The organism is Bradyrhizobium sp. USDA 10063, assembly GCF_054063735.1.
Genome location: NZ_JBSSGP010000002.1, coordinates 4,714,070 through 4,829,412 on the forward strand (window position 1 = coordinate 4,714,070; position 115,343 = coordinate 4,829,412).

Here is a 115,343-nt window from a genome sequence, read left to right on the forward strand (position 1 = left end):
CCAGGCAGGCCGCGCGGCCGGTGACGATCGATGACGGCTTTGTGAGGGCGGACAGGCTCTCGCCGGCATCCTTGGTGCGTGCGTTGAGGTCGTCGAGGGTCTCGCCCGGGCTCTTCAAGGGCGGCAGGATCGACTTGGATTTTTCGAACAGCTTGCTGATCTCGTTGATGAGGCCCGGGTTCTCCTCGCGCGCGGGCGGCGGCGGAGGTTGGTTCGGCTGTGCCGGTTGCTGGACGCCGAGTGAGGCTGGCGGTGCGGCTTGCGGGAGGGCGAATTCGGGGGCGAGTGTCAGCATCGACAGGGCGAGGCCCGCCTTGGCCGTGGACGGTCCGATGCGAACGAGAAGCCCGAGTCGATCAAGCATGGGGAAGCGTAACCCGACGATGCCGCTGCGGCAAAGTGCTTTCCGCCACACCTGCCGCCCTCATCCTGAGGAGCGCGCTTTGCGCGCGTCTCGAAGGATGGGCCACGGGCCTCATGGTTCGAGACGGCGCTTCGCGCCTCCTCACCATGAGGAGTTAGAGATCGCTCGCGGCAGCAAGGCAGCGATATCGCGTCAAACCAGCTTGAAGGCTATGTAGAAGCCGAGCACGAGCACGATCGCGCCGATTGCGACCCAGAAGCCGAGCCGTTTCTCCAGCTCCTTGCGGATGAAATCGCCGTAGCGGTTGAGCAGGACCGCGACCACGAAGAAGCGGCCGCCGCGCGCGACGATCGAGCACAGGATGAACAGCCAGATGTTGTAGCCGGCAAAGCCCGAGGTGATGGTGACGAGCTTGTAGGGGATCGGGGTCAGACCCTTGAGCAGGATGATCACCGCGCCCCATTCGGCATAGGAGGCACGGAAGGCATCGACCTTGTCGTTGAGGCCGTAGATGGTGATCAGCCAGTGGCCAAGAGAGTCGTAGAGCAGCGCGCCGATGGCGTAGCCGAGCACGCCGCCGGCCACCGACGCGATCGTGCACACGGTGGCGAACCACCAGGCGCGCCTCGGCTGCGCCAGCGACATCGGCAGCAGCATGATGTCGGGCGGAACCGGGAAGAACGAGCTCTCAGCGAAGGATACCGCTGCGAGAATCCAGAGCGCGTAGGGTTTGTCGGCGGCGTCGATGCACCAGTCGTAGATCCGTTTCAGCATGGGCGCGATCAACCATCATGGAGCGCATTTGTCCATGCCGGCAAAAGAGGATTGTTGGCGGGTCAGCGCCGCTTCCGCAGACTGCTTTCGAGCGCGACAATTCGCCGCCGCACGGCCGGCTCGGCCGGCGGCTTGGACAGTCTGGCGCCGGTCTTCGGCAGTTTTTCGGCGATCCCGAGCAGATGCTCGCGCCGTTCCATCTCTTTCCAGACATCCTCCGGCTTCACCCCGGCGGCTGCCCACAAAACAGTCAGATTATAGAGGAGATCGGCGCTCTCGCGGACCACGGCGTCAGTCTTGCCGCTGAGGGCGTCGATGACGACCTCGATCGCTTCCTCGGCCAGCTTCTTGGCCATCTTGGACGGCCCGCGCTGAAATAGCCGGGCGGTGCGCGACGTCGCCGGATCGAGATCCCGGGCCGCGAGAACCGCCTGATAGAGCCGCTCGAGCGAATCACTCATTCCTCAAGCCTAATTCAAACCTCTGGCCAGCGTGTTAACACGCTGACCGTAGAGCGAAAAAAAACCACCGGCCGCGCGGGCCGGTGGCGTCGTCTCGATCAAATTCGCGTTTACCAGCTCGCGAGCGGGTGACCGCGATAGTACGGCACGCCGCGGCCATAGCCGCCGCCGTAATAATACGGGCCGCCGCCATAGTAGGCCGGACCGCCGTAATAGACCGGGCCGCCACCATAATAGCCGTAGGAATCATAGTAGTCGCGACGGCTCTGGGCGGCGGCGATCGCAAGCCCCGTCCCGACGATGCCGGCAAAAGCGGCTGCAGCGGCCGCGCCACCACCGCCACCGCGATAGTATCGCCGGCGGGCGCTGATATCGGTGGCGCCGCTGGTGCCGGTCTGCGCCGTGACCTCCTTGGTGACCTCCTTGGCCTTCGGGGCCGAGCCCGCATAAGCCATCGACGGCTCGACCGCCGTCAGCGCGACCGCGGCAATTGTCGCCAGCGCACCGGCCCGGCCGATCGATGAAAACACACCTTTTCGCGCAAACATCTGAGTAGTCCTCCGTGGAAGCTCGGCCCGTCGGGCCGCTGATAGCCAACCACGGGTGCGATCCTAAGTTCCCCAAACCGAATGCAGGCTGAACGATCCCTGGCGAAATCGTGGCAGTCATCAAGCATTCAGGTTAGAAGCGGCAGAATGGCACCGCTGAACGGGCAAAAACGCGCGTTCGGTGTCACGAAACAGACATAGCCCGCGCGACAGATTGTCTCGCACCTTTCGACGTGATCATGCGCGCAGCCAGGACTCCGACCCGCCGAACTTTCCTGGGCCTTGCGATCGGCCTCGGCGGCAGCCTGTGGTCTCGCGCAAGCCGCGCACAAAACGCGAGCGCCGCCAAGCAGCCGATCGCGATCCAGCTTACGCTCGACCGTCCGATCGATGCGGCGGTGTCGCCCTTCGTGATGGCAGGCGTCGGCGGATTGTTCAGCGCAGAGGGGCTCGCGGTCACCACCAACATCGCGAGCGGCTCGCAGGACGCGATCGCGCGCGTCAGTTCGGGGATGAGCGATTTCGCGCTGGTCGACATCAACACGCTGATCCGCGCGCGAGACCGGCACAGCGCTGCACCGATCAAGGCGATCTTCGTGCTGTTCAACCAGGCGCCCTACGCCATCATCGCGCGCAGGAGCCGCGGCATCCGCGCACTCTCCGACGTCGAGGGCAAGAATCTCGGCGTCGCCGAGGGCGATCTCTCGATCCGGCTGTGGCCCGCGGTCGCCAGGCAGAACGGCATCAAGCCGGCAACCGTGAAGCAGAGCAGCATCAGCCCCGCGGTGCGCGAGCCGATGCTGTCGGCGGGACAGGTCGACGCGGTCACCGGTTTCTCCTACCTGTCGCCGATCAATCTGCGCGATCGCGGCGTGCCGGCGGACGATCTCGCGGTGCTGCGCTTCGCCGAATACGGCTGCGAGGCCTATGGCGCCGCGCTGATCGTCAATCCGAATTTGGCGGCCGCCAAGCCAGAGGCCGTGAAGGGCTTTGTGCGGGCGGTGATCGCGGGAACGCATCTTGCGATCAAGGAACCCGCGCGAGCGGTGAGCGAGGTGGTGAGCCGCATGGACGCCGGCTCGCGCGAATTGGAGTCCGAGCGGCTGCGCGCCATTATCGGCGACAACATCCTCACCGCGGAGGTGAAGCACCACGGCCTCGGCGGCATCGACACGAAGAGGTTCGAGCGGTCGATCGACCAGATCGCAGAGGATTTCAAATTCCAGAAGCGGCCGACCGCGGCGGATATCTTCGATGATGCGTTTCTACCGCCGACCGATGCGCGCGTGGTGAATTGACTAAATCTTTCCGCGTCCACTGACCTCATCCTGAGGAGCGCGCTTGCGCGCGTCTCGAAGGATGAGGGTCAAGAGCTTGGCCGTGAAAAGCCATCACACAACGTGGATAATATCTTTCGCTAACCATCGCGCTCTGGTTCTTGCGTGCGATCCCGGATTAGAATGGCGGCATGTCGCTGCTTCGTCTTTACGTTCGCGTGCTCGAATTGCTCGGCAAGGAGGCGCGGCTCGGCTGGATCCTGGCCGGCGCCAATCTCCTGCTCGCCTGCGCGCAATTCGCCGAGCCGGTGCTGTTCGGCAAGATCGTCGACGTGCTCTCGGGCAAGCCGGTCACCGGGCTGATCGCGTCCACCTCGCCATGGCCGCTGCTCGCGGCCTGGGTCGCGTTCGGCCTGTTCACGATCGGGTGTAGTGCCATCGTGGCGCTGCATGCCGACCGGCTCGCGCATCGCCAGCGGCAGGCGGTCCTGACCGATTATTTCGAGCATATCCTGCAACTGCCGCTGACCTTTCACACCGGCACCCATTCGGGACGGCTGATGAAGGTGATGCTGAACGGCACGGACGCGCTGTGGCGGCTCTGGCTCGGCTTCTTCCGCGAGCATTTCGCCGCGATCCTGTCGCTGGTCGTGCTGTTGCCGCTGTCGCTCTACATCAACTGGCGGCTTGCGATCCTCCTGTTCGCGCTCTGCGTCGTCTTCACCGTGCTGACGACGCTGGTGGTGCGCAAGACCTACGGCATGCAGAGCGAGGTCGAGGAGCATTACAGCGACCTGTCCGCGCGCGCTTCCGACGCGCTCGGCAATGTCGCGCTGGTGCAGAGCTTCGTCCGCATCGATTCGGAGGTGCAGGGCCTGCGCTTCGTCGCCGACAAGCTGCTCGCCGCACAGATGCCCGTGCTGTCGTGGTGGGCGCTGGTGACCGTGATCACCCGCGCCTCCACCACCATCACCGTGCTTGCGATCTTCACGGTCGGCATCGTGCTGAACCAGCAGGGGCTGACCTCGGTCGGCGAAATCGTGATGTTCGTCTCCTTCGCGACCATGCTGATCCAGAAGCTCGAGCAGGTGGTGAGCTTCATCAACAACGTGTTCATGGGAAGCGCCGCGCCTGAAGGAATTCTTCGACGTGCTGGACGCGGTGCCCGCGGTGCGCGACCGGCCCGGCGCGATCGACACCGGCCGCCTGTCTGGCCTGATCGAATTCAACGACGTCTCCTTCTCCTACGACGGCAAGCGGCCGGCCGTGGAGGATTTGACCTTCACCGCGCTGCCCGGCCAGACCATCGCGCTGGTCGGCCCGACCGGCGCCGGCAAGTCGACCGCGATCGCGCTGCTGCACCGCGCCTTCGATCCGCAGTCGGGCATCATCAAGATCGACGGCATGGATATCCGCGCGCTGAAGCTGACTGCGCTGCGACGGAACATCGGCGTGGTGTTCCAGGAGGCGCTGCTGTTCAACCGTTCGATCGCCGAGAACCTGCGCGTCGGCAAGCCCGACGCCACCGACGAGGAACTTCGCACCGCTGCGGCGCGGGCGCAGGCGCTGGAATTCATCGAGCGCAGCGAGAAGGGATTCGACACCCATGCCGGCGAGCGCGGCCGCATGCTGTCGGGCGGCGAGCGACAACGCCTGTCGATCGCCCGCGCGCTGCTCAAGGACCCGCCGATCCTGATCCTGGACGAGGCGACCAGCGCGCTGGACGCCGTCACCGAGGCCAAGGTGAACGCTGCTCTCGATGAAGTGATGAAGGGCCGCACCACCTTCGTGATCGCGCATCGCCTCTCCACCATTCGCCATGCCACCCGCATCCTGATGTTCGACAATGGCCGGGTGATCGAAAGCGGAACTTTCGATGAACTGGTGGCGAAAGGCGGCCGTTTTGCCGATCTGGCGCGGGCCCAGTTCATGGTTCAGGAGAACGCGCGGGCGAGCCTGCAGGCGGAATAGGCCGCGGTCCGCCGGCCGCGAAATTGTCGAAATTCAGCCGATTTCGTCCACGATTAAATCAGCCGGCCTCTGTTCTCCAAAGACGACCCGGTATAGGGTTTGCAGCGCCGCAAAATGCGCCCGCGCCGGATACGCTTGAACCCCGAACGTCACATCTGAACGCCCACCTGTTCAAGGCGGGTCTTCATCAAGGACCGGACCAGGATAGTGCACCTTCTTCGCCCGCTGCTTCGCCGACTTCTTCTCCTCCTCCTCGTCGCCGCCGCGGCCATCGCTCTTGCGCCGCGCGCGAGCAATGCGGAGGCGCTGCTGGTGGTGGAAGCCGATACCGGAAAGGTGCTGCAGGCCGACAACGCGACCATGCCCTGGTATCCCGCATCGGTCACCAAGCTGATGACGACCTATGTGACGCTGAAGGCGGTGAAGGACGGCCGCATCTCGCTCGACACGCTGCTCACGGTCTCGCCGACGGCCGCTTCGCAGTCACCCTCGAAGATGGGTTTCCGTCCGGGCACGCAGGTCACCGTCGACAATGCCCTGAAGATGATGCTGGTGAAGTCGGCCAACGACATGGCGGTCGTGCTCGCCGAAGGCGTCGGTGGATCGATCGACGGCTTCTCCGCGATGATGAACGCGACCGCGCAAAAGCTCGGCATGACGCAGACGAACTACGTCAATCCGAACGGGCTGCCGGCGGACGGCCAGGTCACCTCGGCGCGCGACCTTGCGATCCTCGCCCGCGCCATCATCCGCGACATGCCTGAATACGAATATTTCGTGCACATCCCCTCGATCCGCTTCGGCCGCCGGATCACGCAGAACTTCAACCGCCTGATCGGCCGCTATCCCGGCGCCGACGGCTTCAAGACCGGCTTCATCTGCGCCTCCGGCTACAACCTCGTGGCGTCGGCCACGCGTGACGGCAAGCGGTTGATCGCGGTGGTGCTCGGCGCCTCGTCGGGCCGTATGCGCGCGGTCCGCGCGGCGCAACTGCTCGATCGCGGCTTTGCTGGCAACGGCCTGTCCTGGCTCAAGCCCTCGCTCGGCACGGTGGAGAATCTCGCGCCGGTCGACGCCTCGCCGCCGAACCTGCGCGACGAGATGTGCGGCCCCAAGCGCAAGCGGCCCGCCACCGACGAAGACGAGGACACCGTCGCCAGCACCAGCAGCAGTAGCGGGGAGACCGGCGCGACCTTCTTCGCCGCCGCCCTGCCGCCGCCGGTCTTCAAGCCGGCCGACTTGCTGGCGCAGCCGCCGGAGCCGTCCGAGCCGGTTGTGGTCTATACCGGCCCGACCCGGACGGGCGCGGCGCTGATCGCCGCGGTCGCGGCGGACGCCGAGAAGGACGCACCAAAGCCGCGCAAGAAGAAGACGCATGTCGCGGCGAAGAAGCCGGACGCCGCTGCCGAGGGCAAGTCGGACAGCAAGTCCGACGCGAAGCCGGATGCAAAGCAAGCCAAGGCGGATACGAAGCAAGCGGCGAAGCCGGAAGCCAAGCCGGCGGCGAAGCCGGCTGCTGCCAGGCATGCCAATGCCAAGTCGGATAGCTCTGCTGCAAAGCCCTCCGAGAAATCCGCCAGCGCTGCCGCCACAGGCGACAAGCCTGCGGCAAAGCCCACCAGGCCGAAGGCGGTGGCCAAGCCGAAGAACGACAGCAAGCCAGCCAGTTAACCGCGCCGCAATATCGGTAATTTCACCTCTCCCGCTTGCGGGAGAGGTCGGCGCACTCGGATCGGCGCTTCGCGCCGTCCGAGCACAGGCTCCGCGCCGGGTGAGGGCTCTCTCCACTCAGGGAGTCCCAGTGCGGAGACACCCTCTCCCGCAAGCGGGAGAGGGAGCGCAGGTCCTTTGCGGCTGCAACTCAACTTGATCTCAGGATGATCTGATGCGTCGAAGCGGCGCGGGCGGCTTGCCATCGGCAGCCGGCTAGCCCAATACTGCCCAAAAGAAGGCAGTTCCGGGCCGCGGACCGGGAGACGAGGAGAGGGGATTTCCATGGAGCGCATCTGGCTCAAGCACTATCCGGCCGGCGTGCCCGCCGACATCGACGTCGCGCAATACTCATCACTGGTTGAGCTGCTCGAGGAAAGCTTTGCGAAGTTCGCCGATCGCAAGGCTTTCATCTGCATGGACAAGTCGATCACCTATCGCGAGCTCGACGAGATGTCGACCGCACTCGGCGCGTACTTGCAGAACCTCGGCCTCGAGAAGGGCGCACGCGTCGCACTGATGATGCCGAACGTGCTGCAATATCCGATCTCGACCGCCGCGGTGCTGCGCGCCGGATACGCGGTCGTCAACGTCAACCCGCTCTACACCCCGCGCGAGCTCGAGCACCAGCTCAAGGATTCCGGCGCGGAGGCCATCATCGTCCTGGAGAATTTCGCCGCCACCGTGCAGCAGGTGCTGGGCAAGACCTCGGTCAAGCACGTCATCGTCGGCAGCATGGGCGACCTGCTCGGCTTCAAGGGCGTGATCGTCAATCTGGTGGTGCGGCGGGTGAAGAAGATGGTGCCGCCGTTCTCGATCCCGCGCGCGATCCCGTTCAACACCGCTGTCGCCGCAGGCCGGGGCATGAAGCTCAATCGGCCCAGGATCACGCCCGATGACGCCGCCTTCCTGCAATATACCGGCGGCACCACCGGCATCTCCAAGGGAGCCACCCTGCTCCACCGCAACATCGTCGCCAACGTGTTGCAGAACGACGCATGGCTGCAGCCGGCGATCAAGAAGCCGCCGCATGTCGATCAGCTCTTCATCGTCTGCGCGCTGCCGCTCTACCACATCTTCGCGCTGACGGCCTGCTATCTGCTGGCGGTGCGCGCCGGCGGCGTCAACCTCCTGATCCCGAATCCGCGCGACCTGCCAGGCTTCGTCAAGGAACTCGCCAAATACCAGATCAACAGCTTCCCCGCCGTCAACACGCTCTACAATGGCCTGCTGAACACGCCCGGCTTCGACAGGCTCGATTTCTCCAAGCTGAAGACCTCCTTCGGCGGCGGCATGGCGACGCAAAAGCCGGTGGCCGAGAGATGGCTGGCGGTGACCGGCTGCGCGCTGTCGGAAGGCTACGGGCTATCAGAGACTTCGCCGACGCTGACCTGCAACCCCGCCGACACCGACAAGTTCTCCGGCTCGATCGGCCTGCCGGTGCCCTCGACCTATCTCTCGATCCGCGACGATGACGGCAATGAACTGCCGCTCGGGCAGGCCGGCGAGATCTGCGCCAAGGGCCCGCAGGTGATGGCGGGCTATTGGAACCGGCCGGACGAGACCGCCCGGGTGATGACATCGGACGGCTATTTCCGCACCGGCGACATCGGCGTGATGGACGAGAACGGCTACACCAAGATCGTCGACCGCAAGAAGGACATGATCCTGGTCTCCGGCTTCAACGTCTATCCGAACGAGATCGAGGAAGTGATCGCGAGCCATCCGGGCGTGCTCGAATGCGCCGTGATCGGCGTCGCCGACGCCAAGACCAGCGAGGCGGTGAAGGCCTTCATCGTCAGGAAAGACCCCAGCCTCACCGCCGAGGAGATCATCAAGTTCTGCAGCACCCAGCTCACCAACTACAAGGTGCCGAAGCAGATCGAGTTCAGGACCGAGCTGCCCAAGACCAACGTCGGCAAGATCCTGCGCCGCGAATTGCGCGACGAGAACAAGCCGGCGGCTGCGGCCTGAACCACGCGCGAGCGGACGTTGGGACGATGGCTGACGCTCGCGATGTCACGCCGGCCGAGATCCTGGCGTTCTGGCGCGCGGCCGGGCCCGACCGCTGGTACACGCCCGACGACGCGTTCGATGCAGAATTGCGCCGTCGCTATCTCGACCTCTGGCGGAAGGCGGCGGGCGGCGAATTGTCGTCATGGGAGGCAAGCGACGACGGCGCGCTGGCGCTCGTCATCGTGCTCGACCAGTTTCCCCGCAACATGTTCCGCGGCGACGCGCTGACCTATGCGAGCGACGCGCTGGCCCGCGAGGTGGCGCGCCGTGCCATCGACCGCGGGGCGGATTCGCGGATCGATCCCAACCTGCTCGAATTCCTCTATCTGCCCTTCATGCATTCGGAGCATCTGCCCGATCAGCTTCGCTGCATCGAGCTGTTCCGCCATGTCGGCAACACGGAGCAGTTGAAATACGCCGAGCACCACACCGATATCATCCGCCGGTTCGGGCGCTTCCCTCACCGCAACCGCATCCTGGGACGCGTGACCACGCCCGATGAGCAGGCCTTCCTGGATGAAGGCGGATTTTCCGGATGATGACGGAACGGTAAACATTCCCGGCCGTTGCGGTTTTGAGGGTCGCGATATTGTGCCCGCAGGCTGCACGGTCTACAAAACTCCAGCTCATTCAGGGAGAATGGACGATGACGATCCAAGTTGGCGGCAAGCTGCCCGATGCCAAGTTTCGCGTGATGACCGAGGAAGGTCCGCAGGTGCGGACCACCGATGATGTCTTCAAGGGCAAGAAAGTGGCGCTGTTCGCAGTGCCCGGCGCTTACACCGGCACCTGCCACAAGATGCATCTGCCGAGCATCTTCCTCAACGCCTACGCCATCAAGGACAAGGGCGTCGACACCATCGCGATCGTCTCGGTCAACGATGCCTTCGTCATGAACGCCTGGAAGCGCGACACCGACCAGCGCAACGAGGCGCTGTTCCTCGCCGACGGCAATGCCGATTTCACCAAGGCGATCGGCATGGAGCTCGATGCCTCCGGCAACGGGCTCGGCATCCGCTCCAAGCGCTATTCGATGCTGGTCGAGGACGGCGTGGTGAAGAAGCTCAACCTCGAGCCGGCCCCGGGCAAGGTCGAGGTCTCCGGCGGAGACACGCTGCTGGCGCAGTTGTGAAGTTCATCCGTCATTGCGAGCGAAGCGAAGCAATCCATCTCACCGCACACGCGGACGCATGGATTGCTTCGTCGCTATGCTCCTCGCAATGACGAGCTCAGGCTGCTACGGCCCATCAACGAACGCCGTCATGCCCGGGCTTGTTGCTTCCGAACGCGCAGCGAGACGTGGATGGCCGGGACGAGCCCGGCCATGACGAATGCGGCAAAATCGCGCGCTACTGCCCCACTTTCTCCTTCAGCCGCGCCATGGCGACGCCCTCGCGGGCGAGCTGGTCGGCGCGCTCGTTTTCCGCATGGCCGGCGTGGCCCTTGATCCAGTGCCAGCGCACCTCGTGCGGCTTCAGCGCGGCGTCTAACCGCTGCCATAGCTCGACATTCTTCACGGGCTTCTTGTCGGCGGTGCGCCAGCCGTTCCGCTTCCAGCCGAAGATCCAGCCGGTGATGCCCTGGCGGACATACTGGCTGTCGGTGGTGAGATCGACCACGCACGGTTTCTTCAGCGCCTCCAGCGCCGAGATCGCCGCCATCAATTCCATGCGGTTGTTGGTGGTGTGGGTCTCGCCACCCTTCAATTCCTTCTCGACGTCGCCGAATTTCAGGATCGCGCCCCAGCCGCCCGGGCCGGGATTGCCGGAGCAGGCGCCATCGGTGAAGACAGTCACATGCGGCTTTTCGCTCACGCCACACACCCCGGCTGCGTCACGCCATAGTCGCTGAGCGTCTTCACGCTCTGATGGAAGCGCAGCTTGCGGACGTATTCCAGGGGATCCTTCGGTTTCACCAGCGCGCCGGGTGGCACGTTGAGGAAATCGACCAGCCGCGTCAGCAGGAAGCGCAGCGCGGCGCCGCGCGCAAGCAGCGGCAGCGCCGCCTGCTCGCCCTCCGACAGCGGCCGCGCCCGGCCGTACGCATTGAGCAGCGCGCGCGCCTTCGTCGCGTTGAAGGAGTGGTCCGGCTCGAAGCACCAGGCATTCAGGCAGATCGCCACGTCATAGGCCAGGATGTCGTTGCAGGAGAACGGGAAGTCGATCAGGCCCGACAGCCTGTCGCCGAGGAAGAACACGTTGTCCGGAAACAGATCGGCATGGATGACGCCAACCGGCAGATCGGTGGGCCAATTCGCCTCGAGATATCCAAGCTCGCGATCGACGAAATCGCGCAGGCCCGGCTGCACGCTGTCGGCGCGCGAGCTGGCAAGATCGAACAGCGGCCGCCAGCCGGCAACCGAGAGCGGATTCTGCCGGAACATCGGAAAATCGAGGCCGGCAAGATGCATCTTCGCCAGCGCTTCGCCGACAGCGCCGCAATGTCCGACATTCGGCCGCCGCGGCCACATGCCTTCGAGGAAATTGATGATCGCGGCCGGCCGCCCCGCGAGACTGCTGTAGACCTCGCCCTTGCGGTTTCGCGCCGGCTGCGGGCAGCTCACGCCGCGCTCGGCGAGATGCGCCATCAGCGACAGGAAATAGGGAAGGTCATCCTCCGCAACGCGCTTTTCATAGAGCGTCAGGATGAACGAACCGCAGCTCGTATGCAGCAGGAAGTTGGAGTTCTCGACGCCCTCGGCGATCCCCTTGTAGGAGAGGAGATCGCCGATGTCGTAACTCTTCAGGAATTCCGCTAGCTCTTCGGCGGCGACGTCGGTGTAGACCGCCATAAAGGACTACTCGGCGGCGGCTTCAGGACGCAGCGAGCGCGGCAGCGGGAAGAACTCGTTCTCTTCCGCGGCCGAGACCGTCTCGACATGCAATTCAAAACGCTCGGCGAACGCGTCCATGATCTCTTCGACGATCACTTCCGGCGCGGAGGCGCCGGCGGTGATGCCGAGGCTCTTGATGCCCTCAAAGCGCTCCCAGTCGATGTCGCTGGCGCGCTGCGCCAGCACCGCGATCGGGCAGCCCTCGCGTTCGGCGACCTCGCGCAGGCGCTGCGAGTTGGAGGAGTTCGGCGCGCCGACCACGATCAGCGCATCGACCACCGGTGCCACCTTCTTCACCGCGAGCTGGCGGTTGGTGGTGGCGTAGCAGATGTCCTCCTTGTGCGGCCCGTTGACGTTCGGGAAGCGCTCTTTCAGCAGCGCGACGATCTCGGCGGTGTCGTCGATCGACAGCGTGGTCTGGGTCACAAAGGCGAGGTTGTTGGGGTCCTTCGGGGTGAAGGTCTTGGCGTCCTCGGCGGTCTCGATCAGGGTCACGGCGCCCGGCGGCAACTGGCCGAGCGTGCCGACCACCTCCGGGTGGTGGGAGTGCCCGATCAGGAGGATCTCCCGGCCGCGCTTGAAATGGATCGCGGCCTCCCGGTGCACCTTGGTGACCAGCGGACAGGTGGCGTCCAGCGAGAACAAATGGCGCGCTTGCGCATCCGCTGGAACCGATTTCGGAACCCCGTGGGCAGAAAAAACCACTGGCGCGGTGGTATTTGCGGGAATTTCGGCCAGTTCCTCGACGAAAATCGCGCCCTTCTTCTTCAGGCCGTCAACGACATATTTGTTGTGGACGATCTCGTGCCGGACATAGACCGGGGCGCCGTAGATCGTCAGCGCGCGTTCCACGGTGTCGATCGCCCGGACCACCCCGGCACAGAAGCCGCGTGGCGAACAAAGCACGATTCTCAGGTCTGGTTTAGCTGGCATGGAGCGATCTCGCGACCGAATCACCCCTCGCCGGCGGGCAGGGAACGGTCAGTTGGGCTAGGACTTGGGCTCGGTTTCGGGCGGTGTCAAGGCACTCTAGCAGAACCATTGCGCCACCGGTACCCGAAGGATTATATAGGGCTTAATTCCCCGTCATCGCTGATGACCCCCCGGTTTCGCCTCCAAAGAGGTGGGCGAAGCACAAAGGAGATTTGCCATGAGCAACGCACCTCTGATGCCCAAGGCGACCGCCGTCTGGCTGCTTGACAACACCGCGCTGAGCTTCGACCAGGTCGCCGATTTCACCAAGATGCATCCCCTGGAGATCCGCGCCATCGCCGACGGCGACGCCGCGCAAGGCATCAAGGGCATGGACCCGATCTCGACCGGCCAACTGAGCCGCGACGAGATCGAAAAGGGCGAGAGAGACCCGAACTACCGCCTGAAGCTCGGCGAGAGCAAGGTGGCGCTGCCGCCGGCCGCCAAGCGGAAGGGGCCGCGCTACACCCCGGTGTCGCGCCGCCACGAGCGGCCGAGCGCGATCCTGTGGCTGGTCCGCAACCACCCCGAGCTGAAGGATGCCCAGATCATGCGGCTGGTCGGAACCACCAAGACCACGATCGCCAGCGTCCGCGACCGCACCCACTGGAATACCTCGACCCTGACCCCGATGGACCCGGTGACACTCGGCCTGTGCTCGCAGATCGAGCTCGATTTCGAGGTGCAACGCGCCGCCAAGGAGAAGCCGGCCACCGCCACCTATGGCGGCGCCACGCTGCTGCCGGCCTCCGAGACCACGCGGAAGGAGCCGGAATTCGAGCCCGCCGAGAAGAAGGGCGACGATCTCAACGTCGACGCCGTGTTCGCCAAGCTGAAGACGATCGGCGGCAAGAAGGAAGAGCAGGAGTAAATCTGCTTCGCTTTGGTCGTCAAAAATACAAACGCGGTGGGCCAACCCCGCCGCGTTTTTCGTTTTGAGCGATGCAACAACAGCCCTCAACCGTCATACCGCGCGAATGCGGGGTATCCAGTACGCCGCAGCTTATCGGTCCAACGACTGACGTCTCTGGAATACTGGATCACCCGCTTTCGCGGGTGACGACGAGTGGCGCCCTCACGCCTTCTTCAAGAACTCCGTGCGCAGGACGAGGCCCTTGACCTTGTCGGTGCGGCCTTCGATTTCGTCCTCATTGTCGGTGAGGTGGATGTTCTTGATCACCGTGCCGCGCTTCAAGACCGTGGACGAGCCTTTCAGCTTCAGGTCCTTGATCAGCGTGACGCTGTCGCCTTCGGCGAGCAGCGTGCCGTTTGAATCCCTAACCTTGATGTCCATGTGATGCTTTCCGCGGCGCGCGCTGAGATGGGAGGATGCCTGACCGATCCGTCTTAGAGCATGATCCGGAAAAGTGTGAAGCGGTTTTCCGAAAAGATCATGCTCAAACAATAATCTAAAGCGCGATGATGATTCATCCTCATCTCATCGCGCTTTAGCCCAATTCGGTTTCGTCCGTCACCTCATGCAAACGGCTGGCGGCGCCGGGCCCGGCTCCCGGCGCCGCCCCCCCCCCCGCGGCGTCAGAACTTGTAGACGACGCCGCCGCCCACCAGCCACGGATCGATATTGGCGCGCCCCGTGACTGGAATCGCGTTGTTGACGGTTGCCGAGTAATCCGGCCGCAGCCACAGCTTCTTCACGTCGACGTTGAGACCCCAGTGGCGGTCGAGCATGTAGTCGAAGCCGAACTGGACCGCGACGCCGACCTGGTTGCTGATGTGCAGATCCGTCACCGCAAGGCCGGCGACCGGCGTGTTGGCCGCGGACTGGTTGAAGAACACGGTGTAGTTGATGCCGGCACCGACATACGGCTTGAACGCGCCGAGGCCGGTGAAGTGATATTGCAGGGTCAGCGTCGGCGGCAACAGCCAGGCCTTACCGATGTCGAGCCCGTTGAGCGTCCCGGTACCGCTGATGTGATGCCTAGTTGCGCCGAGGATGAGTTCGGCGGCGAAGTTCTCGGTGAAGAAATAGGTAATGTCGAGCTCAGGAATGACTTGATCGCTGATCGAGAGCCCCGAATTCGGCGACGACAGGCCTGGTACACCGAAGACGTTGACCGAGCTGCCACCCGCATCCGGCAGCACGCCGAGCGCGCGCAGGCGGATCATCCAGGGGTTGAAGGTCTCCACCGGCGGCGGCGCTTTCGCCTTGTAGACCGGCGCCAGATCCGCAGCCTGCGCCGACATGGCGGCCCCACCGAACGCCGCCGCAAGCACGAGCAGCGACGCCGTCAAAATTGTTCTTGTTCTCATCAAATTCCCCATCGCCAAGTCTTCCATCGCCAAGTCCGCGCGGAAAGTCGCGCGTCGGCTCTCTCAGACCAGAAGCGGGACGATGAAGGATTTGATGCGGATCAAATCAGACGAGGCATGGCGCGATTACGTCGCACCGTTGCAAAAGTATCACGGCAAACGCCGATGCGATCCGGTCGTAGCGGTAGCGCGCTGCCTCGCTCGTCATACCCCGCGCATGCGGGGTATCCAGTACGTGGGTGGCATTTCGGCTCACGCATGACCGGCGCGGAATACTGGATGCCCCGCATGCGCGGGGCATGACGTCGGGGATTCTACCCGAGCGCGATGTCTTCCGAAACCTCGTGCTTCAGGCCGACGGCGTCGATGATCAGCGTCATTTTCGCCGCCAGTTTTTCGTTGCCCTTGAGGCGGCCGGAGTCGATGGCGTCACGTACGGCCTTTTCGATCTCGCGCTGCGAGGTGATGCCGACGCGCTTGAGGAATCGGCGCAGGCTTTCGTTGAAGACGTCCTCGTTCATGACGGCCCTCCTCTGCTCATGGCCTCACTGGATTGTTCAGCATGTATTCGCCGAGATTGCGCTGACGACGGTCGGCGCGCGCGTCGGCCTGCTGCCGCTGGACGTCGCGATCCTTGCGGCAGGCGACATATTCGGGCGAGCCCTGCTGGACGTTGTTGGCGCGGCAGAACGCGTCGTCATCGCCCGCGGCATCGGCCAGCGGCGCCGTTCTCCGCTCAAGGCAGCCGACGAGCAACGGTGCGATGAGCAGGAGCGCGATGGGGGCTCGGGCGAAGTAACGTCGCATGCGTGGGTTCCCTCTTTCGTCATTGCCGGGCGCCCGTCCCCGACCCGATCGGGGATGACCCGGCAATCCATCGAAAAGATGGCGGCTTCTCTGATCTTGATGGATGCCCGGGTCAAGCCCCGGCATGACGATTCCGACGGTTACACCCTCCCCTTCAGCGCGTCGCCGATCTCGTCGAGCACCTTGGGGTCCTCGATCGTGGCCGGCATGGTCCAGGCCTCGCCGTCGGCGATCTTCTTGATGGTGCCGCGGAGGATCTTTCCGGAGCGCGTCTTCGGCAGACGCCCGACGGTGATTGCGAGCTTGAAGGCGGCGACCGGCCCGAGCTTTTCGCGCACCAATGCGACGATCTCCTTCTCGATCGCGGCGGGCGGGCGGCTGACGCCGGCCTTCAGCACCAGGAAACCGCAGGGCACTTCGCCCTTGATCGCATCCTTGACGCCGAGCACGGCGCATTCGGCGACATCGGGATGCGATGCCAGGATTTCCTCCATGCCGCCGGTGGAGAGGCGGTGGCCGGCGACATTGATGATGTCGTCGGTGCGGCCCATCACCCAGACATAGCCGTCCTCATCCTTGTAGCCGGCGTCCGACGTCTTGTAGTAGCCGGGGAATTCGGAGAGGTAAGATTCCTTGAAGCGCTCATCCTGCTCCCACAGCGTCGGCAGGCAGGCGGGCGGCATCGGCAGCTTGATCACGATCGAGCCCATGGTGCCCGTGGGCACCGGCCTTGCGGCTTCATCGACCACGTCGACCTGGTAGCCCGGCATCGGCACCGTCGGCGAGCCGTGCTTGACCGGCAGCATGCCTAACCCCACCGGATTGCCCGCGATGCACCAGCCGGTCTCGGTCTGCCACCAATGGTCGATCACCGGCACCTTCAATTGGGCTTCCGCCCATTCCACCGTCGGCGGATCGGCGCGCTCGCCGGCAAGGAAGAGCGTGCGGAAGCTTGTGAGGTCATACTGCCGGATGAACTTGCCTTCCGGATCCTCCTTGCGGATGGCGCGGAAGGCGGTCGGCGCGGTGAAGAACGCGACCGCCTTGTGCTCGGAGATCACCCGCCAGAACGCGCCGGCATCGGGCGTGCCGACCGGCTTGCCTTCATACATGATCGAGGTCGCGCCATGGATCAGCGGGCCGTAAACGATATAGCTGTGGCCGACCACCCAACCGATGTCGGAGCCGCACCACCAGACCTCGCCGGGCTTGACGCCATAGAGGTTGAACATCGACCATTTCAGCGCAACAAGATGTCCGCCATTGTCGCGCACAACGCCCTTCGGGATTCCCGTCGTGCCCGAGGTGTAGAGGATGTAGAGTGGGTCGGTCGCGAGCACCGGAACGCAAGGCGCGGCCTTGCCGGCATCGAGCGCGGCGCGGCGCAGATTGGCCCAGTCGTGATCGCGGCCGGCGGTAAGCTCGCATTCATGCTGCGGGCGCTGCAGGATGATGCAGCTTTCCGGCTTGGCGCCGGCGAGCTTGATCGCCTCATCCAATAGCGGCTTGTACTGCACGATGCGGCCAGGCTCGATGCCGCAGCTCGCCGAGAAGATCAGCTTCGGCTTGGCGTCATCAATGCGGCTGGCGAGCTCCTTTGCGGCAAAGCCGCCGAACACCACGCTGTGCACCGCGCCGATCCGCGCGCAGGCCAGCATCGCCACGACGGCTTCCGGCACCATCGGCATATAGAGGATGACGCGGTCGCCCTTCGCCACGCCGAAGTCCTGCATGACCGCGGCGAGCGTCTGCACCTCTTTCAGAAGCTCGGCATAGGTGAATTTCGTGATGCTGCCGGTGAGCGGGGAATCGTGGATCAGTGCCACCTGGTCGGCGCGGCCGCCTGCGACGTGGCGGTCGAGCGCGTTGTAGCAGGTGTTGACGACGGCGCCCGTGAACCAGCGCCCATAGACGCCGACCGAAGGATCGAAAATCTTCCTGGCCGGTTCGATCCAGTCGATCTCCCGCGCCGCCTCACTCCAGAAGCTATCGGGGTCAGCCAGCGAGCGGGCATGGACCTCGTGATAGCGGCTGTTGCGAATGTTCATGGCGTTCCTCCCGGCGTTATAGCCACGCATTGTCACGGAGAGCGGCCATGATTCAAGCCGAAAAGAGCGCGCCATTCGACTAACAGGGCGAGCCGCGACTTCCACCTCTCCCAAGGGGAGAGTCGGCGCGCAGCGCCGGGTGAGGGGTTCAGGTCCCACGAGAGACCGGAACCCCTCACCCGATTTGCTCTGGACGATGCTTCGCATCGCCAGGCGCAAATCGACCTCTCCCTGCGGGAGAGGTGAAAAAGGGAGCTAATGCCCGTCGACCCCGTTCAGCTTGTCCAGCCGCTGCTGCATCGCCTTCTGCAGGTCGTAGCCGGGACGGCCGAACTGGGCATTGCGGCGGGCAATGAATTCGTCCTGCTCGCGCTGCAGGGCGCGGGCGGCACGCGGGGTCTCGGCCTCGCGGACCACCCTCGCATTCGCCGCGAAGATCTCGCGATCGAGGTCGGCGATACCAGGGTTGGCGCAGATGACCTTCTCCACTGCGCGGCGGGCCTTGGCGCAATTGAAACTCGGCTTGCCGGCAACGGCCATCAGCGCGCCCAGGCGCTCCAATTCCAACGCCAGCGACTTGTAGTTGGCGCGCGCCGCGGCGTGATCCGGGTTCAGCTTGATCGCCGCACCGAAATCGGCGAGCGCCTTGGGTCGGTCGCCCTTCTTGCGCCAGAGCTCACCGCGCGCGTTGAAGATATCGGCGAGCGTCGGATCCATTGTCAGCGCGGAGTCATAATCGGAGATCGCGCGGTCGATCATGTCCTTGCGGGCATAGGCGTCACCCCGCGCGATCAGCGCCTTGACGCGATCGGCCTTGGCGGTGTTTTCGTTGTCGATCAGCGCCGTGCAGAGATCGACGACCTTGTCGTCATCGTCAGCGCCGGCCGCAGCGAGGCAGGGCGCGGGGTCGGCCTGCACATCCTTGAGCGGCTCTACGCTGGTTGCAAATGCATGCTGCGCAAGCGCCATGCAAAGGCTCGACGCGACGATGACGCGCCGGATGAAGAGCCAGGATTGCATCGATTGGTCCGGCAGGAATTCTTAAATCTCGGGCCAATGGTAGCAAACGGCGCCTGCCCCGCACAGCGGGAGATTTGTCGCTACCCTGCGCTTGCCCGTGGGCCCGCAAACTGATGCTAGACTAGCCAATGACTGCCAACGGGAATTTGACACGTGTCTACCTTCGAATGGATCATTATCCTGCTGCTCGCCGCCATTCCGCTATCAGCGGTGGCGCGACGGATCAACGTGCCCTATCCGACCTTCCTTGCGGTCGGCGGCGTGCTCCTGACCTTCCTGCCGTCGGGGCCGTCCTGGACATTGGAACCCAGTCTCGCGCTGGCGCTGTTCGTGGCGCCTGTGCTGCTCGATGCCGCGTTCGATACGTCGCTCCGCGATCTCCGCAACAACTGGCTGCCGGTATCGATGCTGGTGCTGGCGGCGGTCGGCACCACGACCGTCGCCGTCGCGCTGGTGGCGCATTGGCTGAGGCCGGACATGCCATGGGCCGCGGCAGTCGCGCTGGGCGCCATCGTCGCTCCGCCGGATGCGGCGGCCGCGGTCGCGATCCTGCGCCAGGTCAAGCTGCCTTATCGACTCCTGAAGATCCTCGAGGGCGAAAGCCTGCTCAATGACGCCTCCGCACTCCTGATCTATCGCGTCGCCGTCGGTGCCGTCGCGGTCGAACACCTGAAGCTGCGCGAATTTGCGCCGTCACTGGTGCTGGCGGTGGTCGGCAGTCTGATCGCCGGCTACCTCTTCGCGCGGCTTTCGATGTTGCTGACGCGCCGAATTACCTACGCGCCGAGCGCGATCATCACCCAGTTCGGCGGCACGTTCATGGCGTGGATCATCGCCGAACATATCGGCCTGTCCGGCATCCTCACCATCGTGGTCTACGCCATCACCATGGCGCGCACTGTGCCGGCGCGGACGCCGGCGCGCCTGCGCGTGCCGTCCTACGCAGTGTGGGAGACCGTGGTGTTCGTGCTCAACGTGCTCGCCTTCATGCTGATCGGCATGCAGCTCAAGCCGATCTGGGCAGGGCTCGACGAAATCGTGCGCGTCGAATATTGCATCTTTGCCGCCAGCGTGCTGGCGGCCGTGGTCCTCGCGCGCATCGGCTGGGTCATGAGCTATGGCGCCGTCGTGAGGCGGCTGGTGGCGTGGGGACTGTTTCATCCCGGGCGTGCCGCGCCGCCGCCGACGGTCAAGGGCGGCATCGTGGTTTCCTGGTGCGGCATGCGCGGCATCGTCACGCTGGCGGCCGCCTTTGCATTGCCGGAAGACTTTCCGTATCGCGACCTGATCCTGCTGACAGCCTTTTCGGTGGTATTTGGGACGCTGGTGATCCAGGGCTTGACCCTGCGGCCTTTGATCCAGGCGCTGGGCCTGAAGGACGACGACCCGGTGGCGGCCGAGGCGGCGCGCGCCCGTGCCATCGCCTTTCGCGCTGCGCTGGAGGAGATCGACAGCGATCCGTCCGAAGAGGCCGAAATCCTCAGGCTGGAGTATCGCGCGCTGCTGATGCGCGCCGAGACCGATCCTGACGGCGGCGTCACGTCGAGCGAGCTTCCCGCGGATCCCTTAAGGCGCCGCGCGATCAGCGCCGCCCGGCAATCGCTGTTGACGCTGCGAGAATCGGAGGAGATCGGCGACGATGCGTTTCACCTCATCGAGGAGGAGCTCGACCGTGCGGAATTGAGCGCACAGGCTTAGCGACCGGTTCCTATTTCCCGCCGCGCTTGGCCGGCCGATCCTCGACCACCTCGCACAAGAGGTCGAACAGCCAGGCAAGGCCTGCATCCATCAGCGCGACCTTGGGCACGGCGGCGCGAATCGAGAAGCTGCGGAGCCGCAACGGCACGTCCCTGCTCACCAGCGCAAAGCGCCTGGCATGCATGGCCACGAAGCGCCGTGGCATTGCGGCGATCAGCTCCTTTTCTGCGACCATTGCGAGACCGGACGCGAAATCGGGCACGGTGAGCGCGACGCGGCGTACGAGGCCCTGTTTCGCCAGCGCCTCGTCGACAAAGCCATAAGCGTCTCCCGTCATCGAGACGACCAGATGCTGCGCGCGGCAGAACCGCTCCAGTGTCGGCCGCACCGCGAACGGATGACGCGGGCGAGCGACCACGACGAAATCTTCTTCATAGAGCGGACGGGCGACAAAGCGCGGTGGGGTAAGGTCGATCGGCGCGACAGCGATATCCATCGTCCCGCTCTCCAGCTCGGCAAGAACCGGCATCCACGCACGCTCGACCGACTGCCCGCCCCGCGGCGGCAGCAATTGCCGCAGCCCGATGTCGATGCCTGGAGCGCGGCTTTGCAATGCCGCAAGCAGCGGCGGCAGGAACACGGACGAGACGCCGTCCGGCGCCCCGATCACGAAACGCCGCGCTGATTTCGTGGCGTCAAATGGTTCTGCGCCGGCAAGCACGTGGCGGGCACGAGCCAGCAGCTCCGCGATTGGCTCCGCCAGCGCCGTGGCGCGCGCAGTCGGCACCACGCCTTTCGGCGTACGAAGAAACAGGGGATCGTTGAGCAGGCGCCGCAACCGCCCGAGGCCATGACTGACGGCCGATGGCGTCAAGTTGAGCCGCACGGCGGCGCGCCCGACATGGCGCTCTCGAAAAATCACCTCGAACAGCGTCAGCAGGTTCAGGTCGGCACGCGCGAGATTAATCTCGTTCAGCATATCGTACAAATCATATCATTGGATTCATCATGCTCCAACGGCCAGTTTGGGCGGCAATCGACGGAGCCGAATTTGCGGCTGCATCCATGGTCGAACAACAGGAGCAAGGCATGTCATTGCGCCGTGAAATCGGCAGCGCCGCGGCAAGTCGCGAGGGCTTTGTCGAGCAGGAATTTCATGCCGGCAGGGATTTGCGCGCGGCTCAGGCGGCGCCTGCCACGGCGGAACAGGTCGTTGCGTTCTGGCGGGAAGCCGGTCCCGCGCTATGGTTTGCCAAGGATGCTGCGTTCGATCGGCGTTTTCGCGAGAGATTCCTGGACGCGCACGAAGCAGCGCTCCGCGGCGAACTGGACGGCTGCCAGGCGACGCCGAACGGCGTGCTGGCATTGATCATCCTGCTGGATCAGTTTCCTCGCAACGCCTTCCGCGGCACGCCGCGCATGTATGCGAGCGATGCCCATGCCCGCCGGATTGCCGACAACGCGATTGTCGCGGGGCTTGACCAGCGCCTTCCGGACGATCTCAGGACCTTCATTTATCTCCCGTTCGCGCATTCCGAAGACATCGCTGATCAGGCCCGCTCGGTCGCATTGTTTCGGCAGCTCGGAGAACCCGGCGTTTCGAACTCACGGCGTCACCGGGACATCATCCAGCGTTTCGGTCGCTTTCCCCACCGCAATCCGATTCTCGGCCGCAGCATGACCATCGAGGAACGGGATTTCCTCGATCGGGGCGGATATGCCGGATGACGAAAAAGGCTTGCGGCAGCTTGGCCCTCGCGCGATAGCGCTGGACATCAACTGACCTTGCAGGTGATCCCGCCGTCGACGACGAGTTCGATGCCGGTGACATATTTCGATTCATCCGAGGCCAGGAACAGCGCGGCGTTGGCGACGTCCCACGCCTCGCCCATGTGGCCCATCGGCACCTGCGCGTCGCGGGCGCGCCACATCGCATCCACATCGCCCGCGGAATAGCTGGCGGCGAGCCCGGCGGAATGCGCCACCATCGGCGTCTTCATCAGGCCGGGCAGGATCGCGTTCACACGTACATGGTCGGGCGCGAACTGCACCGCCGTGGTGCGCGTCATCTGGTTCATCGCCGCCTTCGTGGTGGCGTAGGTGACGTAGGAGATGCCGAGATGGCGGATGGAAGCGATTGAGGAGATGTTGATGATCGAGCCGCCGCCCTGCTTCTGCATCACGGGGATCACGTGCTTCATCGCAAGATAGGCACTCTTGAGGTTGACGGCGAACACGCGGTCCCATTCCGCTTCGCTCACCTCGACGACGCTGCCCATCTCGGCGATGCCGACATTGTTGTCGAGCACGTCGATGCGGCCATACGTCTTCAGGCAGGCCGCGACCATCGCCTCGACGTCGGCTGCACGCGAGACGTCCGCGGTGAACGCGGTCGCCTTGCCGCCCTCGCCGGTGATGATGCTGGCGGTCTCTTCCGCGGCAGCCGCGTTGCGGTCGACGCAGAACACGCTGGCGCCTTCCCGCGCAAAGGTGACGGCGGTTGCCTTGCCATTGCCCCAGCCCGGCCCGATCGAGCCGGCGCCAACCACCATCGCAACTTTACCCTTGAGCCGATCCATGGTTTCTCCCCTGTTGTTGTTGGTATTGCAGCCCGGCGCCCGCGGTCAACCCAATCTGGCTGATGTGCCCGATGCAAAGTCCGCATGCATCATCCGAAAGTCGCAGGCGCGATGCCCCTTGCAACGCTTCCCCCAAACCAGCATGAATGCGCCGCCCGCCCAATATCCCGGCCAGCCGGGCTACATGAGAGCGTTCCGGAGGAAGCATGACCACAGAAGGCCGACCGTCAGGCAAATCGCCGCCCGATGACGACGTCGTCCCCATCTCCGAGGAGGCGCTGCACAAGGCGGAAACCTTCGTCGAGGCCGAGGAAGGCGCGACCAACCGCCTGATGGGCTGGGCGGGACGCATTTCGACCACCATCGCGGTGGTCATGAGCCTGTTTCATCTTTATGCGGCCTACGCGATCGTTCCGACCCAGGAACTTCGCTACACCCATGTCGCCTTCACGTTGGTGCTGAGCTTCCTGCTGTTTCCACTCGCCACGCGGTTTCGCAACCGCGTACGCTGGTGGGACATCGTGCCGGGCATCGTCGCGGTCGCAACCATCGTCTATGCATTGTGGGGCGGCGAGGATTTCACCGACCGCGCCACCACGCCCGACCGCCTGGATGTCATCGTCGGCATTGTCTTCATCGTGCTGCTGCTCGAGGCGACGCGGCGGACGACCGGCCCCATCATGCCGGTGGTGTCGCTGTTCTTCATCGCCTATGCGATGCTCGGCCCGCATTTGCCGGCGCCGTGGACCCATCGCGGCTACGACCTGTCCCGCCTGGTCGGCCATCTCTTCATCACCCTGGAAGGCATTTTCGGCGTCGCGGTCGATGTGTCGGCCACCCTGATCATCCTGTTCACGATCTACGGCGCATTCCTGCAGCAATCGGGCGCCGGGAAATTCTTCATCGACTTCTCGCTGGCGCTGATGGGCGGCAAGCCGAACAGCGCAGGAAGGACGGTCGTGCTGTCGTCGTTCCTGCTCGGCGGCCCTTCGGGTTCGGGCGTCGCCACCACCGTGATGATCGGCACTGTAGCCTATCCCATGCTGGCCAAAGCGGGCTTCGAGAGAAACGCCGCCGGCGGATTGCTGGCGGCCGGCGGCCTGGGCGCGATCCTGTCGCCGCCGGTGCTGGGGGCCGCCGCCTTCCTGATCGCCGAGTTTCTCAAGATCAGCTATCTCGACGTGATCTGGATGGCGACCATCCCGACCTGCCTCTATTACATGTCGCTGCTGTTCATGGTCGAACTGGACGCCCGCAAGTTCGGCGCCAAGGACGTCAGCTTCACGCCGGAGCTGACGCTCGGCCAGATGACGAAGCGCTACGGGTTTCACTTCATCTCCCTTGCTGCCGTGGTCGTGTTCATGATCATCGGCTATTCGCCGTCGCTGTCGGTGTTCTACGCCATCGTGGTCACCTTTGCGCTGAGCTTCCTGCGAAGGGAAACGGCGCTGGTACCCTCGAAGCTGGTGAAGGCGCTCGCCGACGGCTCGATCGGCGCGCTCAATGCCGCGACCACCTGTGCATGCGCCGGCATCGTCGTCGGCATCGTAACGCTGACGGGCCTCGGCCTCAAATTCTCGTCGATCGTGATCAGCTATGCCGGCGGCAGCCTGCTACTGACCGCGCTCTATACCTCGCTGATCGTCTGGATCATCGGTCTCGCGGTGCCGGTGACCGCCTCCTACATCATCTGCGCCGTGATCGCGGCGCCGGCGCTGATCAAACTCGGCGTGCCCGATTACGCCGCGCACATGTTCATCTTCTACTACGCCGTGCTGTCGGAGGTGTCGCCGCCGACAGCGCTGTCTCCGTTCGCGGCTGCCGCCATCACCGGCGGCGACCCCTACCGCACGACGCTGCAGTCGTGGAAATACACGCTGCCGGCTTTCCTGGTGCCGTTCGTGTTCGTGCTCGACCCACAGGGCGTCGGTCTGCTGCTGGCGATTCCCAAAGGCGGTTCGTGGATCGATATCATCGAAATCACGATCAAGACGACCATCGGGCTATTGGCGCTCGCCGCGTTTGCCCAGAATTGGGCGCTGCGACAAAATACGCCGGTCGAGAGCGGCCTGCTTCTGCTATCCGGATTGCTGCTGGTGTTTCCGAGTTTGATCGAAGCGATCATCGAATGGATGATCGGTCGCGATATCAGCTACACCTACGTGCCCGGTCTGATCATCGGCCTCGGCGTGTTGCTGTGGCAGGCCAGAACGCCGACGCCGACAAGACCGGCGCTTACGATTTAGTCAGGGAGTGATAGAAATGAAGACAATGAAAAAGACTGTGGCGATACTGGCTGTGACGATTTCGGCCGGTCTCGCTTTCGCCGGCATCGTCCATGCGCAGCAGAAGACGATGTCGATCGGGACCGGCGGCACCGGCGGCGTCTACTATCCGCTCGGCGGCGCGGTCGCCAACGTGCTGTCGAAGAACCTTCCCAACGTGCAGGCCACCGCCGAGGTCACCGGCGGCTCGGTCGACAACCTCAAGCTGATCGGCACCGGGCAGAGCGAAATGGGCTTCACCATGGCCGATGCCGCGCTCGACGCACTGCAGGGCCAGGACAAGTTCAAGAACAACAAGGTGCCGCTGCAGGCCCTCCTCGTCGTCTATCCGAACCGCATGCATGTGGTGACCGTCGAAGGTACCGGCATCCAGACCATGGCGGATCTCAAGGGCAAGCGCGTTTCGACGGGTTCGCCCGGTAGCGCCACCGAAGTGATGGCGTTCCGTGTCATCGAAGCCGCCGGCCTCGACAAGGACAAGGACATGAAGCGCGAGCGGCTCGGCGTTGCCGAATCCGTCAACGCCATCAAGGACCGCAAGATCGATGCCTTCTTCTGGGTCGGCGGCATTCCGACCGCGGCGGTGACCGATCTGGCGGCGACCCCCGGCATCAAGATGAAACTGATCGACCACGGCGACCTGGCCGAGAAGATGAACGCCAAATACGGCAAGCTCTATTCCCCCAGCACGATCAAGGCGGGCGCGTATCCGGGCTACGACAAGGACAACTCGATCACCGAGGTCTGGAACCTGATCGTCACCGGCGACAAGATGAGCAACGACGATGCCTATACGATCGTCAAGACGCTGGTGGAAAAGAAGGCCGACATCGTCGCCGTGCACAAGGAAGCCGAAAGCTTCTCGCTCGACAACCAGCGGCAGGATCGCTCCCCGATCCCGTTCCATCGCCGGCGCGCTGAAGTATTTCAAGGAAAAGGGAATCGGCGGCTAACTTTTTTTGTTTTGAGGCGTTTTCTTCACGCGAGGTATCCACTTCGCTCGAAAACGCTATAACAACCCTCGACCACAATCCTGACCACCGCCGAGCGGCGCCATCGTGCGCCGCTCGGCTTTTTCGGCGGCTGCCCGCCCGCATCACTCAAGGACCTCAAGATGCCCTCTTCGACCGTCGCCTCGTCACATCCCAGCCGCCGCTCGCTTCTGAGCGGCGCCGCCGCGCTCGCCGGCGCATCGCTGCTGCCGCGCCTGGCGCGCGCCGCCGAATGGCCGACGCGGCCGGTCAAGCTGTTGGTGCCGTTCGCCGCCGGCGGCACCACCGACATCCTGGCCCGCGTGGTCGCGGCCAAGGTCTCGGAGGAGTTCGGCCAGCAGTTCATCGTCGAGAACAAGACCGGCGCCGGCGGCAATATCGCGGCCGACGCCGTCGCCAAGGCCGACCCCGACGGCTACACCTTCCTCGTGGGCACGCCGGGCACGCATGCGATCAATCCGTTCGTGTTCAAGAACATGCCGTTCGATCCGCTGAAGGATATCGCGCCGGTCATCATCATCGCGCGGGTGCCCAATCTGTGTTCGGTCACCAACTCGCTGCCGGTGAAGTCGGTCGCCGAGTTGATCGACTACGCCAAGTCGAAGCGCGGCGAATTGTTCTACGGCACGCCCGGGCTCGGCAGCACCGCCCATGTTTCGACCGAGCTGTTCCGCTCGATGACCGGCGTCGAGATCACGCACGTGCCGTACAAGGGCAGCGCTCCGGCATTGACCGACCTGATCGCCGGCCGCGTGCATCTGATGATCGACAACCTCCCAGCCGCGCAGCCCTTCGCCGAGGCCGGACAGATCCGTCCGCTTGCGGTGTCCACTTCCAAGCGCTGGTCGCTATTGCCCGATCTTCCGACGATCGCGGAGGCGGGCGTGCCCGGCTATGAGGCCGCCTCCTGGTTCACGATCGCGGCGCCTGCGAAGACGCCGAAGGAGATCATCAACCGCCTCAACGCGAGCATCGACAAATTCCTCAAGACCGAGGACGGCGTTGCGCGCCTGCGCAAGCTGGGCGCCGAACCTGCCGGCGGCTCGGCCGAAGACATGCAGGCTTACGTGCTGGCGGAGACCGAGAAATGGGGCAAGGTCGCCAAATTCGCCGGCATCAAGCCGGAGTGACGACGTCAGTTCGGTCATTGGCAACGATCCTGTTCCCTGCTTAATTTCGCTGCGCGAAACCGGCCCGCCAGCGGCCGGCGCAACCGGGAGAACGCCAATGCCTGCTTACCGCGCCGTCGGACTATCTTTGGGAGCTGCAGTCCTGCTCTGCAATCTCGCCTTCAATCCTGTCCATGCGAAGCCTTTCATGATCGTCGGACTCGACGAGAAGCTGTTATGGGATGACGATGGAAAACCGATCCTGTCGGCACCCGGCAAGGACCAGGTTCTCATCCTCGACCTCGCCAATCCCGAAAATCCCAAGACCGTCGCCTCACTGCCGCTGAAGAATTCGGTGGTGGGGCCGCCGGTCAATCTCGACATCGACCCGACCGGCTCGATCGCCCTCGTCGCCGATTCGGTCGATGTGACCAAGGACGGCGATGCGTTAAAGCAGGTGCCGGACAACAAGGTCTATGTCATCGATCTCAAGGCCAACCCGCCGAAGCTGGCAGCGACTGTCACCGTCGGCAAGCAGCCCTCAGGGCTCAGCATCAGCCCGTCCGGCAAGATGGCGCTGGTTGCCAATCGCGGCGATAGTTCCGTCAGCGTGCTCTCGATCAACGGAAGCGACGTCAAGGTCGCCGATACGATCGCATTGCCCGACAGCGTCGCCCACGTGGCGTTCACGCCGGACGGCAAGCGGGCGCTCGCCGTCCGCTTCCCCGCACACAAGGTCTCCGTGCTCGATATTGACGGAGACAAGGTGACCTACAACAAGGTCGATCTGCCGACGGGTCAATGGCCATACAATGTTGCGGTGACGCCAAATGGCAAGCTCGCACTGACGTCCGATAATGGCGGCGCCGGTTCATCCGACGGCAGCGTCGACACCACGAGCGTGATCGATCTCGAAGCCAATCCGCCGCGCATCATCGACCGTGTGGTGGTCGGCGACGGTCCCGAGGGCTTTGCGATTTCGCCGAAGGGAGATCTCGCCGTCGCCGCCATCTTGCGCGGCTCAAACATGAAGAAAGCGTACTACTATCAGAAGAACGGCAGCCTCACGGTGCTGAAGATCGACGGCAAGAAGGTGACCAAGACCCAGGACATCGAGGTCGGTGGCTTGCCCGAGGCGGTCGCGTTCACGCCGGATGGCAAGTACCTCCTCGCGGGAAATTACCTGACCCAGGATTTCTCGATCCTCAAGGTCAATGGTGGCAAGGTCGTCGACACCGGCAAACGCTTCAAGGTGCCGGGTCACCCGGCTTCGGCGCGCATGGGACACTGAGCTCGCGCGTCACGCGGGTGTCGTCGTCACCCGCGTGACGTGGTCTGCCCTCGACGAGTCCCAGGCAGGCCGGCATCAAGCCGGAGTGACGATACCAGCAGCACGGATCGCGCGAACGAGATTCTCAAAACGGGAATTGATCACAACGGCAACGACAAACAACCACAGACCTTAACGTATGCTGCCGCCGCGAAATGGCGCGGCGGCGCATCATGAGACCGTCGTGCGAACGCGCTTCACGCTGAATGACATCGGAGCACGGTATTGCCGCCGCCACGCGCTGATTTTTGCAATCGACCCATGATTACAATTTTAGCTTTATTTGCCTCTTTAACCCTACCTAAGCATTCATGGGGATTTGCAGGAAGCGTCCTCAAATTTCCCGATTAAGGCCGCCACGGAGATGTACGAGTCAAATCGACATCACGGGAAAGGGCGGGCATGAATCAAATCACCCCCAAGGAATACGCACGACCCGGCTGGTTCGGTCATCGCAAATTGACGCCGCGGGCCTGCGTCGCCGACAGCAAGAAGCACCTTCGTACCTTCCTTTCCGACGCTCTCGAGGATCTCGGCTTCATCACCTCGGAGTGCGGCGAGGCCACCGAACTGGACGGCGTGCTGGACGAGCATCGACCGGACCTGCTTGTGCTTGGTGTCTCGGTGAACGGAATCGAGGTCGGCAGGATTCTGGAGGTTCTGGTCAGGAAGAATTTCGCAGGCAAGGTTCTCGTCATCGGCCCGCCCGAGTCGATTATGGTAAAAGCCGTCAGGCAAATTGGCGAAGAATACGGCGTAGCCATGCTGCCGCCGCTGGCGACGCCGTTCGGCGCAGGCACGCTGCGTGCCAGCGTCGCGATGCTGCTGCCGCAGGAGCCCGCGCCGAGCCCCGCGGTCGATGTCGCGGAGGCGCTCAAGGCCGGCTGGCTCGAATTGTGGTACCAGCAGAAGATCAACCTGCGCACGCTGGTTCCGGCCGGCGCGGAGGCTCTGGTCAGGATGCGGCATCCGGCGTGGGGCGTGGTGCCGCCGGCCTATTTCATTCCCGATGAGAGCGATCCGCATTTCCATGCGTTGTCCGAATTCGTGGTCGGTCGCGCCATCGAGGATTGGCATTACCTGCTGGAGCAGAAAGGACCGGTGGATCTCTCGATCAACCTGCCGGCGTCGTTCCTGAGCGATCCGCATGCCGTACGCGAATTATGCCGGCGCGTGCCGCAGCATCCCGCCTTCGGCGGCCTGCTGCTCGAGATCGCCAGCGCCGAGGTGATCGAGAACCTCGACCTGCTGGTCGAGGTGGCGCGGCAGGTGCGGTTCCACAACATCGCGATATCGGTCGACCAGGTCGGCACGGAGTGGCCGTCGCTGATGGGGCTGAAGAGCTTTCCCTTCGTCGAACTGAAGATCGATCATCAATTCGTCACCGGCGCCGCCGACGACCGGCTGAAGCAGACCGTGTGCAAGCACGTCGTCGAGCTTGCCCACGACCATGGCGCACGCGCGCTCGCCCAGGGCGCCGAGACCCGCGCCGACTTCCTCACTGCCCATGCGGTCGGATTCGACCTGGTGCAGGGCTATCTGTTCGGCAAGCCGATGGGGGTGAAGAAGTTCGCCCGCTCGCGGCCCTCCCCCGCCGCGAGCGCCGAAGCGAAATCGTGACGTTCCCTGCGGCCGTCCAGCGGCTCACTGGAACGTCATGTCGATGCATTTCGAGATGTCGGAGCCGAGCCCGGAGGAGATGATGATGCAGCCGCGCACCTTCTGGACGTTGTTGTCGCTGGCCCAGACCGAATAGCCGCCGGGGCCGAAGAACGAGTTGGTGTTCGGCGGCTCGGTTTCGGTGGCGTCGAAGGAGTAGTTGCCGTCGGTGTCGAAGATGCGCGGCCGCTTGGTGCAGCCGCCATCGGCCTGCACGTTGATGACCTCCTTGTTGTCGCGCGTCAGCGCCAGCGAGACCTGGCAGCGGAAGTATTCCGAGGTCTTGGTGTTGAACAGATAGGCGTAGGACCTGCAGGTCGCGGTGTTGAGCTTGCCGGCGGACAATCCCCGGCTGCAGGCGATGCGCTGGTTGTTGGAGAGCTTGAATTCGTCGGCATGAGCCACGCTGGCCATCGTCATGAGCGAGAGCGCAATACCCAAACCGATAATCATGCCGGGGTTCATTCGAATCATCCCTATCGAGCTTTTCGCAATCATGCGCTTGTAGATGGAAACGGCAACATAGTCGCGCAGCAGAAAATCACAAACCCGCAGGGTGGTGCGCGTGATGCCGCAGGGCACTTCCGTCGTATTGACGGAATAACGGCGTTCGTGATTTGTTCAAGCAAGGGCGCCGGTTTCGGCAACGATGACTGGGGAGGATGATCATGACTCGGTTTCAGGCCAGGATCTTTTTGATGGCGACCTTTTTGATGGCGGCGGCGCTGACGACACTGGCCGCTCCTGCATTCGCGCAAGACGCATCGCCCACGCCCTGGGAGCTGAAGTCCGACATGGGCTACGCCTATGGCAAAGACGGCTCGACCCTCGCCTACAAGTTGGGGACCAACAATGCCGGCCTGCTGCTCAAGGGTGCGAAGAAGGTGCCGAAGGGTACGTTGTTCTTCGTCGGCCAGAACGGCCAGCTCTACATGCGCTCCGGCCCCTATCTCGAGGGCGACGGCAAGTTCATGTTCGGATCGAACTGAGCGGCGATGCCGCCGTAGCCTGTAGATTCCATGGGGCGGTGAGCGCGCCCTTTCCGGTAGGTTTGGGTTTCCACACTCGAACCATCGGAGAGTCTGATGCAAGCATTGACCAAGAACACGCCCACCGCCGGGCATTGTGGCACGATTTTCGTTGCGATCGAACTGAGTCAGAAGACGTGGCTGGTGACGCTGCACAGTCCGGATCGGGACCGGATATCGCGCCACAAGCTGGAAGGCGGCGATCACGCCGGGCTGCTGGCGCTGATCGAGCAGGTCAAGGCCCGGGCGACTGCGAAGCTTGGAGCGGCGCCGCGGGTGGTGAGCTGCTACGAGGCTGGCTATGACGGCTTCTGGCTGCACCGGCTGCTCGCGGCGGCTGGGATCACCAACTTCATCTTCGACCCGGCGAGCATCGCGGTGGAGCAACGGGCGCGGCGGGCGAAGACAGACCGGATCGATGGCGAGCTTCTGCTGCGCACCTTGATGGCTCATTTGCGAGGCGAGCCGCGGGTGGTGCGGATCGTCCGGGTGCCGAGCGTGGCCGAGGAGGACGCCCGGCGCGCCAGCCGCGAACGCGAACGACTGGTGAAGGAGCAGACGGGGCACACCAACCGGATCAAGGCGCTGCTGCGCCTGTTGGGCATGGCGGCCGGCACCTTGCGACGACGGACCTGGCTCGCCTGGCTGGAGCAGCAGCGGGACTGGCAAGGGCAGCCGCTGCCGCCGCAGCTTCTGGCCGAAGTGAAGCGCGAGCATGCCCGGCTGATGCTGGTGCGCGACCAGCTCAAGGCGCTGGAGCAGGCCCAAGTCGCTACAGAAGTCGCGGCAGAAGTCGCGGCGGAAGCCGCCGCGGCGCCGGCGCCGATGGCGAAGCGACGGGATCAGTTGCAGCAGCTCAAGGCGCTCGGCCCGGCGTTTGCCGCGACGCTGGTGAACGAGGTGTTCTACAAGGACTTCCGCAACCGGCGCGAGGTCGCCAGCTATTGCGGATTGGCGCCCAGTCCCTGGCAAAGCGGCAGCATCGATCGCGAGCAGGGGATCAGCAAGGCCGGCAACCGGCGCGCCCGCCACAAGACGATCGAACTGGCCTGGCTCTGGCTGCGCCATCAGCCGGACAGCGCGCTCAGCCGCTGGTTCCGCACCCGCACCGAAAACGCCGGCAAGCGCGCCAAGCGCATCGCCATCGTCGCGCTGGCGCGCAAGCTGATCGTGGCGCTGTGGCGCTATCTCACCACCGGCCTTGTTCCGGAGCAGGCCGTGATGAAGGCCTAGCACCGGACCACGCCACCAGGGCGAGGCGGCTCCGCGCCGCGCGCCCCGTACAGGATGGATGATGACCGTGCCACCCAGGGGCCCAACCAGGCCGCTTTGTAGATGGGTCTCATCCTCTTGGCTTCCTCGCCGCAAGCATGCGGAATGTGGGTACGGATCAGCCGATCCGACCGGATATGAGGTGATGCAGTGAGCTGCAGAAATCTTCGGAAGCCAATCCTCGCCCGGGGCCCGGTCGTCGCGCTGCGCTACGCATGGCTCCGCGCGCCGCCCTCTCACTGCAAAAACCCAACCCGCACCGGTTCAAGAGCCTTGACTCACAAAGCCCCATATGAGGGTGGGCAAAGCGCAGCGCGCCCACCATCCACGGTCGGTGCAAGGAAGGTGGGCACGCTTCGCTTTGCCCACCCTACGGCCCTTTCGGGGGAGGATGAAGAGGCTAAAACACCGACGCCAGTTCCTTGGCGCCGGGCTTGTTGCTGTTGAAATCCATCAGCTCGTCGGTGACGGCGAGCAGCTTTGCCACCGTGTTGTTGCGGATCGCGACCGGGTTGCGCTCGTAGCCGCCGCGCTGGAAGAAGTTCGACGTCGGCACCTTCTCGCGCATCGCCTGCGGCATCGTGACCATGTCGAACCCCGTGCCGTCTCCGGTGAGATTCATCATCTCGAGCTCGGCCGCGCTGAGCGGGCGCGTGTAGCCCTTGGTCCGCGCGAAGATGACCGATGTCAGCAGCTTGTGGGTCTGCAGCATCGGGCCGACGTCGATATCGAGCACCATGGCATGGACCGCCCAGCCCTGCGGGGTGCTCGCGAGCCGCTCGTGCGCCGACCAGTCGTCCGGCACCGTGCGTGCGAATGCCACCATCCTCTTCAGCACCGCGACCTTGTGATCCATCGCCCTGCGCGCGGGACCGGACAGCGTGGCTGCCTTTTGGGTCAGCGCCTTGATGAACTCATGGCCCTGCTGGGCGATCAACTCGACGCTGTTGGTGGTGAGCAACTGGTTGTAGCCGATCGCGGTCGAGATCGCCCTTGTGCCGGGGCCGCGGTAGCCCGACTGCATGTCGTGATTGCCGCTGCCACCGGTCTCGAAGGAATAGACCCGGACCGCCTGCTCGCGCGTCAGGCCGGCCGCAAGCGCGTAGCGGGCATAGGCGCGCTTGAACTCGGCCTCGCTGGCCGGCCGTTGCGGCGTGAACTGAAACTGCTCGGCGGCGGCTTTCAGGAAATCGGCGACGAGGGGAATGGTCTTGCGCGGACGCGACGGTTCCTCTTCCTCCGGCTCCGGGCTCACCGGCCGTTTCGGCCCGGTATAGGCCGGCGGCTGGGCGAGCACGTAGTCATCGAGCGTGATCTGCTGCCGCTCGCGCCGCTTGGCGTTGCGGGTGCGCCGCTTCTCGGAGATCGCGCTCCAGTAGGCGCCTGCCTCCTCCTCGAAGGCGGCGCGCGCCTCCTGATATTCCCGCAGCTTGCGGCGATATTCTGCGATCGCCTGCGGCGTCGCGGCCTGCGCCATCGCATCGGCCGTGGATGCCGAAAGGGTGGCAGCCTCGATCGCCACGGCCTCCGGTGCGCCCGCGAACAGCGCGAGCGCGACCAATCCGGAGAAACGGCGAATCAATGGCAGGCGCATGCTCTCTTGTAGCAAGCCCGGCTGCGAAGTCAGCCCCGGAACCTTACTCCGGCTCGACGCCGCTGGCCTTCACGAGCTGCGCCCACTTCTTTTCATCCTTGTCGATGAAATCGGCATAGTCCTCGGGCGAGCCCGGCGTGATTTCGGTGCCATCAGAGCCCAGTTGCCGCTTCACCTCGTCCGAGGCGAGCGCATCGCGCAACACCTTGTTGAGCTTGTCGATGATCGGCCGCGGCGTGCCGGCCGGCGCGGCAAGGCCGTAATAAAGCGACGCGTCGAAGCCGGGAACACCGGCCTCGGCAATCGTCGGCACCTCGGGCAGCAGGCCGGAGCGGGCCAGGCTGGTCACCGCGAGCGCGCGCAACGTCCCCGCGCTGACATTGGCGTGGGAGGCCGGGATCGGTGCAAATGCCATCGGGATGTGCCCGCCAATGAGGTCGACCAGGGCGGGACCCGTACCCTTGTAGGGAATATGCACCAGCGAGATTCCGGCGCTGCGTGCAAAATATTCGCCGGTGATGTGGCTTGCGGTGCCGGCGCCGGCCGAGCCGAAACTGACCTTGCCGGGATTTTGCCTGGCATAGGCGATCAGCTCGGCAACGCTTTTGGCAGGGAACGACGGATGCACGACCAGCGAATTCGGCGCATTGCCGATCATGCCGATCGGCGCGAAGTCCTTGCGCGGATCGTAGCCCGCCTTCTTGTAGAGCGACGGACCGATCGCGAGCGTCCCGGTATAGCCGAGCACCAGTGTATAGCCATCGGGATCGCTCTTGGCGACCGCCTTGGTGCCGACCGTGCCGCCGGCACCGGGGCGGTTGTCGATGACGATCTTCTCGCCGAGCAGCTCGCTCATCTTCTCGGCGATGCCGCGGCCGACGATGGAGGTGCTGCCGCCGGGCGCGAAGGGGATGACGAGCGTGATCGGCCGGTTCGGATAATCCTGGGCTTGCGCCGGCCAGAATGCTGCGCCGACAGCAAGCGCTGCGATGGCGGCGCAAAGTCGTTTCTTCCAGGACAGCATGTCCGAAAGCCTCCCCTGACGTTTGTTGTTATGGCGGCATTGTCGCCCAAATGCCTGGCGCCAGCAACCAGACTTCCAATTCACCCGCTCGGCAACGATGGTGGCCACCGCTATTGGATCCTCATCCTGAGGAGCGCGCAGCGCGTCTCGAAGGATGAGGCCCCGCCGGTGGCCTCGCCCTTCGAGACGACCGCTGCGCGGTCTCCTCAGGGTGAGGGGATAGGTTCGAGTGCGCGGCTCCTGTTGCTCGCTACTTCCAGGCGAAGACCGGCTGTTCGAGATCGGCGACGCGGGTGTCGCGGCCGGCCAGCACCTCGCGGAACTGATAGATCAAGGCGGCTGTCGGCGCGTGGATGTGTTGGCCGACATGACGGAAGCGGATCACGCGCCTGACACTTTCGGGAATGCTGGTGAAGCTGAATGCGTCGTCCGCTTCGATCGCCCCAAGCGTGATGCGATGGACCGAGGCGACCTCGTCCGGATTGGGCACGATCGGCGTCCGCGTCGAGACCCATACCACGACCGGCGTGATGAGATAGCCGGAGCGGGTCGGATAATCGTCGAGCACGCCCAGCACATCGCCATCATCGACGCGCAGCCCGAGCTCTTCATGCAGCTCGCGGAGCGCCGCTTCCGCCTGCGTCTCGCCGGCGTCGCAGCGTCCGCCGGGCAGCGCCCATTGCGCGCTGTGGCTGCGCAGGCCCGCCGCGCGGCGCGTGAGCAGGAACGCGGTCTCCTCACGCTCGCCCTTCGTGAGCGCGATCGCGACCGCCGCGCGTTTGAGCAGCGGCGCGGAATCATCCGGCATGCGCGTGAATGCCGTACAAAGCTCTGCGATATTCCGCCGGGTGGCATCGTCAAATGTGCGGGCCATTGACCTTGACTACAACAGTCCCGCGTTCGATGAAATGACCTGATATCATGCCTCGCCGGACGGAACGCATCACATGACGAAACAGGCCGCGGAAAAGCTGAAATCCGACGGCTGGAAGATCATCGATACATCCGGCTTCCTGCATCTGGTCGGGCCGCTGTGGCAGCGCCTCGCCGGCGACGAGCATGAATATGCATTGATCACCGAGGACAAGCATCACAATCGCCGCGGCCTGGTGCAAGGCGGCGTGATCATGACCTTCGCGGACCGCACCTGCGGCATGACCGCCCGTTACGTCTCGGGCAAGCCGGCGCTGGCCACCGTGCAGCTCGACACGCATTTCGTGGAGGCGGGCAAGATCGGCGAAACCTTGATCTCAAGACCGCGCGTGGTGCGCTCGACCAGGAGCCTGATCTTCATCACCACCGAAGTGACCGTCGACCGGCGCTGCATCGCCATGGCGAACGGCGTGTTCAAGATATTGAAGAGCGAGTAGGCTCGGCACCCATCATTCCAAGTTCGGTCCTGTGGACCGCCCCTGAACGACGACCGGAGGAACAGACGATGCAGTACCGTCAACTCGGCCGCAGCGGCCTGAAGATTTCGCCGATCTGCCTCGGCACCATGATGTTCGGTGGCCCGACCGATGAGGCGACGTCGACGCGGATCATCGCAAAGGCGCGCGAGGCCGGCGTCAACTTCATCGACACCGCCGATGCCTACAATGCTGGAAATTCCGAGCAGGTGGTCGGCCGCGCGATATCCAACAACAGGCAGAACTGGATCCTCGCCACCAAGCTGGCCAATCAGATCGGCGACGATCCCAATTTCGGCGGGCTGTCGCGACGCTGGGTGCTGCAGGCGGCGGAGGCGAGCCTGAAGCGGCTCGGCACCGACTACATCGACATCTACTACCTGCACAAGGAAGACCACACGACGCCGCTGGACGAGACCGTGCGCGCGATCGGCGACCTGGTCCGGCAGGGCAAGGTGCGCTATTTCGGCGTCTCGAACTACCGCGCCTGGCGCATCGCCGAGATCTGCAACATCTGCGACCGGCTCGGCCTCGACCGCCCGATCGTGAGCCAGCCCTATTACAACGCGATGAACCGCATGCCCGAGGTCGAGCATCTCCCGGCCTGCGGCTATTACGGGCTCGGCGTGGTGCCCTATAGCCCGCTCGCCCGCGGCGTCCTGACCGGCAAATACCGCCCCGATGCCACCCCCGACAAGGATAGCCGCGCCGGCCGCAACGACACCCGCATGATGCAGACCGAGTGGCGGCCGGAATCGCTGAAGCTTGCCCAGGACATCAAGCAATATGCCGAAGCCCGCGGCATCACGGCCGCGCAGTTCGCGGTCGCCTGGGTCTTAAATTCATCCTTCGTCTCCGCCGTGATCGCCGGTCCGCGCCGGGAAGCGCAATGGGACGATTACGTCCGCGCGCTCGACTATCGCTTCACCGCCGAGGACGAGGCCCTGATCGACCGGCTCGTCGTGAGCGGGCATCCTTCCACGCCCGGCTACAACGATCCGGCCTATCCGATCGAGGGACGGCGCGCGCGGACGTCAGCGCCGTAGCGTGTCCATGTCGCGCGCCTGCGGCAGGCAGCACGCGACTCGCCGGAACTCAGCGGTGCGCGCCGTTTGCCGCCCGCAGCGATTGCACGAAATCGATCACCGCCAGAATCATCACACCCACAACAATGACGATGAGTGGAATGGCCTTGACCCAAGCCAACAGGATTCCGAGAAATGTCATCACAAGCCCAAGACCGATGATTCCGGTGATCAGATTGGTCATCGCGCTTTCCTTCTCTCCGCGCCGAGCACCGACTTCGATCGAGCGGTCGTGACTCCGCGCCGGCCACTGCGACTGGTGCGCCCGATATTGTTGACAATCCAGTGCGCGGTGCGCAACAGGCGCGCGTCGTTGCCGCGGCGGCCGACAAGCTGAACCCCCAGCGGAAGGCCGGCTTCGGACCTCATTAACGGCAAGCTGACGGCGGGCACGCCGAGATAGGTCCAGGCCGAGCAGAAAACCGGGCTGCCGGTCGTCTCGATTCCGGGCGCCACGCCCGGCGCAGCAGGCGTCAGAACAGCGTCGTATTCGTCGAATATAAGGTCCAGACCTCGATTGAGCGGCGTGATGGCGGCCAACGCATTGCAATAGTCAACCGCCAGATGCGTTCGACCGCGTTCGATCGCCTGCCGCAGCGGTATGCTGAGCTTGTCGTAACCTCGCTCGTAATCGCGGCGTAGATTGTGGGCCATATCAACTTCCATTATGGCACGGTGCATATCGACGACCTTGTCGAAGCTCGGCCCAAGCTCGACCTCGCTCGATGCCTCGCCCAAAACCTCGACAAGCTCGGCAAAGGCGTCACGCGTCACCGGCTCGGCCCGCTCCCAAACCGCAGAGCGGACGAAGGCAAATCGCGGCGGCAATGGCGGCTCGCTCGCCGCTATGGCTGAAAATGGCGGAGAAGCAACGGGCCGTGTGTCCAAATCCTCTTCGTCGAACCCGACCATCACTTCGGCCAGCAGGGCCACGTCCTCGACGCTGCGCCCGAACACGCCGACATGATCGAGCGTGCGCGACAGTTCAAGCGCGCCGCTGCGCGGAATGAGGCCGTGGGTGGGCTTGAAGCCGACCACGCCGCAGAAAGCGGCAGGGCGGATCACCGAGCCGTTGGTCTGCGAGCCGATGGCACCTGGCACCATCAGCGCCGCAACGGCCGCGGCGGAGCCCGAGGACGATCCGCCCGGCGTACGATCCGGGTTGTGCGGATTTCGGGTCTTGCCCGGATTGTAATAGGCATACTCGGTCGTCACCGTCTTGCCGAGGATCACAGCTCCTGCCGCGCGTAGACGCGCGACAGCCGCCGCATCGCGCCGCGGCGTGCGTCCGGCCCACAGCGCTGATCCGAATTCCGTCGGCATGTCGCCGGTGTCGAAGATATCCTTGATGCCCACAGGCACGCCATGCAGTGGGCCTGCAGCCTTGCCCTGCTTGCGGTGATCGTCAGCAGCTTCGGCCTGCCGCATCGCGTGGCCGCGATCGAGGAACGCCCACGCCTGGATATCGCGATCGACCTCATCGATGCGCTTGAGGCAGTCGCCGACAAGCTCCGCCGAACTGAACCGGCCGTCGCGGATGCCAGCCGCGGCCTCCGTGAGGCTCAGCGCATTGAGGTTCATGCGTACCCTTTCATCGGTCGACCGGGCCACTCACCGCGATCCATAGAGATAGCTGGGCAACCACAATGCAATGTCCGGGAAGATGTAGACCAGCGCCATGGTGAGGAAGACCAGGCCGACAAAGGGAAGCGCGCCGGAGAAGATGTCGGTGAGCTTCACCTCCGGCGGCGCCACACCCTTCAGATAGAAGGCGGCCATCGCGACAGGCGGTGTATTGAACGCCGTCTGCGTGTTCAGTGCGACCAGGATGCCGAAGAAGATCGGATCGATGCCGTACTGGGGAAGCAGCGGCAGGAAGATCGGCACGAAGATGATGATGATCTCGGTCCATTCCAGCGGCCAGCCGAGCAGAAAGATGATCAACTGGGTCAACAGCAGAAACTGGACCGGCGACAGGTTCAGCGAGGTGAAGAACTGCTCCACCACCGACTGTCCGCCAAGCACCGCAAACACCGAGGAAAACGTCCACGACCCGATGAACAAATAGCAGACCATGGCGGTGGCGCGCACGGTCAGATATACCGATTCGCGCAGCATCTCGTAGTTGAGCGAGCGATAGGCAGCGGCCAGGACGATGCTCATGAGGGCACCTACAGCGGCCGCCTCGGACGGCGTCGCCAAGCCAAACAGGATCGCGCCGAGCACCGCAACGATGAGCAACGCAAGCGGCAGGAATGACGTTGTGAGCGCCCAGATTACCTTGGTGAACGGCACGTTGGTCTGCTCGGGCGGCAGCTTCGGCGCGAGCGCGGGATTGATGATCGCGCGCGCCATCGCATAGAGGACGTAGAAAGCAGCCAGCATGAACCCCGGAAAGAACGCGGCCGCATAAAGCTTGACCGCCGAAACGCCGGCGGTAGCCGCATAGACGATCAGGAGAATGCTCGGCGGAATCAGGATGCCGAGACAGCCACCGGCGCAGACTACGCCTGCCGACAGCTTGGCGTCGTAACCGGCTCGCAGCATCGCGGGCAAAGCCAACAGGCCCATCAGCGTGACGACGGCGCCGACGATGCCGGTGGCGGTCGCGAACATCGCGCAGGTGATCAGGGTGGCCACCGCAAGCGCGCCCGGCACGTTCTTCATCGACAACTGCAGCGAGTAGAACAGCCGATCGAGAATGTTTGCGCGCTCGACCAAATAGCCCATGAACAGGAACAGTGGGACCGCGACCAGCACGTCGCTGGACGTGACCTCGAACGTCTTCTGCACCAGAAGCGTGAAGATACGATTCTGGAAGAAGTCCTGGCCGGCGGTGTAGTAGGCATAGTAGCCGAACGAGACGCCCATCGCCATCAGCGTGAAGGCGATCGGGAAGCCGAGCATGATGATGAAGATGAACAGGCCCAGCATCAGCATGCCGAGTTGAGGATCGGTCATGCCCCTGCTCCCTTCTCGTCCTGCGCGGCCGCCTGCTGCTGATGTTCGCGGATGATGATGCTTTCGGTCTCCTCGACGTCGTGCAGGCGCTGCGGCCATCGGCCTGTGCGGATGCACAGCACACAGCGAATGATTTCAGCGAACCCTTGCAGGAACAGAAGGAAGCCGGTGAGCGGGATCAGCGCTTTGAGCGGAAACACCGGCACGCCGGCCGGACTGAAGATGCTGACCTCGCGGAAGCGCACCGACATCTGGGCATAGTTCCAGCCCGAATACATCAACGCCGCGATCGCCGGCAGAAAGAACAGAATGTAGAGAACAAGGTCCATCGCCGCCTGGGTGCGCGGCGACCAGAGGCGGTAGACCACGTCGGCGCGCACATGGCCGTTTCGCGAGAGCGTGTATGCGCCGGCCATCAGAAACATCGCGCCATAGGTGATGTAGCTGATGTCGAAAGCCCAGGTGGTCGGCGCACGCAGCACGTAGCGCACGAACACCTCGTAGCTGACACCCAGCGTAAGAACGAGAATCAGCCAAGCGAACGCCTTGCCGACCCAGGTGCTGAGCTCATCGATGAAAAACAGAAATTTCGTCATGCGAGTTGAACTCGCTTCGCGCAGCACATCCGGATATCCCCCCTCCCAATTCGTGGCTGGACGGCGCTTCAACTGCGCCGCCCGTCATCATGCAGCGTCTGCGCAGCGCGAACGCTGTCAGACCTTGATCACGCCCGGGAAGTGATGCTCGAACGCGCCGCGGTAATCCGTCGCGTTGTACATGTTGTAGTAAACCACGCGGCGCACCCATTCCTTCTGCGAGTCCATCACCTTCTTCATGAACGGGTCCGAACCGAGCTGGACGATCAGACCGTCCCACGCCTTGATCTGCGCGTCGAACACCGACTTCGGCGTCCGCAGGACGTTGACCTTGTCCTTGTTGATCAGCTCCTGGAGGTCCTTGGAATAGTAGTCCATGGCTTTCCACTCGTTGGCGGAGGACGCGGCTTCGGCGGCATATTGCAGGATCGCCTGCTGTTCTTTCGGCAGGGCGTTGAACTTCGTCCGGTTGAACATGATCTCGAAGTATTCCGTCGCCTGATGGTGGCTGCCCATCATGTAGTTCTTGGCGACATCCTGCGCGCCGAAGCGCCGGTCCGAGGTCGGATTGTTGAACTCGAACCCATCGATCACGCCGCGCTCCATCGCGGGCACGATTTCGCCGCCAGGAAGCTGCGCAACGGATGCCCCCATCGCCTGGAAGAGATCGGCGGCAAGGCCCACTGTGCGATACTTCAAGCCCTTGAGATCAGCGTCGCTCGTGATGGGCTTCTTGAACCAGCCGAGCGGCTGGGTCGGCATCGGCATAGCAAAGAAGCTCTTGATGTTGACGTTCATGATCTTGGTTTGCAGTTCCTCGAACAGCTCCTTGCCGCCGCCGTTGTGGATCCAGCCGAGGCCTTCGTTGGCGTTGAAGCCGAACACTGGGCCTGTGCCGAACAGCGAGGCCGCCTTGTGCTTGCCGTACCAGTAGACCGTCACCGTGTGTGCCGCGTCGATCTGGCCACCATGAACGCCGTCGAATACCTGGAACGGATGCACGACCGAGCCGCCGACCAGATAATCTATGCGCAGCCGGCCGCCGGCCATTTCGTTGACGCGCTTCACATAGTCTTCGGCCATCTCGTTGAAGACATCGGCCTTGCCCCACGAGCCCTGCATCCTCATCGTCGTTGTCTGCGCCCGGCTGACTTGCGGCATGGCGATGGTGGCGGCGCCGGTAGCACCGGCGGCGAGCAAGAATTTTCGACGGCTTGTCTTGGTCTTTTCAGACTTTACGGTCATGGACGTCCTCCCTGGCGGCGTTGTTGTTCGAACGGCACTTAAGTGCGCTTTTCGTTGTTGGCCGCTGGAGATATGCCGTATTCCAGCGACTTTCATCACAGTCTGGACGCATTGCCAGCATCCGACAAGCAGCGCGATGTCGCATTTTAGTCTTAGGCGATCCCGTTTGGGCTTTCAGCAGCCGGATATTCAGCCGTCTGTCGCAGCGCAGCAAAGCAAAGGTGCAGACGGCGTCTCCTCGTTTTCGTGAAGCTGCCGGCCGCGTCCTGTCGCCGCCGGCGCTCTATCCGAAGAGCGTCGCGCCGAAGCAGGTCATGCTGAACCAGATCTTGTCAGCCACTACGGCCCGCCGATCGTCATCGTCTGCATCGTGCTTGATGCATCTTTGGCCCGGCCTGACGCTGTGGCTTCCGAATTATCTGGACCGGGTTGAGGCGCAAGGAAGCCGGCGGACCAGCGCCTCGTCAATGAAGGCCCGTTAATGAATATGAACGTTTATTCAAGGACTTAGGCGGGGATTTATTGTCGCACTCCGGAACGCACAAGGCTCGTCGTCATTGGTCCTCCACACGACAACGGGAGTGCTCGTATGAAGAAGTTGCTTATCGCGATGGCAGTTGGCGCAGCCGCATTGGTTGGCGGATCAGCCGCAAATGCCGCAGACAACGGAGTGAAGGCGAAACACGGAGCCGACGCGACGCAGTCGTCGACCGATTTCAGTTCGCAACGTCGGCACTGGCATCACCATCACCACTGGGGCCACCGTCACTGGGGCCATCGCCACCACTGGGGCCATCGCCATCACTGGCGCCACGGCTACCATCGCCCGTACTACAATAGCTACGGCTACTATGGACGACCGTATTATGGCGGCCCGAGCGTAACCTTCGGTTTCGGTGGAGGCGGGTATCGCGGTTGGTAAATACAAGAGCCCGCCGCAAGGCGGGCTTTTTCTTTGAGGGCGCAGGGGTCCCGACATGTCATGCTCAACGAGATTGTTGGGGCATCTCTTCGGTCGTTGCGCACAGCCGGGACGAGATCGCCATTGCGAACGGAGCGACTGTCCGCCAAAACCTCGGCGAATACCGAAGCAATCCCTCCCCCCTTGTGCTGACAGTTCGATTGCCGCGGCGCTTTGCGTTTCGCAATGACGGAGCGAGGTGGGCTGGGCGCTGCTCATCGTCATCATCTGCATTGAGGATAGCGGCTGCCGCAGGCATCACTTTTGGTTGTGCAGGCTCGCGTTGAGATGGTAGACGTCGCGGCATGGGCGACGTTGTTTTTCTATTTCCTTCCTACCGGCCGACGGCCATCTTCCCTGGGTTGCTGAACTCGCTTCGGCAGTTGGATGCCTCCACACCGATTGTGGTGGTCGATGACGGAAGCGACCCGGCCCATGCGAACGTCTTTGAAGCCGTCAAGGCCGTGCCGGACGTGACGCTGCTTCGGAACGCGGTCAACCTGGGAAAGGGCGCGGCGCTGAAGCATGGCATGAACCATATCCTGCTGGAGCATCCGAATTGCATCGGCGCCGTCACGGCAGATGCCGACGGCCAGCATTCGGCGAAAGACATCGTCCGGCTCCGGGACGAGCTTCGTCGGCAGCCTGACCTCGTGATTCTGGGCTGCCGCGACTTCGGCAAGGACATCCCGTTCCGGAGCCGGTTCGGCAATGTTGTTTCCCGCTACGTCTATCGGCTGCTGCTCGGGCTCAACCTTTCGGACACCCAGACCGGCCTCAGAGGCATTCCGCGCAGACTGATGGCTGCAAGCCTTCATATTCGCGCAAACCGCTACGAATACGAGACCGAGCAGTTGATCGTCGCAAAGCAGGAAAGCCTTGCGATGCGCGAGATCCCCATTCAGACGATCTATATCGATGACAATCGCGCCTCGCACTTCAATCCGGTCCTGGACTCCTTCCGGATCTATTTCGTTCTTCTCCGCTACGCGATTTCCAGCATTGCGACTGCTATCGCCGACTTCATCGCATTCTATGTGCTGACGAACAGCAATGTGCCGGTGCTCAGCGCAAATATGGGCGCCCGTGGCCTTGCGCTCTGGATCCAGTTCATGCTGCTGAAGAAGTACGTCTTCAAGAGCAAGGCGGGGCTGGCTACCTTTGCCGCGTATGTTGCGTATGTATTTTGCTCGGGCTACGTCTCGTCGGTTGCGCAGATCCAGTTCACCACGCACATCGTGCAGTCGCCCTTGCTGGCAAAGGCCGTCGTCGAGCTGGCGATCTGGATCTTCAATTTCATGTTCCTGCGCGACATCATCTTCCGCAGATGGAGCGAGGCTTGAGGCCCACCCACACAGATTGGAACAGCTATTACGCGAGGCCGTACAAGACCGCGTCGCTCACCCGCAGATACACAGCTTCCGTGCTGGTGGACCAGATCCGGGCGCATGGCGGATCAGCAGCCAATATTCTCGAGCTGGGCGGTGCCAATAGCTGCTTCATCGACAAAATCCTGACGGAGGTGGGCCCGGCTCGTTACGACGTGATCGACAGCAACCGCCTTGGCCTCGATCTGCTCAAATCACGTTATCCGAATGATACGCGCGTGACGGTGCAGCAGGACGACGTGCTCGCGGCTTCGCCGGCACAAGGCGTGTATGACGTTGTCTTCAGCGTCGGATTGGTCGAACATTTCAGCCCTGAGGGCACGGCTCGCGCCATCCAGGCCCATTTCAACTACCTGCGCGCCGGCGGGACCGCGATCATCACGTTTCCCACGCCCACCTGGCTCTATCGTTGCGTTCGCGCGCTGGCCGAAGCCACGAATAATTGGATCTTCCACGACGAGCGGCCCCTGCAGTTGCAGGAGTTTCAGCAGGCTGTCAAAGGTCTGGGCCGGATCGAGTCCTCTCGTATCCTGTGGCCGCTCGTTCTGACCCAATACTGTGTGGTGACACGCAAAGGCCAAACCTAGTCAGAGGCTCGCTCGAAGACCAGGAACCCAGGCTCGCTTGCCTCGTTCACCTTGCGATAAGCCGTCGAATTTTCCGTCGCTCGTATGAACTCCACTATGGTGGGATGAGTTGACTCGGGCGGAAACACGATGGCCTTGCACCGCTCCGACCTGTTGAAACGCTCGACGAAGGCGCCGGTCAGTGGCTCTGGATAATGGAAGAATTGGATCTGGTCGCGAAAGGGGCCAACCGCAGAAATTGTCCGGACGTACCCATCTGACTCGAAGACGGAGCAACCGCTTTCCAGCAATTCGCCGATCTTCTGATTGAACTCAATGCCCCTCCCCCCACGCAACTGATCTTTGGCGAATCTCTGTTTCAATCCGTTGTCGTCCAGAGCCAATGGCAGCGTAAGGCCGAGTGACAGGGCAGCCACGCCGATGATCACGGCTCTGTCGGTCACTACGCGCTCGTGCAGCGAACGGACGGGTGCAGCTTCCAATAGGCGTACCGCGGCATAAGCGGCGACGAAGGCGCTGACCAGGAAAAACCCGAGCACATTGCGCAGATCATAGCTTGCCGTATTCGCCCACATTCCTACTCCGATCAGCAGAGGTAACAACAGCCATCGGGCTCGCGGCAAGAGCGAACAGAGGAGAAAACCGGCAAGAATCATCACCCGAAAGACGATGGTGAAGCTGGTGCTGAACAGCTCGAATGCTCTTGAAAGCCGCTCCGAAAGCTCCGTGACCGGATAGTTCGGCATCGAGCGCACCGTCAGATGCATATAGCTCATGGCGTAGGCCGCGGCGAAGACGAGCACGAGGCCGATGACCGCAACAATGGTCTGCTTCCGCTTGGCCGGCGATAGATACCTGACCGCGTCGGTGCAGACGGCCGCCAGGACGGACAACGCGAACAAACCGTAAAGCGGCTTGGTGGAAGTCGCTATCAACAGCATAGACAGCGAAAGGAGCGGAAGGGCGGGCTGGTCATTATCGGTTTGAGGCCTGGCACCGCCAGAGAGGAACAGCAAGATTCCGCAGAAGCAAAAGACCGCAGCCACCCAGTCCGGGTAGCCTATCTGGAGGGTTTGCCTCAACCAGGGCTGCCGGATCTCGGCGATGAACCAGACATACACCACCAGCGCCGCCGTCGGAGCGAGCGCGGAAATGCGGCTCAGTATTCCGATCGTCAGCACAAGAGGGGCGATGATCAGCACGATGTAAACGTAGAACGCAAAGTACTGGATATCGGATCCGGTGCAGATGTACGTCACGGCCCACAAGGTGGAAATGAACTGCGGATAGCCGTAGGACGCCGTCGGGAAGCTGCCTTCTGCCCAGATCAGCGACCATACGTTCCAACTGACTGAGACATCGCCGCCATGGAATACGTTGGGAACGCCATGCTTCCAGATGTTGAAGTAAGTGAGGGCAACGACGACGATGGCGCCCAAGAGCCAGCCCGTTTCCGATCGCGAGATTTCCGACGCGCCCCGCAGACGCGGCATGGTTCGGGCGCGCCGCAGCATCGTGTAGAGCAGGCTGCCCACCGTCACCGCGGCAAATATGCGATACGTCAGAAGCGGATTCAGATGGAGCTGAGCGACAAGGGTCACCACGAGATAGTTTGTGGTCAGGCTGGCCAGAATCACCGTCAGCCATCTCTGCGAGAAATCCGTCAGAGAGAGATTGTGAACAAGCGCTGCTCCAGGAAGAATGAAGACAAAAAGCAACGCGGCCAGGCCATTCAAATAAATAGGCGCGGCCTCGACCAGGCCAACCATAAGGTGCTGCGATCCCTGCCAAACGTTGAAGATGCAGCGCCTTATCGCATGCCGCGCTCGCGGGGGCAATTCGCGGGTCCGCCAATTTTATGCTTAAATCAATGTCTGGCGACCAACGGAGTTCGAAATGACCAGGAAACTTGCAACCGCTACCCTCATCGCTTTGGCGATGCTGGCGCCTTTCGGCAGCATCGCGAAAGCCGCGCAATGCGGTAACGGCCCGGGCGGTTACGAGGCCTGGAAGGCGGAATTCGCCCGGGAGGCGAGCGGCAAGGGCATCGGACAGACCGCTGTCGCCGCCCTGATGCAGACGCACTATGCGAGCGCGACCATCGCCGCCGATCGCGGCCAGCGCAGCTTTGGCCTGTCGCTCGACCAGTTTCTCGCCAAGCGCGGCGCCTCGACCATCGTCTCGCGCGGCCGCTCCCTCAAGCAATCCCACGCGGCGCTGTTCGCCTCGATCGAGCAGCGCTATGGCGTCCCGCCGGGGCCGCTGATCGCGATCTGGGGCATGGAGACCGGCTTTGGCAGCCAGCGCGGCAATCAGCACATGCTGTCGTCGATCGCCACGCTTGCCTACGATTGCCGCCGGCCTGAGTTCTTCACCGATCAGCTCTACGCCGCGCTGAAGCTCATCGATCGCGGCGCGCTGTCGGCCTCGACGCGCGGATCGATGCATGGCGAGGTCGGCCAGACCCAGTTCATGCCCAAGAACATCCTGGCCTACGGCACCGGCAATCTCGACGTGGCCGCCAACGCGCTGAACTCGACCGCCAACTTCCTTAAAGCCCACGGCTGGCGCGCCGGCGCGGGCTACCAGCCCGGCGAACCCAACTTCGCGGCGATCGAAGCCTGGAATGCCGCCGGCGTCTACCAGAAGGCGATCGCGATCATGGGCCGCCAGATCGACGGGGGAGGCGGCGCGTCGGCAGCCCGGTGACATCATCTCGCTATTGAGCCTGGCTATTGAGCCTGGGCGGTCGCCGTGCCCGCCTCGGGCACCTTGTCGTTCCAATCCGGCGGCACGCCGATCGCTCCGCCGACCAGGCCCGCGATGCCCGGCTCGCGGCCGAATGCTTCGCAAGCCGCGTATTTCGGTGCGCCGCCCGCCCATGACTGGATGCGATCCATGGAAGGCGGTTTTGCGAGGTTTCCGAACGGAGTCTTGCCGGTGACCAGCATCCGGCTGAAATCGTCGCCGAACGCGCTCGCCAGCTCGTAGGCGTCGCCCGACGGAGAAACGCGCGCCGAACCGGAGAGGGCATTGGCGCCGCGCCCCCAGAGCATGGCGGCTTCCTGCTTGCCGTCGCGCGCCCGCGCCTCCGCCTCGACCGACAATGAGCCGAGGCCAATGGGAATGCGAGGGACCGGCACCGGCACGCCGGGCAGCAGCACGGTCTTGGCAACGGATGCCCCTTTCGAAGCCGCCACCGCCTTTTCGTCGGTCGGGGTCATCACCGTGATCAGCGAATGCACGGTGAGATCGGCATCGTCGTTCGCGGCCACCACGGTGAAACGTTCGCTGAGGCCGGCGCAGAGGGAGCGATCGATCGCGTTGGCAACCAATCTGCGCTCCTGGTCCGTGATCCCCTCCACCTTTGCCTTCTCGGCAATCGTCGCGGGGATGATCCGCACGGTGCGTGCCGTCATCACCTGATCTTCATGCACATAGAGCTTTGACTTCGTGAGCACGCCGTCGGAGGGCTGGAGCTGACCATATGATGTCAGCGAGCCGCCCTGATCCAGGGCCACCGTCGCACACCCGGACGTCAGGCAGGCGGCCGTCAACGCCACCGCAACCCGCAACGTGGCGTAGCGGGGCAAATCTCGCATCCGCCATCGGAGCACCTTGGGTAGCAGGCGATGAACGACCATCTGGCAGTCCTGTTTCTGACGGCAATGCTGACACCGTCAGATGCACGGCCGATTGAGGCGGAGATATGCCCTACTCAATACAGATCGATGATTGCGAAATCCTGTCGCAACCGCTGCCGGTATCGTGGTGGGATTGGCTTGTGCTCGACGCCTGCGATTCTCTCACGCCTCACGCCGACGTCGTCCCGTCGAAAGACGGGACCCATAACCACAGGCGGTGGCCATGGCGCGAGCAAGCGGTTGCAGAGGTGTAGGGTGGGCAAAGGCGCACTTGCGCCGTGCCCACCATCCAGCGCCGCACTCGCGAGGGTGGGCACGCTTCGCTTTGCCCACCCTACAGCGTTGCCGCGAGTCATGATGCAAATTTCAAACAGCGGGGGGATGTGCGCTCGCATTCTCGCGGCATGACATGCCCGAGGTTTGCGTCCGTTTCACCCTCCTCAATCAGTAGAGGGCGCAGGGAAAGCCGGGTGCCGGTCGCACCCGTGGGCCCCGTGCAACAAAAAGCACGGGGGTAGGACCACAGGTCAACCGGAGCAACACCGGCTTTCCCTGCGCGATGGTTTACGGCTTACTTCGTGCTCTTCCCGGTGACCGGGCTTTCTTGCCACCGTCGTCTAGTGCGAACTTGTTCGCACGAAACTTAGCGCCAGCGTCGGGGCGCCAGAACCACACGACTTCGCCGTCCGCAGAATGTCACGCTCGTCAGTCGTGATATCAGCGTCCACCGCATCTCACCGCACGTTCGTGACGATCGCGAGCCGCCCCTCATTTGGGTGAGACGCGCGGAGTCATAGTGCTGATTTGCCCGACGGGTTAAGCGATTTATTTTTCGCGAGAGGGATGGACAGACTTTTGGTGATTTGCCCGTCGGGTTGTTTTGTCGCAGCTCGCGCCTCGACACACGCTGTCATTCCGGGGCGTCCGAAGGACGAGCCCGGAATCCATTTCGCCGCTTGCGCCCGCGGATGAATGGATTCCGGGCTCGCGCTTCGCGCGCCCCGGAATGACGGCGTGAGCGGTCGGATGATCACAAACAAATCATCGCGAGCCTTCTGGATAGCGTCGCAGTGCTGCGTTAGTCCGAGGCCGCCTGATGCTCCAATCTGCAGGATTGCCCGATGATCCGTTTTGCTGCCCTGTTCGCTCTCGCATTGACCACCGCTGTGAGCTTGAGTTCGCCGGCCTCCGCCGCCGATGACGGGCCGGCCTATGGGCCGGAGCTGCAGGGCTTCGAATATCCCTTCCCGGTTGAGCGCTATCGGTTCTCTTCGCAGGGCCAGGAACTGGAGATGGCCTATCTCGACGTGAAACCGCCCGCCCCGAACGGCCGCACCGTCGTGCTGCTGCACGGGAAGAATTTCTGCGCCGCCACCTGGGAAGGCTCGATCAAGGCGCTGACGGCGGCCGGTTATCGGGTGATCGCGCCCGACCAGATCGGGTTCTGCAAATCCAGTAAGCCCGAGCGCTATCAATTCACGTTCCAGCAGCTCGCAGGCAACACCCGCGCGCTGCTGGCCTCACTCGGCATCGAGCATTCGGTGATCATGGGCCATTCGACCGGCGGCATGCTGGCGATGCGCTATGCGCTGATGTATCCGGCGGCCGTCGATCAGCTCGTGCTGGTCGATCCGATCGGCCTCGAGGACTGGGCGGCCAAGGGCGTGCCGTGGCTCAGCCTCGATGGCTGGAACGAGCGCGAGAAGCGGGTGACCGCCGACACCATTCGCGCCTACGAGCGGGCGACCTACTATGCCGGCACCTGGGATGCGTCGTACGAACCCTGGGTGCAGATGCTGGCCGGCCTGTATCGCGGTCCCGGACGCGAGACCGTGGCGTCAAGCTCGGCGCGACTCTATGACATGATCGCGACCCAGCCGGTGTTCTACGAATTCGAGCGCATCAAAACGCCGGTGCTGCTCCTGATCGGCGACAAGGACACCACCGCGATCGGCAAGGACCTCGCGCCGCCGGACGTTCGCTCCAAGCTCGGCAACTATCCCGTGCTCGGCAAGGAAGCGGCCAAACGTTTCCCGCACGCGCAACTGATCGAATTCCCCGATCTCGGCCACGCCCCGCAAATCCAAGCGCCAGCCCGCTTCCACGACGCCGTGCTGGGATGGCTGCAGCATCCGGAGACCGGAGCGATGGTGACGAAGTAGCGGGGGTCGGGATGGCCGCCAGTCCGAGCGCAATTGCACGTCAGCAGAACAGGACACGAGATCATGGCGGACGTCGGTGCCGAACTGGAACGCGGGTGGGCGCGTGCCCTCGCCGGGCTCATTGCGGTGGCCGCCTGGGTCGGGATCGGCCTGCAGTTCCACGCCCTCGCGGATGGGCCTGCGTCTTGGCCGGCCGTTCTTTGGAGACTGCTCGGCTACTTCACGATCGTGACGAATCTGCTCGTGGGGGTCGTTTTCACCGGCGTCGCGACGCGGACGGGTTTCGGGAGGCCCGGGCTTTTGGCCGGAACCTTGCTCAACATCCTCTTGGTCGGTGTGGTTTACGGCCTCTTGCTGCAGGGCCTGCACAAGCTCACGGCGGGCGCGCAGCTCGCGAACATTCTGATGCACCGCGTGACGCCCGTGCTGGTGTCGGCGTTCTGGCTGGCCTTTGTCCGGAAGGGGACGCTGACGTGGCGCGCCCCGCTTCTTTGGGCGCTCTATCCGCTCGGCTATCTCCTCTATGCCCTGGGACGCGGTGCGATCGAAGGGCACTATCCCTATCCCTTCATCAACGTCGTCCAGATCGGCTGGCCGGAAACGCTGCGCAACAGCGCACTCATCGCACTAGGGTTCGTCGTCGCTGGCGAGGCTTTGGTCTGGCTTGATCGTTGGCTGGCGGGAAGAGCAAAGCCCTAGATTGTGAATCGATTAGGCGCGCGTGCAACACGCCGAGGAGCAGCCATGAGCAACGATGAAAGACCGACGCTCGGCAATTATCCCGCGCTCGGCAAGGAAGCCGCCAAGCGCTTCCCGCACGCGCAACTGATCGAATTCCCCGATCTCGGCCACGCGCCTCAAATCCAGGCGCCAGCCCGCTTCCACGACGCCGTGCTGGGATGGCTGCAGCATCCGGAGACCGGAGCGATGCTGACGAAATAGCGTGGAGAATAGCAGCATACACAAGTCGGTGGGGTGGGGTTAGCCGAACCCACACTCCGCTGTTTCAACACTCGAAGCGCAAGCCGTAACCCACCATCCTTGGCGCGACGCCGGTGAACGGCGGACTACGCTTTCCACCCCCGCTTCTTCGAGCTACGGCGGAACACTAATCCAACCTGCGGCCCTTCGCGGCTGGCCTCATCACAACGTCATTCGACTCGTGCCACCGTGAGAACAGATACGAAACATCGGGTAGATAGATGGTGCGGGTGGACGGTTCCGCCGCAATGTAGGATTGTAAACGTTCTGCTTTTCGGATTCGGGGGGATCGTGTGGCTGAGAACGCGGGTGAAGAGAACCGCCAAAGGTTCCAAGTCGCCTATGTCGGCGACATTGACAGCGACCACAGCATGGATGTTGAGGCGCTGGCTCCTGCACTCTTGGCGTTTGGGAAGCTAATTAGAGCAGCAAACGCCGAGTTGAATCAGAATCGGGCAACGATAAAGGTCCTCGTTGACTCAGAGTTTGAGCACAAATGCTTCCTCATCAATTTCGAGACGCTTCAAATCGTCTTGGATCAAGTTAAGAGTTTCCTGAACGATGAAGGCGTCAAGCATGCTGGCGACGTTCTGCAGAAAATCGGCGTTCTGGGCGGCACCATCGCAACCGGAGTGTTTGGATACTTGAAATGGCGGAACGGCCGCAAGGTTGAATCCATGCAAGAGGTAAAGGATTCGCCGAGCGCTGTCGTCATTAAGCTCGAAGGCACGGGGCATACACTTCAAATTGGGAAAGATGTTTTTCGACTGGCGCAAAATCCCGAAGTCTTGGAAGCTGTCGAAGGCACGCTCGCGCCGATCAAAGATCGCAAGGAAGCGCGCGCAATTGAATTTCGCAAAGATAACGTACCTCTAACTACCTATCGAGAGGAGGATATCAACGCGATCGTCGCATCGTGTGAAGACCCTGGCGGCGCAGAACCTACCGAAGAAGAGGAAGAAGAGGAGCCAAGAACAGTCACAGCGGTGCTGTATACTCACGGCCCCGTCTTCGACACGAAGGCGGCCAACTGGCGCTTCTTATATAAGAGGAAGCCAATCTATGCCGACATTCGGGCGACAACGATCGCGAAAGACGCGGTGAAGCGCGGCGGATCGTTTATGAATGATCGCTATAAGGTGAAGATGGAAGTCACGCCGCCGACGACTGATGACGGCACGCCTCACTACAAAATAATCGAGGTTTTGGAGTTCACACCAGCCGAGCAGCAAATCACCATGAAGCTCCGCAGCAGCGGGCGAAAAAAGACCATCAAAAAACGAGCATAACGCTTCAATAAGGCTGCCTCTTTCAGGAAGATTTCGTCGTTAGATCAACCTCACTAGCGCAGCCATCACCGATTGGCGCGAGTGATGGCGGATTGCGCTTTTCACCTTCGCTGTTCGAGCTGCGGTGCAAAGCTAATTCCCTTTTCGGCCCTGCTCGTGTGCCCTTCCCTCTTCCAGCACGTGGAGATGCCCCTCGCTACGTGACAAGCCTGTCCGTGCAAGAATGGAGTCGCAGCATTGGAGCATGATCATCGGCGGCAGTTTGGATCCACCTCAGGACATGGATTAGGCCCGACCAATCCAGCACCGTTGAGGATCAGGTGTATTGCCGCAATAACCGCAGCTGCCTCGAAGAACTTGGTCGTTCCCGTGCGTTCCTCAGGGCTCGTCCTCAACCACCAGAGAGCCGCCGCGGCGAAGGCGATCACTCCAAATACAATTGCGGTCGGACTGACCCACTCGCAACTGGTGAGATAACAATTCTGATGGACGGCCTGCCAATTACTCAATTTGAAAACGTTGCCAATGGCAATGAAGGCCCATGCCAGCCATGGCTTCTTGAACATAGCGAAACCCCTCCTTTGAAAAGGTTCTCGGCGAGATATCTCCGATCGGAATTTCGGGCACAGTGCACTCAATTAATACGTCGCATTTCTGCGGATAACGAGGCGAGTTCGTACATTGCCACCGCAATCTGTGGCAAGCGCTGCGAATTTAAGTGAACCCTCGCCGTGCTAGCGACACTTGAGGGTCGAATAGGGAATAGTGCCAAGGGTGGGATCGAGCCGCCGATGCCTGCGGTTTTGAGTCGCATGCTGAGCCACCTGATATCTCAGCATCGTGCCGATATCTATTTAAGGTTGTATCGTACGGTATTTCGTTTAAGCTTTTCAGGAGGACGAACCGTGCGTATTTTCGTCAGCTTCCTAATCTTTTTTGTTGTTTGTTCAAAACTATCTGCAGCCGAATGTCCAGGAAGTCATTGCAGTGCAATCGGGAATCAAATCAATGACATCTGCAAGAGTGATGGGTTCTCCGGAAATGTCGTGTACGTCGTCGGCCCCGGTGGCCTGACGTGCTATTGTCACTGCAGCTGCATGTCGTTCGGAACGATCGTCGCCATCAATGAAGATCAATGGAAAAAGATCGAAGACTTCAGAGTTGGCGATAAGGTGTTAACGCTTCAGAGCGACAACACGTGGAAAGAGACCGAAGTAAAGTTCAGCGCAGGTACTAAGGGAAATAACCAACCCCTGCCCTTCACCGTCTTCATCGAGTTGGAAGACGGTATCCAGTTGATCGTAACCCCCGATCACCCGTTCATGCTTCCGGACGGAAAATTACGTCGTGCTAGCAAATTGACGCTGTCTGACAAACTTGTGTCGGCGGGCCTCAAACCGGTAGCAATGAAGCGGCTCGAGTTTGGTATCTACACAGGAGGTATTCACAACATTGCGACCTCCACCTCTCTCATCAAGGAGTCTAAGTACGGTCATCTCATAAATACTGGCGGGATTATTTCGGGGGATTACTACGCGCAAATCATGCTTGCTGAGGATGATGACAAAGATCTGCCGGCGGTCGGCACCACGTCCTATGCTGCTCAAGCAAACAAGATGACGTCAATCAAGACTGAGACAGATATTGAGCCAAGAGTAATCGGAACAAACTACTTCACACCCTACAAGGCGTTTAAGCCACCGGTTGGGGCTATCCACTTCTTGCCTGAAGGAACACAGCCGAAAGAAGGCACCCTTCGACCACTTACCGATCCCGTCCCTCGAGAGATCGCGGAATATTTGGTTCATCACTTCAGCCGTTTCTATCCGGACGTTACGTACCACGTAGAATGGGCCGACAACACGGTCAATGCTTACGCATGGATCGAAGGCGGTCGCCGCCACGTTGCGCTGTTGGGAGGACTCATCCGCCATCAGGCAATGGGGGTCGAAGGTTTATCGCTCGTAACCGCTCACGAATTGGGCCATCACTACGGTGGAGCTCCAACTTATCCCAATAGCCCTCTGGCGTGCGAAGGACAGGCCGATTACTGGGGCGCGAGAAGCGGCATGCGTGAAGTTTGGTGGGGACCTGAGTATGTGAGGCAGATGCAAGAGGCGATTCCGCAACTCGACCAGCTCTTTCAAGGCATAATTGTTCCGACGGAATCCTCTGCAGGTGCCTTCCTGCCTCCTAGCGGTCATGCGGCCCCGTTGACGTGTGGTCATCCTCCGGCGGCTTGTAGGAAGGCTACTTATCAAGCTGCACTTGAAGCTCAGCCAAAGCCTGTGTGCGCTGGTGTTGCTGAAAGCGTCGTGGCACCTCTAACTCCTCGAACTCAGGGGGCGAGGTAAACTCTGTTTATTGTGCGATCCGTTCCGCATGGACCGTCTCACCCTCCACGAGCAAGCAGCTCGGATAAACGGCTCACGCCGTCTCCACACAATCCCGCCTCTCCCTGCAAGGTCGAGGCGGGATTGCATCGTCAGATGCAATCCGGGTGAGGGTCCTCGGTCGCTCAAGGGACCTTCGCTCGCGGATGCAAACCCCTCACCCAACAGAGCTCGCGTCGACCACCTGAGCAGCCCTCTCCCACAAGGGGCGAGGGTGCATCAACCGGCACCGAAGCGCGCGGCACAAAACCTACACTTTACTTAGGCTCTGCGGGCCGTATCCGATCTCCTGAATGCGGTTCTGCTTCACGGGTAGCTGAAGCTTTGAGGACATCGCAGTCCATAACGGTGCGGCCACGTTGCTGTATATCTTGGGATTTGGCGTCAGAGAGCGCGAGCGGACGCAAGAGAAGATAACCAAAGAGGACTTCGCGGCGATTGCCGCGCCGGAAGTTTATCTAGCGCGGCGCCCTACAATATACGTTGACGTTAGATGGGCTTGGATATAGGAGCGCGTGTTTTTTTAGGTCTTGAACCAATCGTCCTTATGCGTAGCTTATCCCCATGAATTCGGCGAGATGGACGGCCAGTTGTTCGGAAGCTCATAGAGATAATTCGCGCCGACCCGGAACGCGTCGATGAGTTCAAGCGCTTCTTCTCTGGTGAGGTCGGAAGTCTGCTTCTCGCCGTGAACCAATCCGTTGCGGATACGGTTCAAAGTTACGAGAGTTTTCATTTTCTGGTCGTCCGCTGTGCGGAGCGACAGTTCGCGAAGTAGCGCTGCGAGCGGCATTTTCTTGTCGGGGATGCCAAATAGTCGCGCGGTATCGCGTACTGAAGCCTCGAATCCGACGGCTGCAACAAGTACCGCTGCGAGATAGTAGCCGCTTTTGACAACCGCATACGCCTGGATGAGATACGGCTGCATCGGGGCGATGGTGAGCCCTCCGTCTTGCCATTGCACAATGGCTTGGTCGGCATCATCGGTATGCCATTCCATCTCTATTGCAGCCGGTGGTACAGGCGGCTCGGCGGGCGGCTCCGGTAGCGGTAGCTCGGGCTCTGCCGCTGGCGGTGGTTCAGGCGGCGGTGGCGGTGGCACCAAGCCCTGCGCGCGCAATTCGCCTAGGCCCTGTTGAAGGGTATCGAATCCCTGTTCTAGAGCGTCAAATCGACCGAGAACCTTTTCGCCGTGTTCTTCGTCATGGACGACCTTGGCAGCGCGCTGGATGAGATTTTGGAACGACAGGATGAGAAAGAACGCGAGGCTCGCCGCGTTCAGCCCGTCAACGTTCGATTCCTTCTTGAGAGCGACATAAACACCCCAAACGAGGGCGACCGAGACCGGGGCGATTGAGTCGCGCATCAGCTTGAAAACGACACGCCGATACTTCGCCCAAAACGCTTGTAGCTTCTCGACCACGACGGCGCCCCTATCCCAGCGCCGAGTTTCCACTACTTTGGGGCGCCTGTCTAGAAAACTACGCGGCCCCGCAAAATTGGCTCGTGTGATGCGTACATTTTTCTCCAACCTCCCCATTGTCAATTCGGTGCGCTCGGTCTCAAGCAGATAAGGCCCGCGACGGCGTCCCATTCTCAATGGCGCGCATCCGGACAACTCCCCTCCGAGCCGTAAGAATTGATGCGTCCACGACAGGAAGAACGCGACGGCGACGCGCGAGGTGATAGACTCGCAGGCCAGCGCTCACGCAGCGCTATCGCGCAAAATCGTAGTCTAGCGCACGAAAGCGTGGCCTGGTGCCAAGGGCGGAATCGAACCATGCGTCTTCGCCGTTCGGGCTACGCAAATCCAGGCACCGCCCCGCTGCCCCGACGCCGTGCTTGGGTGGCTGCAGCATCCGGAGACGGGAGCGATGCTGACGAATCGGAACAGCGCAACTTGTGACGCTTCCTCCTCTACCGTGGCTTTTGCGCAACTCACGGATGAAATCATCAGCGGCATCGCGGTTTGGCTTTGCGCGGAATAGGGGCCCATCATACTCATAGGACACTCAGGCTGGGGCTGACGGCATTCCGAAGAGGCTCGGATGCGATGTCCGTTTGCTCGCCCTACGCTAACCAGCGCGATATTGTCGGGGACCGCACTGATGTCGGGCGGGCTGATCCTGCTCGATGGCAGGGAAGCGCGCGCCGGCTGCGACTTCCACGATCCGATCTCCGGCCAGACCGTCACCTGCAGCACGGCCGCGCCCAATCCCGATCCGACACGGGTCGAGGCCGTGGCCGGCAGCACGAATGTCACGGTGAACGTGCTGCCGGGCTCGGGCATCACAACGGCCAACAACGCGATCCTGGTGCGTGATCAGAGCCAGGTCATCAACCAGGGCACGATCATCCAGACCGGAAACACGACGGACGGCATCCGCGTCGACAGCAACAACACCGTCACCAACACCGGCTCGATAACGACATCAGGCAGTCAGTCGGAAGGCATGTTCTCCCAGGGGGGCCAGAACAACATGCTGGTGAACGAGGTGGGCGGCACGATCACAACGACCGGGGCGAGTGCGGACGGCATGTCTGTCTTCACTGGCGTGAACGGAAATACGCTGATCAACAGAGGAACGATTACGACCTCCGGAGACGGTTCCAACGGGATGGAAGCGTTCGACGGAAACAACAACAGCCTCGCCAATGCCGGCACGATCACGACGGCAGGTGCAAACGCGAGCGCCGTGACGGCGACCGGGAACGGCAACACGTTCGTCAATAGCGGGAGCATCAATACGTCCGGGCTCAACGCACACGGCGTCACATGGAACGGAGCCACGCCGGGCGCAATCACCAACACCGGTGCGATCACCGCCGCCGGTCCCGGCGGTCTCGGCCTGTTCCTCGGTGGGCCCACCACGCTCACCAACAGCGGCACAATCGTCAGCCAGCAAGCCTCCGGCATCGTAGCCAACGGCGGCGGCACCTTCGCCAATGTCGGCTCGATCAGCGGCCAGGTCACCGGCATCACCAGCTCCTTCGGGCCGGCAGCCGTGACCAACTCCGGAACCATCAATGGTGCAACCTCCCCGGCGCTGCTCTTCAACGGCAGCCTCAACAATTCCGTCACCAATACCGGGACGATCGGCTCGGGCGGTGCCGTCGCCATACAGTTCGGCTCGGGCAATGACACGCTCGCGATGAATGGCGGCGCGATCACCAAGCAGGTCGAGATGGGTGATGGCAGCGACACGTTCACGATGACGGCCGGGGTGATGCAGTCGATCGATCAGGGCGGGGGGCTCGATACCGCGACGGTGTCGGGTGGCCGCATCATCGGCGCATTCAACGACGGCGACTTCTTCACCATGACGGGCGGCCGGATCGGCTCGGTCAATCTGATGGTCGCCAACAACGTGATGCGAATGTCCGGAGGCACGATCGACGGCAACGTCAACGCCGAGCAGGGTAACGATCTCCTGGAACTGTCCGGCGGGGTGATCGGCGGCAATGTCGATTTCGGCAACGGCAACAACATCGGCACCATCACGGGTGGCCAGATCGTCGGCTCGTTCATCACGGGAAACGGTGCGGATCAATTCACCTGGAGCGGCGGCAACATCGGTGGCCTCAATCTCGGCAGCAACAACGACGTCGCGACCTTTCGCAATCTGACGCCGGCGAACCTGGTCCCTGGCGTCCCTATCGACGGTGGGGCCGGATTCGATCGGCTGACCTGGGACAACACGACCGGTGGCGATGTCGCACGCTTCCTCAACTGGGAACTGTTCGAGCTCACCAACGCGTCGCGGCTCTTTTTCTCAAGCACGCTGACGCTCGGCGATGCCGGCACGGGAACCGGTGTGCTCTCGATCGATCCGACGAGTGCTGTTTTCGCCGGCCAGGGTGCGCACGCGATCGCGCCGTTCACGGCAGGCCAGCTCGTCACCGTGAACAACGCCGGCACGATTGACCTGACCAACGGCCCGCCCTCCGCGACCGACAGCCTGTCCATCGCCGGCAACTATGTCGGTCTGAACGGAAGGCTCGCGCTGCAGAGCGTCCTTGCGGGCGACGGCGCGCCATCGGACAGGCTCGTGATCTCGACCGGCAATGCGTCGGGCGCGACGGGTATCTCGGTCGCCAACCTCGGCGGTCCCGGCGCGTTGACGACCGGCGACGGCATCCTGGTTGTGCAGGCGATCAACGGCGGGACGACGGCAGGCGGCGCGTTCTCGCTTGCCGGAGCGGTTGCGGCCGGGCCTTTCGAATACCTCCTGTTCCGCGGCGGCGTGACCGCCGGCGCCGAACAGAACTGGTATTTGCGCTCAAGCGTACCGGCGTCACCGGCTTCTTCTCCTTCTCCCTTTCCGCCGGACACGCCCGTCGTCCCGACGCCCGAGGGCCCTGTCGTGCCACTCTTTCGCGTGGAAGTTCCGCTGCATTCCGTGCTGCCGGCGACTGCGCGGCAGATCGGGCTCTCGACGCTCGGCACATTCCACGAGCGTTTTGGCGATCAGGATCTGCTAAGCGGCAATGGCCAGCTCCCGGGCGTCTGGGGTCGCGTGTTCGGGTCGACACACGACCAGTCCTGGCAGGGCACCGTCCGGCCGGAGTTCGACGGCAGCATCTGGGGTATCCAGGTTGGCCGCGATCTGTACGGCATCGACCGGCCGAGCGGGCACGTCGACCGTTTCGGCCTGTTCTACGCCCACGCGCGTGCGGGCGGCGATGTGCGCGGCTTTGCGGTCGGCGAACTGCAGAAGTCGGTCGGATCGATCGGCCTCGATGGCGATACGCTCGGCGGCTACTGGACCCATGTCGGCCCGTCCCGCTGGTATCTCGACGCGGTGCTGATGGGCACGTTCCTGCAGAGCACCGAGCGCTCGATCCGTAGTCCGAGCACCGCGACGGCCGGCAACGCCCTCACCGCTTCGCTCGAAGCCGGTTATCCCTTTGCACTCGGGAGAGGCTGGGCGATCGAGCCGCAGGCGCAAATGATCTGGCAGCAAGTCTCGCTCGATCCGACGCGCGACCTGTTCTCGACCATCGCCTACGATGACTCCGACGCCTTCGCCGGTCGAGTCGGCGTCCGCCTGCAAGGCAGCGTGCAAGCGGGCTCGACGCTCGTCGAGCCGTACTTCAAGGCAAACCTCTGGCACACGTTCGCGGGCACCGACAGGGTGCTGTTTGCGACGACACCAATCGAGACAGCACGCCGTGCGACGGCGGTCGAAATCGGCGGCGGGTTCGCCGCGCAGATCACGGCTGCGGTCGCCGTCTACGGCGCGGCAAGCTACATCACGGATGTCGATTCCGACGCCAGCCGCCAAGGCGTCGGCGCCAATGTGAGCGTGCGCGTGCGATGGTAGACGATCAAACGCGGCTTCCGCGCCCGGCCAGGGCGCTCGAGAATTGGGCCAGGAACTCTGCCCTATCGGTGATCCGTACGCCGCGACGAGCGCCTGTTGCATGCAAAGCAGAAAGCATACCAACGCCAAGGTGGAGTCGTTGCATCGCTCCCCAGTCACTGGCGATGAATTGCAGCGGGCGGATGGAAGGAATATGTTGGCCTTATAATAACGCAGCCGCCCATCGTAAGGCGAGGCTCTGCAGGAAGACCTTACGGCGGATGGTTTGCCTACCCGCACCGGAGGTCGTGCCATGTCCATCGCTCCCACACTGCAAAAATACCTGGCCGCTGAAAACATCCAATACGAGGAGATCCAGCACGAGCTGAGCTCGTCGTCCACTCGCACGGCTGAAGCATGCCATATCTCGGGCGATCGTCTTGCCAAAGCCATCGTGTTGCGACGCGACGGCGAATATCTTCTCGCCGTCGTACCCGCATCGCACCACCTTCGCCTGTCGGAACTGCGGACAACACTCGGTGAGAATGTCGATATGGCGAATGAAACCGAAATCAATCAACTGTTCCGCGACTGCGCACACGGCGCCGTTCCTGCCATTGGCAAGTGCTATGGGCTCGATATCATCGTCGATGATAGCATCGAGACACAGCCGGAAATCTATATGGAAGCCGGCGATCATGAGACCCTGCTTCATCTCACGCATGAGCAGTTTGCGCGCCTGACGGCGAACGCACCGCATGGACGCTTCAGCGCACACGACTGAGGATTGGTCGCTCGCATCCGTGCTGCGCTGCGTCAAGCGCATCTGAAATCCAGTAACGGAGGTCCGCCATGAAAGTGAAAGAAGTGATGCACAAGGGCGTCGACTGGGTCAGCCCCGACACCCCTGTCACCGAACTCGCGAAATTGATGCGGGGCCATGACATCGGCTGCATTCCGATCGGAGAGGACGATCGGCTGATCGGAATGGTGACCGACCGCGACATCGTCTGCAAAGGGCTTGCGAGCAACAACTTCGACGCGCGTCGCGCGATGGCGCGCGATGTCATGACCGAAGGCATCCATTGCTGCCGGGAGGACGATGACCTCGCAAAGGCGATACATCACATGGAGAAGCTGCAGGTCCGCAGGCTGCCGGTGATCAACAAGAGCAAGCGGATGGTCGGCATCCTCAGCCTGGGTGATGTCAGCCATTCTGCGTCTGGCGACAATCTGCTGTCCGAGTGCTTCAGGAGCGTTTCGGCCCATCACTGAGGCGCGATCCGTCTTCGCCCTTCGGGCTACGCCGGACGAGGCCCCCCGCTCGTCCGGCTCGCCACGCGTAGCCGATGGCGAAGCGTGGTGCCCAGGGAGGGAATCATACGCAACCACCGACATGACGAACCGCTGTTTGTTCTTAGCATGGTGGCCTGAGCGCTGGGCATGGTGGCGGAGCTCCGCTACACCGCTAGAGCATGATCCGGAAAAGTGGAAACCGGTTTTCCGAAAAGATCATGCTCAAACAAAGAGATGAGATCATGATCCGATTCCGTCTAATCGGATCATGATCTAAAGGCATTACGTGCGAACTACAATGTTCTGCCGCTCCAAGAGCTCTTATTGCCCTGCCGACGGTCGCTTCTTCTCTAACAGCTGGCGTCGTTGAGCTGGTGTAAGATCGCCGACCGCAAGGACTTGAACTCGACTGTTGGGGTCCTCAGCCTCGCTGCGGCGCTGCCGGTTGTCATCTCGTTGCGGCTGGAGCGGTGCGTCACCGCCATCACCTCCGCCGAATCCCAGGAATTCGACCATGATGATCGACGGGCGATCATTGTTGGTGGGCACGGCCGGCTGAGCCTGTTGCGTCGCTGCCGTCAGGTTATTGCTCGTGGCCAACACCGCGACCGGCGGCGCCTGCACGGTGGGAACGCCGGTGACATTGCCCTGCGCCTGGATGTTCGCGGCGTTGAGGATCTGCAGCGCCGCAAGGTTGACGTTGCCCGAGGAACGGATGCCCGCCTCGCCCGCATCGATCGTGCCGAGCGGTGCGATCAGATCGATATTGCCGGCGGGAATGCCCGGGATCGGGTTGAGCGTGGCGACGCCGGCGCCGCTGGACGGCACGTTCGGCGACAACGCGACATTGCCATACGCGTCATAGACCCGTCGCGGCGGCGTATAGACGATGGTGGTCTTGGCGCCACGGCCGGCGTTGATATCGCCCTCTGCCGACCATGCCTGGATGTCGCCGCCGAAGGTGGTCATGATACGCGACAGGCCGAGCAGGATGCTCTCCTGCGAATAGAGGCGGATATCGCCTTGTCCCTGGGTGAGCAGGCCGGCTGGAGTCATCGGGGGCCCAAAGCCCCGATCGGTCGCCGGCGTGACCCCCGAGATGCCAATGGTGATCTGGCCATTCGGCACCAGCGTCTGGATCGAGCCGCCGACGATGGTGCGGATTCCGCTGTTGTTATCGGGTCCCTGGAACAGGATGAGGTCGCCGTGGCGTGTCGTGGCAGTGCCGGCCGCATCGGTTTCCGGGAATAGCGCCGCGATCGCATAGCGTCCGCGCAGATAACTGTTGAAGCGCGTGCTGTCGGGATTGTTGTATTCGCGGCCCGAGGCCAGCAGTTCCGTGAAGTAGACTTGGCGCAGGAAGATCCGCTGCTGCTCAGGCGACAGCGTCGCGAAATACGCGAACGCCGCCTCCTCACCACCGCGAAAGCCGTACCGGTCGAAGAGCCATTGCGCGAGCTCTTTCTCGTAGGTCTTGGCGACCTTTCCCGGTTGGTCGGCAAGCGGTCTTTGCCGATCCGCGAGATTGGCGAGATTGAGGTACAGGTTGGCAAAGTCGCCCCACGCCACGTTGCCGACGCCTGGCGCTCCAGCTCCGATGCCGGCCATCACCGCAATGTCCGCACCCGATTGCGTGTCGCCCCGGACGAGTGGCCCCAGGCTGGCGATTGCGCCCTTGTCCGCCTGATAGACATTGCGGCCCGCCGTCACTTCCAGCGTGCCCGGCCCGGCAATGTCGACATTGGCGTAAATAATGTCACGTCCGGCCGACACCCGCGACACATCCGTGGTGCGGTTGTTGAGGATGACGGCGTTGAGACCGACGATGTCGCGGCCGGCCAGCAACCATGCCTGCTTGCCGACGATGTCAGTGTAGCTCCAGGTCCTGGTGGACGTGTTCAGCCCCTTGTTGCCGAGCCGGACGTTGAGAATATCGCCATTGACGGCATAGAGGCGGATCGGCTCGGGGTCGTCGATATGCAGGTTGCTCGTCAGATCACCTGCACCTAACGTCCAGTACCGGATACCCGTGACCTGCAAATCGCCGCGACCGTTGATCGAATCCCAGGCCAAGAACTCCAACTGCCCCCGAGGCGATGGCGCCAACGTACCAGAGGATCTCAACAGAATGTCACCCCCTGCAGCGACGACCGAAAGCGAAGACACGGTTGAAACGCCCAGACCGACATCACCGCCGCCCGAGAACAGCACAGCGCGCGTCGCATCCGTGCTCAAACCGCTCTCTCCCGTAACGGCGGCCACCAGCTCGGAGCGACTGTAGGCGGTCAGCACGCCATCGCCGATGCTCAAGCTGCTCACTCCGGAGAAGAGCGATCCGTAGGATTTCGCCAGATCTAGCGCGCGCGGGTCGTTATCGTGCCGTTTGCCGAACTGCTGAGCCACCACGGTGCCGACCGATGCGGCGCGCAGATCGATGTCGCCGCGCAGATCGACCAATGAAGCGCTCGAAATGCTGCCGGCGATGTCGAGGGTCAGATCGCCGCCGCCCCCGAGAATCCGGGCGCCGTCGGCTTGCGCTTGCCCGCTGCTGCCGACGGCCGCCGTCAGGCCCTGTGCATCCCCGCCGGACTTCACGACGACATTGCCGCCGCCAAGAGAACCGATGCTGGCGAAACCGCGCAGCACGTTCGTGGTGGACATGTCGTAGGTGCCGAAGTTGATCCCCCAGTCGTCTCCGTTCTTCAACAGCCAGTTGGCCGACATGGACGACACGTTTGCCGTACCCGTAGGGCCACTGATAGGTGCGCTGTAGCCCTGCAGGTTGCCCTGCGCGGCCAGCAGAACGTCGCCGCCACCCTCGGTGAAATAGAAGCGGGCGGAATGCAGCGCCGCCGCGAACGGGTCGCCGCTGACCACCGTGTCACGCCCGACGCTGCCGGTCTGCGCGCCGGCCGTGTAGACACCGAATAGCGACTTCTGCTGGTAGTCGCCCCCGGCCAGCAGGTCCAGATAGCCCGTGCCGGTACGCAGCACGCTCATCGCCTGCTGGACCTGCGCAGTGCTACCGAAATGGTAGTGCGGATCGTTCAGCACGAGGTCGCCCGCTCGGGAAACACCCACGCTGCGGGTGTCGGCTGCGCCAAGATCGGCACCCGCCACATAGCGCATGGACCAAGACTGCATCCCGGGATCCAGCATCGGGGCAAGGGCGTAGAGATGGCCCTGCGCGCCGTCGCTGCCGGGCGAGCGGAGCGTGGCGCCAACCAGGTTCTGCACGGTCGCGCCTCGGGGCAGGGTCATACCGACTTCGACGAAAGCTGGCGCGGAAAGCGAAAGGCTGCCGGTGAAATAGTTGCCCAACACCGTGTCCTTGGCAACGATCGTCCCCGCGGCCATGCGCACGGTTACGCTCGGGGGCAGCGTGATACCCGCCTCGACAAGCATGTTGTTCATCAGCCGCGCACCTGCTGGAACCGGCTTATTCGCCTCGAAGGCGACTGTGCCATCCGCATTGAGGATGCGCGCTGAAGGTGTCCAGCCCGCGGGCAGGATGGTCACCCCTGAGGTCTTGAACGCGAAGGGGATCGTCGCACCGGCCTTGAGCGTAGTAACCCCGAGGGTAATCGGAAACGCCAGTTTCACGCCTGCCGTCACCGGGATCGTCGAGCCGCTGGCCAGCACCATCGGCGCCGACATGACCGTATCGGCGGTCAGAGTCTGACTGATCCTCGGAATGGTAACGCCGGTCGGCACGACCGTGCCGGCCCTGATCGTGATCGGTTCGCGTAGAGCAATCTGCGTTGAGTTGATCACGTCCAGCGGGGTCCCCGCCGGCCAGGTCATGGCGCGGATAAAAACGATAGTCGGCAGCACATTGCCCCGCGCGATCTTGCTGCCCACTGGGATGACCGTGCTGGCGGCCAGCGTGGTGCCGGCCGCCAGCACCATGCCGTCGGGCCGGATGATGTCGCCCTTGAGCGTGAAGCCGGCAGGCAAGTTGATCTGACCTGCAAGCTCCACCTGAACCGGGATGACGACATTCGGCTTGATCTCGAGACTACGCAATGGGATCTCGAATTCGAGCACGAGACCGGCCGTGTTGGGGAAGGTCGTAACGGTGTTGAACGCGCCCGAATCATTACCCGGCAAGAGGATATCGACTGGCACCGTCACATCGTTGGGCAGCGCGATGCCGGTGGGAAGAATCCAGCCATTGTCGTCCGGCGTGGCCAGTGGCCGCCCGAAGCCGTCGGTGATGCTGCCATTGACCTTGAAATCGCCACCGGCGCGCACCCACACCACGCCCGCCTCGCCGGAGCCGCGCAGTGCGGGATTGGCCTGCGGTCCGTAGCGGTAGCCGGAGAAGTCGATGTCGCCCTGCGTTGCGAGATCGCCCTCGCTCCAGATCTCGACGCCCGGCCGCAGGTGGAATGCCTCCCCATAGGCGCGCAAACCCGCCAGTCGATTCTGAAGGCCGGCATTCGCCAGCGCCGCGTCGACGAAGACGGTACTATCGCCGTGAATACCGTTGAGCAGATCCTGGTCGATGATCCCGCCATCGGGCAGATCATAGCGGCGGAAGCCGTTGACCGCGATGCTGGCGGCGCCGCGGATATCGAGCGGGCCTGCGGCATCGATCGCAATATCATTGGCGCCGGCGCCCGCACCGCCTGCGCCACCCAGCCGCTGTGCGTTGATCTCGATATGTCCGCGTGCGACGCCATCAGCCGCGGTGAGATCGATCGTTGCGCCTGACGCGAGCCCAATCCATCCTTCGGTCGACGTCAGCTCCACATGGCCGCGGTTCTTGGCTTCGATCGGCTGGCCTTTGCCATCCACCTGTAGCACCGTGCCATGCGCATCAAGCACGGCCGTCGACGCAAGGGTGACGTCGTCACGGGCGGACAGGCGGATCGTGCCTGGGCTTGCGCCGCTGGCATCGATCGTTCCGACGACGGTCAGGCTGCCGCCGTCGGCCGACAGGCTCACATGGCGCGCACGGACCTCGTCGCCAACCACCAGGTTGCCGGTCTTGACGGCCATGCTGCGCGACTGGAAGAACGCGCCCGCATTGAGAAGCCGGTTCAACGCGGCAAAATCCGCCAGTATGCGCGCCCGAACGTCAAAGCCGCCATCGTCGTAGCCTTCGGCGCCTTTGCCGCGCAAGGTGCCATTGAACGCAACACTGCCGCCAGTTCCCACGGCTTCGACCGTGATCGAGCCGGCCTCGTTGTGATCTGCGGAAACATCGATGACCGAGCCGGCCGCCTGGACGATCCGGCCATTGGTGCTGCGCATGTCCACATCGCCGCCCCAGCCATGCTTGGTGACGTCGAAGAACGCGATCGAGCGACCGGAAAGATCGATCCGCGCTCGATCGGCCAGAGTGATGTCGCCGTCGGCCTTGAGCGCTAGCCGGCCACTGGGCAGCGCGATGCCGGTATCGATCGAAATGGTGTCGCCGTTGAAGCGCAGCTCGCCGCCCAACTCGCGGACATCAGTGGTGCCGGCCGGCCCGGTTTGCGGCGCCCGCGCCGTGATGGCCCCTCCCGCCGTGTAAGCCATATAGCCACCGCCCTGCGCGGTGATGAGCGGCGTCATCAGATTGAGATTGCCGCCGGCATAGGTCTTCGCGCCGAGGTCGTAGCTACGGTAGACCGACAGCGTGCCGCGGTTGTTGGCGGTGATGCGCTCCGAGGCGACGAGATCGACCGTCGAGAAGCCCAACGCCAGCCGGTCGAGCGCTGTCTCGTTCTGGTACTGATCGCCGGGACCGTAACCGAAGACGATCTCGCGCGCGTCGATGCGTAGCGTGCCTGTGCCGGTACCCGGCCGCTGGGCCGGCGGCGTCAAGGCACCATAGGGGCTGGCGAGGACGCCGTTGCTGGCCAGCGAGCCGTTCCAGATCAAGGTGTCGGTGGCCAGGGTGGCGACGTCGTTATCCGTTCCCCAGCCGTAAATGGCCGGCGTGTTGAGCACCAACGTACGGCCGCCCGCGCTACCGCCGCCGCGCATGTCGAGAGATACATCCCCAAAGAAGTTGAGCGAGGACGTAGCGGCGAGCGTCAACCGCTCGACGCCCCGCAATGTCGCATCGCCAGGCGTGAGCAGACTGTCCAGCACCGATTGGGTCAGCGTCCAGCCGGAGCCGAGCGCGCCGGCCGCCCTCGCCGCATCCAGCGACGCTTCGGTGCCGACATTGATTTCCGGGAGGCTGAGCGACAGGTAGCGGGCATTGAGCGCCACGTCCGTGCCGAGATTCACACCTTGGCTGGCGGTGAAGTCGATAGTGCCCAACGTGCGCAGCACGGCACCGTCTTCGATGATGATCGTGCCGGTCGGACCAATCGCTGGCGCCAGAAAATTGAACTCGCCGTTGGCGACGGTGAGAACCGCCTTGGCGCCGGCGACGGGGACACCGGTATTGGGATTGAGGTTGCCCCAATTGGCAAAGACATAGCCTGCCGTCGAATCGAACACCCGGGCCTGGCTGTGCGTGGTATCGAGAACCGCGCCGCTCGCGACGTTGATCTGGTTGGCCGCGATGAGAAAGATCTGACCCGCCTGCAGAGTGGCGCCGCTGCGCACAAAGATATTGGTGTTCTGCGCGACGCCGATGAAATTGACGCGTGGCCCTTCAAGAGCATTGGAGTTGGTGTTCTCGGTAAAGGAGTAAACGCCCCCGACCAGCAGTGATCCGGCGTTGAAGCGCGACAAATCCTCGGCAGACAGAGATGCCATGCCTTGCGTTGGCGCCGCGTCCGACGGCCTGATCTCGATCGTGCCGTCGGGGGGATTGAAGAGGATGTGCGTCGACAACTGTACGGTCAGAATACCGGCATAACCATCCTCGGCAGGCGCGAAGTTGGCGTCGCCGTCGAATGACAGCACATCGCCGGTGCCCATCTTGAAATCGAACGTCAAAACCTGGGCGTCGACCGGCAGGCGCGGGCGCAAGAGGCCGAAGAGCTCGGCATTGGCTCTCGCAAAATCGCTGTAGCTTGTTTCGTTATACTGCGAATAGGTTCGCACTTTGTGGGCCGGGGTCAACACGAGCCGATTGGGCAGCGCTGCCCGAATGTTTGTGTTGGCAAATCCGAGCGTGCCGGCGGACACGTAGGAGCCGTTGCCGAGCGCTGCGGTTTGCGCCGCGGATGTGGTCGCGCCCCCGATCTCGACGCGCCAGGCACCCGGCAGGAGAGCATAGGTCGAAGGCAGCAGCGTGTAGGTGCCTGCGGGCAAACTGCCGACTGGCCGGCTCAGCGTGATCTGCTGACCAACCATCGGATCGCCCGCACCATGGTCGGGCGATAGTGGCGCATAACTACCAGCGTAGCCGGGAACCAGCGCATAGATGCGGTTCGACGCGTTACTGTAGGCATTGGCCGGATTGGCATTGACGAGCGGCGTGCGCAGCACGTCCACCGAGCCGCCGCGGCCGGTGATGAAACCGGCTCCGGTCAGCGTGCCTCCGCCGGACAGATCGAGCAGCGAGCCGGGCTCGGCAACGACGCGCTCGGCCTTCAGAGTCACGCCGCCGGACGCCAGCATATTGGCAAGATCGGTGAAGGCGACCTTCGCGCCAGCATAGCTGTAGACTTGTCCGTCGATGGTGCCGCCATACGGCATGATCAGGGCAGCCGCGCTGGTCGAGGTGATGCTACCCTCACGCAGGGTGACCGTGACAGGCGGCGTAACGATGTTGTTCGGTACTCTCGGGAAAAAATCCATTGTCAGGGGCCGGTCGCCCAGCGTGATCTTGCCTAGCGGAGCACGCAGAATGCCGCCTTGATCGATGGTCGCGGCAACGAGCCCCAGACTGCCGAAGACCGATTGTGGCAGTGCGGGCTTGCTGCCATTGCCGCGCACGGTAATGACGCCATCCGCTCCCGGCACCGATCCAATTATACCGGCGCCGACGACCGCCGTTGCCTCGGTCAGCGGATAGATCTGCGCCGCCTCGAGGGTGATGCTATTTCCACCACTGACAAGGAAGCCGGTACCGAAGCGGATATCGCTGCGGCTGACGAGATCGATCGCACCGAAGCCTGCGGTCTCGAAGGGGATGGAGAGACCAGTCGCGCTGGTCCGGTACGTCGCCCACGCGCCGGACCAGATTCTGTTGCGGACATCAATTAGATCCGCTTCGACACGTAAGCTACCGTGGTTGGTCGTCGCGGGCACAAAAACGCCAAGGTTCAAACCCGGATAGACCGTACCCTCTGGCTGGTAGATATCGACCGCGCCGTCGAGCAACACATGCGGTGCCGACAGCGTAACGCGCGTGTCCGCAGTCGCGGCGGACAGCACGCCGCGGTAGAGCGCAAGGCTGCGCCCCGTCGACAGATGGACGTCGTCGTCGAAGCGGAGCACGTCGCGGCTCCACAGCAAGAGGTCGTCGAACCCGCCCGCCGTCACCTGCTCGGCGCTGATGCGAGCGGTGTTGTAGGGAATCGCCGGATCGGCTTCACCCGCCGTCAGGCCAGCCGGCAGCCCGCTTCCCACGCGCTGCTGAGTGACGGTGAGCACATGTGGCGGCCTGCCGGCCGGAGCGGAGATGGCGTTTTCCAGAACCAGCGTCAGGCTGCCACCCGCGGCGCCCGCGCCACCCGCCGCGGCGCGCAGCTCGCCATCGAGGTAGAGGCCGGCCATCGAACCGATCATGATGGAGCCGCCATTGCTGGCGACTGCCGACGGCGTCCAGCTCCCGAGGATGCCATTGTCCAAAGGCAGATCGAGCATACCATTGGTGCCGGAGGCATCGAGCACTGCCCCCGGCCGCACTACAACCATGGATTGGGTGACGGGCAGCGTGCCGGTTGTTGCATCGGGCGTCAGCGACTCCAAGCCAATGCGGATAGAACCGCCGTCAGATACGACACCGTAACGATGCCCCGCATTGTCGGTGCGGATGACCGCTTCGGCCGAGACGTCGAGACGCGCATGCTCGCCGATCCAGATCGACTGGCCGGGCGTGCCGGTCTGAATGGCCATCGACAGGCCATGCAAGTCGCTGCCGATGACGACGTTGCCGCCGCGCGCCAGGATCGTGCCGTCGATGGTGGTCTGTCCATGCGACTGGATTTCAACGATGCGCCCCGGATCAACCTTGATCGTCTTGCCCTCAGCGAGCACGAAGCTATCGACGCCGACCAGCGCAATGTCTGCGCCCGCACGCCGGGTCAGCGTGCTGGCCGCAGCGTTTTCCAGATAGGTCGGTGGCAGCCAGAGCTCAGCCGCCTCCGAAATCGCGCGGTCGCTGACGGCGGTATGGCTGGCTTCGGTGGCACGATAGACGGGCACTATCGCTTCGACATCGCCATCGATCCGCATGCCGAGCGCCGTGGACACGACGTAGTGGGAGAAGCCCTTCCGGAACGTGTCGGACCGCAATGTGAGAACCGTGTCGCTTGAAGCGACCTCGCCGGCAATGGACACGTCGCGCGCGCCTGCATGCAGCGTGAGCGTGCCGCCACCTGCAAAGCCGTAAGCACGAATGTCGCCATCGAAAGTCAGGGTGCCGCCCATCGATATGATACCGCTGGCGCTCGAATAGCCGGCCGCGAGCTTTGCATCGCCGCCCCTACCACCTTTGACGGAGCCGGACGGCCCTATGGCAGCGCCGGCCGATGCATCGATGAGCGAGTCTGCGGCCAACGTCACGTTGCCGGTCGATTCGAGACGCACCGAGCCGCCGTCGATGAATGCCGTCTGCGCATAGCCCGTCGGATCGAGCAACGCATTCACCCAACGGCCAGTTACATTGAGCGAAGCACCCAAGGTAACGGAGGCGACGCCTCCATGCGTCAGCACAATCGGTGTCTGGGCGATGAGGGTGTTGCTCGAAAGAATGCTGCCGTTCCGCGCCGTAATGTCGGCGTTGATGTCGACGATCGGCGCCACAAGAGAGACCGAGCCGCCGTCGACGACCGACAACGGCGCATCGATCGTGATCTTGCCTGCCGTCGCGATTTCGATGCTGCCGAGGTTTTGCGCGTTCAGATATCCGGCATCGAACCAGGCGGTGTTGGCATGGTCCTCGGGCAAAGACAGAGCCGTCCTGTCGCCGATGACCACGTCCGTGTCATAGACACCGAGCAGGCCGTTTGCCGCGTAGCGGCCGAGCGCGAGCGTGCCGGCGAACGGGACCGTGCTCTGCGACAACTTGTAACCGTCGCTGGCGCCGTCAGGTCGCGCCCCGATCTGGCGCTGGCCTTGAACCACATCGGCCAAAATCGTGCCCTCGAAGATGGCGGTCGGCGTCGAGAGGATGAGCCTGCCGGCGTCGCGGCCGACGGTGTAGCCGTCCTCCCAGCGCACGCTTTCGCGGCCACGTCCGAACGTGCTGGTCCAGACCTCGGTGACGTTCCAGCGCTCATGCTTGCGAATGAAGCCCTGGCCGAGGCCATAGAAGGTCATGTCGGCGCGGGCATCACTGATGTTGTAGAGGCGGCCGTCCGACCCGAGGAAGTTCGTGGTGCGGATATAGCCTGCCTCGTAGCGGACCGAGCCGCCGGAGATGTCGAACACTGATCCGCTTTGCGCGATCACTTCCAGCGCCGACAGCGTGATCGTGCCGCCGACCGCGCTCCATTCGCCGATGGTGTGCTTGGTGTTGGCGAGGTAGCCGCCGACTTCGAGCAGGCCGCCCGGCGTATAGTAGCGATCGCCCTCGTAGCCGCCGGTGCCGGACGGCACGTAGGTCAGGTCGCGGATATCGAGCCAGACGTCGGCATTCTTCAGCGCATTGCTGTCGCGGTTCTGCGGCGAGTCGCGCAGCTCATTGCCCTGGATGTTGACCATGATATTGTTGGTCGCCATCGCCAGCGACACGTTGCGCACGCCGGAGACATCGATCGTGGCGCCGTGCTCGCTGAAAATGCGACCGCCGGCTGACACCGCCACCAGCCCACCCTGCGCGATGGTCAGCGAACCTTGTTCCGACGAGGCTCCACCCTTGAAGATCACATTGCCGCCGGTGACGATCTCGATCCGCGACTGATCGAGACGATCGGCGAGCAGCGATAGGTTGTTGAACAGGCCGGCTGCTGCGCCGGCGCGCTGCCGGTTGGCTTCGGCTGAGGCTGCAATCAGCGCGTCGCGCTGGCTGTTGAGCGCAGTCTCGTCACTCTTGAGCTCGGGAATGACAGTGGTGACGCTGCCCGCGCCGAGCGTGACGGTGCCGCTTGTGTCGGCTATCGAGTTGAGGAGATGGATGGTGCCGCGGGTGTTGACCGAGGTCGAAGCGGCCAGCGCGCCGTTTTGCTCGATGGTGCGGCCAGCGAGCGTGATGTCGCCCTGCGAGGTGAAGACCATGCCGTCGTTGCGCACGAGTCCCGCAAAGCTGCCGGCACGCAACACTGGCGCGATCTCGTTGCCGCGCGTGGTCGAGGCGATGTTCTGGTCGGTGCCATAGCCGCGCCGCAGCACGAAGTCATCGCCCGCGGCGAACTGCGTCTGCCCCAGCGGCGTCGTGATCGCGCCGGCATTGATGACCTGGCCGCCCATCAGCAGCACGAAGCCCCCGCCTGATGTGACGGAAGCCGGCGCATGAGTCGCGATCTGTGCGCCCGCCTCGACGCTGACGATACCGCCTCCGGTGCCGTTGCCGAGCAGCGCGGCCGCATCGGTGAAGCTCGGAGTCCAGGTCGAGCCGGTCTGGGTCGAATAAATGCCCTTCAGGAACTGGTCGTCCGACATCTTCGCGGTGGAGGCGATCAGCGCGCCGACATTGATCTGGCTGCCCCCGCCAAAGATGATGCCGCTCTGGTTGATGACATAGACCTGCCCGTCAGCCTTGATGTTGCCGAGGATTTGGCTTGGCCCAGTGCCGGCATCGACCCGGTTGAGAGCAACCCAGTTGGCGTTGCCGTGTTGGTCGAAGGTCAGCGTGGTCCGCGATCCGACATTGAAGGTCCTCCAGTTCAGGATCGCCTGCTGCCGGGTCTGGTCGATGTTGACATTGGTCTGTCCGCCTGCGACCGATTGCGCCGGCGCATTGGCGCCGCTCCAGCCCGCCGCCAAGTCCGGCATCAGGCCGCCCGGCGTCAGCCCGTTCGGAACATTGATGTTCAGCCCTGCGGAATGCGGCACGCCCTGCGCTGCCGCACGCGCGGCATTCTGCAGGCTCTGCATGGCCTGCAATGCCTGCGCCGCGCGGCCCAGCGATTGCTTGACCTGCTGCGCCGTTTGCGCCGCCCGCTGCGCATTCGACACCGCATCGTTGATCGTCGTTAGCGGCGCGCTCACCGGATTACCGCCGAGTGGACGCGCGATGGCCCCCTCGATACCTCCGAGCGCGAGCGCCAACATGCTTGCGCCAGCAAGCAATGCGGAACGATGACTCTGGCGGCTGGTCTTAGCGGTATTTCGTGTCAGGTCGCGGGCCATTTAACAGACTCTCGGCAATCGGTTTTGCATCGGCTCACAAGAATGCGGCACTCAATGAGGTGTGCGGAAAAGCCGAGCCGCGACCGAAATGATTTTTTGCTGAGATCGAAAAAAAATTCGATGACGCCGGACTCAGCCTAGCAGCGTAATGCCGCCCGGCAGCCTCGTGGCCCTTGCGCCGAAGATTTGTTCAATCTGACCAACCACTTCGCCGATGTTCGATATTCGGAATCGAGCGTTGAAGCGTTTACGACCAAGTTCCGCATTGGTCAGCACAATTGCGCCGGATTGATATCGATTGACTTCGGCAATCACATCGCTGATCGGCGTCGCTTTGAAAATGATGACGCCGTCCTTCCAGGCGGTCACCGCCGCAGAGTCGATGGCGACCGGTTGCCGGATGCCGTCTTCCGAATAATTGACCTGCTGACCAGACAAAAGTGGCAGCGCCGCTGTTCGCTGCTCGACGTGTACCTGCCCTTGCAGGCAGGTCACACAGACGTTTCGGTTCTCGTACCGAACATTGAAAAGCGCGTCGGCTGCAACGATACGGCCGTCTGCGGCAAGAACAGTCACCGCGTTGGAGGCTTTGGGTGCAGTGACAATTGCCTCACCCGCGAGCAATTCGATTTGATCCGCGTTTTCCGCGGATCCCCGCAGGGCGATGCTGGTTCTTGTATTCATCTCAACGGAAACATGACCGGAGAGTGTAATCTGGCGTTGCTCTCCGATGCTGGTCCGGTAGTCCGCGCTGAGTTCGCTCCAGGACGGCCAGAGACCGAGCGGGGGCCGAGCAACCAACAAACCGACGCCGCTCACGGAAGCTGCCAGTGCGCCACCAATAAAGGCTCGCCGCCCGATGCGCCGACTGGCGAAGGAAGACGCATTTGCAGCTTCAGACCAGGGAACGACGGCATCCAGTGGCCGCACGTACCGAGCGGCTGGTTCTACGTACTTCCAAGCCCTGCTCGCCCGGTCAAACGCTGCCGCGTGCGCCGGGCTTTGTGCTGACCATCGCTTGAGGGCATCAAGGTCGCTCCGGCCCGCCCCGCCGGAAGCGAAGCGCACCACCCAAGCGTGGGCTTCATGTTCCAACCGCGTTGGATTGAGCGGAAGGTGATCATTCTCCTCGGTCATCAGCCAGCGGCCCTACGACTCGCCATTCTCATACTAAGGTGATCCTTTGGATGGCCTCGGACCGAAACGCTGAACGATTTTTCTTCCGAGGCGGCGGCTGCAATGGATCAGCGTCAGCTTAACTTCGATTTCAACCATACGCTGCGAAATCCGGTGACGGACCGCGATATCCTTCAGCGCAGTCCCTTCGACGCGCGACGCCAGGAGAATTGCGCGTCGCCGTGGGGAAAGTTCGGCCAGCGCCGCGGCAACGGCGTCTATCTCCGATCTTGCTTCGACGACTTGCTCCGGACTAGGTGCGTCGTCTCTCAGGTCTAGTGCTGCACGGGCCTCGTCAAGCGTGATTTGCTCCGACGTTTTACGCAGTTGCGCAAGGGCCTGACGATACGCAATGCGGAACAGATAGCGTTGCGGCTGATGAATGACGCCGAGCTGGTTTGTCCCCTCCAGCCGTACCCAGGTGTCGTGAAGCGCGTCATCCGCACGATCCACGGACCCAAGACGCTTTGCCAGCCGCCTTTTCAGATTGTCGTAGTCAAGCAACAGCCATCGACGCAGGAAATCAGCACCGGATTCGCTCATTGCGGCCGGCTCTCTGCACGCGATCCCATCCCCGCTCGCGTCGGCGTGGAATGGCATGCGGTCGACGATCTGGTCGGCGGATAAATCACCAGGTTGACAGGCTGCGGCATATCGGCTGGCGGCGTGCCGATTACGACGCCTTGCAGCGCGACTGCCAGGGCCTGATCCCCGGCCAAAGCACCGTCATCAGTGATCACTTCCGCCCGTGCGATCATGCCGGACGGCGCGAGCCAGAACCGGAACAATGCCTCGTCGCGTGCTGCGGCGATCGATGCATTTGGGCACAGCGCGTCGCTGACACGGGCCTGGATGGTTGCAAAATACGGTCGATACGCTTGAGCAGCAGTGGGCGCCGCCGGATCGGCGAGCGATGTTTGGGTGGCTGGAGCGATGGTGAAGACGCCAGGCCCAGTGCTGCGCGCGTTGTACCGGGTGCCGAGGAGCAGCAGTTGCAAGGCTTCAGAGGCGGTGAAGGCCCCTCTGACTTCTGTCGAGTGCTGCTGCTCTCCCAGATCCGCATCGTAAAAGATGTCGAGACCGGTTGCGGCACCATAGGCCATCAATGCTTGCACGAGCGGCTGTGCCGGAATGTCGAAAACGATCGGCGTCGTCCGGCTGGACGATTGAGCTGCCGCCGTTGAACCGGAAAACAAAAGGCTGGTGCTCAGTAGCGCTGCACAGCTGACACAGATGATCCGAAACAACAACAGACTGGCTTTCAAACGAGCTAGATGCCGCTCACCAGTCTATCTCGACATCGTAATGATTTATCCGACCTGTGAGTCGAGCCCGGACGCTAGTGCCAGAATATAATAGTTTAACGACAGGTGCGTATCGGTGGACGCTGTCAGCCTGGAATTCGGCCCACGGCGCATGTTTGAGCGGGCCGGTGCCGACGTCTTTGCCGGTCCAGTTCTGATATGCCGCTTATCTTTACTGCGACCAGTGCGCATCGATTTATCGGGGTGCCGTTTCGCCTGATCGGTTGACGTCGGTCTTTGCAAAGTCCTCGTCCTTGAACAGCAGCGGTTCGCCACGGGTCACCGCCAGCGCATAGGAAAAGCAGTCGCCGTAATTCAGTGCGGCGGCGTGATGCCCTTTGCCGTAGCGACGCCAGGCGCGCCGCGCCGCATCGGCCTGTTCGGCATTGACGGGGACGATCTCGGCGCCGATCTTGAGCAGCCAAAGGTCAAACTCGCGCCCGCCCGCGTCGCCCAACCGCGTCTCGAGCACCATCGCCGCTTCGAGCACGGTCGCTGCAGAGATCAGCCGGACAGGGTCATCGGCAATTCGCAGTTCGATCTCTGACGCATCGGGCTCGTTGAGAGCGATTGCGACGATCGCCGATGTGTCGATCACCATCAGCGTGGCAATCCGTGCTCGTCATATCCGAGAATTTCTTCTGGCGTCCGGTCATCCACAACCGACATTGCACTCCAGCGCCGACGGATTTCGGCCATATCCTCTAATAGAGTGGCTTTACGGGATTGGCCGCCAATCCGGCGCAGTCGCTCCTCAATGGCACGTTTGGTCGCTGTCGTGATGTTCTCGCCGGTGAGCTGCGCCAGACTCCTGGCCAAGCGTTCGGTTTCAGGGTCCTTTATGCTCAAAGCCATAACAGGTTCCTTGGTTCCTGATTAGGAGTGTTCTACCTTGGCGCCATGCAAGTCAACCTTTGACACGCAGCTATCGATGATCTCGTGCGGGTGCACAGCGCAGGGGATGACGTTGGCTTTGCACCGCATGGAATAGCGAGTTCGACTGCGTATGAGCCGGAAGAATAAGGTTCCACTTGCTGATCGCGTCGCCAGGGCGGCGGAAGCAGCGCTTGCCGCCCGGCAGTTTGTGAGCAGCATCGACATCCTCATCGGGATCGGGTGGCTTGACCTTGAGGCGGCGGAGCGCTGGCGCCGCGGGCAGATCGATTGCCTGGAGCGTGTGGTCCGGACCAATCTGCCGCGCATCTCGGAAGCCATGCGGCTATTCCGGTCGTGGGCGACCGCGCAACGATTGTTAGCAAGCGAGACGGCGTATGTTGCTCGTACGCCGCGGCGTCAGATGCTGCGCTTCAGCCGAAGCGGAGATCCTAAGATCGAGGCGTCATACCGGACACATTGGGTGTCGCCGGAGCTTTCCGAGAAGAAGCGCGAGCGACTGGCGGAAAAGGCAAGCCGCGCTCCGGAGCTGATGGTCATCCAGCCATTGAACACGGAGTGGACATGCCATAGATGCGGCGGCACCGGCGATCTCCTGATGATGGAGGATCCCGGTCCGGCATGCCTGCGCTGCGTTGGTCTCGATGATCTCGAATATCTGCCGGCGGGCGATGCTTTGCTCACGCGGCGCGCGAAAGCGAAAAGCACCCGATATGCTGTGGTCGTGCGCTTCAGCAGGACCCGTGGCCGCTATGAACGACAAGGTCTGCTACTCGAGCCGCGGGCGCTGGCAGAAGCAAAGACGCCATGATGGATTCCAGCTCGTCCGCGACCTCGTTCATCGCCAGCGCTCACGCAATGCCATCGGATAAAATCGTAGTCCGGCGTGTAAAAGCGTAGTTTTGGTGCCCAGGGAGGGAATCATACGCAACCACCGACACGAGGAACCGCTGTTTGTCCTTAGCATGGTGGCGTGAGTGCTTGGCACGGTGGCGGTTCGCGACATCGCGAAACCCACTGTGGCGGAACCCTGTTTTGTTATTGGCGAGCAGCCTAGCTTGCCGGAAAGCATCTTTATGGCGAACGATGAGCGCATCGAAAGCAAAACTATAACTGCGTCTCATTCGCCCCAGTAAGCAATCCAAATGAAAATTGGCACGGTTGAGACGAGACTCAACCGCCGCAATTGATCCAAGGCAGCCATTGGCCCAGGCTAGTTTAATGCTCGGCGGGTGGTATACTCGGGGTTGCGGTTGTGACTGGTGGGTGCGGTTCGGCAATTGCAAAATAGCTACCATCCGCGTGACCTCCGGCCTCCGCTTGGGAGGTGACTTGTGTACCCAAGCCGCAGAGAAACCATCGCTTTATTCGCAGCCGCGCTGGCCGCCCCCGCCGTGACCTCAGACGCGCTCAATTTCCGAGCATTGGCAGCCAAAAGGCGGGCGTCGCTGTCAACGCCGACACATCGGTGGACGTGTACTTCGGTCCCACGGCGCCTCCGGGCAAGGAAGGCAACTGGGTGCAGACCTGGCCCGGCAAGGGATGGAACGTCATCCCGCGGCTCTATGGTCCGCTGCAGCCTTGGTTCGACAAAACCTGGAAGCCGGGTGAGATCGAGGAAATGACATAGGTCTCGGTTGGAACGTGAGCGAGCGAAGCCAGGTAAAAGAGTGCGGCCGATGAATCCCAATCGCAGAGAAGCAATCGCTGTGCTGGCGACCGTGGCTGTCGCGCTTGCGGTGAACTTAGGTCAACGATCCACAGCCGCAGCACAAGCCGGACCGCCAACCAGCGCGCAAGACAAGGCCCCGGCCTCATCGCTCATCAAGCCCGCTGATGCTGTGGCGCGGATGAGCGCTGAGCAGGCGCGCGAGACGGAGGCCTACGCCTTGGGGGTGCAGACGGTGCTCTGGGGCATGCAGTGGGTCAAGGCGGGACAGGTTCTGCGCGGCGGCTCGTCGCCGCTTCCACCGGGAGCGACGCGCAACCCCATCGACCCCAGTCCGCACGGCATCAATGTCTGGGGACATGCGCAGGCGTTGCTCACGCATGAACTCCGCATCATCGAGACACCGAACACCGAGACGCTCTACTCGGGCGCGATCCTCGACCTGCAAGACGGACCGATCGTGGTCGTGCATCCCGATTATGGCGAGCGTTACTTCCGCACCAGCATCTGGGAGCTCCACGGCGATACCCACACCATCAGCCAGAAGCAGGATGGGTCGAAGCCGCCAGCCTACGCGCTGCTTCCGAGCGGGTGGAAGGGCCCGCTTCCCGATGGGCTGAAAACGATTCAGATGCGCAGCCGCTACGTGTGGGCCGTCCCGCATATCGCCGTCTATGGGAACGACGATCTCCAAAACGTTCATTCGTTGCAGAAGGGCCACAAGCTGATCGCTCTCAAGGATTGGGGCGTATCGAACAAGGAGCTCGAGCCGGGCCCGCCGATGCGCCCGTTGCGGCGACCCGGCACCAAGACGCCCGCTGAACTGCTCTTTTTCGAGGAGCTCTGCGAGACGTTGAAGGACATCACGCCGCGGAACAACGAACTGGCGTTCGCCCGCCAGGCCGAGCGCATCGGCGTGACGCTTGCAGACGGCTTTCAGTTCGAGAAGCTCGACGCGGCAACCGTGGCGGGTTTGAAGCGGGCGGTGTTGGACGCGCAGAGCATTCTCGAACACAAGGCGAGAACGCAGACGGCAGTGCAGCCGGGCGGAACGTGGATGATCGGCTACGACCTCACCAGCCTCGACGACTGGCTCGTTCGAGGTTCGGTCGGCTGGAAATACGTCTGGGGCGATCTCGCGAGCGAGATCCTTTATCCGATTGCTCGCACCGACGAGAGCGGCAAACCACTGAGCGGTGAGCAGCGGTATCGGCTGACTTTTCCGGCCGGCCAGTTGCCGCCGGCGCGCTACTGGCGCATCAGCCTGTATGATTTGGATGGATTCTTCATTGGCAACCCGATCAAGCGCTACGGCATCGGCAATATGGCGGAGACGCTGAAGACCGATCCCGACGGGTCGCTGACGCTCTCCATCCAGCACGACTCTCCCGGCAAAGACCAGGAGGCGAACTGGCTGCCAGCGCCCAAGGAAGGCTTCTTCCTCATCATGCGCATGTATCAGCCGGAAGAGAAAATGTATCGCGGCGCTTACATCGTGCCGCCGCTCAAGCCGGTGAAATGAGCATGAAAGACACGGCGGCTTCCTGACGTCGAAAAGGTCGGATGAATTTTCGTCGGGCCGATCGTCATGACGCAGCAGTTCGATGCGATCGAAGAGACGTAAGCGAAACGAGGCAAAGGGAGTGCGACCGATGAATCCCAATCGCAGAGAAGCTATTGCCGCCTTGGCGGCCGCGTCGGCCGCGCCCACCGTGACCTTGGGTCAACGTTCCACCGCCGCAGCGCAAGACAGACCGCTAACCAGCCGCGGCGATGGGCGTTTCGCGCTGCGGGGCGGCTATCCGTCCCGTGAATCAGTGCCGGCGCTATACGAGGAACTCGACTACCAGCGGGCGGTGCAGGCCTATATCTGGGCGATGCCGGCAGTCCAGGTCGAGGTCCTCGCCGATGGGCTGGAGCGCGACCTGGGGCTATCGCTGACAACCGTCGGCATATTCGAAAACTTCCTCGATTCGACCACTGTCGTAGCAACCGGCAACGGAGAGTCGATCTACTCCTTTGGCACCATCGATATGAGCAAGACCGGGCCGGTCGTCATCGAAGCGGCGCCGGGTGTGCTCGGCTTCATCATCAGCCTCTGGCAGCAACCGTTGGAAGACATCGGAGCGCTCGGCCCCGACAAGGGCAAGGGCGGCAAGTTTCTGATCCTGCCGCCGGGCGACAAACAAGAGCCCCCGGCCGGCTATTTCGCGGTGCGATCGGACACGCAGCTCTTCCTTTGGCTCGTGCGGGGCTTTGTCAGGGATGGAAAACCCGATGCGGCCGTCGCGGACATCAAGCGGATGCGCATCTATTCGCTCGCGGATGCAGCGGGCCCGCCGGCGATGCGGTTCGTCAACGTCTCGGGAAAAAAGGCAACGCTGATTCCCGTCGGCGAGACCCTGGACGGGCTTGCTTACTTCGAGAAGATTGCGCGGTTCGTGGAGCGTGAGCCGGTGCGGGAGCAGGACAAGCAATTTCTCGGCATGCTGGCGGGTCTCGGGATCGAAAAAGGCAAGCCCTTCGCACCGGACGACCGTACCAAGGCGATCCTTGCCAGAGCGGCCCAGGCCGGGCACGCGATGACGGCAGCCATATCGTACGATTCACGCTACCCGAGCAAGCTGCGTTGGCCGGGCACGAGCAACTGGGAAGAAGTGCTCCTCAGCGAGCATCCTGAATTCGTCAATCCGAACTTTGTTGAATTGGATAGCCGTGCCGCTCTTTACTACCAGGCGCTCGGCAGCTCGAAGGCCGCCCTTCTCGACATGGTGGGCGCGGGATCGAAGTATGTGTCCACATTCAAGGATCGCGACGGAAACTGGCTCGACGGTTCAGCCGGTTATCGTCTGACGGTACCGCCGAATCCCCCGGTCAAGGACTTCTGGTCCGTGGTCGTTTATGATGCGGAAACCCGGTCGATGATCGACACCGATCAGCGCGTTTCCGGCCGCAATTCATATCAGCAGCTCAACACCAACGCGGACGGGTCGATCGACCTCTATTTCGGGCCAAGCGCGCCTGCCGGCAATGAAGCCAATTGGGTCAAGAGCAAGCCGGGTTCCGGATTCTTCCTTTATTTCCGCTGGTACGGGCCGCTCCAGCCCTATTTCGACAAGACATGGAGGCTCCCGGACGTCGAAAAGGTCGGATGAACTTTGGAGTTTGTCATGAGGCCAAATCGCAGAGAGACCGTTGGCTTGCTGGTGGGCGCTGCAACTGCACCCGTCATCGCACCCATCACGACATCCGACGTGTTCGCACAGACGGCTACGACGGCACCGGGGTCTGAAGGGATATCTCGCCTCACCGACAAGGAACTTCATGACCTCACCAAGGACGCGTTCTTCTGGGGCATGCATCCGGTCGGCATGTACGAGCTGCGCTACCTCTTCACTCAGTTCGAAGGCACGCCGCTCTTCGTCGGCGAAGGCCATCTGCATTGGGACCGCAAGCCGCGCACCGCCGAGGACAAGAGCGTCTCAACACCGAATGCGACGACGCTGTACGGCGCCGCCTACTTCGACCTGAGCCGGGAGCCAGCCGTCGTGGTCACGCCGGCCGTTCCCGACCGGTACTTCAGCGTGCAGGCCTGCGACCAGTATCCGCGCTGGTACTTGATGATCGGCAACCAGTTCACGGGACGTGAGCCGCAGACCCATCTCGTCGTCGGACCTGACTACAGAGGCTCGTATCCGGATCAACTAGCATCGGTCCAGGTCCATCCCGCTCCATCCAACTTCGCATGTTTCGCGGTCCGGTACGCGCTCAAGAGCGACGAGCCGGAGGAGGTCGCGGCCGTCAACGCCCTGATGGATCAGACCTCGATCTTCCCGCTCAGCGTCTGGGAGGCGAACGGCCGCAGGGCTATGCGGGCCGAGAATCAGCCAAAACTCGAAGGAAGCTACGCTACGATCCCGCGCATGTCCCGGCTTGTCGAGATCGCCACCAGCCTGACTGGAATCGACCTGCTCCAGATGGTCAGCCTGGTGCTTAACGACCGCGCCATGACGCTGCGCAAGGACTCGGCGAAAGAGATCGGGACGCTGGAGCAGTTGTCGCGGTTGGGCCTGCGCCCCGGAGTCCGGTTCGACCCGTCCTGGCTCTCCGACGCTCAGAAGGCGGTGGTCGAGGCCGCGTTCGCGGAGGCAAAGCAGGAGTGCGAGGCGCATGTGCAGGCGGTCATGCCGAAGATGTCCGGCAACTGGCTCCTGAGCGGCGCCGAGCTGATGCCGGACCTGCAGGACTACGTCAAGCAGGGTTACTACGGCCTGACGACCATCGGGGCGCCGATAGACCTGCGGTCACACGCTAGCGCGATGGCGTTCGTGGACTCCGAGGGCAGGCCATTCGACGGTGCGTACCGATACACGTTGACGTTCGACACAAACGATCTGCCGCCGGTGACCGAGTTCTGGGAACTGCCGATCTACGATCGGAACGGATACTTCGTCGACAACGAGATCAACCGCTACTCGATCAACAGCTTCATGCTGGACCGCGGGAAGCTGCACGCGGAAGGCGGCAAGCTCGTCATCTATATTCAGAATGAAAAGCCGCGAGACCCGAACCGGGCCAGGAACTGGCTGCCGGCCCCGAAGGGACCCTTCCGCTTCGTGTTCCGCTTCTACGGCCCGAAGGGCGGGTTGATCGACGCGACCTACGACATGCCGGGCATCGTGCGTGCATGATGACTCATCAGGGGGGCACTATCGACTACTATCGCTGGGACAACATCCGCTGGGACGGACAACATCGCGACCGGAGCAGCCGAACGTGCTCGGTGCATGTTGATAAAAGGCGCTTCCCATGAAGCCGAGCCGCAGAAATCGGATAACGACGAAGCCACGTATCCTGAGCGTCGCCGCACTCGCTGCAATGGCTTTACTTGGCGCGGGCGCCCGGGAGGCTGGCTCAATTGCGAGCGCGCAAGACAAGGCCCCGATCTAGCAAACGCAATCGTACAAGATCGCGGTCCAGCGTGGAAAAGCGTAGTTTGGTGCCCAGGGAGGGAAACATACGCAACCACCGACACGAGGAACCCCTGCTTATCCTTAGTATGGTGGCGTGAGCACTTGGCACGTGATCACCACGCCATGCGCATCCCGACTTTTCCGCTATAGGTCGTCGTGTCGGCGTTGGTGCTGACCTGATAGCCGACATTGGCGAACAACGATGTCGCCCGTGTTATCTGGGCGTTCATACCGGCATTCAGTTCAAACCAAGTGCCGCCGATGTTGGACTGGAAGGGCACCGGACCATCGGCGGATGAGAACAAGGTTCGCGGCGTACCGCGAAACTCGTTCCACAGGCTCGGCCGGATCCAGGCGGTGATCGATCGTGGTTGAGAGCTATCGTCCAGCGACCACGTGCGCGCAATCCGCGCTCCAATACGCGCGGCAAGAGATTCAACGTTTCGGAACTGAACGCTCGCCGCGGTGTCGTTGCCGTCGTCAAGGCTGACGGTTTGATAGACGATCTGCGCCTGCGGCTCGACGATGAAGCCGCCGCCGAGCTTGATCGGGTAGCCAGCTTCGAGCGAGCCGGCAAAACCCCATCCGTTGGTCGTCAACGTTGGCAGGCGACCGGAGATCCCCTTGGCATCGTACCAGGTGCCTTGGAGGATGGCGTCGACATACCAGCCGGGCGCGCCGAAATGCGTCCAGTAGCCACCAAGACTGTAGGCGTTCAGGCGATCATTGCCGGCGAAGGTCCGGTTGACATGGCTGACCCCGCCCGTCAGCAAACCGATCGCGGTGTAAAGACCCGCGTGGTCGCGGCTGCCGTTGGCACCGTCACGCCGCAGAAAATCCTGGCCCCCTTGAAAGGCGCCAATGTCATAGTTGAACTTCGGGCCGCTGCCGAACACACCGAGCGGATCACCGTCATGATTGCCGTGCTGGCCGATGACGCGGCCCCATGCACCGCTCGCAACATCGTTCAGGCGCGGACGATTGCGTAGATCTTCTTCGTCTCCGACCCGCTCGTGCAGGGTGTCGAGCAGCGTGCGGCCATACAGCAATGCCATCGATGGAATTGCGGCGTACAGCGAGGTTTCCCGGCGGAAATTGGGCGGCTCCGGCGTGGGTCCGGGGGCGCAAGCGGGATTGCTCGGATCTAGTGTGCAGTCGAGTGTCGAGCGCAAATACCAGGCCTGTGGATTGCTCGCGTCCACACTGCTGCGGTGAAGTGTATACTCGTAAGGACCGGCCACGACGGGGCCCGCGAGGCTGAATGTGCCCGGCGCGGTGGTGCCTCCATTGAGGGTGTCGACAACAAGAATGCCGTTAGCGACAGTAAGGGCGCCTGCGCCCACGGTATTGCGAATGCTCAGCGGAGAATTGCCGCTCGCGTTGCCACCATTGATCACCAGCCTGTCGGAGGGCGAAGCGTCGTTCCCGAGATATGTGTTGAGCCCGATGACGCCGCCGATACCGAGATAATTTACGGTCGTGAGCGTCTTGTAGCTGGCCAACGCCAAAGGATCGCCGCTCGGCGGCGTGAACTGGATCAAGCTCGGATCGTTCACCAGGTTCGTGACGTTCGAACTCCCGGTCATGATCCAAGTGCTGTTGTCCTGCAATGTCACATTTGACACGCTGCCCGGTGCGGTGAAGGCCGAGCCGGTGACGGTCGAGTGGGTTAGAACGACGTTGGCGACGCCGGGGGCGGCCTGAGCCACCGGACCGAGCGCGGGCGCAAGCGGCGGTGCTGCGGGCGCGCCCGCCTCGGGATCCTGGATTCCCGTGAGAGGAGTTTCAGGCAACGCCAGTGGCGGAAAGTCCTCCGTTGTCCCGACCTTCAGCCACTGACCACTGCCTCCCACAATCGTATTTGTGAGCGAAATATTCGCGGCGCCGGCCACACCGATGGTCGGGCCACTGACGTTGCTCAGCGTGCTGTTGATGAAGGTCGCGGTCGAAAGCGTCCCTCCCTCGCCGACCGCAAGCAGTGCCGACCCGTTGGCGCCGGTTGCGGTTACGGTCGAATTGATCCCGCTGATCAGCCCGCCGTTCTCGGCGACCCCGCCATGTGCGTTGGCTCCGGTGGACAAGACCGAGGTCGTATCCAGAATCACCGAACTCGGATTGCTCCTCGCAAGCATGCCGTGCGCGCCGATACCTTCCGTCAGCACCGCGCTGCGGTTCGCGATCACTGTGCCGGCCGAGATCGCCCGCAAACCCACGGCCCCTTCGCCATGCGTGACAATCGATGAGTCGTTGACGGTCACCAGAGCGGGCGCCGCGAGAAAGTTTTGCTGAGCCATTGCCCCGTAGGCATTGAGGCCAAGCGTCTCGACGGAGACTCGGTTCGCGGTGACGCTGGCGGCGAACTCCGGACCGACCTGCTCGACGACCGCGAACAGTCCGAGGCCCAATTCGTTTTCCGTCTTGATCGCGTTGCCCGTGAGCATGATGGAGCCACCATCATCGGCTGCCGCGCCATGCCCGATCCTGCCATGGGTCAGGACCGTGGTGCCGCTGGAGATCAATGTCGCGCCCGGATCCCGGGCGGCAAGGCCGAACCCCGCCACGGTCTCGACGGAACCGCCGTTCAAATTCAGGGCACCGGCCGAGAGCGCAAACGCGCCCATCGGAATTTGACTGGCCGTGCCGGTCGTCATAACGGCGACGTTCGTGGCCGTAAGCGACGAGCCTAGCGTGGAAGATAGCCCAACCGCCCTATCTCCCGCCGTCGTGACCGAACCTCCGGTTACGCTCACGACCGAAGCAGACTGCGCTCGGATTCCATAGCCGAGCAGCCCGTTGGAACCCACGTTGCTGTCGGTGATTTGCAACATGGAGCCGGCGCCGTTGCCCAAGATCCCGATTGCGCGGTCGCCACCGACCGTGATGGCCGTGCCCGACACCAGGCCCTGCGACCCCGCGCCTTCAACCGAAACGCCGTGACCGCGAACCCCCGTGGTAGTAATCGAACTGCCCGCCCCGCTGATCTGCAGCGTTCCGCCCGCCACCGCGCGTGCGGCGGCTGAAGGAAAACTGTCGCTGCCGACGCCGCTCGTGCTGATCGAACTGCTGATCAGGGACACGCTCCCGCCGTTTTCGGCGCGCACTGCGTTCGCGAACATCCCGGACGAACTCACCGTGACGCCGGTGGCGTTGATCTTGCTCCCTGCGCCCGTTGCGACGAGCCCGTGGCTCCCTGTGCTGGTCGCAACGATCTGCGCTCCGGTCGTGGTCACCTGTGTGCCATCGAGCTTGATTGTGCCGCCACCTTGCGCCAGCGCGCCGAAGGAGCCGCGGGACACGAGCGTGCTGACGGAACCGCCGGTGAAGCTGATCTCGCTTCCTGCGCCCGTTGCAACCAAGCCGTGATTGGCGCCGACGGCCGCTCCCGTCGTCGCCTGGGTGGTGATGCTGGTATTGTTGAAGAAAAGCTTGCCACCGTCGTCGGCCCTGGCTCCCACCATGTTGGTGCTGGCGAGGAAGGCGGTTCCGGCAGCATTCATTGGCGACAAGCGGATCGTCGCGTCGACCGCATTGATCGTGCTGCCGCCCGTTGCACGGAGCCCGGTTTGATTGTTGGCGTTGGCGGCGACGGTGGCAGTCGACTGAAGCATGCTGCCGTTGAAGAATATGGTGCTTCCCGACTGTGCGAGCGCGCCGGTCGTTGCGGCCGCTGCGAGATTCTCGGTGATGCCATTGGCAGTGATCTGTCCCGCAGCACCCGAGGCATTCAGTCCGATGGCATTCGCCGGAGTGACTGTGATGATCGTGCCAGGCGGAACCGTGCATGACGAATTTGTCACGACAGCAGGGCTGGGACAGACTACCTGTGCCGCAGCAGGTGACACCCACCAGCCAAATTGCGCAACCAGGGCCGCGATCGTTACCGTCCACTCCGTGGCCTTGCCGACGTTGGAAGACTCGTATCGGTGCATGGCCCCCTCCGGGTCGCCGCTTGAACGCGCGTAAAAGTGCTTCGCCACTCCACGGTGGGGCCAGAGAATCGGGATGAGGAATTCTTCCTTCTCGGTCCGGCTTTGCCGGCGGCAGCATTCAAACCAATGAAAACGTCACAAAAGGAACGATCAAAAAATGACGTGGTTCGTGCTGCATTTCGCCGAGCACCTTCGGCGGAATCGGGCGAGCCCGGAGTCTCGAGAACGATTCAAGTTACTATCTGCGCTCACTACCTAAAATTGTAAAACCGCAACACTGGCGAGAAATCTCGGGCGCGCCCCGTCTCGCAAGCTCAGTGGCACAAACCGCATATTCTAGGGCGCGAGGGCGCAACGAGGCGAAAAAAGTGCGTCCGCGAGCCACCTGTCGGGGATCCGTGGTGCCGCGATCAATGGCGATTCGGACCAATCTCGTCGGCGTCGGCACACTCAACGTCGGCGCGAACGTGGGTCGTGCAGCTTGCCGCGACTGAGCTCCATCACATTTGGACCGCGCGAGCCCCGCTCGACTCGCTCCCGCGTGTCTTCCGTAATGCTTACTTGCTGGCGACGACCGTGCGCACGAAATTCGCCCTGGGCATTACCTTCGGCTCCAAACCAGGGGCGTCAGTCCCGTTGCCGCTAATCGACGTCCGCGTGCAGTGGTGCACGAGGCATCAGGACAACGCCGTAGAACATGCCCTCAATGGGCGAGTTCTTTTGAGGACCCTGCCAGCCTGTCAGATGCGCTGGTGTCAGCGCAATGGAAGGAAGATTGGATACTGCCAACAACTCTCGACCACGACCGCTCCGACAAGCACAATGCCAGCGAACCGCTAAGCCGCGCTTCACTCCTGAGATGCTTGACCGCCAGAATTGAAATTACAAAATCGCAGGATTGGTAGCGAGGGTCCCCTCTAACGCGATGACCGCGCTGGTCGGAATCGGTACCGTCCAGCCAACGAGAATCGCAGAAAATCGTCGTTTATCGTAGAAAATCGTAGGATGGTGCCCAGGGGCGGAATCGAACCACCGACACTGCGATTTTCAGTCGCATGCTCTACCAACTGAGCTACCTGGGCAGGTCGCGGGACGGCCGGAAACGGCCAAGCGAGCGGGGCGGGTTATAGTGGTGTGGAGGGCTGCTGTCCACCCGCCTTCGCCTTTGGCTACGGCGCGGCTAGCCCGGCTTCGCGGCCCGATCGAAGGCCAAGCGGAATTTTCCACAACTTATTGACAAGACTTAACTATTCCTCCTCGGCCTCGTCGTCGCGGCCGCGGACGATGTAGGTGCCGGAGAGCCAGCGGTTGAGGTCGACGTCGCGGCAGCGGGAGGAACAGAACGGGCGAAAGGCGTGCTCGGCCGGCTTGCCGCAGATCGGGCACGGCCTGGACGGTTTGTTCGTCTTCGCAGGCGCCTCCGCGGCGCCCGCCCGTCTTCGTTGTTCCGGCATTTTAGCCAACCGTAGCGGTATTCAGCCAACCGTACCGGATCGGAAACCCTTCGCCGCCGAGCAGCGTGACCGTTTCATACAGCGGCAGGCCCACGACATTGCTGTAGGAACCGACCATCTTGACCACGAACGAGCCGGCAATGCCCTGCACGGCATAGCCGCCGGCTTTGCTGCGCCATTCGCCCGAACCGATATAGGCCTGGATGTCATCCTCGCTCAAACGCTTGAAACGCACGCGGGTTTCGACCAGGCGCTGGCGGAACGCTTCCCTCGGGGTCACCAGGCAGATCGCAGTGTAGACGCGGTGGTTGCGCCCGGAGAGCAGGCGCAGGCACTGCGCGGCCTCGTCGACCAGCTCGGCCTTTGGCAGGATGCGGCGGCCGACCGCGACCACGGTGTCGGCGGCCAGGATGAACGAGCCGCGGATGTCGTCGTCGAGCTGCACCGATTTCAACGCGGCTTCGGCCTTGGCCCGCGCTAAGCGATTGGCGCAGGCGCGCGGCAGCTCGCCCCGCCGCGGGGTCTCGTCGACATCGGCCGGACGCAGCGCATCCGGCTCGATGCCGGCCTGGTTGAGCAATGCCAGCCGCCGCGGCGAGCCGGAAGCAAGAACGAGTTTGGGACGGCCAAGCATCAGGTTCATGGAGAGCGGGATCTTGGGGGTAAAGGCGCGCGGAACCTATCGGATGGGGCTTTCTTTCACAACCGGGGAACCGGGTGCGAATCATTTTCGCCGAGAGGGCACAGGGCCCCATAAGCACAGCTCTTTGTCAGCGAAGCGACAAGGGCGTGGCTTGATGCGTGGCCGCGAGCGGTGGTCCCTCGAGGGACCGGGGCCCTCACCCGGATTGCATCTGGCGATGCAATCCGGCCGCTCCCTTGCAGGGAGAGGCGGGAGCAAGCGGGAGCGGTGTGCGACTTGTCCGGGCTACTCGCTCGTGGCGCCGGCCCTGGCAAAGCGGCGACGGATGCGGGTCAGGAGGCCGTCGCAGACGTCGCGATAGGCCTGCAATTTCTGCTCCCGGTTGCCCTCGGTGCCGGTCGGATCCTGGGTCGGCCAGTATTCGACGTCGGCGGCGAGCGTGCGGGTCAATTCCAGCGCCTTGTGGTGGGCTTCCGGCGACAGCGTGATGATGAGGTCGAAATTGAGCCCTTCCCAATCCTCGAGCTCCTCGAAGGTGACCGGCTTGTGGGTGGAGATGTCCTGGCCGAGCTCGGCCATCACGGCGACCGCGAACGGATCGAGCTCGCCCTTCTTCACGCCGGCCGAGCGCACATAGAGTCCTTGCGGGAACATCTGTTGCAACAGGCTAGCCGCCATCGGCGAGCGCACGCTGTTCAGGCCGCATGCGAACAGCACGGCCTGCGGATTGCGCGCGGGCGGCGCTCCCATCTTACGCTTTGTCGGATTGCGGCCGCGCGCGTCTCATGCGTCCTGTCCCTTCCAGTGGAGGACGCAGATCAGCGTGAACAGGCGCCGCGCGGTTTCGAAATCGACCCGCACCTTGCCCTTCAGCCGCTCCTGCAGCGTGCGCGAGCCCTCGTCATGGATGCCGCGGCGGCCCATGTCGATGGCCTCGATCTTGTCCGGCGTCGCGGTCCGGATCGCCTGGTAGTAGCTGTCGCAGATCATGAAATAGTCCTTCACGATCCGCCGGAACGGCGTCAGCGACAACAGATGCGCCACGACAGGCGTGCCGTCTTCCCGCCTGATGTCGAACATCAGCCGGTTGCCGGTGATCGCGATGTGCAGCGTGAACGGCCCCTCGCTTGCGCCTTGTGGCGCGAACAGGTTCTGCTCGATCAGATCGTAGATCGCGATCGCGCGTTCATGCTCGATATCGGGCCCGGAACGTCCGATCGATTCCTCGTCGAGCGTCACCGCGACGATGCGATTGTTGGGATCCTCCTCAGCGGGCGGCTTGTTCATGAGAGATTGAGGCGCAGTCCGACGGAACGGGAATGGGCATCCAGCCCCTCGGCCTTGCCGAGCGTCATCGCGGCCGGCCCCAACGCGCGCAACTGGTCGGGACCGCATTTCAGGATCGACGTCCGCTTCATGAAGTCGAGCACGCCGAGGCCCGACGAGAACCGCGCCGAGCGCGCGGTCGGCAGCACATGGTTGGAGCCGCCGACATAATCACCGATCGCTTCCGGCGTATGCGCGCCTAAGAAGATCGCGCCGGCGTTGCGGACTTTCGCTGCGAACGCTTCGGCGTCCACGGTCATGACTTCCAGATGCTCGGCCGCGATCGCATCCGCGAGCGCCACCGCATCGTCGAGCTTTTTCACCAGGATGATCGCGCCGAAATCGTTCCAGGAGGCGCGCGCGATCTCCGCACGGGGCAATGTCGCAAGCTGCGCTTCCACCGCACGCTCGACATCGGCGGCGAGCCGCGCAGAGTCGGTGATCAGGATCGACTGCGCGCTGGCGTCATGCTCGGCCTGCGCCAACAGATCCGCGGCGATCCAGTCGGCATTGCCCGTGTCGTCGGCGATCACCAGCACCTCCGAAGGACCCGCGATCATGTCGATGCCGACCTTGCCGAACACCAGCCGCTTGGCGGCGGCGACATAGGCGTTGCCGGGGCCGACGATCTTGGCGACCGGCGCGATCGTGGCTGTGCCATAGGCGAGCGCCGCCACCGCCTGCGCGCCGCCGACGCGATAGATTTCGGAGACGCCGCCGAGATGGGCAGCCGCGAGCACCAGCGGGTTGAGCTTTCCGTCGGGCGCCGGCACCACCATCACCACGCGCGGCACGCCGGCGACCTTCGCCGGCACCGCGTTCATCAGCACCGAGGACGGGTAGGCCGCGGTGCCGCCGGGTACATAGAGTCCGACCGCCTCGACCGCGCTCCAGCGCCAGCCGAGCTCGACGCCGAGCGGGTCGATGAAACGCTCGTCCTTGGGCATCTGGCGCTGGTGGAAGGTCTCGATGCGGTCGCGGGCGAGCTTGAGCGCGTCGAGCGTGGCAGCATCGCACGCCTTCACCGCGGCATCGATCTCGGCCGCAGTGACGCGCAGGCTGGAGGCATCGAGGTCGAGCCGGTCGAACTTGCGGGTTGCCTCGATCAGCGCGGCATCGCCCCGCGCCACCACGTCATCGACGATCGCCCGCGTCGCGCGCTCGACATCGGCCGAAACCTCGCGCTTGGCGGCAAGGAAGGCGGCAAAGCGCTGCTCGAAATCGGCGCTGCTTCGGTCCAGGCGAAGGGGCATGGGGCGTTCTTGGGTTTGAAATAAGGGCCCATGCTCAATGGCGCGGCGGATAGGGGCCGTCAACCCTTGATGGCCGACAAAGGCACCGGAGCGGTAGGGTAGGCAAAGCGCAGCGTGCCCATCATCACGAGCGCAATGTAGATGGTGGGCACGCTGCGCTTTGCCCACCCTACGGCAGCTCCGGCGCCGCCGGGGCGGTGCCGAGGTCGTCGGGGCCGAGGTCGGTCAATTCGCATTCCAGGCATTCAACATCGAGCCGGAGCGTGGCGCCCTGGCTGAACAGGAGCAGCGCGCTGCCGCCCGGGGCGTCGCCCTCGTGAAACTCGATGCAGAGCAGTTCCAGGGTGGTGTCCGGCGCCTCCAGGTTGATCTTGCGCGATTTGCAGGCAAGCACGCGGTCGAAGCGCAAAGCTGCGATCAGGCGGCGCGAGGCGGTTTCGCCTGACAGCGTCTGCTCCCAGTCGAGCCTGGACATGCCGACCACGAGCCGCTTCTCGCCCTGCCGCCAGACGATATCGGAAGCCTGCACACGGGCATCCTGCACATGCGCCGAGATCACGGCGAGATCGTCGGCATCGAGTGCGATCAGCTTGAGCGGCGCGGGCGGCGTCATGGGGAAAGAAGCTCCGCGAAGGAAACCGGTTCCCATATGTGCCCGCGGCAAGCCCCTATCAATCCCTGATACGCTGGATCGACGCGCCGCAGGCCGACAGCTTCTCCTCCAGCCGCTCGAAGCCGCGGTCGAGGTGATAGACGCGGTTGACCATGGTCTCGCCCTCGGCGGCAAGGCCCGCGATGACAAGCGAGACGGACGCGCGCAGGTCCGTCGCCATGACCGGCGCGCCGCGCAATCTGTCGGTGCCGCGGATGGTGGCGGTCTCGCCGTCGAGCGAGATCCTGGCGCCGAACCGCGCCAGCTCCTGCACATGCATGAAGCGGTTCTCGAAGATCGTTTCGGTGATCACGGACGCGCCGCCGGCGCAGGTCATCAGCGCCATCAGTTGCGCCTGCAGGTCGGTGGGGAAGCCGGGGAACGGCGCGGTCGCGACCGTCACCGGACGCAGGCTGGCGCCGTTGCGGCCGATGCGGATGCCGTCATTGTTGACGCTGACGGTGGCGCCGGCGTCGCAGAGCACATCGAGCGCCGATTGCAGGAGTTCGGGGCGTGCGCCGGAAAGCTGCACCTCGCCGCCGGTCATGGCGACCGCCATCGCATAGGTGCCGGCCTCGATGCGATCCGGCAGCACGGTGTGGCGCGCGCCATGGAGCCTTGTGACGCCCTCGACGATGATGCAGGGCGTGCCGGCGCCGGTGATGCGCCCGCCCATCTTGTTCAGGCACGCGGCGACGTCGGCGATCTCAGGCTCGCAGGCGGCGTTGGTGATGACGCTGGTGCCCTTTGCCAGCGTCGCCGCCATCAGCGCGACATGGGTGCCGCTCACCGTCACCTTGGGAAAGGCGATATCGGCGCCGCGCAGGCCGCCAGGAGCCTTGGCGACGACATAGCCGCCGTCGATCAAGATCTCCGCCCCGAGCTTCTCCAGCGCCATGATCAGGAGATCGACCGGCCGGGTGCCGATGGCACAGCCGCCGGGCAGCGACACCCGCGCCTCACGCATGCGTGCAAGCAGCGGCGCGATCACCCAGAAGCTGGCGCGCATCCGCGACACCAGGTCATACGGCGCGGTGGTGTCGATGATGTCGGCGGCCGAGATGTGCAATGTCTGGCCCTGGTACTCGTGGTCGCCCGGACGCTTGCCCGCCGACATGATGTCGACGCCGTGATTGCCGAGGATGCGCTGGAGCTGCGCCACGTCGGCTAGCCGCGGCACGTTGTCGAGGATCAATGTCTCCTCGGTAAGCAGCGCCGCGATCATCAGAGGCAGCGCGGCATTCTTCGCGCCCGATATTGAGATGGTGCCGTTGAGCTTGTTGCCGCCGACGATACGGATGCGATCCATGCTGCCTCTTTGCCCTGATCCGCGAGGAACCTATCGAAGGACCGAGGCTACCGCAAAAGTGTTGAAATTTAGGGCGATTCCGTGGGCTTTTCAGGCGGCGGCCGCGAACTGGTCGAAGGAGACGCCGGTCAGCATCGCCGAGACCTCCCACAGCATCGCCGCGACCGCGGCGTCCTTCGCCTGCGGCATGATCTTCGCCTCGACCGGCGGGCCCTTCAACTCGTGGAACCCGTTCGGGCCATAGTAGCCGCCGGGCCTGGCGTCCGGCGAGGTCGCGGCAAACAAGGTCGGCAACGCACCGTCGGCGGCGGACTGGCTGAAAGGCTGCAGCAACTGGCCGAAGCGCCCAAACAGGCTCCTGGTGCCCGGGCCATTGTCGATCAGGTCGGTCCGCGCATAGCCCGGATGGGCGGCGGTGCTCATCAAACCCCAGCCGTCGGCGTCGCTGCGGCGCTGCAATTCAAGCGCAAACATCAGCATCGCGAGCTTCGACTGGCAGTAGGCCCGAAACGAGCGATAGGACCGCTCCGACTGCAGGTCGTCGAAATCGATCGCGCCGGAACGGTGCGCCAGGCTCGAGAGATTGACGATTCGGGGCTCAACGCCGCGGCGAAGCTGCGGCAGCAGGCGCGCGGTGAGCGCGTAATGACCGAGATAATTGATGCCGAGCTGCATCTCGAAACCATCCTGCGTCGTCCGCCGCTTCGGCAGCGCCATCACGCCGGCATTGTTGATGAGGAGATCGAGCGAAGGGCGGCTGATGGCGAAGCGCCCGGCGAAGTCGGCGACCGAGGCAAGGCTTGCGAGATCGAGCGTCTCGTAGCTGACGTCGGCCTTGGGATGTTGCGCGCGGATGCGCTCGAGCGCGTTGTTGCCCTTGGTGTCGTTGCGGCCGGTCAGCACCACGCTCGCGCCGGCGCCCGCCAGCGCCAGCGCAGTCTCATAACCGAGCCCGCCGGTGGCGCCGGTGATCACGGCGGTCCTGCCGGTCTGGGGTGGAATGTCTGCAGTGCTCCAGCCGCGCATGCTTATATCTCCTTGGTCGAATCGGGGTGTGGCTCCCAGCCGCGCCTCCTTAAATGTGCACTAAGTGCAATGTTGCAAGAGGTGAAGAATTTGAAGCGACCGGCGACCTTGCGCAGATCGGCTAAGGGCAGGTTATCAAAGGAGAAAACCGCGTCTGCCGCGGCGCCGGGCCTGCGCGCGCGCAAGCGGCAGGAGACCCGGGAGAAGCTGACGCGGGCGGCGATGGCGCTGTTCCTGGAGCGCGGCTTCGAGGCGACCACGCTCGACGACATCGTCGCCGCCGCGGACATCTCCCGCCGCACCTTCTTCCACTATTTCGCCTCCAAGGAAGACGTCGTGTTCGCCTGGCAGGAGGAAAGCACGGCGGCGCTGATCGCGGCGGTCGCGGCGCGGCCTGCCGACGAATCCATGCTCGCGGCGGCGGAAAGCGCCATCATCGCCATGGTCGGGCAACTCGATCCCGGCGAGGCGGTGGCGATGGCGCGGCTGAAGCGGGACAATCCTGCGCTGCAGGCGCGCGACCAGGTCAAGTATGAGAAGCTCGAGCGCGCGCTGGCCGATGCGCTTCTCAAGCGCGCGGGCAACAAGGTCGACAAGATGCAGGCGCGGCTGGTCGCGATGATCGCAACCGGCGCGATGCGCGTCGGCGGCGAACTTTGGGCCGCCGAGGGCGCGCGCGAGAAGCCGGAGCTTCTCGCCAAGCGGATGTTCGCGGCAATCCGGGCGATCTTCGAGTGAGCGCGCGGGCGCCATGAAGATCCTGGAGCATAATAGGATCAGGTCAAATTGCATCCGCGTCGGATACTGTGCTCCCTCTCCCGCTTGCGAGAGAGGTGAAGGAAACAGCGACGCTCAGCTCTTGATGAACGCGAGCAGGTCGGCGTTGATGGTGGCCGCCTCCGTGGTGGGCATGCCGTGCGGGAAGCCCTTGTAGGTCTTCAGCGTGCCGTTCTTCAACAGCTTGGCCGACAGTGGCCCGGCATCGGCATAGGGGACGATCTGGTCGTCGTCGCCATGCATGACGAGAACGGGCACGTTGATCTTCTTCAGGTCTTCCGTGAAGTCGGTCTGCGAGAACGCGACGATGCCGTCGTAATGCGCCTTGGCGCCGCCCATCATGCCCTGGCGCCACCAGTTCTGGATGACCGCTTCCGATGATTTGGCGCCCGGCCGGTTGTAGCCGTAGAACGGGCCCGCCGCGAGCTCGCGATAGAATTGCGAGCGATTGGCGACGAGCTGCGCCTGCAGTCCGTCGAAGACGTCCTTGGGCAGGCCGCCCGGATTGGCCGGGGTCTGCACCATCAAGGGCGGCACCGCGCTAATGATCGCCGCCTTTGCCACCCGGCTCTCGCCGTGCCGCGCGATATAGTGAACCACCTCGCCGCCGCCGGTGGAATGACCGACGTGAACGGCATTCTTCAGATCGAGATGCTCCGTCACCGCCGCGAGGTCGTCGGCATAGTGATCCATGTCGTGGCCATCGCCCACCTGGCTGGACCGACCGTGGCCGCGGCGGTCATGCGCGATGACGCGAAAGCCCTGATTGAGGAAGAACAGCATCTGGGTGTCCCAGTCATCCGATGACAGCGGCCAACCGTGACTGAAGACGATGGGCTGACCACTTCCCCAGTCCTTGTAAAAAATCATGACGCCGTCTTTGGTGGTGATCGTGGGCATCGCGTAGCCTTTCGTACGAGTTAAAGTTCAGAGGATATCGATCCGGGCATGCTCCGGATTTCAAAATCGCCCTGCGATATCAAATCACGATGTCAATTGGATCATGATCTCCGCGCAAACGCTTCGCGTTTGTCGCGAGGGAAAACCCGCATCCACTTTTCTTGGATCATGCTTCAGGCGAACGAAGCCATCGGCCTGAAGCGCCGCCAGATACCGATGATCACCACCACGAAGAACACCAGCACGATGCCCTGCACGACAGCGAAGACGGGGCCGGACGGTGGTGCCGGCGGCACGCTCGGCGCCAGCGCCTGCAGCGCGGGTATCTTGAGGAAGGACTGAACCACCAGCACGAAGACGTTGAGATAAAGCGACGTCATCGCCGTCACGATATAGATCGGACGCCAGACGCCCGAAAGCTTCTTGACATAGAGGGCGATGCAGGCGAGCGCGAGCAGCACCAGCGAAACAACGCCGAAGATATGCGAGGGCAGCAGCTCCTTGAACGGAAACAGGAAGCCGGTGACGCTGGTGAGGATGGTGAACAGCAGGAAGATCGCGGTGAGCCCCGGCATCCGTCTCGAGCCAAGCAGACCGAACATCACGACAAGGCCCGCGACGATTGCAATCAGACTGATCACCACGTGAACAAGCGTCAGCGTGGCCAAGCTCATACCCAGCACCATGTAAAGCACTCCCCATTGAGAACCGCGGGGAACACTACGATGCAACAAATGAGATTGCTACGTGCTTTGCGGAGGGGAAGCCGGATTTATATGATGCAGATAAGATGATTGGATATGACGGGAGCATGAATCATAGGTACCCTCCCCCACACCGGCTTCACTCCGTTCCGCTCCGATTCGGCGGCACCTGGGGCGAACTCAATGCCAGCGTCAGGCCAGCTCGACCGCTTCACTACGGCCAACGCCTACTAGCGATTCCGCTTCGAATGCAAGACCTCCGCCTGCGACGACAAGCTCGGCATCAGAGATGATCGGTGAGCCCGCCGCTGATTCCTAAGCTTCATCCAACTTCCTCAGGGCAGATGGAGGCGAAGGCGACCACGGTTCCATCGTCGATCGATGCTTCCCGCGCGGCCTCTGTTTTGTTGCGGTTAGGCAACAACGGCCAGCCATTTCCTGCCTCTACCTTTGGTTGACACGATTGAGCCGCTTTCCGGCATGACCCTCTAAACTTCGCTGCGCCGTGGTTGAGAGCTGCATTGCTCTTTGATTGGGGCTGCTAAGCACGCGGTCGGGAGTCGGGAGAAGTGCGGGTGGGCACTCCGCGAATCCAATTGACTTCGGTCACATCGAGCCGGCGGTGCGTTTGTTCCGCTCCGACAGACCGACAGTGGCAGACGCGGCTCGGCCCGTTTCTGTTAGGGACCGCGGCGACGATCGTCTGCGGGAACGTCGCGGTCGCCCAAGAGAGAGCTCAAGACAGAATCCATCTTGGCTTTGACGGCTATCGCTCTGCGACCAATGACTATTGCATCAACGCGAGCAGCGTACAGGGCGATCCGCAAACTGGTTTCATGTGGCGGTTTAGCCCGAGCGGATCGATCACCGGCGGACCCACCTTCCTCGACCTTCGAACGAACACCGCCATCGAGGTGTTTCCGCCGTCGTTCGACGACCACGAGAAGTTCAGGGCCTGGAGCAACGTCTTGGGGCCGCTAAGCGGCGAAAAGTCAGTTTCAAACGAGGTGAATGCATTCCGCAACCAGCTTTGTTCCATATCGCCCCCACCGCCGCCACCGGGGCCACCTCCGCCGCCGCCACCACCGGGTTTTCGCCCCTTGCCGCCGTTCCCGCCGCTCCCGCCGTTTCCGCCCGGGCCGCCACCGCCGCCGCCACCACCAGGACCGCCGCCACCGCCCCCACCACCAGGGCCGCCGCCACCACCGCCACCACCCGGTCCGCCGCCACCACCAGGGCCACCGGCTCCGCCGCCGCCACCAGCGCCGCCACCCATGCCGGTGCCGCATGCGAATCTCGCGCGCCTGTTGGGGACCGACTTTACGCGCAGCTACTTCATCTCCGATGCGATTCTGGCGGGGTTCGGGCGCGGAGGCGTCGCCACCAATCCAGCCTATGCATCGATCGGCCACGGCTGGAATGCATGGATGACACCGCGCCAGGTCAATTTCACCGACCGGACCGTCGGGCTGACGTCGCAAGGCACGCTGTCGGAATTCACCTACGGGCTCGACTATCGCATCAGCCCGGACCTCATCGCGGGCTTTGCATTCAACCCGGAAAGCACCAAGGTCACGTTCAACGGATTGGATGCCTCGCTCTACCAGTCAGGAATTGGCGGAGGGCCTTATCTCGGATGGCTGATCCGCCCGACGACATTGTTTGATGTCTGGCTCGGTTACGCGCGGCTCGATCGTGCCTTCGACGTTTTCGGGCATGGTGCCAACTTGCCGGTCAACCGCGTCTTCCTGTCCACGAGCCTGACCGAGATCATCGAAACGCCCTGGATGCGTGTCCTGCCCCGGTTCACGCTGTTTCATGCCCGCGACGACGTCCAGGGTGTAACGAGCAGCGCGGGATTTCCCATCCCCGGCCAGGCCTATAGCTGGGGTCATGTCGAAGGCTCCGTGGAGCTCAATCGGGATATCGTGTTCGACCAGCGGTTTCTGCTGCAGCCCTTCGTGCAGGCCACGTTGCGCTACGATACCGAACGCCTCGTCGATGTCATCACCACCATCAATGGCGAAGACATTGCACTTTCGCGCTGGCATGGGCAGCTACGTGGCGGCGTCCGCGCCCAAATCGGATCGCAAGCCGAGCTGTGGCTGTCGGGCGGCTACCTGTCATTCTTCAATCCTGGAATCGACGTATGGGAGGCGAAGGGGCATTTCCGCGTTCGTTTCGACGCGGCGAGCTCCGCCTATGCCGCGGATCTCCCATTCAAGGCGCCGCCGCCGGCCATCATGCCCTACAGCTGGTCGGGCTGCAGCGTCGGCGTAAACGCCGGCTATGGTTCGGCCAAGGCTGCCTTCGATTCCACTCCAAACGGCGCCATCGTTGATTTTGCGCAAACCAACGGCGTCCTTCCCCAACTTGGCGCCCAGCAGGCGACTTCGGCCGCTTCGCAACGCGCCGGAGGGGTAACCGCCGGCGCCGGCGTCTCCTGCAACGTACAATTCGACAAGACAGTCGTCGGGCTCGAGACGGATATCAACTTCAGTGATCTCCGATCATCCGAGCTGCGGGGACCGTTTCCGATTGCCCCCGCGGTCGCCACGACCTGGGAAAACAGTTTCCGCTCGAATTACTTCGGAACTGTCCGCGGACGCCTGGGGCTTGTGGCAAACCCATGGTCCATGGTGTACGCGACCGCCGGCCTGGCCTACGCGGACTTCGCCTTCTCGACCGCCACGGATTTTCCCGGCTTCACAGGCTTTCGGTTTGAGGGCTCCGATTCCCGCGTGAAGCCTGGCTGGACCGCGGGCCTCGGCTGGGAGGCCGTTCTGAGCGGCCCCTGGACGGCCAAGATCGAGTATCTCTATGTTGATTTCGGTGACCGGATAGCTCCGGCACCACAGGATATCGGCGCGCTAAGCCCGTTCGCATGGACGCACTCAGCGAAATTGACTGAGAACATCATTCGCGTAGGGTTGAACTACAAATTTGCCGGCCCGCCAAGCGGCAGTCCTGGCTTGTTCTCGCAATGACGAGCGCGGGTTGCGCGAAAGCGGCCGGAGCACTTTGAAACTCCGTGTCTCGTGGTAACATCAGGACCGATGCCCAAACTCGTTGCTTACACAATCGACGGCCATGCCGTTCGCATCCGTCCTGCGCCGCTTGAGCGCGACTGGATGGACGCCAGCGACCAGCGTTACGCGTACCGCTGCTTGCCGCTCAACATTGCCAACGCTCACGGCTGGGAATTGCTCTGTCCGTCGGGCTTTTCAGCGCGTTGGGACGGGCTCAACCACAAGGAAACCATTCGGATCAAGCCTGATCTCGGCACCGAGGCGCCGGTTATGAGCCACTTCGGGCACGGCGTATTGACCTTCCATGTCCCGTGCCTGTTCCGCACCGACCCCGGTTTCGACCTCTTTGTTACCGGGCCGATCAACCGGCCGAAAGACGCCATCGCGCCGCTCAGCGGGATCATCGAGACGGATTGGTCACCGTACACGTTCACGATGAATTGGCTGTTCACGCGCTCAAATACAAAAATACGATTTGAGCAGGGGGAGCCCTATTGCCATCTTTTTCCGATTGAACGTGGAAGCCTTGAGCGGATCGAGCCGGAGATGCTGCCATTAACGAAGGCGCCAGACATCGAACGCGAACATAAACTGTGGTCCGAAGGCCGCAACAGCTTCAATACCGACTTGCAGCGCCCGGGATCGGAAGCAGCGCAACAGCGCTGGCAAAAGGCATATTTTCGCGGCCTCACTCCCTCGGGCGAGGAAACGCACGCGGACCACCGGAGCCGCCTGCGCGTAAGGGAATTCGTGGAAAAGGATTGAGGCGACCTTTGCGAGGCTGCACAATTTGGATCGACCATGCGGCCGAGTTTGCGAGCATGCGGCCTAGTAGTAGCGCGGGATCGGGCCGTTGTGCGGCGTCTTGCGCTGCGAGAGATCGAACAATACGCGATCGACATAGCACCAGCCCCAGCCTTCCGGCGGATCGTAGCCTTCGATGATCGGATGGCCGGTCGCATGGAAATGCGCGGTCGCATGCTTGTTGGGAGAATCGTCGCAGCAGCCGACATGGCCGCAGGTGCGGCAGATGCGCAAATGCAGCCATCGGCTGCCGCTCTTCAGACACTCCTCGCAGCCAAGCGCGCTCGGCGTGACCGTCTGGATGCCGGCGATATGGGTGCAGCCTTTCGACATCTGCTGTTTTCCTAATGCATGATGACGTTGAATCGAACTGGGGCCACGACGAAGCTGCGCCCCCTCTCCCGCTTGCGGGGGAGGTGAACGAGTTCGCGGATAGGCGATCGACCAAATCGCAACCTACACTAAGCCGTGGAATTTGCGTTGTCGGCGAGGAAGCCGTGCAGCGCCGCGACGACCTGGGCACCCTCGCCGATCGCGCCGCCGACGCGCTTGACCGATCCGGAGCGGACGTCGCCGACGGCGAACACACCGGGCACCGTGGTTTCGAGCAATTGCCCCTGCCGCACGCCATCCTGCCCGTTCTGGACGCCGGTGAGCACAAAACCTCCGCGGTCGACCTTGACGCCGCAGCCCTCGAGCCACCCGGTGGCGGGATCGGCGCCGACGAACAGGAACACGTTGTTGACGTCGAGCGCGTGCTGCTCCGGCGACAGGCGGCTCTTCCAACGCACGCGCTGGAGCGTGGAATCCTCGCCGCCTTCAAGCGCTGTGATCTCGGTGTTGAACATCAGTTCGATGTTGGGCGTCGCCTCGATGCGCTCGATCAGATAGCGCGACATGCTGGCGCCCAGGCCGCCGCCGCGGATCATCATGTAGACCTTGCGCACATGGCCCGACAGGAACACCGCGGCCTGGCCTGCGGAATTGCCGCCGCCGACCAGCACCACGTCCTGGCCGGCACACAGCTTGGCCTCGATCGGCGAGGCCCAGTACCAGACGCCGCGGCCCTCAAAGGCCTCGAGATTTTCGATTCCCGGCCGGCGATAGCGCGCCCCGCTCGCCACCACGATCGATCGTGCACGCAAGGTGTGCCCACATTCGGTTGCGATCGAGAACACGCCGTCCCGCTTGGAGCAGTCGAGCGATCTGACCGAAACCGGAATCAGGATGTCCGCGCCGAATTTCTGGGCCTGGTTGAAGGCGCGACCGGCGAGCGCCTGGCCGGAAATGCCGGTCGGAAAGCCCAGATAGTTTTCGATGCGGGCGCTGGCGCCGGCCTGGCCGCCGAAGGCGCGCGAATCGAGCACCGCGACCGACAGGCCTTCGGATGCCGCATAGACGGCGGTGGCGAGCCCGGCCGGCCCGCTGCCGACCACGGCAACGTCATAAAGCTTGTCATGGGCGTGGTCGCCGATCATGCCCATCGCCATCGCAAGCGCGGTCTCGGACGGGTTACGCAGCACGTTGCCGTTGGGGCAGACCACCAGCGGCAGCTCGGCGCGCGTCGGCGAATAGCGCGCCACCAGGTCGGCGGCGTCCTTGTCGGTCGCGGGATCGACCACGTGATAGGGCTGGCCGTTGCGCGCCAGGAAATTCTGCAGCCGCGCGAGATCGCCGAGCGACGGCGGGCCAATCAGCACCGGGCCGCCGACGCCGCCCTGGATCAGGTTGACGCGGCGAAGGATGAGCGCGCGCATGATGCGCTCGCCGAGATCGGCCTCGGCCACCAACAGCGCCCGCAATCGTTCCGGCGGGATCAGGAGCGTCTCGACATCGCCTTCGGCATGGCCGTCGACCAGCGCGACGCGGCCGGAGAGCTGGCCGATCTCGGCCAAAAACTGTCCCGGGCCCTGATCGATCACCGGCGTGACATGGCCAAGGCCATCGCGCTGGGTGATCGCGACCGTGCCCGAAAGCACCACGAACATGCCCGGTCCCACCTTGCCGGTCTCGAACAGCGCTTCGCCGTCGCCATAGTGCCTGACATCGCCGAACCGGCGCATGCGCTCGATCTCGTGCTCGGTCAGGGTCGGAAAGGTCTGTTCGTGCCGCGGAAACGCGAGGGACCTCGCGCTGATCGGATTCGCTATCGTCTCTGCAGCCATCTCAGCTACTCACTCTCCTCAACCACAACACGGCGCACCATCACGGCATGACCTGCTAACGGCCCGGCTCGCCGTCGCCTGCGTCATCTAGTCGGCCTTCGACCGGTTCGGAAGATGCAACACCGCTGCGCCCGCGCGCCTGTGACTTCCGCCGCTTGAGGTTTTCACGCAGCGCCAGCTTGAGGCGACGCTGTCTTGCCACGTTCGACGCGATCGCGGCCTGCCGCTCCTGCTTGTCCTTCTCGTCCTGCATGCTGGACCCGTTTACGAACCTGCCATAGCCGCATGACAATAGACCAGGCAACGAGGACCATGCACCGGTCGACCGGGGAGGTCCGAGCGGGCCGTGGAACCGAAGCGCCCCGAATTGGCCGAATTTCGACCGGAAGCAATGTTTTTGCAGGCCCCGGCCCCGTCCCCGCGCTTGCGCCGGAGGGGGGCTTGTGGCAAGAACCGCCGCGCCCGCAGGGGCCAATTGGGCCGATTCTCCGTTCCCGGGCATGCTGCCGTAGCTCAGTGGTAGAGCACTCCCTTGGTAAGGGAGAGGTCGACAGTTCAATCCTGTCCGGCAGCACCAGGTTTTTCCAAAGGTATCAGTGCCTTACGACGGCGATATGGCCGAAGCCGTGTTGGCCCGCTCGATGCGATAGCTCCAGAGTGTCAACCGATCCGTGCGGGCCGCCAGCTACGTCGGATGGACCACAAATTCGGCCTCCGCTGTCGTTGGACATGCCGGCCTTTCCAAGAAGGCGAGACGGCGCCGATCGAGACCATCAGCCGGAGGTTGTGGAGTGCCTCCCAGGTCAATCCAGACCACCGACAGCCCCCTTGGGAGCGCTTCGCGCAACGCGGACGCTCAGCCCAAAGTAGCGGCAGTGGTTTTCCGGATATATCGCGATCACAGCTCAGCGTAAGAGGTATCCCGAGAATGCACGCATGCGTAGAGGAGTGCGTAAGTGCGGCAGAAGCTCCGGATTTCCAGGAACCGACGATTACTATTGGAGCAATTTTCACCTGATCTACTCGAACAGCTTGCCGAGTTGGAGTGGTTGAGAGAGCAGGTCAGGCGCGCGGAAACATTGGATCCTCGACAGCTCTTGGCTGAATTCAAAGCGCACCGGCAGCAGAAAGCGACCAAAGCCAAGCGATACACGCACTAGGTCGTGTGGACACTTTCGCCTTTTCAAGTTCGATGCGGCGATAAAGAGCCAAAACGTGTAGCGCGGGAATGAAATTCGCCTCAGCATGAATGCGGAGAGCCCGCTGTTGAGCGCAGCCGTGCGTCCGCGAAAGCACCGCTGGGCGCCCTGTTGAAGGAAGCCCGCCATTTGCGACGGGCTCAAGGCCAGGGAGAAAACGCGCCTAACGACGCGCGTAAAGTCTACGGCGATTCGCGCTTGTGCGATGTGTCGCAATTCACAACATCAACAGGAAGTCGTGGCCTTGCGTCGCCCTGGGCGGCCGGAGGTCGATGAGGAACTGCGCGCCTGGCCCGAAGGTTGTCGGGAGACAACATTGGGAGAAACGAATGTCAAAAAGCAAGCTCTCCATGCTGATCGCCGTAGCTCTCGCACTCGTACCCGTTCAGGTATTTGCGCAGGGCGTGGGCAGTCCACTGCCGCCGAAGCCTGGAGATCCGGCCGCTGCTTCAGGTGCCGTGGGCGGGAGCGCACCGCCACTCAAACCTGGCGCGCGGACCGGCTCATCCGGGAGCGTGGGCAGCCCACCACCACCCAAGCCCGATGCCCCGACCGGCGACAAGAGGGGCGACTAACACGCCAAGCCAAGTTCGCTTGTCGCGCAGGTTCACCTTCAAAGAGGCCGAGAAACCGATCCAAGCTTGGCAAAACGTTCCGCAGCGGCTGCATTGCGGCATGCCGCCGCGTCTGCCATTTAGGCTTTATTGACCTAATTCACGCTTTCTGTCCTGGGGACGGGCACGCGCATCGTTGTCACTGACCGCATGCGGTGCCCGGTGGTGGAAGCGATTGAAAAGGGCTGGGCGATGCAGGTGCTGTCGGTTCAAGGCGCGTGGTACAGGCCGTTCATGCTTCCCGAGCCGCCTTCGCCTCCTGATATCCTTCAGGTGCTCCAGCAGGCGGCAACGCCACCGGCCGCTCCGTCGCAATCGGGCCCCACCCAGTCGACTGGCGCGCCGGACGCCGCGACGGGCGATGAGAGCGCGCCGACCAACACCTCGACCAGCATCGGCACGTCGCCTGTGGTGCAGGCCTTCCTGCTGCGATTGCAGGAGCTGGGGCTGTCAACGGTTTCGGGCACCGACGGCAATGATCAACTTGGCGGCTGGTCGAAGAGCCTCGTCGATACCGGCACCGGCAACGACACTGTTAACGTCTGGAGCGATAGCGTGGTGGACGGAGGCGCCGGCGACGACGTGATCAAGGCGTGGTCGAATGGCGTCGTCCATGGCGGCGCGGGCAATGACCAGATCGACGCCTGGTCCGGCAGCGTTGTCGATGGCGGCGATGGCAGCGACGTCATCAAGGCCTGGTCCGACACGACCGTGCTCGGCGGCGCCGGCGACGATGTCATCAGCGGCTGGTCCGATAGCAAGATCAATGGCGGCGATGGCAACGACCAGATTTCGGCCTGGAGCGACAGTCTCGTCGAGGGCGGCGCCGGCAATGACCGGATTTCCGCATACAGCAATGCGAATGTATCAGGCGGAAGCGGCGACGACTCCATATGGGTCACCTCCGACTCGGTCGTGAACTTCGCCAAGGGCGACGGTCACGACACCATCTATGCCGGTCCCAATACGACGTTGAAACTCGGCGAAGGCCTCAGTGCCGACAACACCCGTGTGAGCGTATCCGGCTCGGTGGCGACGATCAGCTTCGAGGGCAGCGACGATAGCATCGCGCTGCAGCTCGGGCCGTACAGCCCGGCGACCCTGGCCTTCGCGGACGGCACATCACTCGCCGTTGCCGCCGAGAGCCGGATCGCGCGGACGCCATATTCGGCATCCGTCTGATCTCAGTCGCCGGATGCTGCGACCGGAGCTGACGGCGTGCTTCGCGCCGCGCGGCTTTGGCTGCTTCAGACCGGACCTAGCACGTCGAACAAACTCACGACCCAGATAATCTGGAATATCAGCGCAAAGGCGACGAACGAGACGTGGTATCGTTCGGAAGCGGAAAGCAGCGCCCCTATTGTCCCGCCGATCAGGAGGCTCTGCCTCACCGGATAATACCAGCCATAGAATTGCTTATAGTAGTTCGCTCCCTTCAGGAGCGTGTCGAACACATCAACTGAAAACAGAACCAGGACGAGAACGTAGAATACCTTCCTGCGATTCCAGAAATACTCCTTCAGCCCCTCATGTTCGCCGATATTGTCCGGAAAAATCATTGCGGACAGCATGACGAACACGACGGCATAGCAGATCACGAGAAAATAGCTCTCGAACGTCCACCGCTCGATCCTGGACAGCGCGAATTCGAACCACCAGAAGTGGATGATGGCGAGGAATACGAAAACAGCCCATCCAATATGGAGGAGGTTGATTCTCTCCTTGCCGGGGTGCTGAATAAACCGCGTCACGCCGCTGACGAGCCGGGCAATGCTGATGCCCAGGATCATTCCGACGATGATGCGGATGTGGACGAAGATCTCATGGCTCTGATGCAGGTCATTGTGGCCATCCATCGGAGTTGTACGACACCTCACTTCGCGATGAGACCGCCGTTGACGAGAACGGTCTGACCCATCATCCACCAGCCGCCGGACATCAGGAAACGAATCCAGGCTGCGATATCTGGATATCGGCGAGACCGGTCTTGGTCAACTTCGGCGCCCGCGCGTGCAACTCGATCTTTGGTTGGTTTAATCCTTGGCACGCAGGATGCTGATCCGCGTTTCGTCGACGAAGCTCTTGGTGTCCTGGTCGGGCCGGCGGAACAGGTTGCGTTCGACGACGAGCGAGCGGCCACTGATGGACTTGGTGCAGCGCTCCTTGAGGTAGACGCCGCCGACCGGCTGGTCTCCCTGATCAGGCTGGCCTTCCGTGCAGGCCCAGCCGTCCGCGCCGTAGCGCGACTTGGCCTGCAGCCCGAGCAGGAACGCCTTCTTGCGGATGTAGAGACGCGCCTTCGGATCGGTCTCGATCAGGAGGCCCGCCACGTGTCCGCCATCGTCGATCAGCAGGGTCAGGAGCGCCGGATGGCCCGCCACCATTGTGCCGTCGCGGCTGGTCATGGGATCATATCCAAACCGGATCGCCCGCGTCCCGCTGGCGCCGGCCGGGCAATCGCGCCAGTCCTTCCAGCCGGTCAACGTATGCCTCGGGTCAGTCGCACAGTAGAAATCGACATAGCCTGTTTCTGCCAACTCGTTCACGGCCATGCCGAGGCGGATGTCGCGCAGGTCGTTGCCGCCGAATTCCTCGCCCCTCGCCGGAGAATTCGCCAGCGCGACCGCCTGCCAGGCGAGCAGAACGCTGAGGATTCCACAAAACTTCAGCCTGATCGTCACTGGCTCTTCCCCGTGCTGGCGCTCGCATTGTCCTGCTTCTCTGCCTGGGTCTTGTAGATGTCGCAGACCCGCGACGTGCTCGAAAAGAAGGTGACGCATTCCGCATAAGTCGGCTCGCCGGCGCCCTTGATATGCGCAAGCACATAGTCGGCGACCGCCTCGATATCCTTCTGCCGCAGGAACGTTCCGGCCTCGGGCGGCATGTGGCTTCCCGCCTGCTCGCGGTTCATGTCGTAGCACTTCACCTCATCATAGGCGCCGCGCACGAAGAACGGCATGCCTGTGCCGGGCCGCCCGCAACTGACCGTTTCGATGATTTGCTCGCGTGTCAGCACGGTCTTGCGCAGCGAGAGCGCATCGCCGCCGTAGCCGCCGCCGCCATTGCCGTGCCATTTGTGGCAACCCATGCAGTTGGCCTTGCTGAACACCGCCTTGCCGGCATTGGTCGGATCCGAAGCCGTCGCCTGCGCCGACTGACCGAATGCAACTGATGGCATCGAAAGATTCAGGGCGACGACGCTCACGAGCAGCACACGTGCCGCCGCCGAGGATGCGTTGAAGATCATCATGACGTCTCTTGTTGAAGAAGTGGGAGGGCCCGACATCGGCGGGCCCTCCATGGTTGCGAGATCAGAGCGCGAATACGTAGAGCATCGATCCCGGCTGGATCTTCTTCAGCTCGGGCGTTGAATCGATGAACCACTTGTCCCAGGCGCCGCCGAGGCCGACGAGGATGGCGAGATACTGCTTGCCATCGACCGTGAAGGTCATCGGCGGTGCGTTGACGCCGCCTCCGGTGTTGAACTCCCACAGCTTCTGCAGCGACTTGGCATCAAGCGCCATCACTTCGCCGGACGGCTGGCCAGAGAAGACGAGATCGGGGGTCGCGAGAATGCCACCCAGATTCGGGAACGGCGTTTCCATCTTGCCGGCGATCTTGCCGGTGGTGACGTCGATCGCGGTGACGCTGCCGGTGATCTTGAACGGCTGGCTCGGGCCGCCGCCGGTCCAGAACTCACGCGGCTTCAGCTTGTCGGGCGTAGCCACCTCGACCTTGATCCGGTTGCAGCTCTCGATGACAGGGATGTACCAGAGCTTCAGGTCCGGATTGTAGGCGGTCGGCGGCCAGTTCTTGCCGCCCATGTTGCCGGGGCAGATGTCGGTTTCCATGTTGGTGCGGCTTGGCGTCACCGACGCGATGTAAGTCTGCACCGCCTTGTTCGGGTCGTACTCGATCGGCTTGCCGCTCTCCGGGTCGAGCCCCTTGGTCCATGTGACCTTCTTGACGAACGGAAGGCCCCAAATGAACTTCCCGGTGGTGCGATCGATCGCATAGGCGAAGCCGTTGCGGTCGGCCTCGAGCGCGAGCTTGCGCGGTCCACTGGGTCCGGGGATATCGACCAGCACGTTCTCCGCCACGCTGTCATAATCGTAAGGGTCGTTCGGCGTGTGCTGATAGTGCCACTTGATCTTGCCGGTCGTGGCGTCGAGGGCGAGCGAACTGTCGGTGTAGAGGTTGTCGCCCGGCCGATATTCGTTGTCCCAGTCCGGTCCGGGATTGCCGACGCCCCAGATGATGGTGTCGGTCGACGGATCGTAGCTGCCGGTCACCCAGGTCGAGCCGCCGCCGGAGGCAGCCGCGTTGTTGCTGTCCTTCCAGGTATCGCTACCCGGCTCGCCCTTGGCCGGAATGGTGTGGGTGCGCCAGAGTTCCTTCTGGGTCGAGAGATCGGTCGCGGCGATCCAGCCGCGGATGCCGTATTCAGCACCCGCCACCCCGGTGATCGCCATGTTCTTGACGATCAGCGGCGCCCCGGTGATGACCTCACCCTTGTCCGGATCGGCGACGGTGCGCTGCCAGGCGACCTGGCCGGTCTCCTTGTTGGTCGCGATCAGCCGGCCATCCAGCGTGTGGGAAATGACGAGGTTGCCCCACAAAGCGACGCCGCGATTGTCGACGCCACAGCAGGCGACGGCGCCGGCCCAGTCACGGTCGGTCTTGGGATCCATCTTCCAGACCAACTGGCCACGGCCGCCATGCGCGTCGATCTTGTAGACCGAGCCCCACCCATCGGTGACGTAGAGGAAGCCGTTCTCCGCGATCGGCGTGCCTTCCAGGCCGCCATGGCTCCAGATGCCGCCGGGCTCGATGCCGCCGAGATGCATGGTCCAGGCGACCTTCAGGTTCTTCACGGTGTCGCGGTTGATCTCCTTGAGACTGGAGAACCGGTGCGCGGAGTAATTCTGGTGATGATGAAGCCAGTTGCCTGGTTCCTTGTCGACGTTGAGCAGCCGTTCCTGGTTGACCTCGTCGGCGGCGAAGGCCGGCATTGCCGCCAGCATCCCTCCGGCAGCGGCCGCTATGGCGAGCAGACGCGCTCGCCTGGTGATTGTCGCATGACCTGAAAATCGCTCCATGAGTAATGCCCTCCTTTGGCAAGTTCATGTTGGATCGGGCGTCCGGCACATCCGGGCCGCTCAGTCGAGAAGCCTCGTTCAGCGGGCTCACCTTGCCCGCTGCCGCGATCAGGGCGTTGGGGAAACCTCCACCTCCGTTTCTTTGGTTCCGGCTTTTTGGAAAACGACGGCGCAAGTGAACTTCTCGCCGTCGACAAGCTTCTGCCGCGTCTGCAGCAGCATCACGTGATATCCGTCGCGCTTGAGCTCGGTGGTCTTGTTCTCCGGAATCGGAATCGACTTGATTTCGCGCATGGCCGGCGCGCCTTCGCCGCGATCGACGGTGTGCTTTTCGGTGAAGTTCGCGAACGGGACAGCGGACGCGCAATATCGCGTCGGCCTCAGCCGCATCGTTCCTGATCGTCATCAGAAGCGGGAGATTGATGCCGATCTCGTCGGAAGCGGGCACGCGGGCGTTGGTCACCTGCAACGCAACATCCGCCGCTGCGGCTCCTGGCGTCAGCCAAGTTCCGACGGCGACCAGCCCAATCGCAAGGATTCCCGATCTGCGGAACAGCGCAATCCGGCCGCCGCGATCAAGACCCGCGCCATCACCTCCCGATGTCGCTATGGCGATCATCGGCTACGTTCCGGCGCGAGCGTGATCCTGCGAGTGCCCTGTCGGCCGAGCGTGACAGGTGATGTTTGCCCAAACGAAATGCTTCGTCCGACTCATCAGCGCATTCCTCCCAAGATCATTTTTGTTTCTTAGCGTGCGACGTTACGCTCGTTGCAAAAACAAATCATCCCAAAATATGGCGGCGAGAGGACCGATGACTGGAAAAGGATTCCAATGAATGATGTGCTTAACGCATTTCATTCCAACGATCCGCACAGAGATAAGGCGCGGTCGGACTTGCGCGAGAGCCAAGCGTTCGTGAGCGGCGAACCAGCTTAATGCAAACGCGCTGGTACATTGGATTCCAAGCGCGCCAGTTGCAATGCAACAGCATGATCCGATGCACCATGATCCGAAAACGTGTGCCTGGATCCACGCTCGCGATAAACGCGAAACTCTGCGCGGCTAACGCAACGGCCGCGCAACCTTATTCCCCTTTGAGACCGGTATCGCGGATCAACTGGCCCCACTTGCGCGTCTCCGCGTCGATGAATGCACCGAACTCCGCGGCGGTGCTGCCGCGAACTTCCAGCCCCTGGGCGAACAGCTTCTGCTTCACGTCGGGATCGGCGAGGATGCGCACGATCTTGTCTTGCAGACGATCGACGATGGAGCGCGGCGTGGCAGCCGGCGCCATGAAACCGTACCAGCCGGCAGCGATCACGTTGGGCAGGCCCTGCTCACGCAAGGTGGGAGCTTCCGGATAGATCGGACTGCGATCGACAGACGCCACGCCCAGCACCCGGAACTTGCCGCTCTGGATATAGGGCAAGGCCGTGCTGATCGCGGTCAGCGTGGCATCGACGCGGCCTGCCAGCAATTCCGTGTAGGACATCGCATCGCCGCGGAACGGAACGTTGAGGCCCTTGACGCCTGCGTCCCTGAACAACAACTCGGCTGCCAGATGAGGCTGGGAGCCGGCGCCCGGAGAGGCGAAGGTAAGCCCGTTGGGCTGCGACTTGCCGTAGGCGATCAGCTCCTGCAGGTTCTTGAAGGGCGCCTCCGCGCTGATGATCAGGAACAGCGGCGCGACGACCGCCATCGCCACCGGCTGCAGGTCCTTGCGGTCATAGCCCAGTTTTCCGAACAGCGCTTCGGCCGTTGCATATGGTGCTGCGGCGTATAGGAAGGTGTAGCCGTCAGGCTCGGCGCGCGCGACTGCTTCGTTGGCAAGGCGCGTGCCCGCGCCCGGCCTGTTCTCGACGATGCATTGTTGGCCGAGATGACGCTCGAGCTGCTCGGCCAGGATGCGCAGCGAAATGTCGTTGGCCCCGCCCGCGCCGTACGGTGAGATAAGCCGCACAATACGGGTGGGCCAAGCGCCCTGTGCGAACGCCCGGGAACCGCACCCCGCAGCGAGGCAGGCGGCGACGCTGCCCAGCAGAGTTCGGCGTGTGACTTTCATGAATGCCTCCCTTTTCGTTGTTGCACGTCCGCATCGCGTTTCTTGTTGTCCTTCGGAAATGCGCCGGTGCACGGACGTCAGATCACTTTCTTCTGGGTGAGCCGTTCGATCTGCTGCTTCGAAAGGCCGAGCCAATCCTGATAGACTTCGCGATTGTCCTGCCCCACGTCGCCGGCGGAATGGCGCAATCGCGCGGGATCGAGGGTGAAGCGCGGAACGACATTCGCCATCGCCACCGAGCCGAAGTCGCGATCGGGAACGCGGGCGATCATCTCGCGCGCGCTGGCTTGCGGGTCCGATGCGATCTGATCGATCGAATAGATCGGCGCGATCGTGCCCTGCGCGGCCGTGAATCTCGCCAGCACCTCCTCCAGCGTATGTTCGGCGCACCACGCCGAGAAGATCTCGTTGAGCTCGCCTGCGTGCTTCACGCGCCGGTCGTTGCCGGCGAAGCGCGGGTCCTCGATCAAATCGGGCCTTCCGATCGCCCGGCAGTTCGCCGCATAGAGCGCATTGGTCGAACCTGCGAGCGTGACCCAGTGATCGTCCTTGGTGCGAAACACCGCCGCCGGCGCGGAATAGCCGTTGGCATTGCCGATCCGGCTGCGCACGAAACCAAGCTGGTCAAACTCGATGGGAAGGACATCGAGCAGCCGGAACACCGCTTCGGTCAGTGCAAGATCGATCTCTTCGCCGGGAGCATCCGGATCTCGCGCCCTCTTCCACAGTGCCGCAAGCACGCCGACGGCGCCGAACAGGCCGCCGATCGAGTCCCCGATCGGGTAGCCGGGATGCGTGGGCTCGCCGTCGGCTTCGCCCGTAATGTAGGTCAGCCCGCCCATCGCTTCGAAGATCCGGGCGAAGCCGGGCCTGCCGCTATACGGCCCGTCCTGCCCGAAAGCCGTCGCGCGTAAGATGACCAGGCGAGGCTGGATCGACCACAGCACTTCCTTCGAGAGGCCCCAGCGATCGAGCGTTCCGGGTCGAAAATTCTCGATCAGCACGTCGAAGCGCGGAAGCATCTGCTTGAACAGCGCAAGCCCTTCCGCGGTGCGAAGATCCAGCGTGGCGAATTTCTTGTTGCGGTT

The 115,343-nt window shown here is 63.0% G+C and carries 96 protein-coding genes, 2 tRNA genes and 3 pseudogenes (2 of these 101 running past the window's edge); 42 read left to right on the forward strand and 59 right to left on the reverse strand.

The window, feature by feature from the left end; translation table 11 throughout:
• From ACVJGD_RS24345 to ACVJGD_RS24360, 4 genes are all read right to left on the reverse strand, one after another.
• Positions 1-364 carry the 5' portion of a hypothetical protein gene (locus ACVJGD_RS24345; RefSeq protein ID WP_456636686.1) on the reverse strand. It extends 194 nt beyond the left edge of the window, so the window shows 364 of its 558 coding nt (coding positions 1-364); it begins with the start codon at positions 362-364; its stop codon lies off the left edge, out of view.
• Between the two features lie 192 nt (positions 365-556).
• Complete coding sequence (locus tag ACVJGD_RS24350; protein WP_456636687.1) at positions 557-1,138, reverse strand: YqaA family protein; 582 nt, start codon at positions 1,136-1,138, stop codon at positions 557-559.
• Positions 1,139-1,200: 62 nt separating this feature from the next.
• Positions 1,201-1,599: a phosphoribosyl-ATP diphosphatase gene (gene hisE / locus ACVJGD_RS24355; protein WP_456636688.1), complete on the reverse strand. Its 399-nt coding sequence runs from the start codon at positions 1,597-1,599 to the stop codon at positions 1,201-1,203.
• 110 nt (positions 1,600-1,709) lie between these two features.
• Positions 1,710-2,147, reverse strand: coding sequence for a hypothetical protein (locus ACVJGD_RS24360; RefSeq protein WP_456636689.1), 438 nt, complete (start codon positions 2,145-2,147; stop codon positions 1,710-1,712).
• A gap of 239 nt (positions 2,148-2,386) precedes the next feature.
• Between ACVJGD_RS24360 and ACVJGD_RS24365 the strand changes: the two genes are divergently transcribed.
• From ACVJGD_RS24365 to ACVJGD_RS24390, 6 genes and pseudogenes are all read left to right on the forward strand, one after another.
• Positions 2,387-3,445 (forward strand): ABC transporter substrate-binding protein, encoded by a 1,059-nt coding sequence (locus ACVJGD_RS24365; protein WP_456636690.1) that lies wholly within the window; start codon positions 2,387-2,389, stop codon positions 3,443-3,445.
• Positions 3,446-3,615: 170 nt separating this feature from the next.
• Positions 3,616-5,395: pseudogene (locus tag ACVJGD_RS24370) on the forward strand (glucan ABC transporter ATP-binding protein/ permease).
• Between the two features lie 207 nt (positions 5,396-5,602).
• Positions 5,603-7,066, forward strand: a complete 1,464-nt coding sequence (locus ACVJGD_RS24375; RefSeq protein WP_456636691.1) for a serine hydrolase — start codon at positions 5,603-5,605, stop codon at positions 7,064-7,066.
• Positions 7,067-7,390: 324 nt separating this feature from the next.
• Positions 7,391-9,079 (forward strand): long-chain-fatty-acid--CoA ligase, encoded by a 1,689-nt coding sequence (locus tag ACVJGD_RS24380; RefSeq protein WP_456636692.1) that lies wholly within the window; start codon positions 7,391-7,393, stop codon positions 9,077-9,079.
• A 26-nt stretch (positions 9,080-9,105) separates the two neighbouring features.
• Positions 9,106-9,660, forward strand: a complete 555-nt coding sequence (locus ACVJGD_RS24385; protein ID WP_456636693.1) for a DUF924 family protein — start codon at positions 9,106-9,108, stop codon at positions 9,658-9,660.
• Between the two features lie 107 nt (positions 9,661-9,767).
• On the forward strand, positions 9,768-10,253 hold the full coding sequence (locus ACVJGD_RS24390) for a redoxin family protein (RefSeq protein WP_456636694.1): 486 nt from the start codon (positions 9,768-9,770) through the stop codon (positions 10,251-10,253).
• Positions 10,254-10,470: 217 nt separating this feature from the next.
• Here ACVJGD_RS24390 and rnhA read toward each other — a convergent pair whose 3' ends face one another.
• Genes rnhA through ispH form a run of 3 tightly spaced genes read right to left on the reverse strand, consistent with a single transcriptional unit; the run spans position 10,471 to position 12,887 of the window.
• A complete protein-coding gene (rnhA, locus tag ACVJGD_RS24395; RefSeq protein WP_456636695.1) occupies positions 10,471-10,935 on the reverse strand; it encodes a ribonuclease HI in 465 nt (154 codons plus the stop codon).
• Complete coding sequence (locus tag ACVJGD_RS24400) at positions 10,932-11,912, reverse strand: homoserine kinase (protein ID WP_456636696.1); 981 nt, start codon at positions 11,910-11,912, stop codon at positions 10,932-10,934. The genes rnhA and ACVJGD_RS24400 overlap by 4 nt, the downstream gene beginning before the upstream one ends.
• Before the next feature lie 6 nt (positions 11,913-11,918).
• Positions 11,919-12,887 carry a 4-hydroxy-3-methylbut-2-enyl diphosphate reductase gene (ispH, locus tag ACVJGD_RS24405; RefSeq protein ID WP_456636697.1) on the reverse strand — a complete coding sequence of 323 codons (969 nt, stop codon included), beginning with the start codon at positions 12,885-12,887 and terminating at the stop codon, positions 11,919-11,921.
• 217 nt (positions 12,888-13,104) lie between these two features.
• Between ispH and ACVJGD_RS24410 the strand changes: the two genes are divergently transcribed.
• The gene (locus ACVJGD_RS24410) at positions 13,105-13,797 is read left to right on the forward strand and encodes a DUF1013 domain-containing protein (protein WP_456636698.1); all 693 of its coding nucleotides are present in this window, start codon (positions 13,105-13,107) and stop codon (positions 13,795-13,797) included.
• Between the two features lie 204 nt (positions 13,798-14,001).
• Here ACVJGD_RS24410 and ACVJGD_RS24415 read toward each other — a convergent pair whose 3' ends face one another.
• The 6 genes from ACVJGD_RS24415 to ACVJGD_RS24440 form a co-directional block, all read right to left on the reverse strand.
• Positions 14,002-14,220, reverse strand: a complete 219-nt coding sequence (locus ACVJGD_RS24415) for an alkylphosphonate utilization protein (RefSeq protein ID WP_456636699.1) — start codon at positions 14,218-14,220, stop codon at positions 14,002-14,004.
• 242 nt (positions 14,221-14,462) lie between these two features.
• A complete protein-coding gene (locus ACVJGD_RS24420) occupies positions 14,463-15,197 on the reverse strand; it encodes an OmpW/AlkL family protein (RefSeq protein ID WP_456636700.1) in 735 nt (244 codons plus the stop codon).
• Between the two features lie 314 nt (positions 15,198-15,511).
• Positions 15,512-15,718, reverse strand: a complete 207-nt coding sequence (locus tag ACVJGD_RS24425; RefSeq protein WP_456636701.1) for a DUF6494 family protein — start codon at positions 15,716-15,718, stop codon at positions 15,512-15,514.
• A gap of 16 nt (positions 15,719-15,734) precedes the next feature.
• On the reverse strand, positions 15,735-16,004 hold the full coding sequence (locus ACVJGD_RS24430; protein WP_456636702.1) for a hypothetical protein: 270 nt from the start codon (positions 16,002-16,004) through the stop codon (positions 15,735-15,737).
• A gap of 140 nt (positions 16,005-16,144) precedes the next feature.
• Positions 16,145-18,052, reverse strand: coding sequence for a propionyl-CoA synthetase (locus ACVJGD_RS24435; RefSeq protein ID WP_456636703.1), 1,908 nt, complete (start codon positions 18,050-18,052; stop codon positions 16,145-16,147).
• A gap of 255 nt (positions 18,053-18,307) precedes the next feature.
• On the reverse strand, positions 18,308-19,021 hold the full coding sequence (locus tag ACVJGD_RS24440) for a tetratricopeptide repeat protein (protein WP_456640356.1): 714 nt from the start codon (positions 19,019-19,021) through the stop codon (positions 18,308-18,310).
• A gap of 204 nt (positions 19,022-19,225) precedes the next feature.
• Between ACVJGD_RS24440 and ACVJGD_RS24445 the strand changes: the two genes are divergently transcribed.
• On the forward strand, positions 19,226-20,770 hold the full coding sequence (locus ACVJGD_RS24445; RefSeq protein WP_456636704.1) for a cation:proton antiporter: 1,545 nt from the start codon (positions 19,226-19,228) through the stop codon (positions 20,768-20,770).
• A gap of 10 nt (positions 20,771-20,780) precedes the next feature.
• On the opposite strand, the gene ACVJGD_RS24450 is transcribed toward ACVJGD_RS24445, so the two are convergent.
• Positions 20,781-21,749 carry a LysR family transcriptional regulator gene (locus ACVJGD_RS24450; RefSeq protein WP_456636705.1) on the reverse strand — a complete coding sequence of 323 codons (969 nt, stop codon included), beginning with the start codon at positions 21,747-21,749 and terminating at the stop codon, positions 20,781-20,783.
• A 110-nt stretch (positions 21,750-21,859) separates the two neighbouring features.
• Here ACVJGD_RS24450 and ACVJGD_RS24455 point away from each other — a divergent pair, with 110 nt between their 5' ends.
• Complete coding sequence (locus tag ACVJGD_RS24455) at positions 21,860-22,498, forward strand: DUF924 family protein (protein WP_456636706.1); 639 nt, start codon at positions 21,860-21,862, stop codon at positions 22,496-22,498.
• A 47-nt stretch (positions 22,499-22,545) separates the two neighbouring features.
• Here the strand turns inward: ACVJGD_RS24455 and ACVJGD_RS24460 are convergent, their stop codons facing one another.
• Positions 22,546-23,349, reverse strand: coding sequence for an SDR family NAD(P)-dependent oxidoreductase (locus ACVJGD_RS24460; protein WP_456636707.1), 804 nt, complete (start codon positions 23,347-23,349; stop codon positions 22,546-22,548).
• Between the two features lie 206 nt (positions 23,350-23,555).
• Between ACVJGD_RS24460 and ACVJGD_RS24465 the strand changes: the two genes are divergently transcribed.
• The 5 genes from ACVJGD_RS24465 (at position 23,556) to ACVJGD_RS24485 (ending at position 30,685) form a co-directional block, all read left to right on the forward strand.
• Positions 23,556-25,595, forward strand: a complete 2,040-nt coding sequence (locus ACVJGD_RS24465; RefSeq protein ID WP_456636708.1) for a TRAP transporter permease — start codon at positions 23,556-23,558, stop codon at positions 25,593-25,595.
• Positions 25,596-25,611: 16 nt separating this feature from the next.
• Positions 25,612-26,649 (forward strand): TAXI family TRAP transporter solute-binding subunit, encoded by a 1,038-nt coding sequence (locus ACVJGD_RS24470; RefSeq protein ID WP_456636709.1) that lies wholly within the window; start codon positions 25,612-25,614, stop codon positions 26,647-26,649.
• Between the two features lie 99 nt (positions 26,650-26,748).
• The gene (locus ACVJGD_RS24475; protein ID WP_456636710.1) at positions 26,749-27,756 is read left to right on the forward strand and encodes a Bug family tripartite tricarboxylate transporter substrate binding protein; all 1,008 of its coding nucleotides are present in this window, start codon (positions 26,749-26,751) and stop codon (positions 27,754-27,756) included.
• Positions 27,757-27,853: 97 nt separating this feature from the next.
• Positions 27,854-29,026, forward strand: coding sequence for a lactonase family protein (locus ACVJGD_RS24480; protein WP_456636711.1), 1,173 nt, complete (start codon positions 27,854-27,856; stop codon positions 29,024-29,026).
• 441 nt (positions 29,027-29,467) lie between these two features.
• A complete protein-coding gene (locus ACVJGD_RS24485) occupies positions 29,468-30,685 on the forward strand; it encodes an EAL domain-containing protein (RefSeq protein ID WP_456636712.1) in 1,218 nt (405 codons plus the stop codon).
• A gap of 24 nt (positions 30,686-30,709) precedes the next feature.
• On the opposite strand, the gene ACVJGD_RS24490 is transcribed toward ACVJGD_RS24485, so the two are convergent.
• On the reverse strand, positions 30,710-31,138 hold the full coding sequence (locus ACVJGD_RS24490) for a hypothetical protein (RefSeq protein ID WP_456640357.1): 429 nt from the start codon (positions 31,136-31,138) through the stop codon (positions 30,710-30,712).
• Between ACVJGD_RS24490 and ACVJGD_RS24495 the strand changes: the two genes are divergently transcribed.
• The 3 genes from ACVJGD_RS24495 to ACVJGD_RS24505 all read left to right on the forward strand — a co-directional run bounded on the left by ACVJGD_RS24495 (position 31,121) and on the right by ACVJGD_RS24505 (position 32,985).
• Positions 31,121-31,390 carry a hypothetical protein gene (locus ACVJGD_RS24495; RefSeq protein ID WP_456640600.1) on the forward strand — a complete coding sequence of 90 codons (270 nt, stop codon included), beginning with the start codon at positions 31,121-31,123 and terminating at the stop codon, positions 31,388-31,390. The genes ACVJGD_RS24490 and ACVJGD_RS24495 overlap by 18 nt on opposite strands.
• 32 nt (positions 31,391-31,422) lie before the next feature.
• Complete coding sequence (locus ACVJGD_RS24500; RefSeq protein WP_456640358.1) at positions 31,423-31,713, forward strand: hypothetical protein; 291 nt, start codon at positions 31,423-31,425, stop codon at positions 31,711-31,713.
• Positions 31,714-31,809: 96 nt separating this feature from the next.
• Positions 31,810-32,985 carry an IS110 family RNA-guided transposase gene (locus ACVJGD_RS24505; RefSeq protein WP_456632918.1) on the forward strand — a complete coding sequence of 392 codons (1,176 nt, stop codon included), beginning with the start codon at positions 31,810-31,812 and terminating at the stop codon, positions 32,983-32,985.
• 439 nt (positions 32,986-33,424) lie between these two features.
• Here the strand turns inward: ACVJGD_RS24505 and ACVJGD_RS24510 are convergent, their stop codons facing one another.
• The 3 genes from ACVJGD_RS24510 to ACVJGD_RS24520 form a co-directional block, all read right to left on the reverse strand.
• Positions 33,425-34,618, reverse strand: a complete 1,194-nt coding sequence (locus ACVJGD_RS24510; protein ID WP_456636713.1) for a hypothetical protein — start codon at positions 34,616-34,618, stop codon at positions 33,425-33,427.
• Positions 34,619-34,661: 43 nt separating this feature from the next.
• Positions 34,662-35,642 (reverse strand): Bug family tripartite tricarboxylate transporter substrate binding protein, encoded by a 981-nt coding sequence (locus ACVJGD_RS24515; protein ID WP_456636714.1) that lies wholly within the window; start codon positions 35,640-35,642, stop codon positions 34,662-34,664.
• A gap of 250 nt (positions 35,643-35,892) precedes the next feature.
• Positions 35,893-36,516, reverse strand: a complete 624-nt coding sequence (locus ACVJGD_RS24520; RefSeq protein WP_456636715.1) for an NUDIX hydrolase — start codon at positions 36,514-36,516, stop codon at positions 35,893-35,895.
• Between the two features lie 73 nt (positions 36,517-36,589).
• On the opposite strand from ACVJGD_RS24520, the gene ACVJGD_RS24525 reads away from it, so the two are divergent.
• Together ACVJGD_RS24525 and ACVJGD_RS24530 are read left to right on the forward strand one after the other, a co-directional pair.
• Positions 36,590-37,012 carry a PaaI family thioesterase gene (locus ACVJGD_RS24525; protein ID WP_456636716.1) on the forward strand — a complete coding sequence of 141 codons (423 nt, stop codon included), beginning with the start codon at positions 36,590-36,592 and terminating at the stop codon, positions 37,010-37,012.
• Between the two features lie 68 nt (positions 37,013-37,080).
• Entirely contained in the window at positions 37,081-38,097 is a 1,017-nt protein-coding gene (locus ACVJGD_RS24530) for an aldo/keto reductase (protein WP_456636717.1), read from the forward strand.
• Positions 38,098-38,146: 49 nt separating this feature from the next.
• On the opposite strand, the gene ACVJGD_RS24535 is transcribed toward ACVJGD_RS24530, so the two are convergent.
• The 5 genes from ACVJGD_RS24535 to ACVJGD_RS24555 form a co-directional block, all read right to left on the reverse strand.
• Positions 38,147-38,320 (reverse strand): hypothetical protein, encoded by a 174-nt coding sequence (locus ACVJGD_RS24535; protein WP_456636718.1) that lies wholly within the window; start codon positions 38,318-38,320, stop codon positions 38,147-38,149.
• Positions 38,317-39,717, reverse strand: a complete 1,401-nt coding sequence (locus ACVJGD_RS24540) for an amidase (RefSeq protein ID WP_456636719.1) — start codon at positions 39,715-39,717, stop codon at positions 38,317-38,319. Before ACVJGD_RS24540 ends, ACVJGD_RS24535 begins: the two co-directional genes overlap by 4 nt.
• A 30-nt stretch (positions 39,718-39,747) precedes the next feature.
• Entirely contained in the window at positions 39,748-41,097 is a 1,350-nt protein-coding gene (locus tag ACVJGD_RS24545) for a TRAP transporter large permease (RefSeq protein WP_456636720.1), read from the reverse strand.
• Entirely contained in the window at positions 41,094-41,693 is a 600-nt protein-coding gene (locus ACVJGD_RS24550; RefSeq protein WP_456636721.1) for a TRAP transporter small permease subunit, read from the reverse strand. The genes ACVJGD_RS24545 and ACVJGD_RS24550 overlap by 4 nt, the downstream gene beginning before the upstream one ends.
• A 117-nt stretch (positions 41,694-41,810) precedes the next feature.
• The gene (locus ACVJGD_RS24555) at positions 41,811-42,938 is read right to left on the reverse strand and encodes a TRAP transporter substrate-binding protein (RefSeq protein ID WP_456636722.1); all 1,128 of its coding nucleotides are present in this window, start codon (positions 42,936-42,938) and stop codon (positions 41,811-41,813) included.
• A gap of 589 nt (positions 42,939-43,527) precedes the next feature.
• Here ACVJGD_RS24555 and ACVJGD_RS24560 point away from each other — a divergent pair.
• From ACVJGD_RS24560 to ACVJGD_RS24570, 3 genes are all read left to right on the forward strand, one after another.
• A complete protein-coding gene (locus ACVJGD_RS24560; protein ID WP_456636723.1) occupies positions 43,528-43,860 on the forward strand; it encodes a hypothetical protein in 333 nt (110 codons plus the stop codon).
• Between the two features lie 344 nt (positions 43,861-44,204).
• Positions 44,205-45,242, forward strand: a complete 1,038-nt coding sequence (locus ACVJGD_RS24565; protein WP_456636724.1) for a glycosyltransferase — start codon at positions 44,205-44,207, stop codon at positions 45,240-45,242.
• Positions 45,239-45,874, forward strand: a complete 636-nt coding sequence (locus ACVJGD_RS24570) for a class I SAM-dependent methyltransferase (RefSeq protein WP_456636725.1) — start codon at positions 45,239-45,241, stop codon at positions 45,872-45,874. Before ACVJGD_RS24565 ends, ACVJGD_RS24570 begins: the two co-directional genes overlap by 4 nt.
• On the opposite strand, the gene ACVJGD_RS24575 is transcribed toward ACVJGD_RS24570, so the two are convergent.
• The gene (locus tag ACVJGD_RS24575) at positions 45,871-47,643 is read right to left on the reverse strand and encodes a hypothetical protein (protein WP_456636726.1); all 1,773 of its coding nucleotides are present in this window, start codon (positions 47,641-47,643) and stop codon (positions 45,871-45,873) included. The genes ACVJGD_RS24570 and ACVJGD_RS24575 overlap by 4 nt on opposite strands.
• Positions 47,644-47,770: 127 nt before the next feature.
• Between ACVJGD_RS24575 and ACVJGD_RS24580 the strand changes: the two genes are divergently transcribed.
• Entirely contained in the window at positions 47,771-48,583 is an 813-nt protein-coding gene (locus ACVJGD_RS24580; protein ID WP_456636727.1) for a lytic murein transglycosylase, read from the forward strand.
• 23 nt (positions 48,584-48,606) lie between these two features.
• Here the strand turns inward: ACVJGD_RS24580 and ACVJGD_RS24585 are convergent, their stop codons facing one another.
• Positions 48,607-49,518 (reverse strand): DUF3313 domain-containing protein, encoded by a 912-nt coding sequence (locus ACVJGD_RS24585; RefSeq protein ID WP_456636728.1) that lies wholly within the window; start codon positions 49,516-49,518, stop codon positions 48,607-48,609.
• 1,121 nt (positions 49,519-50,639) lie between these two features.
• Between ACVJGD_RS24585 and ACVJGD_RS24590 the strand changes: the two genes are divergently transcribed.
• The 4 genes from ACVJGD_RS24590 to ACVJGD_RS24605 all read left to right on the forward strand — a co-directional run bounded on the left by ACVJGD_RS24590 (position 50,640) and on the right by ACVJGD_RS24605 (position 53,950).
• A complete protein-coding gene (locus ACVJGD_RS24590) occupies positions 50,640-51,680 on the forward strand; it encodes an alpha/beta fold hydrolase (protein WP_456636729.1) in 1,041 nt (346 codons plus the stop codon).
• Positions 51,681-51,743: 63 nt separating this feature from the next.
• Positions 51,744-52,379 carry a Pr6Pr family membrane protein gene (locus tag ACVJGD_RS24595; RefSeq protein WP_456636730.1) on the forward strand — a complete coding sequence of 212 codons (636 nt, stop codon included), beginning with the start codon at positions 51,744-51,746 and terminating at the stop codon, positions 52,377-52,379.
• A 45-nt stretch (positions 52,380-52,424) separates the two neighbouring features.
• Complete coding sequence (locus tag ACVJGD_RS24600) at positions 52,425-52,622, forward strand: alpha/beta fold hydrolase (protein ID WP_456636731.1); 198 nt, start codon at positions 52,425-52,427, stop codon at positions 52,620-52,622.
• Between the two features lie 332 nt (positions 52,623-52,954).
• Positions 52,955-53,950 carry a hypothetical protein gene (locus ACVJGD_RS24605; RefSeq protein ID WP_456636732.1) on the forward strand — a complete coding sequence of 332 codons (996 nt, stop codon included), beginning with the start codon at positions 52,955-52,957 and terminating at the stop codon, positions 53,948-53,950.
• A gap of 248 nt (positions 53,951-54,198) precedes the next feature.
• Here ACVJGD_RS24605 and ACVJGD_RS24610 read toward each other — a convergent pair whose 3' ends face one another.
• Positions 54,199-54,516 (reverse strand): hypothetical protein, encoded by a 318-nt coding sequence (locus ACVJGD_RS24610; protein ID WP_456636733.1) that lies wholly within the window; start codon positions 54,514-54,516, stop codon positions 54,199-54,201.
• A 339-nt stretch (positions 54,517-54,855) separates the two neighbouring features.
• On the opposite strand from ACVJGD_RS24610, the gene ACVJGD_RS24615 reads away from it, so the two are divergent.
• On the forward strand, positions 54,856-56,304 hold the full coding sequence (locus ACVJGD_RS24615) for a hypothetical protein (RefSeq protein WP_456636734.1): 1,449 nt from the start codon (positions 54,856-54,858) through the stop codon (positions 56,302-56,304).
• A 595-nt stretch (positions 56,305-56,899) separates the two neighbouring features.
• Here the strand turns inward: ACVJGD_RS24615 and ACVJGD_RS24620 are convergent.
• Positions 56,900-57,766, reverse strand: coding sequence for a hypothetical protein (locus ACVJGD_RS24620; RefSeq protein WP_456636735.1), 867 nt, complete (start codon positions 57,764-57,766; stop codon positions 56,900-56,902).
• Positions 57,767-58,451: 685 nt separating this feature from the next.
• On the opposite strand from ACVJGD_RS24620, the gene ACVJGD_RS24625 reads away from it, so the two are divergent.
• The 3 genes from ACVJGD_RS24625 to ACVJGD_RS24635 all read left to right on the forward strand — a co-directional run bounded on the left by ACVJGD_RS24625 (position 58,452) and on the right by ACVJGD_RS24635 (position 62,921).
• Complete coding sequence (locus ACVJGD_RS24625) at positions 58,452-61,667, forward strand: autotransporter family protein (protein WP_456636736.1); 3,216 nt, start codon at positions 58,452-58,454, stop codon at positions 61,665-61,667.
• Between the two features lie 292 nt (positions 61,668-61,959).
• Positions 61,960-62,430, forward strand: coding sequence for an aminoacyl-tRNA deacylase (locus ACVJGD_RS24630; RefSeq protein ID WP_456636737.1), 471 nt, complete (start codon positions 61,960-61,962; stop codon positions 62,428-62,430).
• Between the two features lie 68 nt (positions 62,431-62,498).
• The gene (locus ACVJGD_RS24635) at positions 62,499-62,921 is read left to right on the forward strand and encodes a CBS domain-containing protein (protein WP_456636738.1); all 423 of its coding nucleotides are present in this window, start codon (positions 62,499-62,501) and stop codon (positions 62,919-62,921) included.
• A 342-nt stretch (positions 62,922-63,263) separates the two neighbouring features.
• Here ACVJGD_RS24635 and ACVJGD_RS24640 read toward each other — a convergent pair whose 3' ends face one another.
• The 6 genes from ACVJGD_RS24640 to ACVJGD_RS24665 form a co-directional block, all read right to left on the reverse strand.
• On the reverse strand, positions 63,264-75,215 hold the full coding sequence (locus tag ACVJGD_RS24640; RefSeq protein WP_456636739.1) for a filamentous haemagglutinin family protein: 11,952 nt from the start codon (positions 75,213-75,215) through the stop codon (positions 63,264-63,266).
• Between the two features lie 210 nt (positions 75,216-75,425).
• A complete protein-coding gene (locus tag ACVJGD_RS24645) occupies positions 75,426-76,430 on the reverse strand; it encodes a FecR family protein (RefSeq protein WP_456636740.1) in 1,005 nt (334 codons plus the stop codon).
• Positions 76,431-76,463: 33 nt separating this feature from the next.
• A complete protein-coding gene (locus ACVJGD_RS24650; RefSeq protein WP_456636741.1) occupies positions 76,464-77,012 on the reverse strand; it encodes an RNA polymerase sigma factor in 549 nt (182 codons plus the stop codon).
• Positions 77,009-77,734 carry an STN domain-containing protein gene (locus ACVJGD_RS24655; RefSeq protein ID WP_456636742.1) on the reverse strand — a complete coding sequence of 242 codons (726 nt, stop codon included), beginning with the start codon at positions 77,732-77,734 and terminating at the stop codon, positions 77,009-77,011. Before ACVJGD_RS24655 ends, ACVJGD_RS24650 begins: the two co-directional genes overlap by 4 nt.
• Before the next feature lie 235 nt (positions 77,735-77,969).
• Positions 77,970-78,374: a type II toxin-antitoxin system VapC family toxin gene (locus ACVJGD_RS24660; protein ID WP_456636743.1), complete on the reverse strand. Its 405-nt coding sequence runs from the start codon at positions 78,372-78,374 to the stop codon at positions 77,970-77,972.
• A complete protein-coding gene (locus ACVJGD_RS24665) occupies positions 78,374-78,628 on the reverse strand; it encodes a type II toxin-antitoxin system VapB family antitoxin (RefSeq protein WP_456636744.1) in 255 nt (84 codons plus the stop codon). Before ACVJGD_RS24665 ends, ACVJGD_RS24660 begins: the two co-directional genes overlap by 1 nt.
• Positions 78,629-78,779: 151 nt before the next feature.
• Here ACVJGD_RS24665 and ACVJGD_RS24670 point away from each other — a divergent pair, with 151 nt between their 5' ends.
• The 5 genes and pseudogenes from ACVJGD_RS24670 (at position 78,780) to ACVJGD_RS24690 (ending at position 85,027) form a co-directional block, all read left to right on the forward strand.
• A complete protein-coding gene (locus tag ACVJGD_RS24670) occupies positions 78,780-79,478 on the forward strand; it encodes a hypothetical protein (RefSeq protein WP_456636745.1) in 699 nt (232 codons plus the stop codon).
• Positions 79,479-80,078: 600 nt separating this feature from the next.
• Positions 80,079-80,297: pseudogene (locus tag ACVJGD_RS24675) on the forward strand (DUF1214 domain-containing protein); the annotation flags it as partial.
• Positions 80,298-80,517: 220 nt separating this feature from the next.
• Complete coding sequence (locus tag ACVJGD_RS24680) at positions 80,518-81,858, forward strand: DUF1254 domain-containing protein (protein ID WP_456636746.1); 1,341 nt, start codon at positions 80,518-80,520, stop codon at positions 81,856-81,858.
• A gap of 130 nt (positions 81,859-81,988) precedes the next feature.
• Entirely contained in the window at positions 81,989-83,491 is a 1,503-nt protein-coding gene (locus tag ACVJGD_RS24685) for a DUF1254 domain-containing protein (protein WP_456636747.1), read from the forward strand.
• A gap of 15 nt (positions 83,492-83,506) precedes the next feature.
• Complete coding sequence (locus ACVJGD_RS24690) at positions 83,507-85,027, forward strand: DUF1214 domain-containing protein (protein ID WP_456636748.1); 1,521 nt, start codon at positions 83,507-83,509, stop codon at positions 85,025-85,027.
• A 395-nt stretch (positions 85,028-85,422) separates the two neighbouring features.
• Here ACVJGD_RS24690 and ACVJGD_RS24695 read toward each other — a convergent pair whose 3' ends face one another.
• The 10 genes from ACVJGD_RS24695 to ACVJGD_RS24740 form a co-directional block, all read right to left on the reverse strand.
• On the reverse strand, positions 85,423-89,286 hold the full coding sequence (locus ACVJGD_RS24695) for an autotransporter outer membrane beta-barrel domain-containing protein (protein ID WP_456636749.1): 3,864 nt from the start codon (positions 89,284-89,286) through the stop codon (positions 85,423-85,425).
• A gap of 958 nt (positions 89,287-90,244) precedes the next feature.
• Positions 90,245-90,320 (reverse strand) — tRNA-Phe (locus ACVJGD_RS24700).
• A 165-nt stretch (positions 90,321-90,485) separates the two neighbouring features.
• On the reverse strand, positions 90,486-90,692 hold the full coding sequence (gene yacG, locus ACVJGD_RS24705) for a DNA gyrase inhibitor YacG (RefSeq protein ID WP_456636750.1): 207 nt from the start codon (positions 90,690-90,692) through the stop codon (positions 90,486-90,488).
• A 1-nt stretch (position 90,693) separates the two neighbouring features.
• The gene (locus tag ACVJGD_RS24710; protein ID WP_130578882.1) at positions 90,694-91,326 is read right to left on the reverse strand and encodes a Maf-like protein; all 633 of its coding nucleotides are present in this window, start codon (positions 91,324-91,326) and stop codon (positions 90,694-90,696) included.
• Positions 91,327-91,620: 294 nt separating this feature from the next.
• Positions 91,621-92,085 (reverse strand): arsenate-mycothiol transferase ArsC, encoded by a 465-nt coding sequence (locus tag ACVJGD_RS24715; RefSeq protein WP_456636751.1) that lies wholly within the window; start codon positions 92,083-92,085, stop codon positions 91,621-91,623.
• Between the two features lie 33 nt (positions 92,086-92,118).
• The gene (locus ACVJGD_RS24720) at positions 92,119-92,622 is read right to left on the reverse strand and encodes a UPF0262 family protein (RefSeq protein ID WP_456636752.1); all 504 of its coding nucleotides are present in this window, start codon (positions 92,620-92,622) and stop codon (positions 92,119-92,121) included.
• On the reverse strand, positions 92,619-93,914 hold the full coding sequence (gene hisD, locus ACVJGD_RS24725; RefSeq protein WP_456636753.1) for a histidinol dehydrogenase: 1,296 nt from the start codon (positions 93,912-93,914) through the stop codon (positions 92,619-92,621). Before hisD ends, ACVJGD_RS24720 begins: the two co-directional genes overlap by 4 nt.
• A 169-nt stretch (positions 93,915-94,083) precedes the next feature.
• Complete coding sequence (locus ACVJGD_RS24730; RefSeq protein WP_456636754.1) at positions 94,084-94,527, reverse strand: DUF2948 family protein; 444 nt, start codon at positions 94,525-94,527, stop codon at positions 94,084-94,086.
• Positions 94,528-94,585: 58 nt separating this feature from the next.
• On the reverse strand, positions 94,586-95,875 hold the full coding sequence (gene murA / locus ACVJGD_RS24735; RefSeq protein ID WP_456636755.1) for a UDP-N-acetylglucosamine 1-carboxyvinyltransferase: 1,290 nt from the start codon (positions 95,873-95,875) through the stop codon (positions 94,586-94,588).
• A gap of 90 nt (positions 95,876-95,965) precedes the next feature.
• Positions 95,966-96,901: an oxidoreductase gene (locus tag ACVJGD_RS24740; protein WP_456636756.1), complete on the reverse strand. Its 936-nt coding sequence runs from the start codon at positions 96,899-96,901 to the stop codon at positions 95,966-95,968.
• Between the two features lie 90 nt (positions 96,902-96,991).
• Between ACVJGD_RS24740 and ACVJGD_RS24745 the strand changes: the two genes are divergently transcribed.
• A complete protein-coding gene (locus tag ACVJGD_RS24745) occupies positions 96,992-97,639 on the forward strand; it encodes a TetR family transcriptional regulator (RefSeq protein WP_456636757.1) in 648 nt (215 codons plus the stop codon).
• A gap of 114 nt (positions 97,640-97,753) precedes the next feature.
• On the opposite strand, the gene ACVJGD_RS24750 is transcribed toward ACVJGD_RS24745, so the two are convergent.
• The 3 genes from ACVJGD_RS24750 to ACVJGD_RS24760 form a co-directional block, all read right to left on the reverse strand.
• Complete coding sequence (locus ACVJGD_RS24750; RefSeq protein ID WP_456636758.1) at positions 97,754-98,578, reverse strand: alpha/beta fold hydrolase; 825 nt, start codon at positions 98,576-98,578, stop codon at positions 97,754-97,756.
• A gap of 173 nt (positions 98,579-98,751) precedes the next feature.
• Positions 98,752-99,264: a hypothetical protein gene (locus tag ACVJGD_RS24755; protein ID WP_456636759.1), complete on the reverse strand. Its 513-nt coding sequence runs from the start codon at positions 99,262-99,264 to the stop codon at positions 98,752-98,754.
• 966 nt (positions 99,265-100,230) lie between these two features.
• Entirely contained in the window at positions 100,231-100,554 is a 324-nt protein-coding gene (locus ACVJGD_RS24760; protein ID WP_456636760.1) for a hypothetical protein, read from the reverse strand.
• 2 nt (positions 100,555-100,556) lie between these two features.
• Here ACVJGD_RS24760 and ACVJGD_RS24765 point away from each other — a divergent pair, with 2 nt between their 5' ends.
• Both ACVJGD_RS24765 and ACVJGD_RS24770 read left to right on the forward strand, forming a co-directional pair.
• Entirely contained in the window at positions 100,557-102,269 is a 1,713-nt protein-coding gene (locus tag ACVJGD_RS24765; protein WP_456636761.1) for an outer membrane beta-barrel protein, read from the forward strand.
• A gap of 69 nt (positions 102,270-102,338) precedes the next feature.
• Entirely contained in the window at positions 102,339-103,076 is a 738-nt protein-coding gene (locus ACVJGD_RS24770; protein ID WP_456636762.1) for a DUF6065 family protein, read from the forward strand.
• A gap of 63 nt (positions 103,077-103,139) precedes the next feature.
• Here the strand turns inward: ACVJGD_RS24770 and ACVJGD_RS24775 are convergent, their stop codons facing one another.
• From ACVJGD_RS24775 to ACVJGD_RS24785, 3 genes are all read right to left on the reverse strand, one after another.
• A complete protein-coding gene (locus ACVJGD_RS24775) occupies positions 103,140-103,448 on the reverse strand; it encodes a UBP-type zinc finger domain-containing protein (protein ID WP_456636763.1) in 309 nt (102 codons plus the stop codon).
• Positions 103,449-103,576: 128 nt separating this feature from the next.
• Complete coding sequence (locus ACVJGD_RS24780; RefSeq protein WP_456636764.1) at positions 103,577-105,280, reverse strand: FAD-dependent oxidoreductase; 1,704 nt, start codon at positions 105,278-105,280, stop codon at positions 103,577-103,579.
• A 55-nt stretch (positions 105,281-105,335) separates the two neighbouring features.
• Complete coding sequence (locus ACVJGD_RS24785; protein WP_456636765.1) at positions 105,336-105,533, reverse strand: hypothetical protein; 198 nt, start codon at positions 105,531-105,533, stop codon at positions 105,336-105,338.
• A gap of 249 nt (positions 105,534-105,782) precedes the next feature.
• Between ACVJGD_RS24785 and ACVJGD_RS24790 the strand changes: the two genes are divergently transcribed.
• Positions 105,783-105,857, forward strand: a tRNA-Thr gene (locus ACVJGD_RS24790).
• A 442-nt stretch (positions 105,858-106,299) separates the two neighbouring features.
• Here ACVJGD_RS24790 and ACVJGD_RS24795 read toward each other — a convergent pair.
• Entirely contained in the window at positions 106,300-106,608 is a 309-nt protein-coding gene (locus tag ACVJGD_RS24795; protein WP_456636766.1) for a hypothetical protein, read from the reverse strand.
• 650 nt (positions 106,609-107,258) lie between these two features.
• Between ACVJGD_RS24795 and ACVJGD_RS24800 the strand changes: the two genes are divergently transcribed.
• The gene (locus ACVJGD_RS24800) at positions 107,259-108,275 is read left to right on the forward strand and encodes a calcium-binding protein (RefSeq protein WP_456636767.1); all 1,017 of its coding nucleotides are present in this window, start codon (positions 107,259-107,261) and stop codon (positions 108,273-108,275) included.
• Between the two features lie 65 nt (positions 108,276-108,340).
• Here the strand turns inward: ACVJGD_RS24800 and ACVJGD_RS24805 are convergent, their stop codons facing one another.
• The 6 genes and pseudogenes from ACVJGD_RS24805 to ACVJGD_RS24830 all read right to left on the reverse strand — a co-directional run bounded on the left by ACVJGD_RS24805 (position 108,341) and on the right by ACVJGD_RS24830 (position 112,582).
• Positions 108,341-108,949, reverse strand: a complete 609-nt coding sequence (locus tag ACVJGD_RS24805; RefSeq protein ID WP_456636768.1) for a hypothetical protein — start codon at positions 108,947-108,949, stop codon at positions 108,341-108,343.
• Positions 108,950-108,966: 17 nt separating this feature from the next.
• Positions 108,967-109,085, reverse strand: a pseudogene (locus ACVJGD_RS24810) (SDR family oxidoreductase); the annotation flags it as partial.
• A 41-nt stretch (positions 109,086-109,126) separates the two neighbouring features.
• A complete protein-coding gene (locus ACVJGD_RS24815) occupies positions 109,127-109,774 on the reverse strand; it encodes a hypothetical protein (RefSeq protein ID WP_456636769.1) in 648 nt (215 codons plus the stop codon).
• Positions 109,771-110,271 (reverse strand): c-type cytochrome, encoded by a 501-nt coding sequence (locus tag ACVJGD_RS24820; RefSeq protein ID WP_456640359.1) that lies wholly within the window; start codon positions 110,269-110,271, stop codon positions 109,771-109,773. Before ACVJGD_RS24820 ends, ACVJGD_RS24815 begins: the two co-directional genes overlap by 4 nt.
• 133 nt (positions 110,272-110,404) lie before the next feature.
• Complete coding sequence (locus tag ACVJGD_RS24825) at positions 110,405-112,192, reverse strand: PQQ-dependent dehydrogenase, methanol/ethanol family (RefSeq protein ID WP_456636770.1); 1,788 nt, start codon at positions 112,190-112,192, stop codon at positions 110,405-110,407.
• A gap of 108 nt (positions 112,193-112,300) precedes the next feature.
• Positions 112,301-112,582, reverse strand: a complete 282-nt coding sequence (locus ACVJGD_RS24830; RefSeq protein ID WP_456636771.1) for a copper chaperone PCu(A)C — start codon at positions 112,580-112,582, stop codon at positions 112,301-112,303.
• Between ACVJGD_RS24830 and ACVJGD_RS24835 the strand changes: the two genes are divergently transcribed.
• Positions 112,485-112,943, forward strand: a complete 459-nt coding sequence (locus tag ACVJGD_RS24835; RefSeq protein WP_456640601.1) for a hypothetical protein — start codon at positions 112,485-112,487, stop codon at positions 112,941-112,943. The two genes, ACVJGD_RS24830 and ACVJGD_RS24835, sit on opposite strands and share 98 nt — an antisense overlap.
• 334 nt (positions 112,944-113,277) lie before the next feature.
• Here the strand turns inward: ACVJGD_RS24835 and ACVJGD_RS24840 are convergent, their stop codons facing one another.
• Together ACVJGD_RS24840 and ACVJGD_RS24845 are read right to left on the reverse strand one after the other, a co-directional pair.
• Positions 113,278-114,255, reverse strand: coding sequence for a Bug family tripartite tricarboxylate transporter substrate binding protein (locus tag ACVJGD_RS24840; protein WP_456640360.1), 978 nt, complete (start codon positions 114,253-114,255; stop codon positions 113,278-113,280).
• A 77-nt stretch (positions 114,256-114,332) separates the two neighbouring features.
• A protein-coding gene (locus ACVJGD_RS24845) for a CaiB/BaiF CoA transferase family protein (protein WP_456636772.1) crosses the window boundary here: on the reverse strand, positions 114,333-115,343 show its 3' portion. The gene runs 186 nt beyond the window's last position; 1,011 of the gene's 1,197 nt are visible here — the last part of the coding sequence; its start codon lies off the right edge, out of view; its stop codon occupies positions 114,333-114,335.

Coding starts and splice junctions, on each gene's coding strand:
- ACVJGD_RS24350 (WP_456636687.1), bottom strand. CDS start 1,138: ATGCTGAAACGGATCTACGACTGGTGCATCGACGCCGCCGACAAACCC.
- hisE (WP_456636688.1), bottom strand. CDS start 1,599: ATGAGTGATTCGCTCGAGCGGCTCTATCAGGCGGTTCTCGCGGCCCGG.
- ACVJGD_RS24360 (WP_456636689.1), bottom strand. CDS start 2,147: ATGTTTGCGCGAAAAGGTGTGTTTTCATCGATCGGCCGGGCCGGTGCG.
- ACVJGD_RS24365 (WP_456636690.1), top strand. CDS start 2,387: ATGCGCGCAGCCAGGACTCCGACCCGCCGAACTTTCCTGGGCCTTGCG.
- ACVJGD_RS24380 (WP_456636692.1), top strand. CDS start 7,391: ATGGAGCGCATCTGGCTCAAGCACTATCCGGCCGGCGTGCCCGCCGAC.
- ACVJGD_RS24385 (WP_456636693.1), top strand. CDS start 9,106: ATGGCTGACGCTCGCGATGTCACGCCGGCCGAGATCCTGGCGTTCTGG.
- ACVJGD_RS24390 (WP_456636694.1), top strand. CDS start 9,768: ATGACGATCCAAGTTGGCGGCAAGCTGCCCGATGCCAAGTTTCGCGTG.
- ACVJGD_RS24400 (WP_456636696.1), bottom strand. CDS start 11,912: ATGGCGGTCTACACCGACGTCGCCGCCGAAGAGCTAGCGGAATTCCTG.
- ispH (WP_456636697.1), bottom strand. CDS start 12,887: ATGCCAGCTAAACCAGACCTGAGAATCGTGCTTTGTTCGCCACGCGGC.
- ACVJGD_RS24410 (WP_456636698.1), top strand. CDS start 13,105: ATGAGCAACGCACCTCTGATGCCCAAGGCGACCGCCGTCTGGCTGCTT.
- ACVJGD_RS24415 (WP_456636699.1), bottom strand. CDS start 14,220: ATGGACATCAAGGTTAGGGATTCAAACGGCACGCTGCTCGCCGAAGGC.
- ACVJGD_RS24420 (WP_456636700.1), bottom strand. CDS start 15,197: ATGAGAACAAGAACAATTTTGACGGCGTCGCTGCTCGTGCTTGCGGCG.
- ACVJGD_RS24425 (WP_456636701.1), bottom strand. CDS start 15,718: ATGAACGAGGACGTCTTCAACGAAAGCCTGCGCCGATTCCTCAAGCGC.
- ACVJGD_RS24430 (WP_456636702.1), bottom strand. CDS start 16,004: ATGCGACGTTACTTCGCCCGAGCCCCCATCGCGCTCCTGCTCATCGCA.
- ACVJGD_RS24435 (WP_456636703.1), bottom strand. CDS start 18,052: ATGAACATTCGCAACAGCCGCTATCACGAGGTCCATGCCCGCTCGCTG.
- ACVJGD_RS24440 (WP_456640356.1), bottom strand. CDS start 19,021: ATGGCGCTTGCGCAGCATGCATTTGCAACCAGCGTAGAGCCGCTCAAG.
- ACVJGD_RS24450 (WP_456636705.1), bottom strand. CDS start 21,749: ATGCTGAACGAGATTAATCTCGCGCGTGCCGACCTGAACCTGCTGACG.
- ACVJGD_RS24455 (WP_456636706.1), top strand. CDS start 21,860: ATGTCATTGCGCCGTGAAATCGGCAGCGCCGCGGCAAGTCGCGAGGGC.
- ACVJGD_RS24460 (WP_456636707.1), bottom strand. CDS start 23,349: ATGGATCGGCTCAAGGGTAAAGTTGCGATGGTGGTTGGCGCCGGCTCG.
- ACVJGD_RS24465 (WP_456636708.1), top strand. CDS start 23,556: ATGACCACAGAAGGCCGACCGTCAGGCAAATCGCCGCCCGATGACGAC.
- ACVJGD_RS24470 (WP_456636709.1), top strand. CDS start 25,612: ATGAAGACAATGAAAAAGACTGTGGCGATACTGGCTGTGACGATTTCG.
- ACVJGD_RS24475 (WP_456636710.1), top strand. CDS start 26,749: ATGCCCTCTTCGACCGTCGCCTCGTCACATCCCAGCCGCCGCTCGCTT.
- ACVJGD_RS24480 (WP_456636711.1), top strand. CDS start 27,854: ATGCCTGCTTACCGCGCCGTCGGACTATCTTTGGGAGCTGCAGTCCTG.
- ACVJGD_RS24485 (WP_456636712.1), top strand. CDS start 29,468: ATGAATCAAATCACCCCCAAGGAATACGCACGACCCGGCTGGTTCGGT.
- ACVJGD_RS24495 (WP_456640600.1), top strand. CDS start 31,121: ATGAGCCACGCTGGCCATCGTCATGAGCGAGAGCGCAATACCCAAACC.
- ACVJGD_RS24490 (WP_456640357.1), bottom strand. CDS start 31,138: ATGGCCAGCGTGGCTCATGCCGACGAATTCAAGCTCTCCAACAACCAG.
- ACVJGD_RS24500 (WP_456640358.1), top strand. CDS start 31,423: ATGGCGACCTTTTTGATGGCGGCGGCGCTGACGACACTGGCCGCTCCT.
- ACVJGD_RS24505 (WP_456632918.1), top strand. CDS start 31,810: ATGCAAGCATTGACCAAGAACACGCCCACCGCCGGGCATTGTGGCACG.
- ACVJGD_RS24510 (WP_456636713.1), bottom strand. CDS start 34,618: ATGCGCCTGCCATTGATTCGCCGTTTCTCCGGATTGGTCGCGCTCGCG.
- ACVJGD_RS24515 (WP_456636714.1), bottom strand. CDS start 35,642: ATGCTGTCCTGGAAGAAACGACTTTGCGCCGCCATCGCAGCGCTTGCT.
- ACVJGD_RS24520 (WP_456636715.1), bottom strand. CDS start 36,516: ATGGCCCGCACATTTGACGATGCCACCCGGCGGAATATCGCAGAGCTT.
- ACVJGD_RS24525 (WP_456636716.1), top strand. CDS start 36,590: ATGACGAAACAGGCCGCGGAAAAGCTGAAATCCGACGGCTGGAAGATC.
- ACVJGD_RS24530 (WP_456636717.1), top strand. CDS start 37,081: ATGCAGTACCGTCAACTCGGCCGCAGCGGCCTGAAGATTTCGCCGATC.
- ACVJGD_RS24535 (WP_456636718.1), bottom strand. CDS start 38,320: ATGACCAATCTGATCACCGGAATCATCGGTCTTGGGCTTGTGATGACA.
- ACVJGD_RS24540 (WP_456636719.1), bottom strand. CDS start 39,717: ATGAACCTCAATGCGCTGAGCCTCACGGAGGCCGCGGCTGGCATCCGC.
- ACVJGD_RS24545 (WP_456636720.1), bottom strand. CDS start 41,097: ATGACCGATCCTCAACTCGGCATGCTGATGCTGGGCCTGTTCATCTTC.
- ACVJGD_RS24550 (WP_456636721.1), bottom strand. CDS start 41,693: ATGACGAAATTTCTGTTTTTCATCGATGAGCTCAGCACCTGGGTCGGC.
- ACVJGD_RS24555 (WP_456636722.1), bottom strand. CDS start 42,938: ATGACCGTAAAGTCTGAAAAGACCAAGACAAGCCGTCGAAAATTCTTG.
- ACVJGD_RS24560 (WP_456636723.1), top strand. CDS start 43,528: ATGAAGAAGTTGCTTATCGCGATGGCAGTTGGCGCAGCCGCATTGGTT.
- ACVJGD_RS24565 (WP_456636724.1), top strand. CDS start 44,205: ATGGGCGACGTTGTTTTTCTATTTCCTTCCTACCGGCCGACGGCCATC.
- ACVJGD_RS24575 (WP_456636726.1), bottom strand. CDS start 47,643: ATGGTTGGCCTGGTCGAGGCCGCGCCTATTTATTTGAATGGCCTGGCC.
- ACVJGD_RS24580 (WP_456636727.1), top strand. CDS start 47,771: ATGACCAGGAAACTTGCAACCGCTACCCTCATCGCTTTGGCGATGCTG.
- ACVJGD_RS24585 (WP_456636728.1), bottom strand. CDS start 49,518: ATGGTCGTTCATCGCCTGCTACCCAAGGTGCTCCGATGGCGGATGCGA.
- ACVJGD_RS24590 (WP_456636729.1), top strand. CDS start 50,640: ATGATCCGTTTTGCTGCCCTGTTCGCTCTCGCATTGACCACCGCTGTG.
- ACVJGD_RS24595 (WP_456636730.1), top strand. CDS start 51,744: ATGGCGGACGTCGGTGCCGAACTGGAACGCGGGTGGGCGCGTGCCCTC.
- ACVJGD_RS24600 (WP_456636731.1), top strand. CDS start 52,425: ATGAGCAACGATGAAAGACCGACGCTCGGCAATTATCCCGCGCTCGGC.
- ACVJGD_RS24610 (WP_456636733.1), bottom strand. CDS start 54,516: ATGTTCAAGAAGCCATGGCTGGCATGGGCCTTCATTGCCATTGGCAAC.
- ACVJGD_RS24625 (WP_456636736.1), top strand. CDS start 58,452: ATGTCGGGCGGGCTGATCCTGCTCGATGGCAGGGAAGCGCGCGCCGGC.
- ACVJGD_RS24630 (WP_456636737.1), top strand. CDS start 61,960: ATGTCCATCGCTCCCACACTGCAAAAATACCTGGCCGCTGAAAACATC.
- ACVJGD_RS24635 (WP_456636738.1), top strand. CDS start 62,499: ATGAAAGTGAAAGAAGTGATGCACAAGGGCGTCGACTGGGTCAGCCCC.
- ACVJGD_RS24640 (WP_456636739.1), bottom strand. CDS start 75,215: ATGTTGGCGCTCGCGCTCGGAGGTATCGAGGGGGCCATCGCGCGTCCA.
- ACVJGD_RS24645 (WP_456636740.1), bottom strand. CDS start 76,430: ATGACCGAGGAGAATGATCACCTTCCGCTCAATCCAACGCGGTTGGAA.
- ACVJGD_RS24650 (WP_456636741.1), bottom strand. CDS start 77,012: ATGAGCGAATCCGGTGCTGATTTCCTGCGTCGATGGCTGTTGCTTGAC.
- ACVJGD_RS24660 (WP_456636743.1), bottom strand. CDS start 78,374: ATGGTGATCGACACATCGGCGATCGTCGCAATCGCTCTCAACGAGCCC.
- ACVJGD_RS24665 (WP_456636744.1), bottom strand. CDS start 78,628: ATGGCTTTGAGCATAAAGGACCCTGAAACCGAACGCTTGGCCAGGAGT.
- ACVJGD_RS24670 (WP_456636745.1), top strand. CDS start 78,780: ATGAGCCGGAAGAATAAGGTTCCACTTGCTGATCGCGTCGCCAGGGCG.
- ACVJGD_RS24680 (WP_456636746.1), top strand. CDS start 80,518: ATGAGCGCTGAGCAGGCGCGCGAGACGGAGGCCTACGCCTTGGGGGTG.
- ACVJGD_RS24685 (WP_456636747.1), top strand. CDS start 81,989: ATGAATCCCAATCGCAGAGAAGCTATTGCCGCCTTGGCGGCCGCGTCG.
- ACVJGD_RS24690 (WP_456636748.1), top strand. CDS start 83,507: ATGAGGCCAAATCGCAGAGAGACCGTTGGCTTGCTGGTGGGCGCTGCA.
- yacG (WP_456636750.1), bottom strand. CDS start 90,692: ATGCCGGAACAACGAAGACGGGCGGGCGCCGCGGAGGCGCCTGCGAAG.
- ACVJGD_RS24710 (WP_130578882.1), bottom strand. CDS start 91,326: ATGCTTGGCCGTCCCAAACTCGTTCTTGCTTCCGGCTCGCCGCGGCGG.
- ACVJGD_RS24715 (WP_456636751.1), bottom strand. CDS start 92,085: ATGGGAGCGCCGCCCGCGCGCAATCCGCAGGCCGTGCTGTTCGCATGC.
- ACVJGD_RS24720 (WP_456636752.1), bottom strand. CDS start 92,622: ATGAACAAGCCGCCCGCTGAGGAGGATCCCAACAATCGCATCGTCGCG.
- hisD (WP_456636753.1), bottom strand. CDS start 93,914: ATGCCCCTTCGCCTGGACCGAAGCAGCGCCGATTTCGAGCAGCGCTTT.
- ACVJGD_RS24730 (WP_456636754.1), bottom strand. CDS start 94,527: ATGACGCCGCCCGCGCCGCTCAAGCTGATCGCACTCGATGCCGACGAT.
- murA (WP_456636755.1), bottom strand. CDS start 95,875: ATGGATCGCATCCGTATCGTCGGCGGCAACAAGCTCAACGGCACCATC.
- ACVJGD_RS24740 (WP_456636756.1), bottom strand. CDS start 96,901: ATGCGCGGCTGGAGCACTGCAGACATTCCACCCCAGACCGGCAGGACC.
- ACVJGD_RS24750 (WP_456636758.1), bottom strand. CDS start 98,578: ATGCCCACGATCACCACCAAAGACGGCGTCATGATTTTTTACAAGGAC.
- ACVJGD_RS24755 (WP_456636759.1), bottom strand. CDS start 99,264: ATGGTGCTGGGTATGAGCTTGGCCACGCTGACGCTTGTTCACGTGGTG.
- ACVJGD_RS24765 (WP_456636761.1), top strand. CDS start 100,557: ATGCCGGTGCCGCATGCGAATCTCGCGCGCCTGTTGGGGACCGACTTT.
- ACVJGD_RS24770 (WP_456636762.1), top strand. CDS start 102,339: ATGCCCAAACTCGTTGCTTACACAATCGACGGCCATGCCGTTCGCATC.
- ACVJGD_RS24775 (WP_456636763.1), bottom strand. CDS start 103,448: ATGTCGAAAGGCTGCACCCATATCGCCGGCATCCAGACGGTCACGCCG.
- ACVJGD_RS24780 (WP_456636764.1), bottom strand. CDS start 105,280: ATGGCTGCAGAGACGATAGCGAATCCGATCAGCGCGAGGTCCCTCGCG.
- ACVJGD_RS24785 (WP_456636765.1), bottom strand. CDS start 105,533: ATGCAGGACGAGAAGGACAAGCAGGAGCGGCAGGCCGCGATCGCGTCG.
- ACVJGD_RS24795 (WP_456636766.1), bottom strand. CDS start 106,608: ATGGCGGGCTTCCTTCAACAGGGCGCCCAGCGGTGCTTTCGCGGACGC.
- ACVJGD_RS24805 (WP_456636768.1), bottom strand. CDS start 108,949: ATGGATGGCCACAATGACCTGCATCAGAGCCATGAGATCTTCGTCCAC.
- ACVJGD_RS24820 (WP_456640359.1), bottom strand. CDS start 110,271: ATGCCATCAGTTGCATTCGGTCAGTCGGCGCAGGCGACGGCTTCGGAT.
- ACVJGD_RS24825 (WP_456636770.1), bottom strand. CDS start 112,192: ATGGAGCGATTTTCAGGTCATGCGACAATCACCAGGCGAGCGCGTCTG.
- ACVJGD_RS24835 (WP_456640601.1), top strand. CDS start 112,485: ATGGCCGGCGCGCCTTCGCCGCGATCGACGGTGTGCTTTTCGGTGAAG.
- ACVJGD_RS24830 (WP_456636771.1), bottom strand. CDS start 112,582: ATGCGGCTGAGGCCGACGCGATATTGCGCGTCCGCTGTCCCGTTCGCG.
- ACVJGD_RS24840 (WP_456640360.1), bottom strand. CDS start 114,255: ATGAAAGTCACACGCCGAACTCTGCTGGGCAGCGTCGCCGCCTGCCTC.